The 104,783-nt window shown below is 70.8% G+C and carries 99 protein-coding genes, 1 other RNA gene and 1 riboswitch; of the genes, 50 read left to right on the top strand and 50 right to left on the bottom strand.

The features are described 5' to 3' along the window. Nucleotides 1-162 precede the first annotated feature (162 nt). Together MFF06_RS04985 and MFF06_RS04990 are read right to left on the bottom strand one after the other, a co-directional pair. Nucleotides 163-1,119, bottom strand: coding sequence for an alpha/beta fold hydrolase (locus tag MFF06_RS04985; RefSeq protein ID WP_238201913.1), 957 nt, complete (start codon nucleotides 1,117-1,119; stop codon nucleotides 163-165). Continuing rightward, entirely contained in the window at nucleotides 1,116-1,655 is a 540-nt protein-coding gene (locus MFF06_RS04990; protein ID WP_238201914.1) for a phasin family protein, read from the bottom strand. Before MFF06_RS04990 ends, MFF06_RS04985 begins: the two co-directional genes overlap by 4 nt. 239 nt (nucleotides 1,656-1,894) lie before the next feature. Between MFF06_RS04990 and MFF06_RS04995 the strand changes: the two genes are divergently transcribed. Beyond that, nucleotides 1,895-3,541 (top strand): AMP-binding protein, encoded by a 1,647-nt coding sequence (locus MFF06_RS04995; RefSeq protein ID WP_238201915.1) that lies wholly within the window; start codon nucleotides 1,895-1,897, stop codon nucleotides 3,539-3,541. 182 nt (nucleotides 3,542-3,723) lie between these two features. Here MFF06_RS04995 and MFF06_RS05000 read toward each other — a convergent pair whose 3' ends face one another. Continuing rightward, entirely contained in the window at nucleotides 3,724-3,945 is a 222-nt protein-coding gene (locus tag MFF06_RS05000) for a hypothetical protein (protein WP_238201916.1), read from the bottom strand. Between the two features lie 110 nt (nucleotides 3,946-4,055). On the opposite strand from MFF06_RS05000, the gene xseA reads away from it, so the two are divergent. The 3 genes from xseA (at nucleotide 4,056) to MFF06_RS05015 (ending at nucleotide 8,897) form a co-directional block, all read left to right on the top strand. Further along, nucleotides 4,056-5,729, top strand: a complete 1,674-nt coding sequence (gene xseA, locus MFF06_RS05005) for an exodeoxyribonuclease VII large subunit (protein WP_238201917.1) — start codon at nucleotides 4,056-4,058, stop codon at nucleotides 5,727-5,729. 199 nt (nucleotides 5,730-5,928) lie between these two features. Then, on the top strand, nucleotides 5,929-7,350 hold the full coding sequence (locus tag MFF06_RS05010; RefSeq protein WP_238201918.1) for an alpha/beta hydrolase: 1,422 nt from the start codon (nucleotides 5,929-5,931) through the stop codon (nucleotides 7,348-7,350). Continuing rightward, nucleotides 7,347-8,897 (top strand): GMC family oxidoreductase, encoded by a 1,551-nt coding sequence (locus tag MFF06_RS05015; RefSeq protein ID WP_238201919.1) that lies wholly within the window; start codon nucleotides 7,347-7,349, stop codon nucleotides 8,895-8,897. The genes MFF06_RS05010 and MFF06_RS05015 overlap by 4 nt, the downstream gene beginning before the upstream one ends. Nucleotides 8,898-9,289: 392 nt before the next feature. Here the strand turns inward: MFF06_RS05015 and MFF06_RS05020 are convergent, their stop codons facing one another. From MFF06_RS05020 to MFF06_RS05045, 6 genes are all read right to left on the bottom strand, one after another. Then, a complete protein-coding gene (locus tag MFF06_RS05020) occupies nucleotides 9,290-10,018 on the bottom strand; it encodes a GNAT family N-acetyltransferase (RefSeq protein ID WP_238201920.1) in 729 nt (242 codons plus the stop codon). Nucleotides 10,019-10,057: 39 nt separating this feature from the next. After that, the gene (locus MFF06_RS05025; RefSeq protein ID WP_238201921.1) at nucleotides 10,058-11,086 is read right to left on the bottom strand and encodes an ABC transporter ATP-binding protein; all 1,029 of its coding nucleotides are present in this window, start codon (nucleotides 11,084-11,086) and stop codon (nucleotides 10,058-10,060) included. Continuing rightward, nucleotides 11,083-12,138 carry an ABC transporter ATP-binding protein gene (locus MFF06_RS05030; protein WP_238201922.1) on the bottom strand — a complete coding sequence of 352 codons (1,056 nt, stop codon included), beginning with the start codon at nucleotides 12,136-12,138 and terminating at the stop codon, nucleotides 11,083-11,085. The genes MFF06_RS05025 and MFF06_RS05030 overlap by 4 nt, the downstream gene beginning before the upstream one ends. Continuing rightward, nucleotides 12,135-13,058 (bottom strand): ABC transporter permease, encoded by a 924-nt coding sequence (locus MFF06_RS05035; RefSeq protein ID WP_238201923.1) that lies wholly within the window; start codon nucleotides 13,056-13,058, stop codon nucleotides 12,135-12,137. Before MFF06_RS05035 ends, MFF06_RS05030 begins: the two co-directional genes overlap by 4 nt. 16 nt (nucleotides 13,059-13,074) lie before the next feature. Further along, nucleotides 13,075-14,028: an ABC transporter permease gene (locus MFF06_RS05040; protein ID WP_238201924.1), complete on the bottom strand. Its 954-nt coding sequence runs from the start codon at nucleotides 14,026-14,028 to the stop codon at nucleotides 13,075-13,077. A gap of 166 nt (nucleotides 14,029-14,194) precedes the next feature. Beyond that, nucleotides 14,195-15,817: an ABC transporter substrate-binding protein gene (locus tag MFF06_RS05045; RefSeq protein WP_238201925.1), complete on the bottom strand. Its 1,623-nt coding sequence runs from the start codon at nucleotides 15,815-15,817 to the stop codon at nucleotides 14,195-14,197. Between the two features lie 683 nt (nucleotides 15,818-16,500). On the opposite strand from MFF06_RS05045, the gene MFF06_RS05050 reads away from it, so the two are divergent. Together MFF06_RS05050 and MFF06_RS05055 are read left to right on the top strand one after the other, a co-directional pair. After that, the gene (locus MFF06_RS05050) at nucleotides 16,501-16,881 is read left to right on the top strand and encodes a DUF6481 family protein (RefSeq protein WP_238201926.1); all 381 of its coding nucleotides are present in this window, start codon (nucleotides 16,501-16,503) and stop codon (nucleotides 16,879-16,881) included. A gap of 266 nt (nucleotides 16,882-17,147) precedes the next feature. Continuing rightward, nucleotides 17,148-17,420 carry a hypothetical protein gene (locus MFF06_RS05055; RefSeq protein ID WP_238201927.1) on the top strand — a complete coding sequence of 91 codons (273 nt, stop codon included), beginning with the start codon at nucleotides 17,148-17,150 and terminating at the stop codon, nucleotides 17,418-17,420. Between the two features lie 188 nt (nucleotides 17,421-17,608). Here the strand turns inward: MFF06_RS05055 and MFF06_RS05060 are convergent, their stop codons facing one another. From MFF06_RS05060 to MFF06_RS05070, 3 genes are all read right to left on the bottom strand, one after another. Then, nucleotides 17,609-17,815 carry a hypothetical protein gene (locus MFF06_RS05060; RefSeq protein ID WP_238201928.1) on the bottom strand — a complete coding sequence of 69 codons (207 nt, stop codon included), beginning with the start codon at nucleotides 17,813-17,815 and terminating at the stop codon, nucleotides 17,609-17,611. Between the two features lie 154 nt (nucleotides 17,816-17,969). Further along, nucleotides 17,970-18,638, bottom strand: coding sequence for an HAD family hydrolase (locus MFF06_RS05065; RefSeq protein ID WP_238201929.1), 669 nt, complete (start codon nucleotides 18,636-18,638; stop codon nucleotides 17,970-17,972). A 196-nt stretch (nucleotides 18,639-18,834) separates the two neighbouring features. Next, complete coding sequence (locus MFF06_RS05070) at nucleotides 18,835-19,194, bottom strand: DUF2934 domain-containing protein (protein WP_238201930.1); 360 nt, start codon at nucleotides 19,192-19,194, stop codon at nucleotides 18,835-18,837. A gap of 291 nt (nucleotides 19,195-19,485) precedes the next feature. Between MFF06_RS05070 and MFF06_RS05075 the strand changes: the two genes are divergently transcribed. The 11 genes from MFF06_RS05075 (at nucleotide 19,486) to MFF06_RS05125 (ending at nucleotide 30,206) form a co-directional block, all read left to right on the top strand. Further along, nucleotides 19,486-20,052 (top strand): NifU family protein, encoded by a 567-nt coding sequence (locus MFF06_RS05075; protein ID WP_238201931.1) that lies wholly within the window; start codon nucleotides 19,486-19,488, stop codon nucleotides 20,050-20,052. A gap of 133 nt (nucleotides 20,053-20,185) precedes the next feature. Further along, complete coding sequence (gene tsaB / locus MFF06_RS05080) at nucleotides 20,186-20,866, top strand: tRNA (adenosine(37)-N6)-threonylcarbamoyltransferase complex dimerization subunit type 1 TsaB (protein WP_238201932.1); 681 nt, start codon at nucleotides 20,186-20,188, stop codon at nucleotides 20,864-20,866. Then, on the top strand, nucleotides 20,863-21,381 hold the full coding sequence (locus MFF06_RS05085; protein WP_238201933.1) for a GNAT family N-acetyltransferase: 519 nt from the start codon (nucleotides 20,863-20,865) through the stop codon (nucleotides 21,379-21,381). Before tsaB ends, MFF06_RS05085 begins: the two co-directional genes overlap by 4 nt. A 4-nt stretch (nucleotides 21,382-21,385) precedes the next feature. After that, a complete protein-coding gene (locus MFF06_RS05090) occupies nucleotides 21,386-22,252 on the top strand; it encodes a lysophospholipid acyltransferase family protein (protein ID WP_238201934.1) in 867 nt (288 codons plus the stop codon). A 76-nt stretch (nucleotides 22,253-22,328) separates the two neighbouring features. Beyond that, complete coding sequence (gene miaB / locus MFF06_RS05095; RefSeq protein ID WP_238201935.1) at nucleotides 22,329-23,666, top strand: tRNA (N6-isopentenyl adenosine(37)-C2)-methylthiotransferase MiaB; 1,338 nt, start codon at nucleotides 22,329-22,331, stop codon at nucleotides 23,664-23,666. Between the two features lie 25 nt (nucleotides 23,667-23,691). Then, entirely contained in the window at nucleotides 23,692-24,798 is a 1,107-nt protein-coding gene (locus MFF06_RS05100) for a PhoH family protein (RefSeq protein ID WP_238201936.1), read from the top strand. Then, on the top strand, nucleotides 24,798-25,283 hold the full coding sequence (ybeY, locus tag MFF06_RS05105) for an rRNA maturation RNase YbeY (protein ID WP_238201937.1): 486 nt from the start codon (nucleotides 24,798-24,800) through the stop codon (nucleotides 25,281-25,283). Before MFF06_RS05100 ends, ybeY begins: the two co-directional genes overlap by 1 nt. A gap of 33 nt (nucleotides 25,284-25,316) precedes the next feature. Continuing rightward, on the top strand, nucleotides 25,317-26,450 hold the full coding sequence (locus tag MFF06_RS05110) for a hemolysin family protein (RefSeq protein ID WP_238201938.1): 1,134 nt from the start codon (nucleotides 25,317-25,319) through the stop codon (nucleotides 26,448-26,450). Then, nucleotides 26,447-28,105 (top strand): apolipoprotein N-acyltransferase, encoded by a 1,659-nt coding sequence (lnt, locus tag MFF06_RS05115; RefSeq protein ID WP_370876605.1) that lies wholly within the window; start codon nucleotides 26,447-26,449, stop codon nucleotides 28,103-28,105. Before MFF06_RS05110 ends, lnt begins: the two co-directional genes overlap by 4 nt. After that, entirely contained in the window at nucleotides 28,102-29,391 is a 1,290-nt protein-coding gene (locus MFF06_RS05120) for a CynX/NimT family MFS transporter (protein ID WP_370876606.1), read from the top strand. Before lnt ends, MFF06_RS05120 begins: the two co-directional genes overlap by 4 nt. Before the next feature lie 128 nt (nucleotides 29,392-29,519). Beyond that, nucleotides 29,520-30,206: a BA14K family protein gene (locus MFF06_RS05125; RefSeq protein WP_238201939.1), complete on the top strand. Its 687-nt coding sequence runs from the start codon at nucleotides 29,520-29,522 to the stop codon at nucleotides 30,204-30,206. A 100-nt stretch (nucleotides 30,207-30,306) separates the two neighbouring features. On the opposite strand, the gene MFF06_RS05130 is transcribed toward MFF06_RS05125, so the two are convergent. Further along, nucleotides 30,307-31,887 (bottom strand): catalase, encoded by a 1,581-nt coding sequence (locus MFF06_RS05130; RefSeq protein WP_238201940.1) that lies wholly within the window; start codon nucleotides 31,885-31,887, stop codon nucleotides 30,307-30,309. Between the two features lie 136 nt (nucleotides 31,888-32,023). Here MFF06_RS05130 and MFF06_RS05135 point away from each other — a divergent pair, with 136 nt between their 5' ends. The 3 genes from MFF06_RS05135 (at nucleotide 32,024) to ilvA (ending at nucleotide 35,717) form a co-directional block, all read left to right on the top strand. Further along, a complete protein-coding gene (locus tag MFF06_RS05135; protein ID WP_238201941.1) occupies nucleotides 32,024-32,959 on the top strand; it encodes a LysR substrate-binding domain-containing protein in 936 nt (311 codons plus the stop codon). 70 nt (nucleotides 32,960-33,029) lie between these two features. Then, complete coding sequence (locus MFF06_RS05140; RefSeq protein WP_238201942.1) at nucleotides 33,030-34,088, top strand: AbrB family transcriptional regulator; 1,059 nt, start codon at nucleotides 33,030-33,032, stop codon at nucleotides 34,086-34,088. Nucleotides 34,089-34,181: 93 nt separating this feature from the next. Further along, nucleotides 34,182-35,717, top strand: coding sequence for a threonine ammonia-lyase, biosynthetic (ilvA, locus tag MFF06_RS05145; RefSeq protein ID WP_238201943.1), 1,536 nt, complete (start codon nucleotides 34,182-34,184; stop codon nucleotides 35,715-35,717). A 3-nt stretch (nucleotides 35,718-35,720) separates the two neighbouring features. Here the strand turns inward: ilvA and MFF06_RS05150 are convergent, their stop codons facing one another. Genes MFF06_RS05150 through MFF06_RS05160 form a run of 3 tightly spaced genes read right to left on the bottom strand, consistent with a single transcriptional unit; the run spans nucleotide 35,721 to nucleotide 38,801 of the window. Further along, entirely contained in the window at nucleotides 35,721-36,398 is a 678-nt protein-coding gene (locus tag MFF06_RS05150) for an MgtC/SapB family protein (protein WP_238201944.1), read from the bottom strand. A gap of 29 nt (nucleotides 36,399-36,427) precedes the next feature. Then, the gene (locus MFF06_RS05155; RefSeq protein ID WP_238201945.1) at nucleotides 36,428-37,372 is read right to left on the bottom strand and encodes an EcsC family protein; all 945 of its coding nucleotides are present in this window, start codon (nucleotides 37,370-37,372) and stop codon (nucleotides 36,428-36,430) included. Between the two features lie 40 nt (nucleotides 37,373-37,412). After that, nucleotides 37,413-38,801: an AmpG family muropeptide MFS transporter gene (locus MFF06_RS05160; protein WP_238201946.1), complete on the bottom strand. Its 1,389-nt coding sequence runs from the start codon at nucleotides 38,799-38,801 to the stop codon at nucleotides 37,413-37,415. A 227-nt stretch (nucleotides 38,802-39,028) separates the two neighbouring features. Here MFF06_RS05160 and MFF06_RS05165 point away from each other — a divergent pair, with 227 nt between their 5' ends. Then, on the top strand, nucleotides 39,029-39,715 hold the full coding sequence (locus MFF06_RS05165) for a sensor histidine kinase (RefSeq protein ID WP_238201947.1): 687 nt from the start codon (nucleotides 39,029-39,031) through the stop codon (nucleotides 39,713-39,715). 278 nt (nucleotides 39,716-39,993) lie between these two features. On the opposite strand, the gene mutS is transcribed toward MFF06_RS05165, so the two are convergent. From mutS to MFF06_RS05180, 3 genes are all read right to left on the bottom strand, one after another. Beyond that, complete coding sequence (gene mutS, locus MFF06_RS05170) at nucleotides 39,994-42,723, bottom strand: DNA mismatch repair protein MutS (protein WP_238201948.1); 2,730 nt, start codon at nucleotides 42,721-42,723, stop codon at nucleotides 39,994-39,996. A 108-nt stretch (nucleotides 42,724-42,831) separates the two neighbouring features. Then, nucleotides 42,832-43,131, bottom strand: coding sequence for a hypothetical protein (locus MFF06_RS05175; RefSeq protein ID WP_238201949.1), 300 nt, complete (start codon nucleotides 43,129-43,131; stop codon nucleotides 42,832-42,834). A 180-nt stretch (nucleotides 43,132-43,311) separates the two neighbouring features. Further along, on the bottom strand, nucleotides 43,312-44,244 hold the full coding sequence (locus MFF06_RS05180; RefSeq protein WP_370876607.1) for an alpha/beta fold hydrolase: 933 nt from the start codon (nucleotides 44,242-44,244) through the stop codon (nucleotides 43,312-43,314). A gap of 137 nt (nucleotides 44,245-44,381) precedes the next feature. On the opposite strand from MFF06_RS05180, the gene MFF06_RS05185 reads away from it, so the two are divergent. Then, nucleotides 44,382-45,134: an SDR family oxidoreductase gene (locus tag MFF06_RS05185; protein ID WP_238201950.1), complete on the top strand. Its 753-nt coding sequence runs from the start codon at nucleotides 44,382-44,384 to the stop codon at nucleotides 45,132-45,134. Between the two features lie 44 nt (nucleotides 45,135-45,178). Here MFF06_RS05185 and MFF06_RS05190 read toward each other — a convergent pair whose 3' ends face one another. Next, the gene (locus tag MFF06_RS05190; protein ID WP_238201951.1) at nucleotides 45,179-46,150 is read right to left on the bottom strand and encodes a polyprenyl synthetase family protein; all 972 of its coding nucleotides are present in this window, start codon (nucleotides 46,148-46,150) and stop codon (nucleotides 45,179-45,181) included. A 156-nt stretch (nucleotides 46,151-46,306) separates the two neighbouring features. Between MFF06_RS05190 and mtgA the strand changes: the two genes are divergently transcribed. Further along, nucleotides 46,307-46,957: a monofunctional biosynthetic peptidoglycan transglycosylase gene (gene mtgA / locus MFF06_RS05195; RefSeq protein ID WP_238202005.1), complete on the top strand. Its 651-nt coding sequence runs from the start codon at nucleotides 46,307-46,309 to the stop codon at nucleotides 46,955-46,957. Between the two features lie 34 nt (nucleotides 46,958-46,991). On the opposite strand, the gene MFF06_RS05200 is transcribed toward mtgA, so the two are convergent. After that, nucleotides 46,992-48,230 (bottom strand): argininosuccinate synthase, encoded by a 1,239-nt coding sequence (locus tag MFF06_RS05200; RefSeq protein ID WP_238201952.1) that lies wholly within the window; start codon nucleotides 48,228-48,230, stop codon nucleotides 46,992-46,994. Between the two features lie 290 nt (nucleotides 48,231-48,520). Between MFF06_RS05200 and MFF06_RS05205 the strand changes: the two genes are divergently transcribed. The 7 genes from MFF06_RS05205 to MFF06_RS05235 all read left to right on the top strand — a co-directional run bounded on the left by MFF06_RS05205 (nucleotide 48,521) and on the right by MFF06_RS05235 (nucleotide 55,527). After that, the gene (locus tag MFF06_RS05205) at nucleotides 48,521-49,147 is read left to right on the top strand and encodes a 2-hydroxychromene-2-carboxylate isomerase (RefSeq protein WP_238201953.1); all 627 of its coding nucleotides are present in this window, start codon (nucleotides 48,521-48,523) and stop codon (nucleotides 49,145-49,147) included. 114 nt (nucleotides 49,148-49,261) lie between these two features. Further along, complete coding sequence (locus tag MFF06_RS05210) at nucleotides 49,262-49,957, top strand: DsbA family protein (RefSeq protein ID WP_238201954.1); 696 nt, start codon at nucleotides 49,262-49,264, stop codon at nucleotides 49,955-49,957. Between the two features lie 310 nt (nucleotides 49,958-50,267). Then, entirely contained in the window at nucleotides 50,268-50,840 is a 573-nt protein-coding gene (locus tag MFF06_RS05215) for a F0F1 ATP synthase subunit delta (protein ID WP_238201955.1), read from the top strand. Nucleotides 50,841-50,894: 54 nt separating this feature from the next. Beyond that, the gene (atpA, locus tag MFF06_RS05220; protein ID WP_238201956.1) at nucleotides 50,895-52,427 is read left to right on the top strand and encodes a F0F1 ATP synthase subunit alpha; all 1,533 of its coding nucleotides are present in this window, start codon (nucleotides 50,895-50,897) and stop codon (nucleotides 52,425-52,427) included. Between the two features lie 147 nt (nucleotides 52,428-52,574). Continuing rightward, nucleotides 52,575-53,468, top strand: coding sequence for a F0F1 ATP synthase subunit gamma (locus MFF06_RS05225; RefSeq protein ID WP_238201957.1), 894 nt, complete (start codon nucleotides 52,575-52,577; stop codon nucleotides 53,466-53,468). A 42-nt stretch (nucleotides 53,469-53,510) separates the two neighbouring features. Beyond that, complete coding sequence (gene atpD, locus MFF06_RS05230; RefSeq protein WP_238201958.1) at nucleotides 53,511-54,968, top strand: F0F1 ATP synthase subunit beta; 1,458 nt, start codon at nucleotides 53,511-53,513, stop codon at nucleotides 54,966-54,968. Nucleotides 54,969-55,125: 157 nt separating this feature from the next. Continuing rightward, nucleotides 55,126-55,527 (top strand): F0F1 ATP synthase subunit epsilon, encoded by a 402-nt coding sequence (locus MFF06_RS05235; protein ID WP_238201959.1) that lies wholly within the window; start codon nucleotides 55,126-55,128, stop codon nucleotides 55,525-55,527. 36 nt (nucleotides 55,528-55,563) lie between these two features. Here the strand turns inward: MFF06_RS05235 and MFF06_RS05240 are convergent, their stop codons facing one another. The 8 genes from MFF06_RS05240 to MFF06_RS05275 form a co-directional block, all read right to left on the bottom strand. Beyond that, nucleotides 55,564-56,823 carry a CCA tRNA nucleotidyltransferase gene (locus MFF06_RS05240; RefSeq protein WP_238201960.1) on the bottom strand — a complete coding sequence of 420 codons (1,260 nt, stop codon included), beginning with the start codon at nucleotides 56,821-56,823 and terminating at the stop codon, nucleotides 55,564-55,566. After that, nucleotides 56,820-57,077, bottom strand: a complete 258-nt coding sequence (locus MFF06_RS05245) for a DUF6111 family protein (protein ID WP_238201961.1) — start codon at nucleotides 57,075-57,077, stop codon at nucleotides 56,820-56,822. The genes MFF06_RS05240 and MFF06_RS05245 overlap by 4 nt, the downstream gene beginning before the upstream one ends. 9 nt (nucleotides 57,078-57,086) lie before the next feature. Beyond that, on the bottom strand, nucleotides 57,087-57,764 hold the full coding sequence (locus MFF06_RS05250) for a CoA pyrophosphatase (RefSeq protein WP_238201962.1): 678 nt from the start codon (nucleotides 57,762-57,764) through the stop codon (nucleotides 57,087-57,089). Continuing rightward, nucleotides 57,761-58,339 (bottom strand): DUF1285 domain-containing protein, encoded by a 579-nt coding sequence (locus tag MFF06_RS05255; RefSeq protein ID WP_238201963.1) that lies wholly within the window; start codon nucleotides 58,337-58,339, stop codon nucleotides 57,761-57,763. Before MFF06_RS05255 ends, MFF06_RS05250 begins: the two co-directional genes overlap by 4 nt. A gap of 58 nt (nucleotides 58,340-58,397) precedes the next feature. Then, nucleotides 58,398-58,811, bottom strand: a complete 414-nt coding sequence (locus tag MFF06_RS05260) for a PaaI family thioesterase (protein WP_238201964.1) — start codon at nucleotides 58,809-58,811, stop codon at nucleotides 58,398-58,400. A gap of 213 nt (nucleotides 58,812-59,024) precedes the next feature. Continuing rightward, complete coding sequence (gene hrpB, locus MFF06_RS05265) at nucleotides 59,025-61,478, bottom strand: ATP-dependent helicase HrpB (RefSeq protein WP_238201965.1); 2,454 nt, start codon at nucleotides 61,476-61,478, stop codon at nucleotides 59,025-59,027. A 47-nt stretch (nucleotides 61,479-61,525) separates the two neighbouring features. Next, complete coding sequence (locus MFF06_RS05270; RefSeq protein WP_238201966.1) at nucleotides 61,526-62,035, bottom strand: OsmC family protein; 510 nt, start codon at nucleotides 62,033-62,035, stop codon at nucleotides 61,526-61,528. A gap of 52 nt (nucleotides 62,036-62,087) precedes the next feature. Next, nucleotides 62,088-63,209, bottom strand: a complete 1,122-nt coding sequence (locus tag MFF06_RS05275; RefSeq protein ID WP_238201967.1) for an aminotransferase class I/II-fold pyridoxal phosphate-dependent enzyme — start codon at nucleotides 63,207-63,209, stop codon at nucleotides 62,088-62,090. Nucleotides 63,210-63,314: 105 nt separating this feature from the next. Between MFF06_RS05275 and MFF06_RS05280 the strand changes: the two genes are divergently transcribed. From MFF06_RS05280 to MFF06_RS05295, 4 genes are all read left to right on the top strand, one after another. Then, nucleotides 63,315-64,568, top strand: coding sequence for an adenosylmethionine--8-amino-7-oxononanoate transaminase (locus tag MFF06_RS05280; protein WP_238202006.1), 1,254 nt, complete (start codon nucleotides 63,315-63,317; stop codon nucleotides 64,566-64,568). Between the two features lie 155 nt (nucleotides 64,569-64,723). Next, nucleotides 64,724-65,095, top strand: a complete 372-nt coding sequence (locus tag MFF06_RS05285) for a response regulator (protein WP_238201968.1) — start codon at nucleotides 64,724-64,726, stop codon at nucleotides 65,093-65,095. A gap of 99 nt (nucleotides 65,096-65,194) precedes the next feature. Further along, the gene (locus MFF06_RS05290) at nucleotides 65,195-65,827 is read left to right on the top strand and encodes a MarR family winged helix-turn-helix transcriptional regulator (protein WP_238201969.1); all 633 of its coding nucleotides are present in this window, start codon (nucleotides 65,195-65,197) and stop codon (nucleotides 65,825-65,827) included. Between the two features lie 446 nt (nucleotides 65,828-66,273). Further along, nucleotides 66,274-68,400 (top strand): TonB-dependent receptor, encoded by a 2,127-nt coding sequence (locus MFF06_RS05295; protein WP_238201970.1) that lies wholly within the window; start codon nucleotides 66,274-66,276, stop codon nucleotides 68,398-68,400. On the opposite strand, the gene MFF06_RS05300 is transcribed toward MFF06_RS05295, so the two are convergent. Continuing rightward, complete coding sequence (locus MFF06_RS05300) at nucleotides 68,384-70,021, bottom strand: PepSY domain-containing protein (RefSeq protein ID WP_370876609.1); 1,638 nt, start codon at nucleotides 70,019-70,021, stop codon at nucleotides 68,384-68,386. The genes MFF06_RS05295 and MFF06_RS05300 overlap by 17 nt on opposite strands. Continuing rightward, nucleotides 70,018-72,192: a TonB-dependent receptor gene (locus MFF06_RS05305; protein ID WP_238202008.1), complete on the bottom strand. Its 2,175-nt coding sequence runs from the start codon at nucleotides 72,190-72,192 to the stop codon at nucleotides 70,018-70,020. The genes MFF06_RS05300 and MFF06_RS05305 overlap by 4 nt, the downstream gene beginning before the upstream one ends. Before the next feature lie 299 nt (nucleotides 72,193-72,491). Beyond that, a riboswitch (cobalamin riboswitch) is annotated at nucleotides 72,492-72,691 on the bottom strand. A 367-nt stretch (nucleotides 72,692-73,058) separates the two neighbouring features. Here MFF06_RS05305 and MFF06_RS05310 point away from each other — a divergent pair. From MFF06_RS05310 to MFF06_RS05330, 5 genes are all read left to right on the top strand, one after another. Then, nucleotides 73,059-74,471, top strand: a complete 1,413-nt coding sequence (locus MFF06_RS05310) for an RluA family pseudouridine synthase (RefSeq protein WP_238201971.1) — start codon at nucleotides 73,059-73,061, stop codon at nucleotides 74,469-74,471. A 115-nt stretch (nucleotides 74,472-74,586) separates the two neighbouring features. Further along, nucleotides 74,587-74,970, top strand: coding sequence for a hypothetical protein (locus MFF06_RS05315; RefSeq protein ID WP_238201972.1), 384 nt, complete (start codon nucleotides 74,587-74,589; stop codon nucleotides 74,968-74,970). Nucleotides 74,971-75,012: 42 nt separating this feature from the next. Then, nucleotides 75,013-75,678: an HAD-IA family hydrolase gene (locus MFF06_RS05320; RefSeq protein ID WP_238201973.1), complete on the top strand. Its 666-nt coding sequence runs from the start codon at nucleotides 75,013-75,015 to the stop codon at nucleotides 75,676-75,678. A 60-nt stretch (nucleotides 75,679-75,738) separates the two neighbouring features. Further along, nucleotides 75,739-76,530: an ATP12 family chaperone protein gene (locus MFF06_RS05325; RefSeq protein WP_238201974.1), complete on the top strand. Its 792-nt coding sequence runs from the start codon at nucleotides 75,739-75,741 to the stop codon at nucleotides 76,528-76,530. 137 nt (nucleotides 76,531-76,667) lie between these two features. Further along, nucleotides 76,668-76,985 (top strand): hypothetical protein, encoded by a 318-nt coding sequence (locus MFF06_RS05330; RefSeq protein WP_238201975.1) that lies wholly within the window; start codon nucleotides 76,668-76,670, stop codon nucleotides 76,983-76,985. A 69-nt stretch (nucleotides 76,986-77,054) separates the two neighbouring features. On the opposite strand, the gene MFF06_RS05335 is transcribed toward MFF06_RS05330, so the two are convergent. Beyond that, complete coding sequence (locus tag MFF06_RS05335; RefSeq protein WP_238201976.1) at nucleotides 77,055-77,540, bottom strand: glutathione peroxidase; 486 nt, start codon at nucleotides 77,538-77,540, stop codon at nucleotides 77,055-77,057. Nucleotides 77,541-77,639: 99 nt separating this feature from the next. After that, nucleotides 77,640-78,185, bottom strand: coding sequence for a hypothetical protein (locus tag MFF06_RS05340; RefSeq protein ID WP_238201977.1), 546 nt, complete (start codon nucleotides 78,183-78,185; stop codon nucleotides 77,640-77,642). A gap of 222 nt (nucleotides 78,186-78,407) precedes the next feature. Between MFF06_RS05340 and MFF06_RS05345 the strand changes: the two genes are divergently transcribed. Further along, on the top strand, nucleotides 78,408-79,793 hold the full coding sequence (locus MFF06_RS05345; protein WP_238201978.1) for an aminotransferase: 1,386 nt from the start codon (nucleotides 78,408-78,410) through the stop codon (nucleotides 79,791-79,793). A gap of 112 nt (nucleotides 79,794-79,905) precedes the next feature. Here MFF06_RS05345 and MFF06_RS05350 read toward each other — a convergent pair whose 3' ends face one another. Then, nucleotides 79,906-84,000 carry a Pls/PosA family non-ribosomal peptide synthetase gene (locus MFF06_RS05350; protein ID WP_238201979.1) on the bottom strand — a complete coding sequence of 1,365 codons (4,095 nt, stop codon included), beginning with the start codon at nucleotides 83,998-84,000 and terminating at the stop codon, nucleotides 79,906-79,908. Nucleotides 84,001-84,177: 177 nt separating this feature from the next. Further along, entirely contained in the window at nucleotides 84,178-84,765 is a 588-nt protein-coding gene (locus MFF06_RS05355) for a histidine phosphatase family protein (protein ID WP_238201980.1), read from the bottom strand. Between the two features lie 95 nt (nucleotides 84,766-84,860). On the opposite strand from MFF06_RS05355, the gene MFF06_RS05360 reads away from it, so the two are divergent. Next, complete coding sequence (locus MFF06_RS05360; RefSeq protein ID WP_238201981.1) at nucleotides 84,861-85,853, top strand: PPK2 family polyphosphate kinase; 993 nt, start codon at nucleotides 84,861-84,863, stop codon at nucleotides 85,851-85,853. A 110-nt stretch (nucleotides 85,854-85,963) separates the two neighbouring features. On the opposite strand, the gene MFF06_RS05365 is transcribed toward MFF06_RS05360, so the two are convergent. Both MFF06_RS05365 and MFF06_RS05370 read right to left on the bottom strand, forming a co-directional pair. Then, nucleotides 85,964-87,187: a serine hydrolase domain-containing protein gene (locus MFF06_RS05365; protein ID WP_238201982.1), complete on the bottom strand. Its 1,224-nt coding sequence runs from the start codon at nucleotides 87,185-87,187 to the stop codon at nucleotides 85,964-85,966. A 139-nt stretch (nucleotides 87,188-87,326) separates the two neighbouring features. Continuing rightward, nucleotides 87,327-87,560, bottom strand: coding sequence for a hypothetical protein (locus tag MFF06_RS05370; RefSeq protein ID WP_238201983.1), 234 nt, complete (start codon nucleotides 87,558-87,560; stop codon nucleotides 87,327-87,329). 146 nt (nucleotides 87,561-87,706) lie between these two features. On the opposite strand from MFF06_RS05370, the gene MFF06_RS05375 reads away from it, so the two are divergent. After that, nucleotides 87,707-89,179 carry an MFS transporter gene (locus MFF06_RS05375; protein WP_238201984.1) on the top strand — a complete coding sequence of 491 codons (1,473 nt, stop codon included), beginning with the start codon at nucleotides 87,707-87,709 and terminating at the stop codon, nucleotides 89,177-89,179. Nucleotides 89,180-89,234: 55 nt separating this feature from the next. On the opposite strand, the gene MFF06_RS05380 is transcribed toward MFF06_RS05375, so the two are convergent. The 3 genes from MFF06_RS05380 to otsB form a co-directional block, all read right to left on the bottom strand. Continuing rightward, complete coding sequence (locus MFF06_RS05380) at nucleotides 89,235-89,474, bottom strand: hypothetical protein (protein WP_238201985.1); 240 nt, start codon at nucleotides 89,472-89,474, stop codon at nucleotides 89,235-89,237. Between the two features lie 243 nt (nucleotides 89,475-89,717). Then, the gene (locus tag MFF06_RS05385; protein WP_238201986.1) at nucleotides 89,718-90,740 is read right to left on the bottom strand and encodes a glucokinase; all 1,023 of its coding nucleotides are present in this window, start codon (nucleotides 90,738-90,740) and stop codon (nucleotides 89,718-89,720) included. Between the two features lie 62 nt (nucleotides 90,741-90,802). Beyond that, the gene (gene otsB, locus MFF06_RS05390) at nucleotides 90,803-91,546 is read right to left on the bottom strand and encodes a trehalose-phosphatase (protein ID WP_238201987.1); all 744 of its coding nucleotides are present in this window, start codon (nucleotides 91,544-91,546) and stop codon (nucleotides 90,803-90,805) included. A 315-nt stretch (nucleotides 91,547-91,861) separates the two neighbouring features. Between otsB and MFF06_RS05395 the strand changes: the two genes are divergently transcribed. Together MFF06_RS05395 and MFF06_RS05400 are read left to right on the top strand one after the other, a co-directional pair. Continuing rightward, nucleotides 91,862-92,065: a hypothetical protein gene (locus MFF06_RS05395; RefSeq protein ID WP_370876610.1), complete on the top strand. Its 204-nt coding sequence runs from the start codon at nucleotides 91,862-91,864 to the stop codon at nucleotides 92,063-92,065. 40 nt (nucleotides 92,066-92,105) lie between these two features. Further along, a complete protein-coding gene (locus tag MFF06_RS05400; protein ID WP_238201988.1) occupies nucleotides 92,106-92,477 on the top strand; it encodes a DUF6894 family protein in 372 nt (123 codons plus the stop codon). Nucleotides 92,478-92,522: 45 nt separating this feature from the next. On the opposite strand, the gene MFF06_RS05405 is transcribed toward MFF06_RS05400, so the two are convergent. Further along, nucleotides 92,523-92,966 (bottom strand): DUF488 domain-containing protein, encoded by a 444-nt coding sequence (locus MFF06_RS05405; protein ID WP_238201989.1) that lies wholly within the window; start codon nucleotides 92,964-92,966, stop codon nucleotides 92,523-92,525. Nucleotides 92,967-93,170: 204 nt separating this feature from the next. Between MFF06_RS05405 and MFF06_RS05410 the strand changes: the two genes are divergently transcribed. Further along, nucleotides 93,171-94,043 carry a glycoside hydrolase family 25 protein gene (locus tag MFF06_RS05410; RefSeq protein WP_238202010.1) on the top strand — a complete coding sequence of 291 codons (873 nt, stop codon included), beginning with the start codon at nucleotides 93,171-93,173 and terminating at the stop codon, nucleotides 94,041-94,043. Between the two features lie 129 nt (nucleotides 94,044-94,172). Beyond that, nucleotides 94,173-94,973, top strand: a complete 801-nt coding sequence (locus MFF06_RS05415; RefSeq protein WP_238201990.1) for a Crp/Fnr family transcriptional regulator — start codon at nucleotides 94,173-94,175, stop codon at nucleotides 94,971-94,973. 22 nt (nucleotides 94,974-94,995) lie between these two features. Here MFF06_RS05415 and MFF06_RS05420 read toward each other — a convergent pair whose 3' ends face one another. Further along, nucleotides 94,996-95,379: a VOC family protein gene (locus MFF06_RS05420; RefSeq protein WP_238201991.1), complete on the bottom strand. Its 384-nt coding sequence runs from the start codon at nucleotides 95,377-95,379 to the stop codon at nucleotides 94,996-94,998. 184 nt (nucleotides 95,380-95,563) lie between these two features. On the opposite strand from MFF06_RS05420, the gene MFF06_RS05425 reads away from it, so the two are divergent. After that, complete coding sequence (locus MFF06_RS05425) at nucleotides 95,564-96,490, top strand: DnaJ C-terminal domain-containing protein (RefSeq protein ID WP_238201992.1); 927 nt, start codon at nucleotides 95,564-95,566, stop codon at nucleotides 96,488-96,490. Nucleotides 96,491-96,628: 138 nt separating this feature from the next. Continuing rightward, on the top strand, nucleotides 96,629-97,453 hold the full coding sequence (fabI, locus tag MFF06_RS05430) for an enoyl-ACP reductase FabI (protein ID WP_238201993.1): 825 nt from the start codon (nucleotides 96,629-96,631) through the stop codon (nucleotides 97,451-97,453). A gap of 222 nt (nucleotides 97,454-97,675) precedes the next feature. Here fabI and MFF06_RS05435 read toward each other — a convergent pair whose 3' ends face one another. The 7 genes from MFF06_RS05435 to MFF06_RS05465 all read right to left on the bottom strand — a co-directional run bounded on the left by MFF06_RS05435 (nucleotide 97,676) and on the right by MFF06_RS05465 (nucleotide 102,183). After that, entirely contained in the window at nucleotides 97,676-98,296 is a 621-nt protein-coding gene (locus MFF06_RS05435; protein WP_238201994.1) for a DUF2147 domain-containing protein, read from the bottom strand. A 331-nt stretch (nucleotides 98,297-98,627) separates the two neighbouring features. Further along, entirely contained in the window at nucleotides 98,628-98,828 is a 201-nt protein-coding gene (locus tag MFF06_RS05440) for a hypothetical protein (protein ID WP_238201995.1), read from the bottom strand. A gap of 143 nt (nucleotides 98,829-98,971) precedes the next feature. Next, a complete protein-coding gene (locus MFF06_RS05445; protein ID WP_238201996.1) occupies nucleotides 98,972-99,253 on the bottom strand; it encodes a hypothetical protein in 282 nt (93 codons plus the stop codon). 132 nt (nucleotides 99,254-99,385) lie between these two features. Next, a complete protein-coding gene (locus MFF06_RS05450; protein WP_238201997.1) occupies nucleotides 99,386-100,204 on the bottom strand; it encodes a TIGR00282 family metallophosphoesterase in 819 nt (272 codons plus the stop codon). Then, complete coding sequence (locus tag MFF06_RS05455; RefSeq protein ID WP_238201998.1) at nucleotides 100,201-100,803, bottom strand: 5-formyltetrahydrofolate cyclo-ligase; 603 nt, start codon at nucleotides 100,801-100,803, stop codon at nucleotides 100,201-100,203. Before MFF06_RS05455 ends, MFF06_RS05450 begins: the two co-directional genes overlap by 4 nt. Then, a non-coding RNA gene (gene ssrS / locus MFF06_RS05460) (6S RNA) lies at nucleotides 100,793-100,949 on the bottom strand. The genes MFF06_RS05455 and ssrS overlap by 11 nt, the downstream gene beginning before the upstream one ends. Before the next feature lie 100 nt (nucleotides 100,950-101,049). Continuing rightward, nucleotides 101,050-102,183, bottom strand: a complete 1,134-nt coding sequence (locus tag MFF06_RS05465; protein WP_238201999.1) for an aminotransferase class V-fold PLP-dependent enzyme — start codon at nucleotides 102,181-102,183, stop codon at nucleotides 101,050-101,052. A gap of 168 nt (nucleotides 102,184-102,351) precedes the next feature. Between MFF06_RS05465 and MFF06_RS05470 the strand changes: the two genes are divergently transcribed. Beyond that, on the top strand, nucleotides 102,352-103,575 hold the full coding sequence (locus MFF06_RS05470; protein WP_238202000.1) for a molybdopterin molybdotransferase MoeA: 1,224 nt from the start codon (nucleotides 102,352-102,354) through the stop codon (nucleotides 103,573-103,575). A 132-nt stretch (nucleotides 103,576-103,707) separates the two neighbouring features. Further along, entirely contained in the window at nucleotides 103,708-104,580 is an 873-nt protein-coding gene (locus tag MFF06_RS05475; RefSeq protein ID WP_238202001.1) for a 4-(cytidine 5'-diphospho)-2-C-methyl-D-erythritol kinase, read from the top strand. Between the two features lie 40 nt (nucleotides 104,581-104,620). Here MFF06_RS05475 and MFF06_RS05480 read toward each other — a convergent pair. Next, nucleotides 104,621-104,783, bottom strand: a 163-nt coding sequence (locus MFF06_RS05480) for a transglutaminase-like cysteine peptidase (protein WP_238202011.1), incomplete at its 5' end; no start/stop codon positions are given.

Here is a 104,783-nt window from a genome sequence, read left to right on the forward strand (position 1 = left end):
TCACATCCGCCCCTCGTCACTGCGAGCGGAGCGAAGCAATCCAGTGCGGCAGGACCTTTCAAGCCGTGGCCCTGGCTCGCCATACCCACCGGCGGCGCAATTCACGGAGAGCCGTAATGGCGTCCGCCGTGACCGGGGTTGGCGGTATGGCGGGGGTTGCGATCACGGGCCGGCGGGAGGCCGCTCGACCTGCTGGGGTGAGCCCATCCAATCCGTCACGACACGGATCTGCTCCGGGTCGAGGAGGGCGGGGGCGTGGCCGCAATCCGGGATCTCGACGCGGTAGGTCCGGGGACCGCGCCGCATCATCTCGTCGGCGGTCTCCGGCAAAAGGAGGTCCGAACGGGCGCCGCGCAGGAGGAGGACGGGGCAGCGGATGGCGTCCCAGTCCCGCCACATGCTGACGCTGTAGACCCGGCCGGGGCGGAAGGCATCGCCGATCGCCGGGTCGTAGTGCGGGCGCCAGCCTCCCGTCGGCTCCTGGACAAAGCTATGCACGGCGATGTGGCGCCACTGCTCGTCGGTGAGCGGCCCAAAGTCGCCGAGCACGGTCCGCAGCCGCGATTCGCCGGAGGCGAGGTTGTGGTGCAGGCGCGGCGCATCCCGCAGCCGGTTGCCGATCTGGCGGATCGGCGCCCAGGGCAGGAACGGCCCGATGTCGTTGATGACTAAGCGCCGGATCGGCGTGCCCTGCGCGGCCGCGAGCACCATGCCGGTGAGGCCGCCGAGGGAGGTGCCGATCCAGTCGATCGTTCCCGTGACGCCGAGATGGGCGATGAGCGCTGCCATGTCGGAGGCGTATTGCGGCAGGGCGTAGAGCTCCGGGTCGCGCAGCCAGCCCGACAGGCCCCGCCCCGGCAGGTCCGGGCAGATCACCCGGTACCCTATCCGGGCCAGGGCGTAGGCCAGGGCATCGAAGTCCCGGCCCTGGCGACTGAGACCGTGGACGCAGATCGCCACATGCGGGCTCGCCGCGTCACCCCACTCCACGTAGGCGATGCGGTGGAAGTCGCGTGGGGCGTAGGCGAGGAAATGGCCCCGCCGGAACGGGACGTCCCCGTCCGTCAGCCGGTCGAGCCGCGGAGGGGACGGGACGATCCGGTCGCTGGGCCCACTCACCGGGTTTCGGCGCGGGAGACGGCCTCGCGGGCGAGGCGGGTCGTGGTTTGGTGAAGGTCGACCACTTGGTCGGTGATCCGCCGGGACTGGTCCTGCAGGAAGGCCACTTGCAGCTTCAGCATGTCGCGCGGGTCGCTGGCCTTGGCGAGCTCCTCGGCGAAATCCAGCGAGGCGCGGACATTCGTGTCGGAGGCCACGAGCATCCGGTGGGCGATCTCGCGCATCGCCGCCATCATCCGCCCGGCATCGTCCTCGAAGGCGTTGTAGAGGCGCGATCCGGCGGTCTCCCACTGTTCCCGCGCCTTGCGGGTCTGCGCCACCTGGCTCTCGGACAGTTGCGTGGCCGCCTCGCGGGTGGCGTGCATCACTTGGCGCCAGCCCTCGAAGGCCTGGGCGAAGGAGGTCTCGGCGGCGTTGAGGGCCTGTTCCCCGGCCTCGGCATAGCGCTCGTACGCCTCGCGCGCCTTCCTCACCGCTCCCTCGGCCATCTCGCGGCGGGCTCCGTCGGACACGGCGGGCAAATGGTCGTGAGTCACCGGGGAGCCTCGTGCGCGCTTCCGTGGCGGAGCGAACGGCGAAGGTTGGTCAACGGCGGAGCGGCGTCAACCGCCGCGCAGTGACGGCGCCTCCGCCACCGTCATCGGGGACGGAGCCATGGCCCGTGTCAGCCCGCGCCGATTGACAGACCGCCGCCGTGCGAAATCATGGGAGCGCAGGGCGAACGCCACGCCTGACGACACAGAACGACCCCCGCTTGACCGAGAGGGCGCGCCCCATGCCGGAGTCCACCCATCCGACCACCGTGGCGGGGACGCACCCGTTCGAGGCCGGGCTCGAACGGCGGGCGGCGAACTACGTGCCCCTCACGCCCATCAGCCTGCTCGCCCGCGCCGCCGCCTCGTTCGGCGCGCGGATCGCGGTGATCGATGGCGACCGGCGCCTGACCTATGCGCAGCTCGATGCCCGCTGCCGCCGCCTCGCCTCGGCTTTGGCCCGGCGCGGCATCGGCCGGCTCGACACGGTGGCCATCCTGGCCTCCAACATCCCGGAAATGGTCGAGGCGCATTTCGGCGTGCCCATGCTCGGCGCGGTGCTGAACCCGCTGAACACGCGCCTCGACCCCGCGACCATCGCCTTCTCCCTGCGCCACGGCGGGGCGAAGGTCTTCCTCGTGGAGGCCATCCACCGGGAGCTGGCCGCCCGCGCCCTGGCCGAGTTGCCCGAGCCTCCCCTCGTGGTGACGATCGGCGGCGAGGGAGTCGCCGACGCGGTGCCCTACGAGGCGCTCCTCGACGAAGGCGACCCGGCCGCCGCGTGGCCGGGACCGGAGGACGAGTGGCAGTCCCTCTGCTTGCTCTACACCTCAGGCACGACGGGCGATCCCAAGGGCGCGGTCTACAGCCACCGCGGCGCCTATCTCCAGGCGCTCGGCAATGCGGTGACCTTCGGGCTCTCGGGCGAAAGCGTGTATCTCTGGACGCTGCCGATGTTCCATTGCAGCGGCTGGTCCTACCCCTGGGCCTGCGTGGCGGCGGGGGCGACGCAGGTCTGCCTGCGCAGGGTCGAGCCCGCCGAGATCTTCCGCCTGATCGCGGAGCACGGCGTGACGCACCTGTGCGGGGCGCCCATCGTCCTGTCGATGATCGCCCATGCGCCGATCCATGAGCGCCGCGCCTTCGAGCAGACCGTGCGCTGCGCGGTGGGCGGGGCGGCGCCCTCCTCCACCATCATCCGCACGATGGAGGAGCTGGGCTTCCGGGTCACGCATCTCTACGGCGCCACGGAGAGCTACGGCCCTGCCACCGCCTGCCTCGCGCAGCCGGACTGGGCCGAGCTCACGCAGACCCAGCGCTACGAGCGCATGGCCCGCCAGGGCGTGCCGCTGGCGACCCTCGACGCGGTGATGGTCGCCGACCTCGAAACGGGAGCGCCTCTGGAGAAGGATGGCACCCGCATCGGCGAGATCCGGCTGCGCGGCAACACCATCATGAAGGGCTATCTCGGCAACCCCTCGGCCACCGAGCGGACGCTGGCCGACGGCTGGTACGCCACTGGCGATCTCGGCGTCTGGCACCCGGACGGGGCCGTGGAGATCAAGGACCGGGCGAAGGACATCATCATCTCGGGCGGGGAGAACATCTCCAGCCTCGAGGTCGAGGAGGTACTCCTCCGCCACCCCGCGGTGATGCTCGCCGCCGTGGTCGCCCGGCCCGACGAGACCTGGGGCGAGACGCCCTGCGCCTTCCTCGAAGCCAAGCCCGGCGCCGCCCTGCCCTCCACCCAAGAACTGACCGCCTTCTGCCGGGAGCGCATGGCGCGGTTCAAGGTGCCCAAGACGGTGGTGTTCGGACCCCTGCCGAAGACCTCCACCGGCAAGATCCAGAAGTTCGTGCTGCGCGAGCGGGCGCGGGAGTTGCGGTGAGCTGCCGCCTCTACGGCCCCCACCCCGTCATTCCGGGGCTCGCGATCGGCGAGAGCCCGGAATCCAGAGACTTGACGTTAAAAGGAAGGGTATGGACGTCCTGATGAGCGGATCAGGCATCGTCGCGGATCCGGTTTCCGGGCTCCGCGTCGCAGCCCTGGAATGACAAGCCGTTAGGCAGCCTATCGCTCCGCCTTCACCCGGCGGCACTCGGTCTTCAGGTAGGCGGTCTTGCCGATGTCCTCGCGCAGGTCGGTGCGCGCGATAATCTCCTGCCAGCCCGTGGCGCAGCCGAGTTCGTTGGCGACGCGGACCTTGCGCACTTCCAGGGCCTGCTCGTCGTGGCAGGCTTCCTGGGCGATGCCGTTGGCGCAGACCAGGACGACGGCGATGAAGGCGTTCACGGGCATTCCTCCCGGTGTGGTGTCGGTCTCAGTACGTGCGGCGGCGGCGCAGGGTTTCAACGTGGCCCCTGCCCTTGTCGCCGGCCCGCGGGCCTTCTAGCGTCGCGCCGATGCCCCTGGTTCCCCCGCCCCGCCCGAAGGCTGCGCCCGCACCGCGCCCGTCCGACACGGCCGACGTCCCGTCCTCCTCCGTCCTGTCCGGCAACCAGCCGGAATGGTCGGTGGGCGAACTGTCGGCCAAGCTGAAGCAGACGCTGGAGGACCGCTTCGGCCATGTGCGGCTGCGCGGGGAGATTTCCGGCTTTCGCGGCGTCCACGGTTCGGGGCACGCCTACTTCGCCCTGAAGGACGGGCAGGCGAAGATCGATGCGGTGGTGTGGAAGGGCGTCTACGGGCGCCTGCGACAGAAGCCTCAGGAGGGCCTCGAGGTCGTCGCCACCGGCAAGATCACCACCTTCCCCGGCAAGTCGTCGTATCAGATCGTCATCGACGGGCTGGAGCCCGCCGGGCTCGGCGCCTGGATGGCCCTGCTGGAGGAGCGCCGCAAGAAGCTCGCGGCGGAGGGCCTGTTCCTCCCCGAGCACCGCAAGCCGATCCCGTTCCTGCCCCGGGTGGTGGGCGTCGTCACCTCCCCCACGGGGGCGGTGATCCGCGACATCCTCCACCGGCTGCAGGACCGTTTCCCCCGGCCCGTGCTGGTCTGGCCGGTGCGGGTGCAGGGCGAGGGCGCCGCCGAGGAGGTCGCCGCCGCGATCCGGGGTTTCAATGCCCTCCCCGCGGCGGGGCCGATCCCCCGACCCGACCTGCTGATCGTCGCCCGGGGCGGCGGATCGATCGAGGATCTGTGGGCCTTCAACGAGGAATGCGTCGTCCGCGCGGCCTTCGAGAGCGCCATCCCGCTGATCTCGGCCGTGGGGCACGAGACGGACACGACCCTCATCGACCATGTCTCCGACCGCCGGGCGCCGACGCCGACCGGCGCCGCCGAGATGGCCGTGCCGGTGCGGGCGGAACTGGTGGCACTGGTGGCCGACCTCGCCGCCCGGGGCGGGGGCGCCGTCCGCCGCCGGATCGAGCGCGACCGGGCCGACCTGCGCGGCCTTGCCCGCGCCATGCCGGGGCCGGACATGCTGCTGGCGGGCAAGCGCCAGCGCCTCGATCTCGCCGAGGCGCGCCTCGCCCCCGCGCTCGCCGCCGGCGCCGCCCGCCACCGGGCGCGGCTCCAGGCGGTGCTGGACCGGCTCGCCCGGCACTCCCCTGAACTCGCCCTGGCCCAGGCCCGCACGCGCCTCGCCCGTGTCGACGACCGCGCCGCCCGGGCGCTGCGGGTCGATCTGCGGCGGCGCCAGGACGGCCTCGCGGATCTCGGCCGCCGCCTCGTGCTGGCCCGGGATTCGGGGCTCGAACGGGCGCGGACGCTGGAGGCCCGCCGCCGGGACAGGCTCACGGGCGTCGTCGCCCGCCTCGTGCAAGCGGGCCGCCGCGACGCCGAGCGCCGCCGGGCACGGCTCGATGCCCTGGCCGGCCTCCTCGGCACCCTCAGCTACCGCGCCGTCCTCGACCGCGGCTTCGCCCTCGTCCGCGACCCCGAGGGGCGTCCCCTGCGCCACGCGCAGGAGGCCGCCGCCGCCGCCCTCCTCAGCCTGCAATTCGCCGACGGCAGCGTGGAGGCCGTGCCCTCGGGGGCCCCGGCGCCGGACCTGTCTCCGGGGAAGCCGAAGCGTGGAGCCCCCCGCGGGCCGAAACCGACCCCGGCGAAGCAGGGGACGCTGTTCGAAATCTAGCGCCCGTCGTCCCTTCGGACGCGGCGACGCAACCCAGGACAGCACCACGTTCGGGGGCGACCCGCAGCCCTGAATCGATGCCTGACGCCCGCACGGACGAATTCGCCGGCCGGCGAGACCGCGTGGATCGCGCGCGCCGAAGGGCCTTGCCGATGTCGCACCAGCTTGACCTCTGCGGGGGTCGCGCGATTTCGCCGTGATGACCGAACCTCCCGCCGACATCCTGTTCTGCCTCCACTTCCTCGGAGGCAGCGCCCGAACCTGGGAGCCCCTGGCCCGGGAACTCGGCGGGACGGCGCGGGTCGTCGCCATCGATCTGCCCGGTTTCGGCGCGGCCGCCGACGTGGCGGGCTACTCCGTCGATGCCATGGCCGACCATGTCGCGCGGGCGATCGCCGCCGAGGCGCCGGCGCGCTTCCGCATCGCCGGGCACAGCATGGGCGCCAAGGTCGCCCTCCTGCTGGCGCGGCGGGCGCAGGACGGCGACGCGGGGCTCGCGGGTCTCTCCGGCCTCGTTCTCGTCTCCGGCTCGCCGCCGAGCCCGGAGCCGATCCCCGACGACCGCCGGGCGCACATGCTGTCGTGGATCGACGCCGATGCCAAAACCCGTGCCCGGGAGGCCCGCGCCTTCGTCCGGGCGAATGTGGGCGGCGACCTTCCCCCGGACCTCGAAGAGCGCGCGGTCGCCGATGTCCTGCGGGCCGAGCCGTCCGCCTGGAAGGCATGGCTTCAGGGCGGCGCGAACGAGGATCTGGCCCGCCGGATCGGCGTACTGCGCCTGCCGGCCTTGGTTTTCGCCGGGTCGGAGGATGCGGACCTCGGCCCGGACGCCCAGGCGGCGCTGACGCTGCCTCACCTGCCGCATGGGCGGCTCACGGTCATCGACGGCGTCGGCCACCTGCTGCCGTTGGAGCGCCCCGCCGACCTCGCGCGCCTCCTCGCCGCGCCGCCTCCGGCGGGGGATCGCTCCGCCCCGCAGCCGCCCGCCGTGCCCCCGGCCTATGCGGAGCTGATCGCCTCGAAGCGCGTCAACTCCCGCCTGCGGGAGGCCCTGGCCGAGCGCGCCACTGCGCCCGATCCGGCCTACGAGCCGGAGGTGCTCGATCCCGTCGAACTGGCGATTCTGCGCGCCGTGTTCCACCGCATCGTCCCGGTGCCCGGCCTCGACCTCGCCGCGAAGCTCGATGCCCGCTTGGCTGAGGGCGGCGGCGACGGCTGGCGCTTCGCCAAGCTGCCGGAGGACGGTGCCGCCTACCGCGCCGCCCTGCGCACCCTCGACGCCGCCGCGCGGGCGGCGCACCGGCGCCCCTTCGTCGCCCTCGACGGCAACGGACAGGACGCGTTGCTCACGCTGGCCCAGAAGGGAGACCTCAAGGTGCCCGAAGCCCTCGGCGGCCGGGTCGATGCCGACGGGATGCGGTTCTGGTTCGAGGACGCGCGAGCCGACGCCGTGCGCCTCTACATCGCCCATCCGGCGGCTCTCGCGCGGATCGGCTTCTCCGGCATCGGCGCCGGGGGCGACGCGCCGACGCCCATCGCCGGGAACCTGCCCGGTTTCCACGCCACCGGTCTCGACAGCCCCGAGCCCTGGGAACCCCGTGCCGAGGAGATTGCGCGATGAACCTCGACGCGATGAACAGCCATTCCGAGGACCAGCCGGTCGATGTCGTGGTGATCGGCACCGGGGCCGGGGGCGCTCCGGTGCTGGCCCGCCTTGCGGCGGCGGGCCTGTCGGTCGTCGCGCTGGAGGCCGGACCGAACTTCACGCCCGAGACCTTCGCCTTCGACGAGACCCTCGCCGACGAGATCTACTGGACGGACGAGCGCCTCAGCGGCGGCCCCACGCCGGAAGCCTTCGGCGGCAACAACAGCGGCACCGGGGTCGGTGGCTCGATGCTGCACTGGGGAGCCTTCGTGCCCCGTGCCGACGCCCGCGACATGCGCCTGCGGACGGAAACCGGTGAGGGGGCCGATTGGCCGCTCACCGCGGAGGAGTTGCGCCCGTACTACGAGCGCGTCGAGGGCTTTCTCGGCGTATCGGGGCCGGCCCGGTATCCCTGGGACGACGGGCGGCGCTATCCCCTCGCCCCCGTGCCGCGCAACGGGCCCGCGCAGCTCATGGCGAGCGCCTGCGAGGCGAAGGGCGTGCGCTGGGCCGACGCGCCGGCGGCGGTCGTCTCCCGCGATTTCCAGTCCGAGCACGGCCCGCTCCGTCATGCCTGCATCAATTGCGGTTTCTGCCACCAGGGCTGCCGCAACGGTGCGAAAGCCAGCATGGACGTGAGCTACCTGCCCTACGCCGTGCATCACGGCGCGGAGATCCGGGCGGAGTCCTTCGTCCACGGTTTCGAGCGCGACGGTGCCGGGCGGATCACGGCGGTGCTCTACACACGGGACGGGAGCGAGCACCGCCAGCGCTGCCGGGCGGTCTTCCTCTGCGCGGGGGCGGTGGAGACGCCGCGCCTCCTCCTCCATTGCGGGCTCGCCAACGGCAGCGGTCAGATCGGCCGCAACTACATGGGCCACGTCGCGACCCAGGTCTGGGGCACCTTCGGCCACGAGGTGAGGATGAACCGGGGCTATCCGTCCTCGCTCATCACCGAAGATTACATCCGCGCGCCCGATGCCGATTTCGCGGGCGGCTACCTGATCCAGAGCCTCGGCGTGGTGCCCCTCACCTTCGCCAACGCCGTGGCGCGGGGGCGCGGCCTGTGGGGCCAACCGCTCCTCGACTACCTTGCCCGCTACAACCACCTTGCCGGAATCGGCATCAACGGCGAGACCCTGCCCTATGAGGACAACGTGCTCACCCTCTCCGGCGAGGTGGATGCGAGGGGGATGCGCAAGCCGAAGATCGACTTCGGCTACTACGCCAACGAGAAGCGCCTGAACGCCCACGCCACCAGGGTGATGCGCGGCCTCTGGGAGGCGGCGGGCGCCGAGGACATCTGGGTGCTGGAGCGCGTCGCCCATACGCTCGGCACCTGCCGCATGGGTCATGACGGCGACACGGCGGTGGTCGATCCGTTCGGGCGCAGCTTCGAGATCGACAACCTCTGGATCAGCGACGGCTCGACCTTCCCGAGTTCGCTGGCCGCTAACCCGGCCCTGACGATCATGGCGCTGGCGCTGCGAAGCGCGGAGCGGTTCCTGGAGGTGGGGCGGTAACGCGCCGCTCTCCGTGGGAGCGGAGGGAAGCCATGAGAGATGCGCCGCGGTGTCGGAGCCTGACAGAACCGTCGGCCTCCGACACCCGTCCTTCCGCACCTCAGTGTCTGGCCGAAAGGGCCGTCGCCCCCTCCGTCCTTGCGAGCGGAGCGAAGCAATCCAGGGATGCGCCACGGTAGGAAACGGCCCGTTGCCCTGGATTGCTTCGCTCCGCTCGCAAAGACGTGGAGGGCGTGACGGGCCGCCGGGATCTTTCCGGCCAAACACTCAGGTGAGGGGGTGGATCGGAAAGAGGGGCTTCTCGGCCAGGCTCACAGGATGAGGTCGCGCGAAGGGAGAAGAGGTGATCGTCCGGCCTGACTGTTTCGCTGCGCGCGCAACGACACCCAGCCTTACCCGATACCGTCCCGGATCACCGCCAAGCCCCGCCGCTGCCGACCCTCGGCGTCGAAATTCGCCGGATCGAGCCAATCCGAGAAGGCCCGCTTCACCCTGGGCCACTCCGCGTCCGTCACCGAGAACCACGCGGTATCCCGCGAGCGGCCCTTCACCACGACGGCGTTGCGGAAGATGCCCTCGAAGGTGAAGCCGTAGCGCAGGGCCGCTGCCCGCGAGGGGGCGTTGAGACTGTCGCACTTCCACTCGTAGCGGCGGTAGCCGCATTCGTCGAAGGCGCGGGTCATCATCAGGGCCATCGCCTCCGTGGCCGCGGCGCTGCGCTTCAGCGCCGGGCCGAAATGGATGTGCCCCACTTCGATCACGCCGTTCTGCGGGTCGATCCGAAGGTACGAGGCGATTCCCAGGGGCGCGCCCGTCGCCGCGTCGAGGATGGTGTGGAACAGCGGATCCTCACCCGCCGCCTGACGCTCCAGGCGCTCGCGGTAGGCGGCTTCGGTGACGGGCAACTCGTCGCCGAGATAGGTCCAGCTCCGCGAATCCGGCGCCGCCGCGAAGAGCGCGAACAGGCCCGCCGCGTGGGCCGCCGGATCGAGGGGCACGACGTGGCAGAACCGGCCGGTCATGGCCGTGCGCGGCGGGTGGGCGCGGGGCGTCCAGCCCGGTAGGGCCGGGCCGATGGGCTGGCCGTAGTCGTTGAGGCGGGGCGCGGGGCGAGTCGTCATCCGCCCCTTATAGCCGAGCTTGTTGTGGGCTTCTTGACGTCAGGCCATCTCCACCGCCAGCGGTGTCGGCCCCGCACGGTAGGCGGCGGCCGCGTCCTCGGTGTGCCAGCAGGCGACCTTGTGGCCGGGGGAGACCTCCGCGACCGGCGGCATCTCCCGGTGGCAGCGATCCCCCGCCAGGAAGCAGCGCGGGGCGAAGGGGCAACCCGGCGGCCGGTTGGCGAGGTCGGGCGGGCTCCCCGGAATGGTCTCCAGGCGGCTGCCCTTGGCCAAGGCGCCCTCGGCACGGCTGCGCAGCAGGCCGATCGTGTAGGGATGGTGCGGGTCGCGCACGATCTCGCGGGCGGTGCCCGTCTCCACGATCTTGCCCGCGTACATCACGGCGATGCGGTCCGCGACCTCCACCGCCGCCCCGAGATCGTGGGTGACGATGACGATGGACAGGCCAAGATCCCGCTGCAATTCCCGCAGGAGGAGCAGCACCTGGATCTGCACCGTCGCGTCGAGCGCCGTGGTCGGCTCGTCGGCGAGCAGCACCTGCGGGCGGCAGGAAAGCGCCAGGGCGATCATGGCGCGCTGGCGCATCCCGCCCGACATCTCGTGCGGGTAGTTGTCGAGGCGGCGCTCGGGGCTCGGGATGCGCACCCTCTCCAGGAGCGCCAGCGCCCTCGCCCGCGCGTCGGCCTGCGAGATGGTCTCGTGGCGGCGGATGGCCTCGATGATCTGCTGGCCCACCGTGTAGACCGGATCGAAGGCCAGTAGCGGCTCCTGGAAGATCATCGAGACGTCGCCGCCCCGGAACTCGCTGAGGGCGCGCTTGTCGAGGGCGAGCACGTCCCGCCCCGCCGCCTGGATGTGCCCCTCGATCCGGCTGCGCCCGGCCGGGAACAGGCGCAGGATCGCCCGCAGGGTCACGCTCTTGCCGGAGCCCGATTCGCCGATCAGCGCCAGGGCCTGTCCGCGCTCCAGGCGCAGATCGACACCATCGACCACCTGCGTCTTGCCGAAGGCGACGCGGAGGCCGGTGAGTTCCACCGCCGGAACCATGGGAGCCGTCGGGAGGGTCATGCGGCGAGAACCTGTGCGGGGGCGGCCGAGTGTCCAGAGCCGGGCTGGCGGGCGAGGCACGCCACCCGGTGCAGGGTCATGACCGGATCGAGGGGCGGCTCGACCTGCCCGCAGACGCCCTCGGCCAGAGCGCAGCGGGGATGGAAGCGGCACCCGCCGGGCGGATCGATGGGGTTGGGTGGGTCGCCCGCCAGCAGCGCCTTCTGCGTCCGGTTGTCGGGATCGAGGGACGGCATGGAGGCGAGCAACGCCTGCGTGTAGGGATGCCCCGGCGCGGCCAGCACCGAATCCGAGGGGCCGATCTCGGCGACCCGGCCGAGATACATCACCATCACCCGGTCCGAGATGAACCGCACCACGTTCAGGTCGTGGCTAATGAAGATGTAGGTGAGCCCGAACTCGGCCTTGAGATCGAGGAGGAGGTTGAGCACCTGCGCCTCCACGGACTTGTCCAGGGCCGAGACGGCTTCGTCCAGCAGCACGAGGCGGGGTTCGAGGGCGAGCGCCCGGGCGATGTTCACCCGCTGGCGCTGCCCGCCGGAGATCTCGTGCGGGTAGCGCCCGGCGAAGCGCTTCGGCTCCAGCCCGACTCGGGCGAGGAGGGCGCGGGCGCGCTCCACCGCCTGCCGGCCGGGCACGCCGTTCACCTTCGGCCCGAAGGCGATGGACTGCTCCACCGTCATCCTCGGGTTGAGGGAGGCGTAGCTGTCTTGGAACACCATCTGCGCCTGGCGCCGGTAGCTCCGCCAGGGCATGGCGCGCCCGCCGATCGCCTGCCCGTCGTAGAGCATGTCGCCGGTATCGCGCTCGATCAGGCCCATCAGCAGCTTGGCCGTGGTGGACTTGCCGCAGCCGGATTCACCGACGATGCCGAGGGTCTCGCCCTTCAGGACGTCGAAGTCGACGCCGTCGACGGCGCGCACCACGCGCTTCGGGCCCGTGCCCTTGCGGACGGGGAAATGCTTGACGAGGCCGGAGACCGAGAGGAGCGGCTGGGCGGGACCGCCCCGGTCGGCGGCGAAGGGATCGGGGCTGCTCGGGATGACGCTCACTGGCGAATCTCCATGGCGTTGCGCAGACCGTCCGAGAACAGGTTGAACGAGATCGAGACGATGAAGATCGCCAGCCCCGGCAGGGCCGCGACGACGGGGTTCACGTAGATCGCCGTGCGCAGCGTGTTGAGCATCAGGCCCCATTCCGGCTCCGGCGGGCGCACGCCGAGGCCGAGGAACGACAGGCCCGAGGCCAGGATCATCGACACCGAGATCAGGCTCGTGGAGTAGACGAAGATCGGCCCCACCACGTTGCCGAGCACCTGCACCCGCATGATCGTCAGCGCCGAGGCACCCGAAAGCTTGGCGGCGTCGATGTAGTCGCGCTTGCGGATGCCCGTGGTGACGCTCTCGGCCACCCGGGCGATCTGGGGCACGAACACGCAGGTCAGCGACACGATCGAGTTAAAGATGCCGGCCCCGAGGGCGCCCGACAGGGCGATGGCCAGAAGGACGGAGGGGAACGCGAAGAACACGTCGATGGTGCGCATCAGGATCGTGTTGGTCCAGCCGCCGACATAGCCGGCGAGGATCCCGATGGAGGAGCCGATGACGAAGGCGATGAGCACCGGGGTCACGCCCATGAACAGCGACAGGCGGGAGCCGAGCATCAGGCGGCTGATCATGTCCCGGCCGAGCTCGTCGGAGCCGAGCCAGTAGGTGGCATCGCCCACGGGCTTCAGGCGGCGCAGCATGGAGCCCTTGTAGGGATCCATCGGCGTGATCCAGGGCGACAGGACCGCGATGGCGACGACGATCAGGATGACGGCGCCGGCGGTCATCGCCACCGGGTCCCGGACGAGCCGGTGGCCGACATGGCCCCAGAAGCCGCGGGAGGCGACGAAGGCCTCCGGCGCGTCGGGGGGCGCCGCGAGGTTGCCGTCGAGGGCGACGGAGGCGGCGGTGAGGGGAGCAGTCATGGCCGGGCCTCCTGTCTCAGGCGCGCTCGATGCGCGGATCGAGGGCGGTCTGCATCACGTCCACGACGAGGTTGAGGGCGACGAAGAACATCGCCAGCACGAGAATCGACCCCTGAAGCAGGGGCAGATCGCGCTGGAAGATCGCCGCGTTGAGGAGGAATCCGGTGCCCGGCCATGCGAAGACGGTCTCGATCAGGATCGAGCCGCCGAGCAGGTAGCCGAGCTGGAGGCCCATGATGGCCAGCGCCGTCGGGGCGGCGTTGCGCACCACGTGCTTGAACACGCCCCACTCGCTTAGCCCCTTGGCGCGCAGCGCCTCCACGAAGTCCTGGGACAGGATGTCGGCGACGAGGGCGCGGACGGTGCGGGCAATGATGCCCATCGGGATCACCGCCATCGTGATGGCGGGGAGGATGATGTAGCGCAGGTGCTCGAAGTCCGGCCGCCAGTTGCCCGATCCGTCCGGCCCGGCCCCCGTGGGCGGCAACCAGCCCAGGGTCGCCGAGAAGACGATCACCAGCACCATGCCGAGCCAGTAATGCGGCACGCTCACGCCGAAGACCGAGAGGGCCGAGGCGACCCGGTCGAGGATCGAGTTGCGCCGGTACCCGGCGACGAAGCCGAAGAACACGCCGAAGGTGAAGCCGATCAGCGTCGCCACGCTGGCGAGGATCAGCGAGTTCACCACCGCACGTCCCACCTCCTGCGCCACGGGGCGCCCGGTGGCGATGGAGACGCCGAGGTCGCCGTGCAGCACGTGCCACAGCCAGATCGCGTACTGGACCGGCAGGGGCTTATCGAACCCGTAGGCGGCGCGCATCTCGTCGATGGTCGCCTGCGTGGCGTCCGCCGGGAGCACCGCGCTCAGGGGGTCGCCCGGCGCGAGGTGGACGAGCAGGAAGCACACCACGCTCACGCCGAAGGCGACGGGCGTGACGGTGACGAGGCGTTTCAGGATGTAGAGGAACATTGGCCCTGCGGTGCGATGAGCATGTCTTCGTGATTGTCCCGTGCCCACCGTCATCGCGAGCGTGACCTGAGGCAATCCAGGGCGAGACCTTGCGGAATCGTGGCGGATCCCTGGATTGCTTCGTGTCGCTCGCGATGACGTCGGGTGTCGTCAGGGCCCGTGGGAGCTACTTTCCCGCCGTCGCCATGGTGATGTTCGAGAAGTCCTGGAACCAGTTCTGCGCCTGAACGAAGCCCTTGACCTTCGGGCTCATCGCCCGGGGGTTCACGTCGTGGGTGATCATCACGAACAGCGCGTCGTCCACGAACTTCTCGTGGACCTTCTGCAGAACCTTCGCCTGTTCCTCCTTGTCGAAGGCGTTGCGGACTTGGTCAAACAGCTTGTCCATTTCCGGGTCGCAATAATAGCCCCAGTTCGTACCGTTCGGCGGCGCGAGGTTACACTGCAGATGGCGAATGAAGCCGGTGAAGGGGTCCTGGATGAAGTACGAGTAGTTGATGGCCGAGACGCCGCGCGAAATGTCGGCCTTGGCGCCGGCGCGCCAGATGTTGATCAGCGTGTTCCACTCCACGACTTGGTATTCGACTTGAACGCCGACATCGGCAAGGTTCTGCTGCACGAACTCGTTCATCGGCAGCGGCTGCATCTGGCCGGAGCCGGAGGCCGAGATGGCGACCTTGAGCTTCAGCGGCTTGGCCGCGCTGTAGCCGGCCTCGGCCAGCAGCTTCTTGGCCGCCTCGGGATCGTACTTCAGGTCGAAGGTCGGCTTGCCGAACCACTGATGGCCGGGCGGCATGAAGCCCTTGGCCGGGATGGCGAGGCCGCCGAGGAGCTCCTTCAGCCCCTCGCGGTCGATGGCGAGGTTCACCGCCTTGCGCACCCGGATATCGTTCCAGGGCGATCCCTCGATCCGGGACAGGTGCCATGTCCAGTTGTGCGGGTAGGAGTTCGTGACGATGGTGAAACCCGCGCCCTTCAGGGAGGCCACCGCATCCGGCGCGGGCGCCTCGATCCAGTCGACCTGACCCGAGCGGAGCGCCGCCACGCGGGCATTCGCCTCCGGCAGGGGCACGAGGACGAGCTTGTCGAGCTTGGGTACCCGCGCCTTGTCCCAATAAGCCGCGTTCGGCACCATCTCGGCGCGCTCGCGGGGGGCGAACAGGGTGAGCTTCCATGGGCCGGTGCCGGAGGGGTGCTTGGCGAACTCGTCCCAGGACTTGCCGAGCTTCTCCCACTGGGCGGGGGAGGACATCATGATCCAGGCGATCTGGTAGGGCAGCGTCGCATCCGGCGCCTTGGTCACGATCTCCACGGTGAGCGGGTCGATCACCCGGTAGCTGGCGACGGCCGGGATGCGCGTCTTGCCCTGGGCCGATTGGCGCGGATCGTATTGCGGCGCATCGGTCTTCAAGAGCTTGTCGAGGTTCCAGACGACCGCGTCGGCGGTGAAGGTCGAGCCGTCGTGGAAGGTCACGCCCGGACGGAGCTTGAAGGTCCACTTCGTCTTGTCGGCGGGATCGACGGACCAACTCTCGGCCAAGCCCGGCACGAGGTCCGACGCCTTGTCCGCCTTGCTGAGATCCCAATTGATGAGGCCATCGTAGATCGTATAGCCGGTGAACCGCATACCCTCGCCGCCGTTGTCGGCTTGGCCCGTGGTGAGGGGGATGTCCGAAGCGGTCATGCCGATCCGCAGGGTGCCCTGGGCGAGGGCGGCGGACTGGGCCGCCAGCAGGGCGAGTCCGGCGAGCGCCGCACGGGCGTGGAAAGTCTTGAGGTCCAAAGCCATGGGTGTGGGGTTCGCTCCTGTCCCCGGGCCTCCCGAGCCCGGTCGGGACGACCCTGATGCAAGCCCACGGCCAACCGGTGGATCGCGGGGGCAGCGAACCCGCGGCCCTCTCCCCTGCCGCCATTCGATCCCCCACCGAGGCTTCGTCGGCTCCATCGTCACCTTTGCCTAATTTTTAGGCGAAGCGCGCTCCTCACGCGGCCGGTGACGGATCACACGGTGGGGCGACCGAATCGGCGGCCTTCGCGGATTTCGATCCATGCCGAACGGGGTGAGTCACCTTGTCATCCACGGCGGATCTGCCCATTTAAGCGTCATCGCAGAGGCCTGTTCGGCAGTCCGAAACTGCGCCTTTTCCGCCTGTGCATGGCACCGTTGCGGCTTTTCCGCATCGTCGCCGGAAACTTTCCAAGATTTCACGGCTTTTGTCGCTTTGTCGCTTCCCATTCGGCATCGGCGTGGTTGCACAATCCGGCGCGGTCATGCGAAGGGCTGACGCGATCCCATCCTTGGTTCGACCCGAATGCTTCGCGGGCACGCAAGCCTTCCGGTCGACCCATCGGCATGAGCGATGGTTCGACGCGGTTCCGCTCCCCGGGGACGGGGCGAGAACTTGCCTCCGCCGTCCGGCTGAGAAGCCGGTCGTCCCCGCGAGACGCGTGACGCACCCAGAGAAAGGCCATATGAGCGCATTCGACTTTAGGAACTTCAACGACCGTCGCGAGCATTCCGCCAACGCCAAGGCTGCGTTGTTGGCCAAGTTCAAGGCCCGCCCTGCGGCGGACGACCCGGAAGTACAGGCCCGCGCCCAGGCTCGCGCCGAAGTGGCCCGCGCCCGTGACGAGCGCGCCCGCGAGCGCGAGGCGGCCCGGCTCGAGGCGGAGCGCAAGGCCGCCGAAGAGAAGCGGCTTCGCGAGGAGACGGAACTCGCCGCCCAGATCGCCCGCGAGGCGGCCGAACTGGCTGCCGCCCAGGAGCGGAAGTCGGCCGAGCTGGAGGCCAAGAAGGCCCTCCGCGACGCCCGCTACGCCGCCCGGAAGGCGAAGGCGAAGACCAAGCGCTAAGACGCCACGAGGAACCTCGCGCCGCGCGCCCCGCCGGGCCAGACCCGGCATGGGACGCGCGAAGAGGCTCCCCGCCAGCCGCCCGTTCTTGCGGGCGGCTTTCTTTTTGCCCGACGTCCAGGATGTTGATCGGCGTCCGCCGTCGACGATCTGGCGACCGATGACGTCTGCTGTCGAACTCCCTAACCGAATCCTTGCGCAGGAAAGCTTCACCGTGCGCGTCGCCGTTCTATCTCTGTGACGACCAGGGGTCGGAAGCGGGCGCGATGAGGCGGAATCGGACGGAGCGTGGCGGACCGGCCAGGGCCATGGCCTGCGCGGGCTTGCTCATCGTAATGGGCTGTTCCCCCGCCCTCGCCGAGCCGCCGATCCAGGGCCCGGAGGACGCGGCCTGCCGCGCCGAGGCGAAGGCGAAAGTCTTTTCGGCGCCCAATCCGAAGGGGCTCGAACTCGAGCAGGTCGGGCGCGGCCTCTACCATGCCTGCATGAAGCGGAGCGCCCCCGGCAAGCGCGGGACGCGGGGGCGGCGGGCGCGTTAAAGCGTCTTCGGTTTGATGCGGGTCGCCTGCTCGACTGTCTTTGCGAGTATCAGCGAAGCAACCCAGCCTTCGAAACGTTCGTCTAGGTCCCGCTGACCTGGATTGCTTCGCTGACGCTCGCAATAAGACGGGGCAGCGTATGGTCCAAGTTTCCCGTGATTGCTTCACACCGCCGTGAAGCGCCTCGTTCAGGCGTCGAGGGGAGCGCCGATCCGCATCCGCAGCAGGCGGCGCAGCCGGTCGTCGCCTCCCTGGGCGTCGAGGTCCGCCATCAGGCGAAGGAGCTGGCTGATGGGGGTCGAGCGGCTACCGACCGCCGCGGCGATCCGCTCGGAGAGCGGCACCGGACGTTGGGCCGAACGAGGATCAATCGCGACGTCACTGCGGTGAGACATGCGCGGCGCTTCCTTCGAGGAATTCCAGGGGCGGCGGCTCGATATGCCTTTCGCCGGCCCGGCGCCAGCCCCTCCGCCGACTTTTCCATAGCCGGCATCGGAGCGCGTGACCGCAGTGCAACATGCGATGGCGTGACGCATCGCGGCCGGACGTTCAGGCCGGCGAGAGGATCGGCGAGCGGTCGAAGCCCTCCAGAAGGTCCTGCGGATCCTTGTAAATCTCGACGCAGCCGGCCTCCGTGAGGCTGGCCTCGGGAAAGCCGCCGCAGAGGACGCCGATGGTCCGCAGCCCGGCTTTCCGGGCCGCCTCGGCGTCGTAGGGCGTGTCGCCGATCACGATCATGTCATCCTTGCCGATGCCGTCGAGCTTGTCGATGGCCGCCAGGAAGATGTCCGGATGCGGTTTCGAGTGGTCGGCATCGTCCGAACTCGTCGCCGCGTCCACGAGATCTGTCACGCCGAGGAGTTTCTGGTAATGCTCCACTTCGTCCTTCTTGCCGGACGAGGCCAGGGCGATGACGAGACCCTTGGCCTTGGCGCGCTCGAACAGGTCGCGCACGCCGGGGAACGGCCGGACGTGTTCGAGATACTTCCGTTTGAACAGGTCCGAGCGATACGCCTCGATCTCCTGGCCCTCGGCCTCGACCCGCTCCCTCGGCAGGAAGACCGGCATGAGCTGGTCCCCGCCCTTGCCGATCTGGCGCCGGGCATCTTCCTCCTTCACCTCGACGCCGAAGTGCCGGAACGCCTCGGCCCAGGCGCGGGCGTGGAGATCGACACTGTCGAGAAGGGTGCCGTCGATATCGAAGATCAGTGCGCGCATCGAACGACCTGTCGTCCCTTCTGGCTCGGGGACCGGACGATCCGCCCACACCCGCGCCGACAACCGGCGGTCACGGGGTGCGTTCCGTGCTCCGGAACGGACGAGGCCCGCGCCGGTGCCGGAGCGGGCCTCGCTGGTCTTGGATCGGATCGCGTCAGGGCGCGATCCGGGAGGGCTCATGGCCGTGGCTGGCGCCTCAGTGCAGCGCCGCGCGGGCGCGGGCCGGCTTGGCCTTCTCGGCGGAGGCCGCCGCGACGGTCGCGGTCGAAGCCTTCGGCTTCGCGGCCTTGCGTGCGGTGGTGGCCGGAGTCGCGGCCTTGGCGGGGGCCGCCGACTTGACCGGCGCCGGCGACTTGGCGGCCGGGGCGGCCTTCGCGGCGAGCTTGGCGACCTTCTCGGCGCCCTCGGCCTTGCGGGCCGCCTTCTTGGCAGGCGCCGCCGCGGTCAGCTCGGCCTCGGCCCGCAGCCAATGGATGTCGGCCTGGCCGTGGACCCGGCCTTCGCCTTCCCAGATGAAGTAGGCGCGCTCGCGCACCGCCTGTTCGTTGATCTGCATCTCGCTCCTCCGTCCGAATTCGCGACGGGAGCGTCCGCAGCCCCGCGAATTCTTCCCCGCGCCCTCTCCGACGTCCCGAAAACCGGTCCCGTCCGAGGGCGCCCCTGAATTGGACGATCGATCCGGCCGGTTAAGCACCGGTTAACGATGCGCTGGCGCAGCCCCGCCATGGTCGGCACGCATCCCGGCGGTTGAGAAATGCCGCCGGCCGGTCCACATGGACGGTGGTGCGCCCGCAGGCGTGCCATGTCCTTCCCCACCGGCCTTGAACCGGTGAAGCGGAGCCTCACGATGTTCATTCAGACAGAAGCCACGCCGAACCCCGCGACCCTGAAGTTCCTGCCCGGCCGGGTCGTGCTGCAGGATCAGACCTTCGAGGCGCGGGACGCCGGGGCCGCCGCCCGGTCGCCGCTGGCCTCCGCGCTCTTCGCGGTCCCGGGCGTGTCGGGCGTCTATTTCGGCCACGACTTCATCTCCGTGACGAAGGCCGAGGACGGGTCCGAGTGGCCCCAGGTGAAGCCCGCCGTGCTCGGCGCCATCATGGAGCATTTCCAGTCCGGCGCCCCGGTGCTGAGCGAGGCCGCCGCCGCCCACGACGAGGCGGGCGAGGAATTCTACGACGAGGGCGACCACGACACGGTGGTGACGATCAAGGACCTGCTCGAGACGCGCGTCCGTCCCGCCGTGGCGGGCGATGGCGGCGACATCACCTTCCGGGGCTACAAGGACGGCATCGTCTACCTCGAGATGAAGGGAGCCTGCTCGGGCTGCCCGTCCTCGACGGCGACCCTGCGCCACGGCGTGCAGAACTTGTTCCGCCACTTCCTGCCGGAGGTCCGCGAGGTCCAGGCGGTCTGAGCCGTCGGCTGGCCGGCGCAAGGCGGCCACACCCGCGACGAGACAGGGGACAGGACGTCCCGACGGCGCTGACGATGGAGCGGAACTGCTCTATGCCTCATCGTCCGCGCCCGTCGGCGCAAAGGGAGACGGCGTGCGAATCCTGGCCATCGACACAGCCCTCGAAACCTGTGCGGCCTGCGTGAGCGGCGACGGGGCCGTGGAGCCCCTCGCCGGGGAATCGCTCCCGATGGCGCGCGGCCATGCCGAGGCGCTGTTGCCGCTGATCGAGCGTGTGCTGGCCCGGGTGGAGGGCGGCTTCGCGGGCCTCGACAGGATCGCGGTGACGGTCGGGCCCGGCAGCTATACCGGGCTGCGCGTCGGCCTCTCGGCGGCCCGCGCCATCGGCCTCGCCACGGGGCGCCCCGTCGTCGGGGTCGGCACCCTCTCGGCCCTCCTCGCCCCCCTGCTGGCGGATGTCGCCGATGGCACGCTGGCCGCCGCCATCGATGCGCGCCACGGGGCGGTCTACGTCCAGGCCCTCACCACCGGCTCCGGCGACGGCTTGGCGCCCGCCCACCTTCCCGTCGCCGAGGCGGCCGAACGGATCGGGCCCGGACCCGTCACCCTCGTCGGGTCAGGCGCACCGCTCCTGGCGGAGGCCCTGGCCGCGCGGGGCATCACCGCCACCGTGGTCAGCACCGATGCCCCGGACATCGCCGCCGTGGCACAACTCGGCATGGTCGCGGATCCCACCCAGGCCCTGCCCCGCCCCCTCTACCTCCGCGGTCCGGATGCCCGGCCGCAGGACCACGCCCGCGTCGCACGCCGATGAACCGACCCGCCTTCCCGTTCTGGCCGATGGAGTGGTGGATGGCGTGGTGGGACGCGCTGACGCCGCCGCCCAGCTACGCGCCTCTCACCGACGCCGCCCAGTCCCCTGCCCTCGCCCGCCTGCACGCCACGGCCTTCGCCCGGCCCTGGGACACGCACGAGTTCGAGCGCATCCTGTGCGAGCGCTCGGCCTTCGCCCACGGTCTGTGGCGCGGGGGAACGCTTCAGGGCTTCGTGCTGTCGCGCCGGGCGGCGGACGAGGCGGAGATCCTCACGGTGGTGATCGCCCCCGCCATGCGCGGCGGCGGCCACTCCCGGGGGCTGCTGCGGCGGCACCTCGACGGGCTGGCCCAATCCGGCGTGCGGCGCGTCCACCTCGAGGTCGACGAGGGAAACGCGCCGGCCCTCAAACTCTACAACCGCCTCGGCTTCACGCAGGTCGGCACGCGCACCGGATATTACGGCAAGGCCGATGGCAGCCGGGCGACCGCGCTGACCATGGCGACCGACCTCTGACCACGTGGGCCGCGTCTCCCTCGCCCTGCGCGTTGCCGCCCTGGCGCTCGCCTTCGGCATCCTGGCGCCGGCGCATCTCTTCATCCTGAGGGTGCTGAAGCGGCCCTCCGGCGCGGTGCCGGTCCTGTTCCACCGGGCATTCCTGCGCCTGTTCTCTGTGCGGATCACCCAGAGCGGCACGCCCCCCGCGCCGGGCGAGGCGGCCCTCGTGCTCGCGAATCACGTCTCCTGGCTCGATATCTCCGCGATCGGATCCCTTTGTCCGCTTTCCTTCGTGGCGAAGTCCGAGATTGCCGGGTGGCCGGTGATCGGCTCCCTCGCCGCGATGCAGCGGACACTGTTCATCGACCGTGCCCGCCGGGGCGCCACCGCCACGGTCAGCCAAGCCATGGGGCATCGCCTCGCCAACGGCGAACTGGTGGTCCTCTTCGCCGAGGGCACGACGGGGGACGGGACGCGGCTGCTGCCGTTCCGCTCCTCCCTGGTGGGAGCCGCACGGGCGGCCCTGCAGGGCGAGGGCGATGCCGGGCGGGTGCGACTGCAACCGCTCGCCATCACCTATCCCCGCCGCAACGGATTGCCCGTCGTGCGCTCCGAGCGGGCCGAGATCGCATGGTACGGCGACATGGAGCTGGCGCCCCACCTCGCCGCCTTCGTCAGGGGCGGGCCGATCGACGTGCATGTCGTGTGGGGAACCCCGATCGTGTTCGAGCCCGGCAGCGACCGCAAGCGCGCCACCGCCGCCGCCGAGGCGGAGGTGCGCCGGGCGATCCAGGGCGTGGTGACGGGGCGCCCCGCGCGCGGGACCGCTTCGAGCCCGTCTCCTGTAACGGCGGAAGTCGATCCCGTGGCCGGGCTCTCCGCGGCCTGACCGCCGCGCGATTCTGTGCTAGAGGCCCCGTACCGAGCTGTTCGCTCCCCGCCCGCCCCGAACCGGACCCGGCCCGTTGAAGAAAGCCTACGTCAAGTCCTACGGCTGCCAGATGAATGCCTACGATGCGGCCCGCATGGCCGACGTCCTGGGAGCCGAAGGTTACGCCGCCGCCGACAGCGCGGAGGATGCCGATGTCATCATCCTCAACACCTGCCACATCCGTGAGAAGGCGGCGGAGAAGGTGTATTCGGAACTCGGCCGCCTGCGCGTCCTGAAGGCGGAGCGCCGGGCCGAGGGGCGCGATACGCGAATCGTCGTGGCCGGCTGCGTCGCCCAGGCCGAGGGCGCTGAGATCCAGGCCCGCCAGCCCGCCGTGGACGTGGTCGTCGGCCCGCAGAGCTATCACCGCCTGCCGGACCTCCTCGCCCGCTCCCGCAGTGGGCGGGTCGTCGACACGGAATTCCCCATCGAGGACAAGTTCGACCACCTGCCCGCGCGCCGGGGCCTCGGCCCGTCGGCGTTCCTGACGGTGCAGGAGGGCTGCGACAAGTTCTGTGCCTTCTGCGTGGTGCCCTACACCCGCGGCGCGGAGGTCTCGCGCCCGGCCGCCGCCGTGCTGGAGGAGGCCGCCCGCCTCGCCGCCGGCGGGGTCCGCGAGGTCACCCTCATCGGCCAGAACGTCAATGCCTATCACGGGGCCGGGGCGGACGGCGCGCCGGTGAGCCTCGCCGCCCTGATCCGGGAGGTCGCGCGGATCCCGGGCCTGTCCCGCATCCGCTACACGACCAGTCACCCGAACGACTTCGGCGACGACCTCGTGCGCGCCCACGCCGAGATCCCGGCGCTGATGCCCTACCTGCACCTGCCCGTGCAGTCGGGCTCCGACCGGGTGCTCGCCGCCATGAACCGGAAGCACACGGCCGACGCCTACCGCCGCCTTGTGGACCGGGTGCGGGCGGCCCGCCCCGACATCGCCCTGTCGTCAGACTTCATCGTCGGGTTCCCCGGCGAGACGGATGCCGACTTCGCGGACACGCTGACCCTCGTGCGCGACATTGGCTTCGAGAGCGCCTTCTCGTTCAAGTACAGTCCCCGGCCCGGCACGCCCGCCGCCGAGTGGGGCGATCAGGTGCCCGAGGCCGTCATGGCCGAGCGCCTCGCCGAGCTGCAACGCGTGCTGGACGCCCGGCGCCACGCCTACCAGAAATCGGCGGAGGGGCAGGTCTTCGACGTTCTGGTGGAGAAGGCCGGGCGCCATCCGGGGCAGGTGGCAGGCAAGACGCCGCACCTCCTGGCAGTGCAGTTCGACGCCCCGCAGGACCATATCGGACGGATCGTGCCGGTTCGGATCACCGAGGCCGGCGCCAACAGCCTGTTCGGCGCGCTTCTTCCGGAGGCCGCCGCCGCGTGAGGACGTCGATCGTGAGAAGCTGCGCTTGAGTGCGACGGATGGAGGACGCGGGGCCGGCTCTCCGCGCGGACGGGCCCCCGGTTTCGGCCGCCCCGGCGCGGACGAGGCGGTGGAGGTGCCGCTGACCTTCGACGACAACCGCCTCGCGAGTCTCGTCTTCGGCCAGTACGATCAGAACGTCGCGCATATCGAGCGGCGCCTCGGGATCACGGCGACGGCGCTCGGCAATCACCTCGTCATCAAGGGGCCAGCCGACTCCGCCGAGATGGCCCGACGGGCCTTCCAAAAACTCTATGCCCGGGTCCGCTCCGGCGGCAGCGCGCTGAGCCTCGGCGACGTCGACGGGGCCATCCGTGAGGCGACCGCGCAGGCCACCCTGTTCCCGGCGGCAGAGATCGCGGCGCAAGCCGACAAGCCGCATTTCGATCAGATCGCCACACGGCGCAAGGGCGCCGTCCGCGCCCGCAACCAGGCGCAGGACGCCTACATCAAGGCGCTCCGCAGCAACGAGCTGGTCTTCGCCGAAGGGCCCGCCGGGACGGGCAAGACCTGGCTCGCGGTGGGGCACGCGGTGTCCCTCTTGGAGCAGGGGCACGCCGAGCGGCTGATCCTCTCGCGCCCCGCCGTGGAGGCGGGCGAGCGCCTCGGCTTCCTGCCCGGCGACATGCGCGAGAAGGTCGATCCCTACCTGCGCCCGATCTACGACGCTCTCTACGACTTCATGGAGGCCCGGCACGTGGACCGGGGGCTGGAGACCGGCACGATCGAGATCGCGCCCCTCGCCTTCATGCGCGGGCGGACCCTGACCAACGCCGTGGTGCTCCTCGACGAGGCGCAGAACACCACCTCCATGCAGATGAAGATGTTCCTCACCCGCCTCGGCGAGGGATCGCGGATGATCGTCACCGGCGATCCGAGCCAGATCGACCTGCCGCCGGGGCAGAAGTCGGGCCTCGTGGAGGCCGTGCAGGTCCTCGACGGGGTCGAGGGGATCGGACGCGTGACCTTCAAGGACGTGGACGTGGTGCGCCACGACCTCGTCCGCCGCATCGTCACCGCCTACGAGCGCGCCTCCCACGGCGAGGGCGAGGCCGACCGCAATCCCAACCCCCGGCGGCGGCCGCTGGCGTGATGGCCGTGCACGACATCGACATCGCGGTGGAGGACGACCGCTGGTCCGGGTCCGTCCCGGACCTCGAATCATGCGTGGCCCGCGCGGTGGAGGCCGGGCTCGCCGCCATCCCCGACGGGCCGGACGGCCCCGTGGAGGTGAGCATCCTGCTGGCCGACGACGCGACTGTCCAGGATCTGAACAAGAACTGGCGCGGCAAGGACAAACCCACGAACGTGCTGTCCTTTCCGGCCGCCCCGCAGCCGGTCCCGCCGGGCTGTCCCACGCCGCTGGGCGACGTTGTCCTTGCCTACGAGACGATGGTGCGCGAAAGTGCCGAGCAGGGAAAGCCGCTCCAGAATCACCTCGCCCACCTCCTCGTCCATGGAATCTTGCACCTTGCCGGCCAGGACCATGAACGGGGCGACACCGAGGCCGAGGCCATGGAAGCCCTCGAAGTCGCCGCGCTGGCGACCCTGGGCATCCCCGATCCCTATTCCGAGTGAGCGGGCGACCACCCCTTCCCAGATCAGAGAGACATGAGCAACGATCGAAGTCGCGGCGCGGCCCAGGCCGCGCCGAATGCCTCCGAGGCCGACGCCCCCCAGCGGGAGCCCTGGTACGACCGCCTGCTTCAGGCCTTGCACCTGAAGCCGAGGGAAACGCTCCGTGAGGGCCTGGAAGAGGCCCTTTCGGAGCCCGACGAGAGCGAGACGGGCCTCTCCCCCCTCGAGCGGGCGATGCTCAAGAACGTGCTGGGCCTGCACAAGGTGCGGGTGGACGACGTGATGATCCCGCGTGCGGACATCGTGGCCGTCTCCAACGAGACCAGCCTCGGCGATCTGCTCAAGCAGTTCCGGACGGCCGGGCATTCCCGCCTCCCGGTCTACGGCGACACCTTGGATGACCCGCGCGGCATGGTGCACATCCGCGACCTCGTGGATTTCCTGGCCGCCAAGGCCGAGCCGAGCCGCCGTGCCGCGCCCCCACGGGCGGCGCCGGCCGCGACCGAGGGTGAGGCCGTCGCCGTGGAGGCCGCCGCGGCGCGCCCGCGCCGGGTGACCCCGCGCCTGCCCCGCGCCCTCGACCTCGGCAAGGTCGATCTCTCCATCACGCTGGCTGCCGCCCGGATCCAGCGCCCGGTCCTGTTCGTCCCGCCCTCCATGCCGGCCATCGACCTGCTGGTGCGGATGCAGGCGACGCGAACCCACATGGCCCTCGTCATCGACGAGTATGGCGGCACCGATGGGTTGATTTCTATCGAGGACCTGATCGAGGTCGTGGTCGGCGACATCGAGGACGAGCACGATGTGGCGGAGGCGAGCCAGGTCCAACGGGTCGAGGGCGAGGGCGACGTGTTCGTGGCCGACGCCCGCGTCCCCCTCTCCGAGGTCTCGGAGGCGACGGGGATCGACCTCGCCGCCGCCGTGGGCGAGATGGCGGAGGAGATCGACACCCTCGGCGGGATGATCGTCACGCTCGCCGGGCGCGTCCCCTCGCGGGGCGAGTTGATCACCGGCCCGGCCGACCTCGAATTCGAGGTGCTCGACGCCGATCCCCGGCGCCTCAAGCGCCTCCGCTTCCAGAGGGGCCCGGCCCGCATCACGGCGGTCGTCCCCCTCGCGCTGCCGCCGCCCTCCAACCCGTCGGTCGCCGAGACCCCGCGCCCGTGAGGGTCGGGGCCGGGGGCGCCGTGGGCCGCACCGGGGCGCGGGGCGTTTCCGCAGGCGTCGCGGGGCGGATCGCCGGGATTTCCGGCTGGCGGCGGCTTGGACTGGCGTGGCTCTCCGGCGCCCTGGGCGCCGCCGCGATGCCGCCCTACGGCCTCCTCTCGGCCCTGGCGGTCTCCCTGACCCTCGCGGTCTGGCTGGCGGATGGGGCCGTGGCGGATCGCACCGGGATCCGGCGCCTCGGCCCTGCCTTCCTCGTGGGCTGGGCCTGGGGTTTCGGCTACCTCACGGCGGGCCTGTGGTGGCTCGGCTCGGCCTTCCTCGTGGAGGCCGACGAATTCCTCTGGGCGCTCCCCCTCGGGGTGATCGGCCTGCCCTTCGGGCTCGGCCTCTTCTACGGCGCCGGCTTCTCCGTGGCCGGGCTCCTGTGGAGCCGTGGGCCGGGGCGGGTCGCTGCCCTCGGCTTCGGACTGGCGGGGGCGGAATGGCTACGCGGCCACGTCCTCACCGGCTTCCCGTGGAATACGCTGGGCATGGCGCTGGGCCAGAACCTGTGGCTGATGCAGGGCGCGTCGGTGCTGGGTCTCTACGGACTCACGGTCCTGGCGGTGCTGATCTGTGCCGCGCCGGCGACGATCCTCGACCGGGGCTCCGTCCTGCGCCGGTTCGCGCCGCCCGCCCTCGCGGCGGCGGCGCTCGCATGCCTCGCCCTGGCGGGCGCCGGGCGGATCGGCGGGGCCGACGCACCGGTGACGGGCGTCCGCCTGCGCCTCGTCCAGCCCAACATCCCGCAGGATGCGAAGTTTCGGCCGGAGAACCGTGACGGCATCGTCGAGCGCTACGTGGCCCTGACCCGGCAGCCCCCGGCGGCGGGCGAGCCGGAGCCGACGCATATCGTCTGGCCCGAATCCGCCTTTCCCTTCCTGGTGCAGCGCGACCCCGACGCGCTGGCGACGATCGCGGCCGGCCTGCAGCCGAAGAAGCTCCTCCTGACCGGCGCGGCCCGCGCCTCCGAGGCGCTGCCGGGCGAGCGCCCGCGCATCTACAACGCCATCCTGGTGATCGAGCCCGACGGGACGATCACCGACAGCTACGACAAGGTGCATCTGGTCCCCTTCGGCGAGTACCTGCCCGGCTTCCTCGACGGGGCGTTGCGGGCCATCGGCCTGCGTCAGTTCGTATCCCTGCCGGGCGGCTTCTCCGCCGGCTCGCCCCACGACCAGCGGATCCTGACGGTGCCGGGCCTGCCGCCCGTGGTGGCGACGATCTGCTACGAGGCGATCTTCCCAAGAGCGATCCGCCCGCACACGCCACCTGCCGGGGCGCGGGCCACGCCCGGCCTGATCCTGAACGTGACGAACGACGGCTGGTTCGGCGACACGCCGGGGCCGCGCCAGCACCTCGCCCAGGCGCGCCTGCGGGCCGTGGAGGAAGGTTTACCCCTTGTCCGTGACGCGAATACGGGCATTTCCGCGGTGATCGATCCCCATGGGCGGATCCTCGCCCGGACGGCCATCGACACGGAGACGGTATTGGACGCGGATCTCCCCTCGCCGCTCGACGGCGGGACCCTGTACGCGCGGTTCGGCGACCTTCCCTTCGCGGCGATGCTGGCGCTCTGCCTCGGCTGCGCGCTGGTCGGGCGGCGCGAATCGTGACGCTGCGCGAGCCGCGGGGCGGCCACGGGGCGGCCCGCGACGACACCGACGGGCACGATCCGAAACCCGAGGACGGTGGAAGCCGCAGCGTGCCCGGCCGGAACCGGTCCTGGCAGGGGCCGATCCTCGGCCTCGCCATGATGCTCGTCGCCTTCAACCTGCGGCCCGCCCTGAGCACCGTGGGTCCGCTCCTTGCCCATATCCGCGAGGCGACGGGGCTTTCGACCACGGCGGCGGCCATCCTGACGACGCTCCCGGTACTCTGCCTCGGCGTGGCCTGCGCCCTCGCCTCGCCCCTGATCCGGCGGCTGGGGCCAGATCGCGGCGTCCTCGCGGGCATGGTCCTCGTGGCCGTCGGCCTCGCCACCCGGGGCATCGAGACCGTGCCCGCCCTCTTCGTGGGCACCGCCATCGCCGCGTTCGGCATCGGCTTCGGCAACGTCCTCCTGCCCGCCCTGGTGAAGCGCGACTTCCCGGAGAGCGGCGGCGTCATGACCGGGCTCTACACCATGACGCTCTGCCTCGGCGCCGCAGCCGGGGCCGGGGCGGCGGTTCCGGTGGAGGCGGCGGTGGGCGGCTGGCCGGGGGCGCTCGCCGTGTGGGCGATTCCCGCCTGCCTCGCCGCGGTGCTCTGGCTTCCCTTCGCTGGCCGCAGCGGACCGGGGCGTCCGCCCGAGGCGGGGCGCCTCCTGCGCGATCCCCTGGCATGGCAGGTGACCGGCTTCATGGGGTTGCAGTCCTCCCTGGCCTACATCCTGTTCGGCTGGCTGCCGCTGCTGCTTCAGGGGCGAGGACTCGACCCCTTCCACGCGGGGCTGACGGCCTCCTTCGTCACCCTGTGCCAAGCCCCCGGCGCCCTCGTGACGGCGATGCTCGCGGCCAAGGCGAAGGACCAGCGGCTCTGGGTGGTCGGAGTCCCCGCCCTGGCGGCGGCGAGCTTCCTGCTCCTGGCCTTCGGACCTCCGGTGCTCCAGTTGCCCGCCTCCGTCGGCCTCGGCTTCGCCGTCGGCGGCTGCTTCGGCCTCGCCCTCACCCTCATCGTCCTCCGGGCCGCCGATGCGGCGAGCGCCGCGGGCCTCTCCGCGATGGCGCAGGGAATCGGCTACGCCTTCGCGGCCCTCGGGCCCCTGGCCTTCGGCCTCGCCCACGAGGCGACGGGCGGATGGGGGCTCGCGGGCGCGCTGTTCACCGCGATCACGGTGGCGGCCACCCTGTTCGGGTTGCCGGCCGGGCGCCCCCGCACCGTCGCCGCCGTGGGATCGGGCTCGGGCGCGCAAAGCCGCTGAAAAGGGCTGATTGCCTCCGTTCTGCGCAGTCGGCGAGGCCCGGATCGACGCAGGCCGACGCTTTTGGTCGATCCAAAGGCGATCTCGCGCGTTCACCCGCCAAGAAGCATCCTTTCATGGTGGATTGAATGACCCGTCAATTTCTCGGCCTCGCCGCTGCGGCGGCTCTGATCATCGGCCTCGCGCCGGTGGCGGCCTCGGCCGGCCAGGGCAATGCCCTCTCCGGCGGCTTCGCCGGTTCCGGTCCCGGCGGCAGCGTCGGCGGCTTCAGCCGCGGCGGCTTCGCGGGCGGTGGTTTCAACCGCGGTGCCATCGGCGGCGGCGGTTTCAACCGCGGCGGCCTCGCGGCCGGCGGCTTTAATCGCGGTGTCGGCATCGGCGGCGCAGGCTACGGCTTCAATCGCGGCTACGGCTTCAATCGCGGCTACGGCTTCAACCGGGGCTACGGATACAACCGTGGTTATGGGTACCGCCGCGGCTACGGCAGCGGCATCGGCCTGGGGCTCGCCGGCTTCGGTGTCGGCCTCGCGGCGGGCAGCCTCTATGGCGGCTACGGCGGCTATGGCGGCTACGGTTACGGCTACCCGGCGGCCTATGGCTATGATGACGGCTACTACGGCAGCGAGTACGGCCCGGCTGGCTACTACGCCCCCGCCGGATACGCGCCCGCAGGCTACGCCACGGAGACGGTGACCGTGTCCAGCGGCGGCAGCGACCGCGATGCCATCGCGGCCTGCGCCGCCCGCTTCAAGACTTACGACCCGCAGACGCAGACCTATATCGGCAAGGGCTACGTTCGCCGTTCTTGCCCGTAGTAACTTCAGCATCCGACAATGAAAGAAGCCCCGCGCGGTCCTGCCGCGCGGGGCTTCTCCATTCCGGTGACCCGGCCAGGGGCCGGGCCTCGGTCTTGCGTTACTCGGCGGCGACCTTGTGGGCCGACTCCGTGTAGGTCTCGGGCGGCAGGCGCTTGCCGGGGGCGGCACGACCCGGCAGCGGCGGCAGGGCCTTCGCCTTCTCCAGATCGATCCCGGCGCCCTCGGCGACGCGACGGCCGTAATCCTCGTCGGCGTGCCAGAAGTGCCAGACCATCCGAAGCTGGATCGGCTCCGGGCACTGCTTCATGTCGGCCACGAGGTTAGCGATCAGGTCGTCACGCTCCCAAGTCTCGAAGGACCGGTAACGCACGCCCGCCTGGGCGTAGTCGTCCTCGGTGCGCGAGGCTTGGTAACGGCCGAGCTTACCCTCCACCGGCTGGTGGTAATCCTTGCGCTTCGGCGCCTCGGCGAGGCCCTCGCCGAGGGTCGAGGGCTCGTAGTTGATGTGCCGGTTACGGCCCGTGCCATCGACCCCGTAAGTCATCTGGCCGTCGCGCTGGTTGGAATAGACCTTGACGCCCGGCTGCGGCGCGTTGATCGGCAGTTGCAGATAGTTGGCGCCGACCCGGTAACGCTGCGTGTCCGAGTAGGACAGCGTCCGGCCCTGGAGCATCTTGTCGTCCGAGAAGTCGATGCCGTCGACCAGGACGCCGGTACCGAAGGCCGACTGCTCGACCTCCGCGAAGAAGTTGTCCGGCACCCGGTCCAGGACCATCCGGCCGCAGGGAAGCAGCGGGAAATCCTCGACGGGCCAGAGCTTGGTATCGTCCAGCGGATCGAAGGAGAGGTGGTCGTTCGGGCCGTCAGGCATGATCTGCACGGCGAACTCCCACTCGGGGAAGTTGCCGGCCTGGATGTTATCGTACAGGTCGCGGGTCGCGTGGCCGACATCCTTGGCCTGGATCTCGGACGCCTGCTGCGAGGTGAGGTTGCGGACGCCCTGCTTCGGTATCCAGTGGAACTTGCAGAGCACCGCCTCGCCCTGGTCGTTGACCAGCTTGTAGGTGTTGACGCCCGAGCCTTCCATCTCGCGATAGTTCGCCGGGATGCCCCAGGGCGACTTCAGGTGCGTGACCATGTGGATCGCTTCGGGGTGCTGAGCCACGAAGTCGAAGAAGCGCCACGCCTCCTGCCGGTTCGTCACCGGATCAGGCTTGAAGGCGTGGATCATGTCGGGAAACTTGATCGCGTCGCGGATGAAGAACACCTTGAGGTTGTTCCCCACGAGGTCCCAGTTGCCGTCGACGGTCTTGAACTTCACGGCGAAGCCGCGCGGGTCACGCTCGGTCTCCGGCGACTCCTTGGCGCCCGCCACCGTCGAGAAACGCACGAACATCGGGGTCTTCACGCCGGTCTCGTTGAGGACGCGGGCGCGGGTGTACTTCGAGGCCGGCTCGTCGCCGATCTTGCCGTAGGCCTCGAACCAGCCGTGGGCGCCGGCGCCGCGGGCGTGCACGACACGCTCCGGGATCCGCTCGCGGTCGAAATGGGTGATCTTTTCGATGAACTGGTAGTTCTCGAGGGTCGCCGGGCCGCGCTCGCCGACGGTGCGCGTGCTCTGGTTGTCGCGGACGGGGTGGCCCTGCCGGGTCGTCAGAATCGGGCGCTGATCGCTCATTCGTCTCTCTCCTCGCGGCCGTCACGGCCGAAGCGGCGGCGACGTCCCTACACTGGAACCGTTGCGGGTGGGGTTATGGACCCAGGCCTACCATCTGACAAATGCATCGTCGCAAAGGTTATGATAGGCTGAGCCTATGAATCTATCCGGCCTGTCCCTGCGAGACCTCGAATACGTCGTCGCCGTCGCCGACGAGGGGCATTTCGGCCGGGCGGCGGAGCGCTGCAACGTCAGCCAGCCGACCTTGAGCGTGCAGGTCCGCAAGTTGGAGGGAGCGCTCGGCCTCACCCTGTTCGAGCGGTCGAACCGGCGGGTGCTGCTGACGGAGGCCGGACAGGCCATCGTCCGGCAGGCGCGGACCGTGCTGGCGGAGGCCCAGCGCCTCCTCGCCCTGGCGACGGAGGGCCGCGGCTCGCCGCTCACGGGGCGCCTCATGCTGGCGGCGATCCAGACGCTGGGGCCGTACTTCTTCCCGCTGATCCTGCGGCCGCTGCGATCCGCCTTCCCCCTGCTGTCCCTGTCGCTGATCGAGTCGCGCACCGCCGACATTCTCGATGGGCTGCGCGAGGGGCGGATCGATGCGGCCCTCGTCTCCCTGCCGGTGAACCAGGGCGGCCTCTCCCTCTCGCCGCTGTTCGTCGAGCCGTTCCACCTCGCCTGCCCGGCGGAGCACGCCCTGGCCAAGGGCGGCGCCCTCGCGGCGGGCTCGATCGCCGGGCCGGACCTTCTCCTGCTGGACGAGGGCAATTGCCTGCGGGATCAGGCCATCGCCGCCTGCGGGGCCGGCTCGTCGGCGGGCCGGCACGCCACCAGCCTGGAGACGCTGCGGTCGATGGTGGCGGCGGGGGCGGGCTACACGCTCCTCCCGGCGCTCGCGGCCCCGGTGAAAACCGATCCGAGCGGCCTCACCGTGATCCGCGCCTTCGACGTGGACGGGCCGGGCCGCACCGTCGCACTGGCGTGGCGGGCGAGCGACCCACGGGCCGCCGGCCTTGCCCATCTCGCCGCGTTCTTCCGCGCCCACGCGCCGGAGGGGACGTTGGCCTGCCGCGACGAGGCGTTTGCCGCGTGACAGCCCGGCGCCGGGAGTGTAGCGCCGGGATCGCCCGCCACCTCCGGCGGGACTCTCCCGAACGCCCGCCGTGCCATCTCTCCGCACCATCGGTCTCTGGGGCGCGCTCGTCGCGGTCTCGGGTGCCCTCGCCGTCGGGCTGACCCTCGCCCGGTTTCCGGCGGCCCTCCTCCTCGGACCGATGCTCGCGGCCATCGCCTTCGGCGTCTCCGGGGCCCGCATCGCCGTGCCCCGCTGGGGCTTCCTCGCCGCACAATCGCTCATCGGCTGCCTCGTCGCCCACGCGGTGACCGGCCAGATCGCGCAGACGCTGTTCGAGGACGGGCCGCTCATCGTCGCCGTGGTCCTCGTCACCGTCGCCGTCTCCGGCCTCGTCGGCTGGGTGCTCACCCGCCTGAGGATCCTGCCCGGCACCACGGCGGCCTGGGGCTCCTCGCCCGGCGGCGCCTCGGCAATGGTGGCCATGGCGGAGGATTTCGGGGCGGACCCCCGGCTCGTCGCCTTCATGCAGTACGTCCGTGTGGCGGCGGTGGTGTTCTCGGCCTCCCTGGCGGCCCGGTTCCTGATGCAGGGCGCTCCCGCCGGCGCGGCGGCGGGGGCTGGCGAAGCTTCGGAGGCGAGCTCCATCCTGGCGACCCTCGCCGTCGCCGTCGTCGGCGCCCTGGTGGCGATCAGGCTTCGGATCCCGGCGGGCGCCCAGATCGGCCCGATGGTGCTCGGCTCCGTGCTGCACGCCACCGGCCTGCTGCGCATGGCCCTGCCGGTAACCCTCCTCGAACTCGCCTATGCCTGCATCGGCTGGTACGTCGGCCTGCGCTTCACCCGCGAGACGCTGCGCCTCACCATGACGGCCCTGCCCGGCATCCTCGCGGCGACCTTCGCGGTGATCGCGCTCTGCGCGGGCTGGGGTTTCCTCCTGACGCTGCTCCTGCCCATCGACCTGCTCACGGCCATCCTCGCCACCAGCCCCGGCGGCCTCGATTCGGTGGCGATCATCGCCGTCGGTTCCCAGGCGGACGTCTCCTTCGTCCTCGCGGTGCAGACCCTGCGGCTGTTCGTGGTGCTGATCACCGGGCCGCTCCTGGCGAAGTGGATCAGCCGCTCGGTGCCCGGCAGCCCGGCGTCATAGGGACGCGACGGCGGGGAGCCGCGTCCTCCGAACGGCAGCCCCGACGCCACCGGCCTCGCCTCGCGGGGCGGAAGGGGCTATGGCGCGGGGATCATGTCCGATCCCGCGCCGACCACCGACTACATCAAGAAGATCCTGACCGCCCGCGTCTACGACGTGGCGATCGAGAGCCCCCTCGATCCGATGCCGCGCCTCTCGGGCCGGCTCGGTCGGTCGATTCTCCTGAAGCGGGAGGATCTCCAGCCGGTCTTTTCGTTCAAGCTGCGCGGCGCCTACAACAAGATGTCGGGGCTCGACCCGGCGCAGATCGCCCGCGGCGTGGTCTGCGCCTCGGCGGGTAACCATGCGCAGGGCGTGGCGCTGGCCGCGGCCAAGCTCGGTGCGCGGGCGGTGATCGTGATGCCGCGCACCACGCCGTCGATCAAGGTGGATGCCTGCCGGGCGCGCGGCGCCGAGGTCGTGCTTCACGGCGACGCCTTCGACGAGGCCCTGGCCGAGGCCCGCCGCCGGGAACACGAGGAGGGACTGACCTTCCTCCACCCCTTCGACGATGCCGAGGTGATCGCCGGCCAGGGCACCATCGGCAAGGAGATCCTGCAGCAGCACACCGCCCCCATCGAGGCGATCTTCGTGCCGGTGGGCGGCGGCGGCCTCGCCGCCGGGATCGCCACCTTCGTGAAGTATCTGCGGCCGGAGACGAAGGTCATCGGCGTCGAGCCGGAGGACGCGGCCTGCATGAAGGCCGCGCTGGCGACGGGCGCCCTGGTGGACCTGCCCTCCGTCGGCCTGTTCGCCGACGGCGTGGCCGTGCGCCGGGCCGGCGAGGAAACCTTCCGCCTCTGCCGCCAAAACCTCGACGAGGTGATCACCGTCGATACCGACGCGATGTGCGCGGCGGTGAAGGACATCTTCGACGACACCCGCGCCGTCTCCGAGCCGTCCGGGGCGCTCAGCCTCGCCGGGGCCAAGCTCTACGCCGAACGCGAGGGCGGGACGGGCACCCTCGTCGCCGTCTCCTCCGGCGCCAACCTGAACTTCGATCGCCTGCGCCACATCGCCGAGCGGGCCGAGATCGGCGAGCAGCGCGAGGTTCTGCTCGGCGTCACCATCCCCGAGCGGAAGGGCGCCTACCGCGCCTTCATTAACGCGCTGGGATCGCGGGCCATCACCGAGTTCAACTATCGGCAGGCGCCCGGGATGGAGGCGCAGATCTTCGTCGGCATCAATCTGAGCGGCGGGAAGCGGGAGAAGCAGGAGCTGATCGGATCGCTCCGCGAGGGCGGCTACCGCGTCCTCGACATGAGCGACAACGAGATGGCCAAGGTCCACGTCCGCTACATGGTCGGCGGGCGCAGCACCGGCCTCGCCCACGAGCGCCTGTTCCGCTTCCAGTTCCCGGAGCGGCCCGGCGCGCTGGTGAAGTTCCTCGATGCCCTGGCGCCGGACTTCGACATCACCCTGTTCCACTACCGGAACCACGGCGCCGACTACGGCCGCGTGCTCGCGGGCATCGCCGTGCCGCCCGTCGATCAGGCGCGGTTCGAGGCGGCCATCGAGGCGCTGGGCTATCCCGCCACCGACGAGACTGACAACCCGGCCTACCGCCTGTTCCTCGACGGGGCCGCCTGAGGATCAGCCCTCCGCCGTCTCCACCCGGACGACGTCCGGCGACGCGCGCAGCTTGGCCTCCAGCGTGCGGATCGTCGCGGGCGGCAGGCGGGAGAAATGCACCGTGGCGATCTCCAGATCCGGATCCTCGGCCGGCGCCAGGATGAACTGCCGGATCCGCGAGGCGTGCTCGCCCGTCAGCCCGTGCAGGCTCTCCACCGACAGCGTGCCCCGTTTCACGGTGAGGCGCAGTCCGTGGCCCCGCTGGCGGTCCCGCCACCGCTCCTCGAAGGGTTTGATGCCCGCCAGGATGCCGATCACCAGACCTGTGGTCGCGAGGGCGGGGACGTAGAGCCCGCTGCCCACCGCGAGGCCGACGGCGGCCACGGCCCAGAGGCTCGCAGCGGTGGTGAGCCCCTTCACGACCTCGCCGCGCAGCAGGATCGTCCCGGCTCCCAGGAAGCCGATGCCGGACACCACCTGCGCCGCGATCCGCGACGGATCGAGAACGACGCCCGGCGTGCCCTGGACGTCCTTGAAGCCGTAGGCCGAGACCAGCATGATCAGGCAGGCGCCGACGCAGACCAGCATGTGCGTGCGCAGGCCGGCCGCCCAGAGCAGGCGCTCGCGCTCCAACCCGACGATGCTGCCGAACAGGGCGGCCAGGGCGAGCCGCAGGATCATTTCGCCGTTGCCGATCACGGCGGCTCCTCCTTCCGTCCGCTCGCGCCTCAGGCCGGGCCGAGGGCGACCTTCTCGATCTCGTAGGCGGCCCGCACGGCCGGCGCCCCGTAGGTCCGCTCCAGGCGGCGGATGATGAAATGCGCCCGCGCCGTCGATTGGAAGTGGTTCATGAAGGCGGTGTTGACCGCCGCGCCCCCGACCGCGCCGAGGATCGGCACTGCCTGGGCGGCCACCTTTTCCGACACGACGATGCCGAAGCGGGCCGCGACCTGACTGGCGAATCGCACCAGCGCCGAGCTCGACTGGTCGAGGAGCGCGATGCTGCCGGCGTAGCGTGTCGCCTCGGCCATGGTCTTGGCGAGCGCCGCGCGGACGGCGAAGTACCCGCTCTCCGTCAGGGCGGCGCCGGTCTCGCCCGACACCGCAAGCTTGCCGCCGCCCAGGGCGAAGACCTGGATGCAGGACAGGGCGCCCTCCGGCGTGTTCAGGTTCTCCCCTTCCTCCCGGGCGATCTCGGCGATGGAGCGGAGCATCAGCGTCGTGGAGACGGGCAGCTCGACCGCGAGGGTCGCGAGGCCGAAGGCGCCGCCCACGGCGCCCGACACGGCGGCCAGGGCCCGGTGCTTCGCCTCGTTCGAGCCGAACAGCCAGTGCAGCCGTCCCTCGGCCTTGGGTGGGAGGACGGGCACGGTTCCGCCCGCGGCGGTCTCCGCTGCCTCCTTGGGCAGGGTCGCAAGGGCGACGCGAATCGCTCCGCGCAGGGCGACCTCGGTGGTCCGCCCCACCGCATCCATCACCGGCGTCGGCAAGCTGCGCCCGAGCATCTCGATCGGCGCGCCCGCCGCCGCGGTCAGGCGCGCGGCGAGGCCGGGCCGTTCGAGGGCGAGCACCGCACGGCGCAACGCCGCCAGATCCTCGTCCCGCAGGGTGGGCGCCCCCTGATCGGCGGCGGGCAGGATCTCCCCGCTCAGGATCACATCGCCGCTACTCATGGCTCGCTCTACTCCAGTGAGCTGCACGTCCGGCCGACCCTCAGGCCGTCTTCGGCTCCGGGGCCGCTGTCCTTGCGGGGGAAGGAAGCGGGGGAACGCCCGGCGGGTTCCCCGCCGCGGACTCTTCGGGACGCGGGGCGGCCTCGCCCGTCCGGTGTCCCACGGCCCAGCACAGGGCGAGCACCGGCAGGCCGATGAGCGAGGTGAGGATGAAGAAGCCGGGGTAGCCGATCGCCGCAACGATGAAGCCGGCCGACCCGGCGATGAGCTTGCCCGGCAAGGCGTACAGCGAGGAGAACAGCGCGTACTGGGTCGCCGCGAAGGCGGGGCTCGTAAGGCTCGACATGTAGGCGATCAGCACGATGCCCGCGAAGGACCCGCAGAAGTTCTCGATGGAGATCGCGACGGTGAGCCGCCAGATCTCCGGCGCCCCCGCCGAAAGCCATGCGAAGGACAGGTGCGAGGCCGCCGCGAGGAAAGCGCCCAGCACCAGGGTCCGGTACAGGCCGAGCCGGGCCAGGGCCCAGCCGCCGACGAACCCGCCCGCGATGCCGACCCAAACGCCGTAGAGCTTCGAGACGGTGGCGATCTCCTTCAGGTCGAAGCCGAGGGTCCGGTAGAGCGGGCTCGCCATCACGCCGGAGAGGAAGTCCGGGAGCCGGTAGAGCGCCACAAGAAGCAGGATCGCGTAGAGGACCGGCCCGAAGCGACCGCGCAACTCGGTCAGCGGCTCCAGCAGGGCCCGGCGGACGGACCAGAGCCGCGAAGCGGGCTCCGCCTCCGTCCGAACCCGGGGGCGGTCGTAGGGCGGGGCCAGCAGGGCCGCCGCGAGGCCGATCATCATCAGGCCGGCCATGCTGAGATAGGCGACCTGCCAACCCCCCGAGGCGGCGATGAAGAGCGCCCCCGCCCCCGCCGAGATGAGGCCGAGGCGGTAGCCGAGGTTCGAGGTCGCGGCGAGGATGCCCTGGAAATCGCTGCCGGCGGCGTCGATGCGCCAGCCGTCGATCACCACGTCCTGGCTGGCGGCACAGAAGGCCACGAGGAACGCCCCGAGGCCGAGCAGGGCGAGGCTGGTCTTCGGATCGGCGAAGGCCATGAGGACGAGGCAGAGGGCCGTGGCGACCTGTGTCGTCACCATCCAGGCCCGGCGACGGCCGAGGAGCCGGGTCAGGACGGGCACGTCCATCCGGTCGATCATCGGCGCCCACAGGAATTTCAGCGAGTACGGCAGCGCCACGTAGCTGAACAGCCCGATGGCCTTCACGTCGATATCGGAGAAGGCCAGGCGCAGGGTGAAGGTGCCGAGCACGAGGAGCAGCGGCAGCCCGGAGGAAAATCCCAGCGCGAGCATCAGCACGATGCGCCGGTCCTCGACGATATCGCGCCAGCGGAAGCGTCGGGAGGTTGGGGTGGATGCGGGCGGCATCGATTCGATCTCCTCGGCCTCGGCGGCCTTCCCTCGCGCGAAGGCCCATCGCGAGCTATCCCTGGCGGGGATGCGGCAATGCACCGCACCACCGCCGCGCTTGCGGGTTCACGGGAAGATGATGGTCAATATATCCTTAACGAGCCTTTTACTCCCGAGCGGCGGCAACCGGAGGGCGGGACATTCCGGATGAGGCTGTGAGTATCGGGCCGGAGCATGGCGCTCCTGTGGCTCCATCCCCCGGAACGGCCGAGGACGAGTTCGAGCGCTGCCTCACCGAGCGCACGGCGCAGCTTCGTGAGGCGCTCGACCGCCAGACGATGCTTTTGCGGGAGGCTGGGCACCGCGTCGCCACCAACCTGCAGGTGATCGCCTCGCTGATGGTCCTCAAGGCGCGGCGGACGCAGGAGGGTGAGGCCCGCCTCGCCCTGGAGGGCATGGCCGACCGGATCGGCGCCCTCGCCGTCGCCCACCGCCTCGTCGGGACCGAGGACAGTCTTGCCCGCTTCGCCCTCGCGGAGCTGGCCGAGGGCCTGATCGGAGAGATCGGCGCCGGCCTCGCCGATGACCGGGTCCGGCTGGCGACGGAGATCGGCATGGTCGCGCTTCCCGCGGCGATGGCCTCTCCCCTCGCCCTGACGATCCAGGAGCTGCTCTCCAACGCCGTCCGGCATGCCTATCCCGGCGACCGGCAGGGCGAGGTCCGGGTTCTCGGCCGTCTCGTGGACGACGCGCTCCACCTGGAGATCCGCGACGATGGGATCGGCATCGACGCCACGGCGGTGAACCGGCAGGGCTTCGGCCGCAGCCTCGTGGAAATGATCGCGCGTCAGGTGGGCGGAACGGTCGCCTGGAGCGACGCCGAGCCGGGGACGCGGGTGGTCCTCACCATCCCGGTGGCGCCGGGGGCATGAGCAAGCCGCTGGCCAATCTCGAGTTTTGACGGCGAAGCCATGCGCTTCCTGCCGTCGATCGCATCCTGAGCGTCTGGCCGAAAAGGGCGTTTCCCCTCCGTCTTCGCGAGGGGCGAGCCGGAGATCTGAGACAACGCGCTAGTGCATCGATCCAGTCGGAGGTGTCGGCCGAGACTGGAAAAATTGATGCAAAAACAATGAACTAGTGCAGGATCGCATGAACGGAGTGAGTGCGTCACTGCACCGGCGCGGCCGAACCTTCCGCCCTCTCGACCCTCCTACCCCGCCAACGCCTCCGCGCGCTCGCGCTTCAGCCGGTAGAGCGCCTCCAAAGCCTCCCGCGGCGTCAGGGCATCCGGGTCGATGGCGTCGAGGAGCGGGCCGAGGGGATCCTCCGCCGCGGGAGCCGGCGGCTCCTCCGGAGGGGGCGGGGCGAGGTTGGCGAACAGCGGCAGGTCGTCGATCCTGGCGCGCGCCGAGCGTCCGCCCTGCGACTTCTCCAGGCTCTTCAGGATCGCCCCCGCCCGGGTCACGACCGTGGCGGGGAGCCCCGCGAGGCGGGCCACCTGCAACCCGTAGCTGCGCTCGGCGATCCCGGGGACGACCTCGTGCAGGAAGACGACACCGCCGCGGTGCTCGGCCACCTTGAGCGTGGCGTTGTCGATCCGCGCCAAGCGGTCACCCAGGGCGGTCAACTCGTGAAAGTGGGTGGCGAACAGCGCCCGGCAGGCATTGGCCTCGTGCAGGTGCTCCAGGCAGGCCCAGGCAATGGACAGCCCGTCGAAGGTCGCCGTGCCGCGGCCGATCTCGTCCAGAATGACGAGCGAATGCCGGGTCGCTTGGTTCAGGATGGCGGCGGTCTCCACCATCTCGACCATGAAGGTCGATTGACCGCGGGCGAGGTCGTCGGCGGCGCCCACCCGTGAGAACAGCCGGTCCACCCGGCCAATGCGGGCCTCGCGGGCGGGCACGAAGGCGCCCATCTGCGCCAGGACGACGATGAGGGCGTTCTGGCGAAGGAAGGTCGACTTGCCGCCCATGTTCGGGCCGGTGATGAGGCGGATGCGCCCCCGCCCCTCGCCGGAGAGGTCGCAATCGTTGGCGATGAAGGGCTCGCCCGCCCGCCGCAGCGCCGCCTCGACCACGGGATGGCGTCCGCCGCCGACCGCGAAGGCGAGGCTGTCGTCCACCACGGGGCGGCGCCAGTCGTTCTCGATGGCGAGGTCCGCGTGGCTCGCGGCCACGTCGAGGGACGCCAGCGCCTCCGCGGCGGCCGTGATCCCCGCCGCCTCCGCGACGATCCGGGCGGCGAGGTCGTCGAAGACCTGGGCCTCCAGCGCGAGCGCCCGGTCCGCCGCGCCGGAGATCTTACGCTCCAGCTCACCGAGCTCGACGCTGGTGAAGCGCATGGCATCGACCATCGTCTGCCGGTGCACGAACTCCTTCTGCAGGCCCTTGAGGCAAGCCTCGCCCACCGATTGTGGGACCTCGATGAAATAGCCGAGCAGATTGTTGTGCTTGATGCGCAGGGTCCGGCAGCCGGTCTCCTCCGCGTAGCGCGCCTGGAGCGCCGCCACCACCTTGCGCGAATCCTGGCCGAGGAGCCGTGCCTCGTCGATCTCCGGGTGGAAGCCCGCGCGGACGAAGCCGCCGTCGCGCCGGGACAGGGGCAGATCCTCCGCGAGGCTCGCGCGCAGGATCTCCACCAGGCCCGCATCGACGGCGGAGAGGGTCTGTCCGATTGCCGCGAGGGCGGCAGGCAGGTCGGGGACCCGCGCCAGGGTGTCCCCGAGGCGCGCCGCCGAGGCGAGGCCGTCGCGGATCGCGGCGAGGTCGCGGGGGCCGGCGCGGCCGAGCCCCACGCGGGACAGGGCACGGGGCAGGTCCGGCGCGCCGGCGAGCGTGTCCCGGCAGATCTGGCGGAGGGCGGAATCGTCCACGAGCCGCGCCACCGCGTCCTGCCGCTGCCCGATCCGCGCGAGGTCGGTCAGTGGCCCGGCCAGATGCTCCGCGAGGAGGCGTGCGCCGTTGGCCGTCACCGTCCGGTCGATGGTGGCGAGCAGGCTTCCCGTCCGCTCGCCGGAGAGCGTGCGGGTAAGTTCGAGGTTGGCGCGGGTCGCGGCGTCGATGGCGAGCGTCGCGCCGGCCTCCTCCCGGCTCGGGATCGCCAGGGGCGGGCGGGCGGCGAGTTGCGTGCGCGCGATGTAGAGCAGGGCGGTTCCGGCGGCGGCGATCTCCGCCCGGGAAAAGCTGCCGAAGCCGTCGAGGGTCGAGACGCCGTACTGTTCCTTGATGCGGCGGTCGGCGGCGGCCGGCTCGAGTTCCGCCTGCGCCAGGGGCACGACCGCCGCGCGCGTCTCCTGCCACAGGCGCGCGAGGCCCGGATCGGCATGGATCGCCTCGGAGAGGACGATCTCGCGGGGATCGTGCCGGGCGATGGCGCCGGGCAACTCGCCGGCGGACACCTCGCTCAGGGAGAAGCGGCCGGTGGAGATGTCGATGGCCGCGAGCCCGTAGGCGAAAGCGGTCTCGGCGGTCTTCCGGCGGCCGACGGCCAGCAGCAGGTTGGCGCTCGCCGGATCGAGAAGCCGATCCTCGGTGATGGTACCCGGCGTGACGAGGCGCACCACCTCCCGCCGCACCACCGATTTCGGGCCGCGCTTCTTGGCTTCAGCCGGATCCTCGGTCTGCTCGCAGACGGCGACCCTGTGTCCGAGGCCGATGAGGCGATTGAGGTAGTCGTCCGCCCGGTCTACCGGCACCCCGCACATGGGGATCTCGGTGCCGGCGTGCCGCCCGCGCTTGGTGAGGACGATGCCCAGCGAGCGTGAGGCGATCTCCGCATCGCCGAAGAACAGCTCGTAGAAGTCGCCCATCCGGTAGAACAGGAGACAATCCGGGTTGGCGGATTTGATCTCGATGTACTGCGCCATCATCGGCGTGGCGCCGGCCGGATCGAGCCCCCCGGAATCCTGCGGCGGCGAAGAGGAGCGGAGTGTGCGGCCCATGGCGCACCTTACCAGACCCATCTTCCCGAATCAGTCCCGCGGCCGCGCTTGCCTGGGGACGTCGGACCCGGCGCGCGCTGCGCCGGGTCCGCGTTCTTAGGGTTTCGCTCAGTAGCGCGGGCCGCCGGTGGTGTTGCCGAGCTGCTGCGCGCGGCCGGGCATCGCCGGGTTGCGCGAGTTCGGGTCGCCGTGGCGCATGGTGTTCATGCGGCGCATCCGGCGCTCGTGCCGGGTGGAGTGGTGACGGCCCCAATGATGATGCCGGTGATGACGGTGCATCGCGACGGTCTCGATCAGATCCGATTGGCCGAGGCCGGGCTGAACGGGGGCAGGAGCGGCCTGGGCCGAGCCGGCGAAGAGGCCGCCGAGGATCAGGCCGGTGGCCAGCGTGGTACGAAGAAAGCTCAAGGGTCGCCTCCAGAGGCAGGGATTATGCGGCCACCAAATTGTGCAAAACCTTCAAGGGTTCCGTGGGACGGCTCGAAAAGATTCCTGCGTCTGAGCGGATTTTCACGGATTAAGGGCGCCTCGTGAACTTCCCCATGCGCCGGGGAGGCCCGGTGGAGAACTCTGAGGGAAAGGCGGGTGTCACGGGGAGGTCTCTGCGGCGGGCGAGCCCGGTCCGGTCCCGGCAGGGGCGAAGAACCCGGCCAGCGCGTTCGACACCGCCGCCGCCTCTTCGTGCTGGATCCAATGGGTCGCGACGGGAAACCACCGCACGCGGCCCTGGTCGCACAGGCGCAGGCTTTCCTCCGCAAGGCCCGCCTGGAGAGCATGGTCCCTCCGTCCCCAGAGGATGAGGGTCGGCATTCGCACGCGCGGCGCGTCCCGCCGGGGCAGGCGAGCGAGGGCGCGATACCACCCGAGCATGGCGGTGAGCGCCCCGGGCCGACGCCATTCCCGCACGTAGGCGTCGATCTCCGGCCCGGAGAAGGTCCCGGGACGGGACGTGGAGACCATGGCCCGGCGCAGGACCTTGGCATCCCGCGCGAGCATCCACCGCTCCGGCAGGGCCGGGATCTGGAACACGCCGACATAGGCGCTGCGCAGCCATTGGCCGGGATGATGGCGCAGGTAGTCCCGCACCACGCCGGGGTGGGGCGCGTTGAGGATCGCGAGCCGTGCGACGCGGTCCGGGTGGAAACTCGCCGCCCACCACGCGACGAGGCCGCCCCAATCGTGGCCTGCGAGGTCGAACCGGCGGAAGCCGCAGGCATCGGCCAGGGAGATCACGTCCCCCGCGAGGCGATCCAGATGATAGGCGGCGATGCCCTCCGGCCGCTCGCTCGCCCCGTATCCCCGCTGGTCCGGCATGACGACGCGGAACCCCGCCCGCGTCAACGGCCCGACCTGGCGGCGCCAGCCGCGGGCGCTCTCGGGAAAGCCGTGGAGCAAGATGAGGGGGCGGCCGTCCACCGGCCCGGCCTCGGCGACATGCAGGCGGATGCCCCCGGCCTGGACCATGCGGAAGGTGACGCCGTCGGGCCAGAGGCCGTCAAGGGAAGGATCGGTCTGGGACATGCTCACCCCGGATCGACGCGTTCCGACGACAAGCGTTCCGGTTTCACGCGCGGTTTCGCGGATCGGCCCGGCATCGGCCTTCGCGCGGAGCGCGGACTTGGCTACAGCCTCCCGGCCATACCAGCGCGGAGGACACCATGAGCGGCGAGGCCAGGATCGCGATCGTCACGGGGGCGGGAACGGGCATCGGGCGCGCCGCCGCCGTGTCTCTCGCGGGTGCGGGATGGCGCGTGGTCCTCTCGGGCCGTCGCCGCGAGCCCCTCGAAGAGGTGGCCGCCGAACTCGGCTCAGATGTCGCCCACGTGATCCCCACCGACGTGACGGACCCCGACTCGATCAAGGCCTTGTTCGACGGAACCGTCGCCCGCTTCGGCCGCCTCGATCTCCTGTTCAACAATGCCGGCGTCGGCGCCCCCGCCGTCCCCCTCGAGGATCTGCCCCTGGAGACGTGGCGGCAGGTGGTCGACACCAATCTCACCGCGATCTTCCTGTGCACGCAGCACGCCTTCCGCATCATGCGCGACCAGAACCCGCGCGGCGGGCGCATCATCAACAACGGGTCGATCTCGGCCCACGCGCCGCGTCCGTTCTCCATCGCCTACACCGCGACGAAGCACGCCGTGACCGGCATCACCAAGTCCACCTCCCTCGACGGACGCGCCTACGACATCGCCTGCGGCCAGATCGACATCGGCAACGCCGACACCTCCATGGGCGGCCGGATGAAGGCGGGCGTGCCCCAGGCGGACGGCAGCGTCCGCCCCGAGGCGGTGATGGACGTGGCCCATGTGGGCCAAGCCATCCTCGCCATGGCCAGCCTGCCGCTCGACGCCAACGTCCAGTTCATGACCGTGATGGCGACCAAGATGCCCTTCGTCGGGCGGGGCTGACGCCCCTCCCGTGCGGTGATGGAGGGGGCGGCCGGTTCCCCCGCTCAGGTCTTCCGCGCCACGGTGAACCGGGCGGCGTCGCGCAGGACGCGGGCGCCCTCGCCCCAGGAAGACACGGCGTCCTCGCAGACCGTCACGAGGCGGTCGCACTCGGCGCGGGCGCCATCGAGGCCCAGGCGGTCGACCAGGGTCGCCTTACCGGCATCCTTGTCCTTGCCCGTGGCCTTGCCCATGGCCTCGGGAGATGCCTCGCGGTCGAGGATGTCGTCGGCGATCTGGAAGGCTTGACCCAGGGCGTGGCCGTAGCGGAGGAGGGCTGCGCGTTCGGCCTCGTCGGCCCCGCCCACCAGGGCGCCGGCCTCCACCGAGAAGGCGAGGATCGCCCCGGTCTTCATGGCCTGCATCCGCAGGGTATCGTCCACATCGAGGTTCACCGCGCCAAAGCGGCCCTCGGCGGTCAGGTCGAGGAGCTGGCCGCCCACCATGCCCCCGAGGCCGGAGGCGCGGGCGAGGCCGAGGACGAGGTCGGCACGGATCGCCGGATCGGGCTGCCAAGTCGGGTCGGCCACCACCTCGAAGGCGAGGGTCTGGAGGGCGTCGCCCACGAGGATGGCGGTCGCCTCGTCATACGCCTTGTGCACCGTCGGCTTGCCCCGGCGCATGTCGTCGTCGTCCATCGCCGGCAGGTCGTCGTGGACCAGGGAATAGCAGTGGACCAGCTCGACGCCCGCGCCGGCGGCGAGCGCCGCGGCCTCGGTGCCGCCGAGCATCCGGGCGGTCTCGATCGCCAGGAACGGGCGCAGGCGCTTGCCGCCGCCGAGAACGGCGTGGCGCATGGCCTCCATCAGGCGCGGGGGCCGGGTGATCTCGCCGGGGCCGGTCGTGGCGCCGAGCCGCTCCACCAGAAAAGTCTCGACCTGCTGGGCGACCTGCGACAGCCTGTGGGAAAAGTCGGGCGCGGAGGAGTCCGCCTTGACCGGACGGGCATGGCCCTGCGTTGAGGAGTTCGAGGTCATCGGGCGCTGCGTCCGGTTGGGGCCGTGCGGGGTGGATCGGGCTGTGGCGTGAGAGACGAGGATGGCAGGGACCGCCCGGTCGACCGACCGTCCGCCGGGCGGGAGGCGATGCCGCCCTCCGCGCGGTCAGGGCGAACGGCGCCGTTCCGCCGGCTGGTGGGGTTTGTGCTGCTGCTTCCGGCCGTCCTCGCCGTTCTCACGCTTGTGCTGGCGCTCGTCTATAGCGCGGTGACGCCGCCGTCGACTCTGATGCTCGGCCGGTGGTTGACCCTGCAACCTGTGGAGCGGGTGGCCGTGCCCCTCTCGCAGATCGCGCCCGCCCTGCCCCTCGCCGTCATCTCCTCGGAGGATCAGCGCTTCTGCCTCGATCACGGCGTGGACTTCGGGGCGCTCCGCGACGTCGTGGAGGACGACGACGCCCGGGCCAGGGGGGCCTCCACCATCGCGATGCAGACGGTGAAGAACGTCTTCCTGTGGCCGGGGCGCTCCTACATCCGCAAGGCCATGGAGATTCCCCTCGCCCTGGCCCTCGACGCCCTCTGGGGCAAGCGCCGGATGATGGAGATCTACCTCAACGTCGCGGAATGGGGCGACGGCATCTACGGGGCGCAGGCGGCGAGCCGCCACTGGTTCCGCAAGGACGCCAGGGACCTGACCCGCAGCGAGGCGGCGCTCCTCGCCGCGGTGCTGCCCAACCCGATCCTGCGCAGCGCGGGACGCCCCTCGCCCGGCGTCCGCCGCCGGGCGGCGCGGATCCAGGCGATGATGGCGCATACGGAGGGGCTGGCGGGCTGCCTGCGGCCGTAGCGCCGCCGTCGCCCCGCCGCCCGCCGCGCTCCCCTCAGCCCTCGCGCTTCTTGCGCTGTGCCAGCGTCCGCAGCCGCAGGGCGTTGAGCTTGATGAAGCCCGCCGCGTCGCGATGGTCGTAGGCGACGGCCCCCTCCTCGAAGGTGACGAGATCCTGATCGTACAGGGAGTTCGGGCTCTCCCGGCCGATGACGTGGATGCCGCCCTTGTACAGCTTCAGACGCACCGTGCCGGTGACCTTCTCCTGGCTCCGGTCGATCAGCGCCTGGAGCATCTCGCGCTCCGGCGAGAACCAGAAGCCGTTGTAGATCAACTCCGCGTATTGCGGCATCAGCTGATCCTTCAAGTGGGCGGCGCCCCGGTCGAGGGTGATCGATTCGATCGCCCGGTGCGCCGGAAGCAGGATCGTGCCGCCGGGCGTCTCGTACATGCCCCGGCTCTTCATGCCGACGAAGCGGTTCTCCACGAGGTCGAGGCGGCCGATGCCGTTGTCGTGGCCGAGTTGGTTGAGCTTGGCGAGGAGGGTCGCCGGGCTCATCCGCTCGCCGTCGATCGACACCGCGTCGCCGCGCTCGAAGCCGATGGTGACGATGGTGGGCGTGTCGGGCGCCTCCTCCGGGGAGCGCGTCCGCGAATAGACGTAGTCCGGCACTTCCACGGCCGGGTCCTCCAGCACCTTGCCCTCCGAGGAGGCGTGCAGGAGGTTCGCATCGACCGAGAACGGGCTCTCGCCGCGCTTATCCTTGGCGATCGGGATCTGGTGCTGCTCGGCGAAGGCGATGAGCTGCTCGCGGGAGCGCAGGTCCCACTCGCGCCAGGGGGCGATGACCGTCACGTCGGGCTTCAGGGCGTAGTAGCCGAGCTCGAACCGGACTTGGTCGTTCCCCTTGCCGGTGGCCCCGTGGCACACCGCGTCGGCCCCCACCGCCTCCGCGATCTCGATCTGCTTCTTGGCGATCAGCGGCCGGGCGATCGAGGTGCCGAGGAGGTAGACCCCCTCGTAGACGGCGTTGGCCCGGAACATCGGGAACACGTAATCGCGAACGAACTCCTCGCGCAGGTCCTCGATGTAGATGTTCTCGGGCTTGATCCCGAGCAGCTCCGCCTTCCGACGGGCGGGCTCCAGCTCCTCCCCCTGGCCCAGATCGGCGGTGAAGGTTACAACCTCGCAGCCGTACGTTGTCTGCAGCCACTTCAGGATGATGGATGTGTCGAGGCCGCCGGAATAGGCGAGCACGACCTTCTTCACGGCGGGCTTGGCTGGGTCGGTCATGCGGCGTCCGAAGCGGGAGGGCTGGTGATCGCGGCGGCTTATCGCGGGCGACCCGTGGCTGCAACAGAGGTGCGCGGTTCGCGACCGGCGCGGTCGGCCCGATCCGTGCAACCGCCATGCCGGCTGAAGCGTAAGCCTCGACCGGCGGTTTGAGAGAAACGACCCCCCGCGCCTTGCTGCGGCGCTTGCCTAACCCAAGTTTGCCTGACCCGAGTTTGCTTGGCCGAGGTTCGCCTGAACCGAGGTTGGCGGATCGTTTCCTCCAGGCGAGGACGGAGAAACCGAGCACAATGGCGCGCCAGCCCACGTTGGAGTTCTGGTACGAGTTCGCCTCGACCTACTCGCACCTCGCCGCCCACCGGATCGAGGCGGCGGCGGAGGCGGCGGGGGTGGCCGTCCGTTGGCGGCCGTTCCTGCTCGGCCCCCTCTTCGCCTCTCAGGGTTGGACCACCTCGCCGTTCAACCTCTACCCGGCCAAGGGCCGGGCCATGTGGCGGGACGTGGAGCGCGAGGCCGCCGCCGCCGGCCTGCCGCCGCTGACCAAGCCCGATCCCTTTCCGCAGAACAGCCTCAACGCCGTGCGTGTGGCCGTCTACGGGCAGGACCAGGACTGGCTCGTCCCCTTCTCCAAGGCCGTGTTCGCCGCGAGCTTCGCCCAGGGAAAGTCCATCGCCGAGCCGGGTTCCGTCATCGCGATCCTCGATTCGCTCGGCCTCGACGGCACCCAGGTGCTGAAGGCCTCGGCGGCCGAGGCCAACAAGACCAAGCTGCGGGTGAACGTGGAGGAGGCGCGCTCGCGCGGCATCTTCGGCGCGCCGACCTTCCTGACGGATGACGGCGAACTGTTCTGGGGCAACGACCGGATGGATCAGGCGCTGGCCTGGGCGAGCGGCGACCGGCCTCCGGGCCTGCGGTGACGGGCGCAGGCGCGGCGACGGCCGGGCCGGCGATCGCGTCGCGCCAATCGGCCATCGTTTCGCCTGCCGTGGATGGATAAGCCACGGCCGTCCGCCGCCGACACGATGATCCCCATGCCCCTCACCCGTCGACACCTCCTGGCCGCCGCCGGCCTCGCTTCCGTCGGAGCCGCTGCCGCGAGGCCCGCCCGCGCACAGTCCTACGGCCAGCGGGTCGCGATCACGGGGGACGATGGAAAGGCCGTGGCGAACTCGGTCCTGCCCGGTGAGATCACGGGGCAGATCCCGGCCCTGCGCGGCGTGACCTATGCCGGGCCGAAGGACGCCGAGACGACGCTCTACGAGTTCTACGACTTCAACTGCCCCTGGTGCCGGAAGGCCGCCGCCGACGTCGTCTCCCTGCACGATTCGGACACGGCGCTGCGCATCGGCTTCGTGCAGAACCCGATCCTGTCGCCGGAATCGGCGCAGGCCGCCAAGGTGATGCTCGCCGTGCAGCGCAAGCTCGGGTCGGCGGCCGCGTTCCAGTTTTACCGGACGCTCCTGTCCCGCCCGGGCCGGATCGACGGCCTCGGCGCGCTGGCCGTGGCCACGACGCTCGGCATCCCGCAGGCCGAGGCCGAGGAGATCGCCGACAGCGACGAGGTGCGGCTGGCGCTGCGCAGCCACATGCGGATGGCCGCCGATCTCGGCCTCTACGCGACCCCGTCCTACGTTCTCGGCAACGCCGGCATCCTCGGCCACCCCGGCGCGAAATCCATGGCGAAGATGATCGCCGCAACCCGCCGGTGCGACCGGCTGGCCTGCTGAGCGCTTTCCCGCCGATCGCGCCGGATGCTGAACACTGCGTATCCGGCGCCCCGACATGCCCGCGTCCGCAGGGAAAAAGCGTCGCCGTGAGGGCGTCACACTTCCGCCGCCCTCACGCGCAGCCCGTGACGTCGCCTTGCGCCGGTCCGTGTAGCCATGCTAGGCGGTCGCCGCGCCGGACGGGGCGAGCGATGCCTTCCCGCTCCCGGTGAGTTCCAAAAACCTTGCCCAAGCCCGTAAGGTCTTGCGCAGCGCCCGGACCGGTCGCTCTGACCGAGACCAGGCGGGCAACGAGAGAAGAGAGCGACGGGTGGCGCAGAACGGTTCCGAAGCTGGTCCCCTCGTCGCTGGCGTGGCGGGACGTTACGCCTCCGCCCTCTTCGAGCTCGCACGGGACGAGCGGCAGCTCGATGCCGTCGCCCAGGGCCTCAATGATTTCGACACGCTCCTGAAGGACAGCGCCGACCTGCGCCGCCTCGTGCGGAGCCCGGTCTTCAGCGCCGAGGAGCAGGAAGCCGCCATCGGCGCCATCCTGGACAAGGCGGGCATCACCGGGCTCGCCGCCAACTTTATCCGGCTCGCCGCCGCGAACCGCCGCCTCTTCGCCCTCCCCGGCATGATCGGCGCCTTCCGCGCCCTCCTGCAGGATTCGAAGGGCATCGTGCGCGCCGAGGTCCGCGTGGCCGAGAAGCCGTCCGACGCCCTGGTCCAGGAGATCAAGGCGGCGCTCAAGGACGTCGCCAAGGCGGATGTGGACATCGACCTCGTGGTCGACCCGAGCCTGATCGGCGGCCTCATCGTGAAGATGGGCTCCCGCATGGTCGACGCCTCGCTGAAGACGAAGCTCAACGGTATCCGCCTCGCGATGAGGGCGGCGCGCTGACGCGCAGCCCCGCGACCCAGACACTCTCAGACGACTTAAGCCACAGGGGCCCCCATGGACATCCGCGCCGCCGAGATCTCCGCGATCCTCAAGGACCAGATCAAGAACTTCGGCGAGGAGGCCGAGGTCTCCGAGGTCGGTCAGGTTCTCTCCGTCGGTGACGGCATCGCCCGCGCCTACGGCCTCGACAACGTCCAGGCCGGCGAGATGGTCGAGTTCGAGTCGGGCGTGCGCGGCATGGCCCTGAACCTCGAGCAGGACAACGTCGGCATCGTGATCTTCGGCTCCGACCGTGAGATCAAGGAAGGCCAGACCGTCAAGCGCACGGGCGCCATCGTGGACGTGCCGGTGGGCAAGGGTCTGCTCGGCCGCGTCGTGGACGCGCTGGGCAACCCCATCGACGGCAAGGGCCCGATCCAGTCCTCCGAGCGTCGCCGCGTCGACGTGAAGGCGCCGGGCATCATTCCGCGCAAGTCGGTGCACGAGCCGATGGCCACGGGCCTCAAGGCCATCGACGCCCTCATCCCGGTGGGCCGCGGCCAGCGCGAGCTGATCATCGGCGACCGCCAGACCGGCAAGACCGCCATCGCGCTCGACACGATCCTCAACCAGAAGCCCGGCCACGCCGCCGGCGGCGACGAGAAGGCCAAGCTCTTCTGCATCTACGTCGCCATCGGTCAGAAGCGCTCGACCGTCGCCCAGTTCGTGAAGGTCCTCGAGGACCAGGGCGCCCTGGAATACTCCATCGTCATCGCCGCCACCGCGTCGGACGCGGCGCCGATGCAGTTCATCGCGCCCTTCGCCGGCTGCGCCATGGGCGAGTACTTCCGCGACAACGGCATGCACGCCGTGATCGTGTATGACGATCTGTCCAAGCAGGCCGTCGCCTACCGTCAGATGTCCCTGCTGCTGCGCCGCCCGCCGGGCCGCGAGGCTTACCCGGGCGACGTGTTCTACCTCCACAGCCGCCTGCTGGAGCGCGCCGCCAAGATGGGCGATGCCGCCGGCGCCGGCTCGCTGACCGCCCTGCCGGTCATCGAGACCCAGGCCAACGACGTGTCGGCCTACATCCCGACCAACGTGATCTCGATCACCGACGGCCAGATCTTCCTTGAGACCGACCTGTTCTACCAGGGCATCCGCCCGGCGGTGAACGTGGGCCTCTCGGTGTCGCGGGTGGGCTCCTCGGCTCAGACGAAGGCGATGAAGAAGGTCGCCGGCAAGATCAAGGGCGAGCTGGCGCAGTACCGCGAGATGGCGGCCTTCGCGCAGTTCGGCTCCGATCTCGACGCCTCGACCCAGCAGCTCCTGAATCGCGGCTCGCGCCTCACCGAGCTCCTGAAGCAGCCGCAGTTCTCGCCGCTGAAGATGGAAGAGCAGGTCGCGGTGATCTACGCCGGCGTGAACGGCTACCTCGACAAGCTGCCGCTGGCGAAGGTCCGCCCCTTCGAGGACCAACTCCTGAGCACCCTGCGCACCAAGCACAAGGACCTGCTCGACTCGATCGCCGCCTCGAAGGACCTGTCGGACGAGAACGCCGGCAAGCTCAAGAGCGTCGTCGAGAGCGTGGCCAAGTCGGTCGCGTAGGACTCCTCCCCTCCCCTCGTGGGGAGGGCTAGGGATGGAGGTGGTGCCGGAGAGATCGCCACGGTGCCTCCTGAACCACCCCCACCACCGGCTCCTCCCCGCACGGGGGAGGAGAGGCCCTAACTGAACGGACCTGGACCGCACCCGATGGCGAGTTTGAAGGACCTGCGCAACCGCATCACCTCGGTGAAGGCGACGCAGAAGATCACCAAGGCCATGCAGATGGTCGCGGCCGCCAAGCTGCGCCGCGCGCAGATGGCCGCCGAGGCCGGGCGGCCCTTCGCCGAGAAGATGGCGGCCGTGCTCGGGAACCTCGCGGGCAACCTCGTGGGTGGCGCCGGCGCCCCGCGCCTGCTCACGGGTACCGGCTCGGATCAAACCCACCTGCTGGTGGTCTGCACGGGCGATCGCGGCCTGTGCGGCGCCTTCAACTCCTCCATCGTGCGGATGGCGCTGCGCGAGCATGCCCAGAAGCTCATGGCCGAGGGCAAGACGGTCAAGTTCATGACCGTGGGCAAGAAGGGCTTCGACCTCCTGCGCCGGCAGTACCGGGACCAGATCGTCGAGAGCATGGACATCCGTGGCAACAGGCCGGTGGACTATGCCTTCGCCTCGGAGATCGCCGAGAAGATCGTCGCCCGCTATGACGCCGGCGAGTTCGACGTGGCAACGCTGTTCTACTCGGAGTTCCGCTCGGTGATCTCGCAGATCCCGACGGCCCAGCGCCTCATCCCCGCCGAGCTTCCGGCCAACTCCGGCCAGGAGACGGCGAAGGGCGGCGGGACCGCCGCCCTCGAATTCGAACCCTCTGAGGAGGCGATCCTCCAGACCCTGCTGCCGCAGAACCTCGCGGTGCAGGTCTACCGGGCGCTCCTCGAGAACGCGGCCTCCGAGCAGGGCGCGCGCATGAGCGCGATGGATTCGGCCACCCGCAACGCGGGCGAGATGATCAAGAAGCAGACGCTGGTCTACAACCGGACGCGTCAGGCCATGATCACCAAGGAGCTGATCGAAATCATTTCCGGCGCCGAGGCCCTCTAAGGCTCCTGGCACCGTCCGAACAGATTGAAGGGTAGGCAGATTATGGCGAACACCGCGCTCCCCGGCACCGGCTCCAACAAGGTCGGCAAGATCACCCAGGTCATCGGCCCCGTGGTCGACGTGCAGTTCGAGGGCCACCTGCCCGAGATCCTGAACGCCCTGGAGACCAAGAACAACGGCGCCCGCCTCGTCCTCGAGGTTGCGCAGCAGCTCGGTGAGAACACCGTCCGCTGCATCGCCATGGACACCTCCGAGGGTCTGACCCGCGGCCAGGAGTGCACGGATACCGGCGAGCCGATCAAGGTGCCGGTGGGCATGAACACCCTCGGCCGCATCATGAACGTCATCGGCGAGCCGATCGACGAGGCCGGCCCGGTACAGACCGACACCTACCGCGCCATCCACCAGCCCGCCCCCTCCTACGCGGACCAGTCCACCGAGGCGCAGATCCTCGTCACGGGCATCAAGGTGGTGGACCTCCTGGCCCCCTACGCCAAGGGCGGTAAGATCGGCCTGTTCGGCGGCGCCGGCGTCGGCAAGACCGTGCTGATCATGGAGCTGATCAACAACATCGCGAAGGTGCACTCCGGCTACTCGGTCTTCGCCGGCGTGGGCGAGCGCACCCGCGAGGGCAACGATCTCTATCACGAGATGATCGAGTCCAATGTGAACAAGAACCCGAAGGAGAACGGCGGTTCGGCCGAGGGTTCGAAGTGCGCGCTGGTCTACGGCCAGATGAACGAGTCCCCCGGCGCCCGCTCCCGCGTGGCCCTCACCGGCCTGACCATCGCGGAGCAGTTCCGTGACGAGGGCCAGGACGTGCTGTTCTTCGTGGACAACATCTTCCGCTTCACGCAGGCGGGCTCCGAGGTGTCGGCGCTTCTCGGCCGTATCCCCTCGGCGGTGGGCTACCAGCCGACGCTGGCCACCGACATGGGCGCTCTGCAGGAGCGCATCACCACCACCAACAAGGGTTCGATCACCTCGGTGCAGGCCATCTACGTGCCGGCCGACGATCTGACCGACCCGGCGCCCGCCGCCTCCTTCGCCCACCTCGACGCCACGACCGTGCTCTCGCGCTCGATCGCCGAGAAGGGCATCTACCCGGCGGTGGATCCGCTGGACTCCACCTCGCGCATGCTGTCGCCGACCATCCTCGGCGAGGAGCACTACGACGTGGCCCGCCGCGTCCAGCAGACCCTTCAGCGCTACAAGGCCCTGCAGGACATCATCGCGATCCTGGGCATGGACGAGCTGTCCGAAGAGGATAAGCTCACGGTGGCCCGCGCCCGCAAGATCGAGCGCTTCTTCTCGCAGCCCTTCTCGGTGGCCGAGGTGTTCACCGGCTCGCCGGGCAAGCAGGTCGCCCTCGAAGACACGATCAAGGGCTTCAAGGGCCTCGTGAACGGCGACTACGACGACCTCCCGGAGGCCGCCTTCTACATGGTCGGCACCATCGAGGAGGCCCAGGAGAAGGCTAAGAAGCTCAAGGCGGCGTAAGGCTGCCGTCTCCCCTCCCCGCCGGTCGCGACGGGGAGGGCATGGGTTGCAGGGGAACCGGGTCGCGCGATCCGGTTTTTCCTTGCCGACCCCCACCTTCACCTCCTCCCTGCGAGGGTGAGGAGCACGCGTCGCAGATGCGGGACACCTTCCACCGATGGCCACCTTCCATTTCGATTTCGTCGGCCCCGAGCGGACGCTGTATTCCGGCGAAGTGAACGCCGTTCAGTTGCCCGGCATCGAGGGCGAGATGACCGTGATGGCGGGCCACGCCCCGGTGATCACCTCCCTGCGCGTCGGCGTCATCGTCGTCACGGAGAGCGCCGGCACCGGCAAGCGGATCTACGTCCGCGGCGGGTTCGCCGATATCGGCCCCACGGGTGTGACGGTTCTCGCAGAGCGCGCCGCGCCGATCGAGGAGCTGAACGCCGCCTCGCTCGACCGGGATATCGACGCGATCCAGCTCCAGCGGGATGCGACCGAGGATCTGCAGCGCCGCGAGGAACTGAACGCGCAGATCGTCCAGCTGCAAGAGACCAAGAATCTGCTGAAGCTCTGAGGCCGGTGCGGGGCCGCGCCCCGCCCGTCCCACCGCTCAGGTGTGTCCCCCGGCCGTCGCCCGCGCGACGGCCGTTGCCGTTTCAAGCAGGGCGGCACGGCTGGCCTCGTCCTCCGGGCAACCCGCCGCCAGCCATTCGGCTCGCGCCCGCGCGAGACCCTGGCCGATGGCACGGCCCGGCGGAATGCCCTCTCGCACGAGGTCAGCTCCGACGAGGGGGAAGAGCGGATCGCTCCCACGGGCGCAGAGACGCACGATCTCGCCGGACGCCTCCGGCGTCAGCGCCGGGCGGGGCTCGCCGGCGAGCACCGCGAGGGTGTGCTCCAGGGTGGTGGCCCCGTGCTGCGCCGCCAGAGCCCGCGCCTGTGCCCTCTCGATCCCGTCGCGCCCGTGCAGGGCCGCGAGCGCCCGGGCATAGGCGCCGAGCGTGGCCGCCTCCGCCTTCGAGAGCCGAAGCCGCTCCTGCAGGCGCTCCGCGTCGGGTTCGGCATGGACGGCGAGGGAGGCGAGGCGCCACGCCGCGTCCTGTCCGGCCCTGGCGCTGCGTGCGAGTCGCCCGACCTCGCCGACCCCCCCGGTGATCCGTTGCAGGAGGCCGGTGGCGGACAGCAGACCCACCACGGAGACGCCGTGCTCCGCCAGCAGGAGCTTCATGAATTCGGACCGGACCCGCTCCTTTGAAAGCCCGTCCAGGGTATTCCGCGCGGCGATGCAGGCGGCGAGGGCGTCCGGGTCGGGGGCGCCGTCGAGGCCGAAGCGGGCGTGAAAGCGGAAGAACCGGAGGATGCGCAGGGCATCCTCGCGGATGCGGGTCGCCGCGTCGCCGATGAACCGCACCCGCCTCGCCTCCAGGTCGGCCACGCCGCCCACGGTGTCGTGCAGGGTACCGTCCGGCCCGAGGGAGAGGGCATTGATGGTGAAGTCGCGGCGCTCGGCATCGCGGGAAAAATCCCGTCCGAAGCGGACGACGGCATGCCGCCCGTCCGTCTCCACGTCCTCGCGCAGGGTCGTCACCTCGATGGGCTCGCCCCCGGAGACGAGGGTGATCGTGCCGTGCTCGATCCCCGTCGGCACCGCCTTCAGGCCCGCCGCGAGGCCGGCCCGCAGCACGGCCTCCGGGAGATGCGTCGTGGCGAGGTCGATGTCGGCGGCGGCGACGCCGAGGAGGGCATCCCGCACGCAGCCTCCCACGAGGCGGCTCTCCTCGCCCGGCATGTCCAGGGCCGCCAGGGCGGCGCGCACGGAGGGTCGGGCGAGCAGCGCCGCCGGACCCGCCCGGTCGAGGCGGCGCGTCATTGGAACCGGCCCGGTACAAGGCGCCCGTTCTCCATGTGCGCGGGGACGTAGCCGCCGTCCCGCCGCTCCGAGAAGAGCCCGTCGAAGACGAGGGTGCCGATGACGATGACGAGCCCGGCCAGCGTCAGCCGCAGGAGTTGCGGGCTCCAGTGCACGCCCCGCAGCGGGTTTCGCCCCGCGAGCAGCAGGTACACGAGGAACAGGGCGAAGGGGATCAGGAAGAGGCCGAACTCTTCGATGGCGCGGCGGAGCATGGCGACACGCTAACCCGCGGCGGGGCGGATGTCTCCGCGCACGGGCGGATCCTCGGGGTAGAGCCGTTCGCGCAGGTTGTTCAGGATGCCGGCGGTCACACCCCAGATCAGCCTGTCCCCGAAATGCAGGGCATAGAAATGTCGCTGGCGCCCCTGCCACTCGCGGGACCGCAGGACATAGCGCTCACGGTCCATCAGGAAGGCCAGCGGCACCTCGAAGACCTCCGCCACCTCGGCCGGATTGGGCCGGAAGGGTTCGGCGGGCCGCGCCAGCCCGATGACCGGCGTGACGAGGAACCCCGTCCCCGACAGGTACGGGTCGAGATAGCCGAGCACGCGCACGTCGGACGGCGCCAGGGCGATCTCCTCCTCGGCCTCCCGCAGGGCGGCGGCGGCAGGGCCGGGATCGGTGGGGTCGATCTTGCCGCCCGGCAGGGCGACCTGACCGGAATGGTTGCGCAGGCCCGTGGCCCGCTGGGTGAGGACGAGGACCGGCTCCTCGCCACGCAGCACGATCGGCACGAGCACCGCCGCGCGGCGATGGGGCGGCGGCGGGATCACCGCGGTCCCGGCGGGATCGATGCTGTGATCCCCGATCGGGTTGGAGGTCGGATCCTCCGGGCCTGGCGGGGAGGCCGAGAGACCCGCGAGCGCGCGGGCGAGGATGTCGGCGAGGGCGTCGCTCACGCCCCGTCCGCCGGCGCGATCCGGTGGAAGGTGCCACCCGCCGCGATGCCGAGCCAGGGCTGTCCGTCGAGGACACGCTCCTCGGCCAGATCCACGAGGTCGAAGGTCAGCGCGCGGGTCACGAGGGCCCAGAGGTCGCGCCGGACGTGGAGATAGGGCTTCAGGCCCCCGTCCGTGTCCTGCTCGAAGCGCAACCTGTGATCGGCATCGACCTGTACGAGGTCGTCAACGCTGGTGCGGAAGGCGAGGCTGCGCCCGTCGCCCTTTCCCTCCACGGCCATCTCGACCGCCAGGAACGGCGCATCCTCCACGGTGATGCCGACGCACTCGACGGGGGTGACGAGGGTGGTTCGCCCGTCCGGCTCCCGTCGCAGGATGGTCGAGAACAGCCGGACGAGCTTCTCCCGCCGGATCGGCGAGCCGTTGTGGAACCACGTCCCGTCGGCGGCGATGCGGATGTCGATCTCGCCGCAATAGGGCGGCGTCCACCGGTCCACCGGCGGCAGGCCGCGCTTCGGCAACGCGCCCAGCGCCGCGCTCAGGCGGCTCAGGGCCGGATCGGTGTCCTCGCTCATGCTCGGAACATAGCGCCCCCCGGCGACGGGTTCCACGCCGCCGACGCGACGGAGGGCCTCAAGCGTCGCGGGCGCGGAGGATCTTCCACACGCCGTCGCCGGTGGCGATCAGGCGGTCGCCGTCCCGCACCTCGGCGCGCATGAACACCATCGAGCCCGTGCGGCGGACGACGGTGGAATGCGCGGTCAGCCACCGTCCGAGCGTCCCGGCCGCGAGGAACTTCATGTCGAGCTGGATGGTGACGCAGGACGCCCCGTCCGCCGCCGCGATGGCCGCGATGCCCATGGCGCGGTCGGCGAAGCTCATCAGCATCCCGCCATGCACGACGCCGACGAGGTTGGCGTGCTTCTGCTCGGCGCGGAAGGCGTAGATGCCGTCGCGGGCGTAGATCGGGCCGACGGTGGCCATGAAGCCCTCGTCCTCGACCAACTGCCAGCCCGAGGCCAAGGGGTCGTCGTGGGTGGCCGACATCGTGAACCAAACTCCTGCCTGTCACTGGCGATGGTATCATTCGCGGGCATGGAACTCACCGCCTCAGCGTGACGGTGACGGGTCGGTCTCCCGGTCGATGGCGGATCGTTTGCCGGGCCTGCGGTGAAAGCTGCCCAAAGCCTCGTCTTCATGGCGGGGGACTTGTCGGCAGGCTTTTCACCGGCGCCGACACAGGCCCGAAGCCACGCCCCCTCACGTTCCCCGGGGCTTGGCCCGGCGGGTCGGCGCCTCGGCCAGGGGATCCTCCGGCCAGGGATGGCGGGGATAGCGCCCGCGCATCTCGGCGCGAACGGCGGCCCAGGAGCCCCGCCAGAAGCCCGGCAGGTCGCGGGTGATCTGGATCGGCCGCTGCGCGGGCGACAGGAGATGCAGGACCAGGGGGCGACCGCCGGCGCAGGGATGCCGGTCGAGGCCGAAGAGTTCCTGCACGCGCACCGCCAGGGCCGGCTCCTCGGCGTCGTAATCCACGGCGATCCGCGAACCGGTCGGCACCTCCACATGGGTCGGGGCGGCTTGGTCGAGGCGGCTGCGCAAGTCCCAGGGCAGGAGGCCGTACAGGGCCTGCGCGAGGTCGTCGGCGGTGATCGCGGAAAGGCTGGTGCGGCCGACGAGGGAGGGGGCGAGCCATTCCTCGACGGTGGCGGCGAGCCGTTCGTCGGAGAGGTCGGGCCAGGGCTCCCCCTCGGCCTCCCGGAGGAAACGGATGCGGGCGCGCCACTGCGAGAGGCCGGCGGTCCAGGGAAGGCGGTCGAGCCCGAGCCCGGCGACGCCCCGCGCGAGGATCGCGGAGGAGGCGTCGTCCGCCGGGACGGGCAGGGTCCGCTCGCCGAGCGTGACCGCGCCGAGGCGGCGCACCGCCCGGGCCTTGAGGGTCGCCGTCTGGGAATCGAAGGTGACGAGGGTCTTCGCCTCGATCCGGTCGGCGAACAGCGCTTCGATGGCCTCGGGCGAGATCGCGGCGGCGGCCAGGATGCGGGCGTTGCCCGCCGCCCCCGCGAGGTCGGCGACGACGATGTAGCCCTCGCGGGCCAGGGCGCCCGCGGCGTCGAGCCGCCCGGCGCGGCCGCTTGCCATCACGAACTCGCCGTCTCGGCCACGGGCCTTGGCGACCCGGTCGGGGAAGGCGAGCGCCAGGAGCGGCCCGGCGGGAGAGGGCTCGCTCCCGCCCGCGCCGCCCGCGAGGCGCGCCCAATTCTCCGCAAGGCGGCGCATGTCGGCGGCCCTCCCGCCCCGGTCGCGGGCGAAGCGCTCGACCCGCTCGTCGAGATCCACCGCATCGCCGCCCAGGCCGCGCTCCACCAGGACGGCAGCGAGCTGGGAGGCCGCCCGCCCGCGGCCGTCGGCGGCGGCGCTCGCCACCATCCGCGCGAGGCGCGGCGGCAGCGGCAGGGCGCGCAGGGCCTGGCCGGTGGCGGTGAGCCGCCCATCGGGATCGAGGGCGCCGAGCCCTTCGAGCATCGCCCGCGCCTCGGCCAGGGCCGGAACCGGCGGCGGATCGAGGAAACGCAGGCTGCGCGGGTCGGCGACGCCCCAGGCGGCACAATCGAGGAGGAGCCCGGCGAGGTCGCTCGACAGGATCTCCGGCCGGGCGAAGGCGTCGAGCCCACCCGTGGCGGCCTCGGACCAGAGGCGCCAGCAGATGCCCGGCTCCGTGCGGCCGGCGCGGCCCCGGCGCTGGTCCACCGCCGCCCGGGAGGCCCTGGCGGTGGTAAGGCGGGTGAGGCCGAGGTCCGGCTCGTAGACGGGCACGCGGGCGAGACCCGAATCGACGACGATCCGCACGCCCTCGATGGTGAGGGAGGTCTCCGCGATGGCGGTGGCGAGCACCACCTTCCGGCGGCCGGGCGGCGGGGGCGAGACGGCCCGGTCCTGCTCGGCGGGCGTCAGGGCGCCGTAGAGGGGCGCCAGATCGACCTCCGGCCCGACGCGCCCGGCGAGCAGGTCGGCGGTGCGCCGGATCTCCGCCTGCCCCGGCAGGAAGACGAGGACGGAGCCGGGATCGGCCCGGAGCGCCCGGATCACGGCCTCCGCCACGCTGTCGTCGAGGCGCCGGTTCGGATCCCTGTCGAGGTATCGGGTCTCCACCGGGTAGGCGCGGCCCTCGGAGGTGACGAGGGGGGCGCCGTCGAGGAGGTCGGCCACCCTCGCCCCGTCCAGGGTCGCGGACATCACGAGGAGGCGCAGGTCCTCGCGCAGGGCCCCCTGCGCGTCGAGGGCGAGGGCGAGGCCCAGGTCGGCATCGAGAGAGCGCTCGTGGAACTCGTCGAACAGCACGGCGCCGACGCCCGACAGTTCGGGATCGTCCAGGATCATGCGGGTGAAGACGCCCTCCGTCACCACCTCGATGCGGGTCCTCGCGGAGATCTTCGATCCGAGCCGGACCCGAAGGCCCACCGTGCCGCCGACCTCCTCGCCCAGCGTCTTCGCCATCCGGGCGGCGGCGGCGCGGGCGGCGAGGCGGCGCGGTTCGAGGAGGACGACCTTGCGGCCCGCGAGCCAGGGCGCGTCGAGCAGGTCGAGGGGCACGCGGGTCGTCTTACCCGCGCCGGGGGGCGCCACCAGCACGGCGGCGTTGCGGGCGGCGAGCGCCCGGCGCAGGTCGGGGAGCGCCGCCTCGATGGGCAGCGCGGTTGTCAGGTCGGCCATCGCCGCCGCTGATGGCGCGGCGTGGCCTTTCGCGCAACCGCCTCCGGTCAGCCGGTGGTGAGTGCCACGGACAGGGCGGGCTTGTGGTTCAGCGTCTGGAACACGACGCAGTAGCGCTCGGTGAGCTTCAGGAGCTGCCCGAGCTTCTCCTCCGAGGCGTCCGTATCAAGGACGAAGGAGAGTCGGATGTCGCGGAAGCCCACGGGGGCCTCCTTGTCGACGCCGAGGGTGCCCCGGAAGTCGAGGTCGCCCTCGGCGGAGACGGTGCCGGAGCGGAGCGGGATCTCCAGGGCCGTCGCCACGGCCTTCACCGTGACGCCCGCGCAGGCGACGAGGGCTTCGAGGAGCATGTCGCCGGAGCAGAGTTCCGCCCCGGAGCCGCCGGTGGCCGGGTGGAGGCCCGCGACGGCGAGCGCCCGGCCGGTCTCGACCTTGCAGGCGATGCTCGAATCGTCGAGCGTGCCCTTGGCCTTGAGGGTGATGACCGCCGCCTCCGGATTGTTGCGGTAGTTGTCCTTCAGCGGAGCCTGAAGCCCGCGTAGCGTGGTGGCGTCCATTCCGTGTCCTCCCTGTTGTTGCGGACCGGCCTAACCCGTCGGTGAGCGGTCCTCAACCGTCGCGATGCCGGGCGATGGCCTCGGCCAGGGCATCGACCTGCGCTTCGCTGTGGGCGGCGGAGAAGGCGACACGCAGCCGGGCCGTGCCCGGCGGCACCGTCGGCGGGCGGATCGCCACCACGAGGAACCCCTCCGCTTCGAGGCTGGCCGAGAGGTCGAGGGCCCGCCGCGCGTCGCCGACGATCACCGGCACCACGGCGCTCTCGGCCCGGGGCAATCCGAGGCGCTGCGTGAACCGGCGGGCCAGGAGGATGGGCCGGGCGCGGCGATCCGGTTCCTCCTCCAGGATCGTCAGCGCCTCCAGGGCGGCGGCGGCGGAGGCGGGGGGCAGGCCCGTGGTGTAGACGAAGCTCCGCGCCCGGCAGATCAGCAGGTCGATCACCGCCCGCGAGGCGCAGAGATAGCCGCCGTAGGAGCCCAGCGACTTTGACAGCGTGCCCATCTCGAGGGGGGCGTGGGGGCCGTCCTCCGCGAGCCCGAGGCCGTGGGCGTCGTCCACGAGGGTCCAGGCATCGTGATCGGCCGCCACCGAGAGGATGTCCGCCATCGGCGCGAGGTCGCCGTCCATGGAGAAGACCCGCTCGGTCATCACCAGGGCGCGGGGATGGCGGCCCCTTGCTGCGGCGAGCTTGGCGCGCAGGTCGTCGCACTCGTTGTGGCGGAAGGTGAGGATCGTCGCGCCCGAGAGCTTCGCCCCCGCCCACATGCAGCTGTGCGACAGCTCGTCGAGGAGGATCAGGTCGCGCGAGCCGACGAGGGCCGGCGCCACGCCGAGATTGGCGAGGTAGCCGGAGCCAAACACGAGCGCGGCCTCCTTGCCCTTGTGGGCGGCAAGCCGCTCCTCCAGCCGGCCGATCACGGGATAGTTGCCGGTGACGAGGCGCGAGCCGCCCGATCCCGCCCCGTGGATCTCCAGCGCCACCCGGGCCGCCGCCACCACCCGGGGGTGATGGGAGAGGCCGAGATAGTCGTTGCAGGAGAAGGAGACCATCGCCCGGCCGTCGCGCGCGGCGGCGGCCTTTGGGCCGCGCTCCGTCTCCTTCAGGCGTCGGCGGAGGGCTTGCGCATCGAGGGCCGCCAGCTTGTCGCTGGCGAAGGAATCCAGGCTGTCCATGGCCGGGAGAGGTCCGCCCGGCCGGACGAATGTCAAGCTCGCAGGCGGGCGCGCGGGAGCGGAAGGCCGTTGACCGCGCCACCCGCGCCGGGTCATGCCCCGGCCATGACCGACGGCGCGGCGACCCATCTCTGGCGGCCCTACACGCAGATGAAGACCGCCGCCCCTCCCCTGGAGGCGGTGGCGACGCAGGGCTCCCGCATCCGCCTCCGGGACGGGCGGGACCTCATCGACGGCATCGCCTCGTGGTGGACCGCCGTGCACGGCTACAACCACCCGCACATTGCGCAGGCCGTCTCGCGGCAACTCGCCGCCATGCCCCACGTGATGTTCGGCGGCCTGACCCACGCCCCCGCCGAGCGCTTGGCCGCCCGCCTCGCGTCGCTGCTGCCGGGGGATCTCGACCACGTCTTCCTGACCGATTCGGGCTCGGTGGCCGTCGAGGTCGCCCTGAAGATGGCCGCGCAGCTCTGGCTGAACCGGGGCGTCGCCGGCCGGACCCGGATCCTGGCGTTCCGGGGCGGCTACCACGGTGACACGATGGGCGCGATGTCGGTCTGCGATCCCGAGGAGGGGATGCATCGCCGCTTCGGCGCCTACCTGCCGGGCCAGGTCTTCGCCGACCTGCCCGTCGATGCGGCGGCCACGGCCGCCCTCGACGCCCTCCTCGCGCGGCACCGGGACAGCCTCGCGGCGGTGATCGTGGAGCCCCTGGTCCAGGGGGCGGGCGGGATGCGGATGCACGCGCCGGAGGTGCTGGCGACGGTGGCCCGCCTCGCGGCCCGGCACGGCCTGCCCCTGATCGCGGACGAGATCTTCACCGGGTTCGGTCGCACCGGCACCCTCTTCGCCTGCGAGCAGGCGGGGATCGTGCCGGACATCCTCTGCCTGTCGAAGGCGCTCACCGGCGGCACGATGGCGCTCGCCGCGACGGTGGCGCGATCCGAGGTCTTCGACGCCTTCTGGTCGGACGACCCGGCGGCCGCCCTAATGCACGGGCCGACCTTCATGGCCAACCCCCTCGCCTGCGCCGCTGCCAACGCCAGCCTCGACCTGTTCGAGACCGAGCCCCGCCTCGCCCAGGCCCGATCCATCGGCGAATGCCTCGCCTCGGGCCTGTCCCCCCTGCGTGACGTTCCGGGCGTGGCCGACGTGCGCGTTCTCGGGGCGATCGGCGTTGTCCAGTTAGACCACGCCCCGGATCTCGCGACGCTGAAGGCGCGGCTCGTGGGGCGCGGCGTCTGGGTGCGGCCCTTCGGCGACATCGTCTACCTGACGCCGGCTCTCACCATCTCGCCGGACGACCTCGCGGTCCTGATCGAGGCCCTTGTCGCGACGGTGCGGGAGAAGGCGGCCTGAGGGGTGGCTTCACCGGGCCAACGCTGAAAGGTTGAGGGTCGGCGAGCCTGCAACTTGCAGGCGTTTCTCCCGTTGGGATCACGAATGGGCTTCTGCCGAGCCCTCGTCGCCAGCGGGTTCGGTGCCGGAAGGAGCATGACGTGACGAGTGAGCAGATGACTGCGAACGATCGGCCGGTGATCCTCCTGGTCGAGGACGAGGCCTTGACGATCATGGACCTCGGTGATGTGCTGGAAGAAGGCGGCTACGACACGGTGCAATGCGCCTCGGCGGAGCGCGCGTTGAGCATCCTCCAGGCCCGGCCCGACATCTGCGGCCTCGTGACCGACGTGCAGCTTTCCGGCAAGACGGACGGCTTCGATCTGGCCTCGTCCGTCGCGGAGGCCCGGCCGCAACTGCCGATCCTCATCGTCTCGGGCCGCGCCGCCCCGGACCCCGACCGGATGCCGGACGGCGCCGAGTTCATCGCGCGGCCGTGCAGCGGCGAGGACATCCTCCACCGCCTCCAGCAACTGATGCAGTGCTGAACCCGCTCCGGCGGGAGACCTGTCATCCCACCGTCACCGGCTTCGGGCCATGAGCCTCGGCCATGAACCTCCGGCCGGAGGCGGGACGGGAATCGACGGGTGCAGGTCTTCGATCATCCGGCCGCCGAGGCCGGCAGCAGCGCGGGCTCTCCGGTGGGCGACAAGAGCAAGCTTGATCGCACGGAACAGGGGGGCGATGCCTCCCTCGGGGCCGTGGGCAAGAAGGTCCGCCCGCCGGGGTCGCGCAGCGTCGGATGGGCCCTCGTCCAGGCCGCGCGCCTGCACCGGGCCCGCACCGGCGACCGTCTCGCCAAGATCGGCCTGTTCGCCGGCCAGGAGCAGGTCGTCCAGGCGCTCGCCGCCGCCGGCACCATGACGATGGGCGACCTCGCCGCCCTGCTCCGGGTCCGCCCGCCCACCGCCTCAAAGACCGTGACGCGCTTGGCCGCCCTCGGCATCGTCGAGCGCCGGGCCGAGGCCGGGGACGGACGCATCGTCCGGGTGCGCCTCACCGAGACCGGCCTCGCGAAGGCCAAGGCCATCGAGCACATCCAGGAGGAGGTCGAGGAGGAACTCCTAGACCATCTCGACAAGGGTGACCGCCGCCGCCTGCGCAAGCTTCTTCGGCGCGCCACCAAGGGCATGGCGGAGGCGGCCGGGACATCGGGCCAAGCCACGGACCTCGACGCCGAACTCGATGGCGAGGACGAGGCTGACGCCTTGGCGCCGTAGGGCCGCCGGCGTTTCCCTTTCGTCATCCGCCCCGTTTTCGGGCGCGCAGGGAAGCCGTTCGCGGCAGCGGGCCTTTCTCACCTGTCGCGCGTCTAGGGACTGCTTCCGCTCGCATTCGCTCTGACGGTGGGTCCTGTGACGCTCGCGCGAACGCTCCGTGGAGGCCCGTTGCACCCAAGCCGAAGCCCACCGCAATCCCTCGCACGGCTCCGTTTTTGCAAGGACAGAGGAGACATCCAAGGCAGCGGGACGCCTCCCGACGGTAGGCATCCCTTGATGCCTTCGTTGCGCTCGACACGTCGATGCGATGGCGGCGCTCCCCTCCCAGCCCCTGCTTTTGTTGCAACGATGTAACGTTATTGGAATCTCGCACGGGACGATCCATTCGGCGCTTGCGGAGCCGACATGCGGATGGGCTATGAAACGCTATAACATGAGTTCATCGCATGCCCTCGACACTGCGTCTTCTGTCCTTCACCGCCCTTGCCGCTTTGGGCGGGACAGGGAGCGCTCACGCTCAGGCCGCGTCCACGACGCTCGAAGAGATTAGCGTCACGAGTCCCAGCCCCATCCTGGCGCCGCGCCTCGCGCCGCCGCCCGCGACCCAGGTACCCGCGGGCGTGCTGGCGGTTCCGACGGATACGTTCTCCCCCGTCGCGGTGGTGACGCGTGAGCAGATCGACCGGGATCAGCCGAAAACCCTTGGCGACGCCCTGTTCGACCGGCCCGGTATCTCGGGCACGACGTATGCCCCCGGCGCGGCCTCGCGGCCGGTGATCCGCGGGCTCGACAACGCCCGGGTGCGCATCCAGGAAAACGGCATCGCCAACGGCGGCGTGTCCGATCTCGGCGAGGATCATACCGTGCCGGTGAATCCGCTGGTCGCCGACCGGATCGAGGTCATCCGCGGTCCGGCGACCCTTCGCTACGGGTCGGGCGCCATCGGCGGCGTCGTCTCCACGGAAGACAACCGGGTGCCGACCTTCATTCCGGCCGGTGGGATCCGGGGCCAGGTCACGAGCGGCTTTTCCAGCGTGGACAACGGCCGCCTCGGCGCCGCCACGGTGGATGCGGGCGGCGACGGGATCGCGGTCCATGCCGACGGGTTCAAGACCGCTGCCGACAGCTACGCCATTCCCGGCGGTATCCAGCGCAACTCGTACAACGAGTCCCAGGGCGGGGCGGTGGGCATTTCGGCCATCGGCGACCGGGGCTTCGCCGGCATCTCCTTCAGCCATTACGACGCGATCTACGCGATCCCCGGCGGCGTGGCCGAGCAGGACCGCACCCGCCTGACGCCGAACCAGGACCGCGTCCTCTCCAAGGGCGAGTACCGGCCCCTCGACGGTCCCATCGAGGTGATCCGGTATTGGGCGGGTTACTCGGTCTACAAGCACAACGAGGTCGGGATCGGCGGCGACGGGATCGAGGGGATCCAGGCCACCTTCAAGAATCGCGAGGCCGAGGCGCGCCTGGAATTCCAGCACGTCCCGGTCTTCACCGAGTTCGGCAAGCTGACAGGCGCCCTGGGCTTCCAGTCCGACCGGCGGGTGATCAACACGGCGCTGGAATCCTTCCTGCCCAAGACCGAGTCCCGCGCGAACGCGGTGTACCTCTTCGAGGAGTTGGAGATCCGGCCCGGCACGCGGCTTCAGGCCGCCGGCCGTTACGAGGTGGACCGCGTCTCCGGCACGGCGGCGCAGTTCCCGGCGAACTTCACGCCGGTGGATGGGCAGGAGCCGTTCCAGTATGCCCGCACCCGGCGCTTTGCCCCGAAGAGCGCCAGCTTCGGCGTGTTGCAAGACCTGCCCTACGACTTCGTGGCGAGCCTGACCGGCTCCTATGTCGAGCGGGGGCCGAGCGGCTACGAACTGTTCTCACAGGGGCCGCACGACGCCACCGCCACCTTCGAGATCGGCAATCCGAACCTCAAGCGCGAGCGGGCGCGCACCGTCGAGATGAGCATCCGCCGGGCCGTCGGCCCCCTCCGGCTCGAGGCGACGGGCTACTACACGCGCTACACGGGCTTCATCTACCGCAATTACACGGGTCTGCTCTGCGACGACGACTTCGCCTCCTGCGGCGTCGGGACCGATAACCGGCAGATCGTCTACCAGCAGCAGAACGCGACCTTCTACGGGGCCGAGATCATCGGCCAGTACGATGTCGTGCCGGTGGGCGACGGCTTCATCGGCGTCGAGAGCCAATTCGATGCGGTGCGCGCGCAATTCGACGATGGAACCAACGTGCCGCGCATTCCGCCCTACCGCGTCGGCGGCGGGCTCTACCTGCGGGCGGATGGCTGGTTCGCGCGGGTGAACCTTCTGCACGCCTTCGCGCACACCCAGATCGCGCCCTTCGAGACCGTGACCCCCGGCTACGACGACCTGCGGGCCGAGGTCAGCTACACCAAGTCCCTCGATCCGAAGGTCTACGGCGCGTCCTCCGTCACCCTCGGACTGCAGGGCCGCAACCTGCTGAACGACGACATCCGCAACTCGGTGTCGTTCAAGAAGGACGAGATCCTGCTCCCCGGCCGCAACGTGCGGTTGTTCCTCACCGCCCGGTTCTGACCCTCACCCGCCGCCAGCCGAGGACGAGGCCCGTCACCGCCACGCCGGCGGCGAGCAGGTTGAGGATCCATTGGGCCGCCTCCCGCCCCAGCGGGCGGAGGGTGAGGCCCGGCAGATCGAGGCGGTGCGCCGCGTCGAACAGCCAACGATTGATGCGGCCCGAGCGGTCGAGGCGGTTCAGGATCGTTCCGTCGCGCGGGTCGATGTGCAGCCATGTGGCGGCGGGATCGTCGAAGATGAGGCGCAGCACCGGCAGGGGGCGCTCGGTGCCGTTCGGGTACCAGTAGGCGTCGTAGGCGGTGAGGCGGCGGACCTCCGTGAGGCGCGCGCCCGCGACCGCTTGCGAGGCGGCGGCGATGAAGGCCGCGTCGTTCGACGGTGGATGGATGTCGGGCACCGGTGGCGCCGCGGGATCGCTCCGTTGCGCCTCCGATGACGAGACGGTCCCGTCGAGGCTGGCCGTGACATCGCCCGCGTCGTCATCGCGCGCGCAGCGAAGCGCTCCATGGCTGAGGGACGTGTCCGATCCAGTCGCGATCGAGCTGCAAAACCCGGCGACGATCCGTGGCCGCTCCCCATCCTCGCGAACGATCCACCACCGCCCGCCGATGGGCACGAACCGCAGGGCCCGCGCCCCCGACCCACCGAGATCGGCCAGACTCGCGACGTCGACCCCCACGGCGCCGGGACGCCCGGCATAGGCGGCCCATACCGCATCCGGCGGGGTAAGGGACGAGAACCAGCGATTCGGGTTCATCGACAGCCAGCCGCTCACGATGAAGCTCACGAGCCCGATGCCCCCGAGGAGGCCGAACCCGTGGTGCCAGAGGGCGAGGCCGCGATAGGGGCTCATCGCGCCGCCGCGATACCGGTGGCGCAAGCGCAGGCGCCAGAGGCCGATCGTGACTCCCGTCAGAGCCGTCGCCGAGGCCACGCCCGAGAGCCACAGCACCGCCTGCCGCCACGCCTCCGGCCGCGCCCGGAGGGGCGTGAGGTAGACCCAGTGGGTCACCGCGCCGACCCAGTTCCAGCCCCGCTCCCACCGGGTGGTGTCGAGGGCGATCTCGCCGGTCACGGCGGACACGTAGAGGTCCGTTCCGGCCGCGTCGCCGAGGGCGACCTTGTGGAAAGGCCGCAGGGGATCGTAGCGGGCCGTCACCGTCCACTGGTCGCGCCCGACGACCTCGCTCCGGGAGCCGCCGGCGATGCGCAGGGCCTGCGCCTCGGTCACGGGTCCGAGGACGGCGCCGGAGACGGCCGAGACGGTGCGCCGGGCGCCCTCCGTCCCCGCGATCCGATAGACGGGCTCGCCGTCCCGCATCTCCAGGGTGAACAGGAAGGGCACGGTCGGGAGGCCGGCGGCGGAGAGCGCCGCATCGGGGCCGATCCGCACCCCGTCCCAGGCGATCGGCTCCAACCGGTCGAGCCGCTCCGCCCGGCTAAGACTGGGGAAGGGCACGGAGAGCATCACGAGCCCGGACCCGATCCACAGGGCGAAGAACAGCCCCGTCACGATCCCAAGCCAGCGGTGCCCGAGGAGGAGCCAGCGGCGTGCGGCCTTGCCCGCACCCTTGCCCGCACCGTTGCCTGCCCCCCTGCCCGCCCGGCGCACCTTCCTCACCACGCCACCGTATAGGCCACCTCAAAGGAGCGCGGCCGCCCCAGGAGCCAGTTGGTGCCGACGCCGTTCACGGCGTTGCCGCTGATCGCGTAGACCTTGTCGAACAGGTTGTAGACCCTCAGCGACAGCCGCGAGGTCTCGGTCACCTGACGGTCGAGGACGAGGTTCACGAGGTTGTAGGCCGGGCGCCGGGCGGTGTTGCCGAAATCGCTGAAGGTGGTGCCGACGTTCTGCCAGCCGATTCGGGCCGTCCAGTTTCGCGTGGGCTCCCAGGTCAGCCAGAGGTTGGCGACCCGCTCCGGCACGTCGATGGGCTGGCGGCCGGCATAATCCACCGCCGCCCCGTTCACGACCTGGGTGAAGCTGTCGTATTGCGCGTGGAGTAGGGCGAGGTTGCCGTCGAGGCGCCAGCCCGGCGCGATGGGCCAGCCCAGCGCCAGCTCGAACCCTTGCGAGGACTGGCTCCCCACCTGCACGCCCACCGCCGAGGAGCCCGGCAGCCGCGAGATCAGGTTGTCCTTCACGATCCGGTAGCCCGCGATCGTCCATTCCAGCGCCCCGCCGAAGGCAAGGCCCTTGGCGCCGACCTCGATCTGGTCGCCGGTGGCGAGCTTGAAGCCCGCGAGCGATTGCGAGAGCGTGATCAGGCTGTTCACCGGATCGGTGGCGAAGCTGTACTGCGCGTAGAGGGCGCTGTCCGGCGTCGGGTTGTAGACGAGACCGAAGCGGTAGCCGAGGGCGCGATAGGTCCGCTCGAATTGCGCGCCGGTCTGGAGATCCTGCCGCTGGAGCGTCGGCACGTCGAGGCGCACGCCGGTGAGGAAGGACAGCTTGTCCGTCAGCACGAGCCTGTCCTCCGCGAAGACCGAGGCTTGGCTGGTCTGTGTCGCGTAGGCCGGGCGGGCGCGGCCGTTCTGGGGGAAAAACCCCGGATCGTAGCCGGTGAGCGGGACGCTCGTGCTCTGATCGAAGTAAAAGTTGTTCGTGTGCCGGAAGTCGATGTGGTTCACGTCGAATCCGGCGACGAATTGGTTCGGCAGGCCGAGTATATCGCCCCGCAACGTCGCGTCGAAGCGGTTCCCGACCTGTTCCTGGCTGTGATAGATTTCGAGGTAGTCCGACCGGTCCACGAGCCCGGTGCCGCGGTTGTACGCGTACTGCTCCACGTCGAGCCAATGGCGGCGGCTCGTGAGGCGGTAGGCCGTGTTGCGGAGGGTGATGTCGGCGCTCGGCGACCATTCCGCCTTCAACTGGGTCCAGTTGTCGGCCCAGGTGATCTTCGCGTCGCGGACGTTGTAGTTGTTGAACCGGATCAGGTCCGGGATGCGGCCCTCCACCAGCGGCGTGCCCCAGTATCGCGCGGGCTCCTGGTAGCCGAGATCGTGCGAGAGGGTGACGGCGAGATCGGGGCTCGGCTGGAACAGCAGGGCCGCCGACACCGCGAGGTTGCGGAAATCGCCCTCCGGCCGGAGCCAGCCGTCGGCGCGGTTGCCGCTCACGTTCAGCCGGTAGGCGAAGGTGTCACCGAACTCCTGCTGCGCGATCCCGCCGCCGGAATCGAGGGCGAGGCGGGCGATACCGTCCGAGCCGACGACCGCGCGAGCGACGTTGATCGGCACGAAGACCGGCTTCTTCGGCACGACGTTGATCACCCCGCCGATGGCGCCGTCACCGTAGAGGACGGAAGACGGCCCGCGCAGGACCTCGATGCGTTCGACGTTCCATGTGTCGAAGGGAAAGGTGACGGTGTTGGCGCCGACGTAGAAACGGGTGCCGTCATAGAGTTGCTGCACCGAGTTCGGCCCGGCGAAGCCGCGGCTGGTGAAGGCGCCGTTGCCGTTGCCCGGCGCGGCGATGGTGGTGATGCCCGTGGCATCCTGCGTGACCGCGTCGGCGATGCTGTCCTGCCCCCTGAGCCGGGCCGTCTCCCCGGAGACGATATCGACGCTGGCGGGCGTCTGGAGGGGCGTGAGGCCGAGGCGGCTCACCGTGCGATCCGGCGTGCGCAGGTTCAGGCCGGTGGGCGAGGCCCGGGTCAGGCCGACGCCCTCCCCTTCGACGGCGAGCTGATCGAGGGTCACCGCTTCCTGCGCCCCGGCGGGCGGCAGGATGAGGGTGAGCGGTGCCTGCGCGGCGAGGGCGAGGACGCGTCGGCGGTGGAGGCGGGACATGGTTGTCACGATGGGGCTCGGATCTTCGAAACGCAGCCGTGCCCGGCCTCGACCCGTATTGCAACGTAATAATGTTGCGTATCCATGCTTGCGGGTGCGGGCACCACGTGAAGGCCGCAATGCGCCGCCTGTCGTTCACGGTGCGCCGTGACGGAAGCGATCATGGACGTGAGACGAGAATGGGCTGGCGGGCGCGCTCGCTGTGGCACGTCACCGCGAACGAGGCCGGGTGACGGGCTCGCCGGACGGCGAGACGATCCTCCGACACCCGCCAGGACACCCCGCCCGGCGCGTTTCGCGTGTGACCACGACTGACGGCAGGTCTCCTGGCTCACGGGTCGCCGCTGGTCCACCGTCTTCCCGGGCCGGTCGCCCAGTGACGTCGGTGGTGGACAAGCTCACCGTTTACAGTTGCGGGGGCAGCCGCGGCATCGGGGGTCAAGTCCCTCACCGCGTTCCCTTTTGATCCCCGAAGGGAACCGTCACGGCCAAGCTAGACGACGGCCGGGGCCGCCGTCAACGGACGATGCGAGTTCGTGGTCACGCCATCCTCAGCGTCTGACCGTCGAGACCCTGGCGGCCCAGGGAGCCATCCTCGTCTTTGTGAGCGCAAGAGAAGTAATCCGGGGATGGACCATCGTCGAAAGCGGCCCGCTGCCCTGGATTGCTTCGGCTCGCGCTCGCACAGACGGAGGGGGCGACGACCCTTCCGGCCGGACACTCAGGTCCCGCGCCCTCCTGCGGACTTTGCCGGACCCGTCCTGCGGTGCTATGCGGCTTCGATCCCGCAGCACGGCCGGGCAGCGGCCCCAGGCCGGGACGCCGGGGCAGATGGCACCCGGCGCGCGAGACAAGCTTTTCGAATCATGAGCACACGACCTCCCCGCCGCGGCGGCGGATCCGACACACCGAAGCGTCCCGGCGGGCGGCCGGGGGGGCGCCCCGGCGGCCGAGCCGGTTTCGGCGCGGACCGGCCCAAGACCGGGCCGCGCACGAGCGCGAAGGACGCTGCCGAGCGGGCCGCCCGCAACCGGGGTGACGATGCCGGCGAGCGGTCGCCCTGGGCATCCTCCGAGGACCTCGCTCCGGCCCGCCCCCGTCCGGCCCGCCCGGCGCCCGGCGCGTCGCGGGCGGACCGAAACGGCGAGACCAAGTTCAAGACGCGGGCCAAGCCCGGCCAGGACGTCGGCGCCTCCCGTCCCCGCGCGGTGGCGACGCCCGAGGCCCCGCCCGCGGGGCCGACCCGGCGCGAGCAGCGCGCTGCCGCCTCGGCCACCCTCGCCTCCGGCGTGCAGACGCTGACGGTGGAGGGCGACGAGGCTGGGATGCGGATCGACCGCTTCCTCACGGCGCGGTTCCCGCAACTGCCCTTCGCGCGCGTGCAGAGCATCGTCCGCAAGGGCGAGCTGCGGGTGGACGGCAAGCGCGCCAAGCCCAACGACCGGCTGGAGCCGGGCATGAGCGTCCGGGTGCCGCCTCTCAAGCTCGACCAGCCGAGCGAGCGCCCGCGCAACGCGGCCCGCGACGCCGACGATGCCGACTTCCTCCGCAGCCTCATCCTCTACGAGGACGCGGACATGATGGTGCTGAACAAGCCCTTCGGCCTCGCCGTCCAGGGTGGATCGGGCACCGTGCGCCACGTCGATGGCCTGCTGGAGGCCCTGACGGGACCGGACGGGCAGAAGCCGCGCCTCGTGCACCGTCTCGACAAGGACACGGCCGGCTGCCTCATCATCGCCAAGACGCGCCTGTCGGCCTCGACGCTGGCCAAGAGCTTCCGCTCGCGGGCGGCTCGCAAGATCTACTGGGCCCTCACGGCGGGCGTGCCCAAGGTGCGCCAGGGCCGGATCTCGACCTACCTCGCCAAGGAAGAGCCGACGGATGCCGACGCGCGGATGCGCGTGGCCCGCCACGGCGAGGAGGGCGCGAGCCACGCCCTCACCTACTACGCCATGGTCGATCAGGCGGCGCAGAAGCTGTCGTGGCTGTCCTTCAAGCCGGTCACCGGCCGCACCCACCAGCTGCGCGCCCACGCGGCCCATATCGGCCACCCGATCGTCGGCGATCCGAAGTACTTCTCGGTGGAGAACTGGGAGCTGCCCGGCGGCATTCAGAACCGGCTGCATCTGCTCGCCCGGCGAATCGTCATCCCCCATCCGCGCACCGGGCGACCGGTGGATGTGAGCGCGCCGCTGCCGCCGCACATGGCGCAGAGCTGGAACCTCCTGGGCTTCGACGCGGGCCGCTACGATCCCGTGATCGACGCCCCGGAGGATTAGCCGCGCCCATTCCTGACCCGCCTTCGCCTTGGCAAGGGCGGTGGGCGCCTCATATGCTCCGTCATCCCCGCCGGTTCGTTCCGCGCGGGGCCGACGACTGCCGAGACCCTGCCGCATGAAGCTTGCGACCCTGGCGTGCCTCTCCGCCCTGTGCCTGTGCACGGCATCCGCCCATGCCGCACCGGGCGATCCGGCGCCCAAGCCCGAGACGGCGGTTCCCGCCCCGAACGCGCCCGCCGCGAATCCCGCCACGGGTCCGTCCGCGGCGGCCCGTGCCGAACCGGCCGGCGCGAAGGCCGAGCCGCCGCGCGGCGAGAAGGCGGCCGGGCGCCCCCGCCGCCCGACCTACGCCGCCTGCAATCGCGCCTCGCATCAGCGTGGGTACCATGGCGGCCGCCGCCGCCGGTTCCTCATCCGCTGCCGCCTGGGCTACGAGCGCCCGCGGACCAACCAGCACCAGGCTCCGGCCGGGCCGCCGGCCCCGGTTCGCAAGCCGTGAGCCGCCGGCGGCGCTCCCCGACACGACGGGACCGGTAGGGCGATGAGGCTCGTCGTCTTCGACGTCGATGGAACGCTGGTGGACAGCCAGCACCTCATCGTCGCCGCGCAGGCCGTGGCCTTCGGCGAGGTCGGCCTGCCCGCCCCCGAGCGGCACATCGCGCTCTCCGTGGTCGGGCTGTCGCTACCCCAGGCGTTCCGGCGTCTGGTGGGGCAGGACGGACCGATCGACGAACTGTCCGAGCGTTACAAGCAGGCCTACAACCGCCTGCGCCAGGACCCGGAGAACGAGGAACCCCTGTTTCCCGGCATGGCGGACTTGGTCGAACGGCTTCATGCCAGCGAAGGCGTCGTCCTGGGCATCGCGACCGGCAAGTCCCGGCGCGGGGTGGACCGCCTGCTCGACCATTTCGGCTGGACCGACTGGTTCGTTACCACCCAGACCGCCGACGACGCGCCCTCTAAGCCCGATCCGGCCATGCTCCGGCGCGCCATGGCGGAGGCCGGAACCGCACCCGACAGCACCACGATGATCGGCGACACCACCTTCGACATCGCGATGGCGGTGGCCGCCGGCGTGGCGCCAATCGGCGTCTCCTGGGGCTACCACAGGCCCGGCGCCCTCTACGGCGCCGGCGCCGTCACCGTGGTGGACGACGTGACCGCCCTGGCGGCCCTCCTGCCGGTCGCGCCGGAGCGGGGCGTCTGAGGGAGACCCGCGCGAAAAAAGCCCCTCGCGGGGTGGGGCCGAAACGCCTATGTCCCGCCCATGAGCGACACGACGCGAGACTGGCTCGGTGAACCGGGCGACGGGACCAGGCCCGATCCGATGAGGGCGGCGCGCACGGGGGCGAAGCCCGCCCTGCCGCAGCGGTTCTACAAGCAGGCCGGATATGCCCCCGCCGAGGGCGGGTTCCGTCTCACCCTCGACGGGCGCCCGGCGAACACGCCCGCCCGCAGCCCCCTCGTGCTGCCGAGCCGGGAGCTCGCGGAGGCCGTCGCGGCGGAATGGGAGGCCCAGGCCACCGCCATCGATCCGGCGACCATGCCGCTCACCCGCCTCGCCAACACCGCCATCGACGGTGTCGCCGCCCGCCGGGAGGCGGTGGCCGACGACCTCTGCGCCTATGCCGGCACCGACCTCCTCGCCTACCGCGCGGCGGAGCCGGATCGCCTCGTCCGGGCGCAGGCGGAGGCGTGGGACCCGATCCTCGCCTGGGCGCACGAGGCGCTCGGGGCCCGGCTGATCCTGAGCGAGGGCGTCATGCACGTCTCGCAGCCGCCCCAGGCGGTCGAGGCGCTGTCCCGCGCCGTCCGGGCGGTGGACGATCCCTTCCGACTCACGGCCCTGCACACGCTGACCACGCTCACCGGCTCGCTGATCATCGCCCTCGCGGTCCTGCACGGGCACCTGCCGGTGGCCGCCGCATGGGAGGCCGCCCATGTCGATGAGACCTACCAGTTCGCGGTCTGGGGCGGCGACGAGGAGGCCGAGGCCCGTCTCGCCACCCGCCGCGCCGAGTTCGAGGCGGCGGCGCGGGTGCTGGCCGCGATTCCTTAACCGGCCCTGCCCTGGTTCAGATGCATTTGAGCCACATTGTTGCCCGGCTTTGACCAATTCGGAACGGTTCGAAAATCGGCCCTGGCGTTGGTGGCATCCACTGAATTAACATTGGATTCGCCAGATCAAGTACGCCGATGAACACCAATCCGCCGCACGAACATTGCCTGAGCCGGGAATTCGATGCTCTCCTCGCGCGCGTGCGTGAGCAGCGCGATGCCCAGGCGCGGCATGATCTGTTCACCGCCCTCCTGGCGCTCGAGCGCCGGGCCGGCGTCGCGGAGGTCAGCGACCGGTTCCTGCGGCAGATCTCCGAGGCGCGGTTCCTGGCCGGCATCCTCCGCGAATCCGTCGCACCCATCGCCTATGCCAGCCCGCTCGCGGCGCGACGCGCCCTGGGTCCGATGGCGCGCACATCCGGCGCCCAGGATCTCGACGCCGTCAACGCCGCCTGAGACGCACCGCGCGGCCCATGTCTCTCGGCGCGGCCCCTGTCGCACGACCGCTCCTGCCGGTCGAAGGGCTCATGCCGCCAAAGCCCCGTCGATAGCCTCCGACAGGGAGGCGGGCGACTTGGCGGGGGCGAAGCGCTGGAGCACCCGGCCGTCGCGGCCGACCAGGAACTTCGTGAAATTCCATTTGATCTTGCGGGAGCCGAGGAAGCCGGGCTTCGCCCGGGTGAGGTAATCGAAGAGCGGCTCCGCCCTCGGCCCGTTCACATCGACTTTCGCCATCACCGGGAAGGTCACCGCGTAGGTGAGCGAGCAGAAGCGGGCGATCTCGGCCGCGTCGCCCGGTTCCTGCTTGCCGAACTGGTTGCAGGGGAACGCGATCACGCTCAGGCCGGCGGCGGAGCGGGACAGGAACAGGCTCTCCAACCCCTCGTATTGCGGGGTGAAACCGCAGCGCGAGGCCGTATTCACGACAAGCAGGACCCGGCCGCGGTACTGGGCGAGGGGATGGGGCGAGCCGTCCGCCGCGCGCACCGTTAAGTCGAAGACGCTTGGCATGTCCGGGCGCTCACCTTCGATCAAGGGGGCCGGGGGCCCCTCTGGACAGGAATGAGCGATAACGCGGCTGGGCCGATTCGGATCGCCCCGGCGATGGCCTCACGCGATGGCCGCGGCGCGCACCTTCTCCACGTCGAAGGTCGGACCCTGCGGCGAGGCCCGCTCGCGGGTGACGATGCGCTCGTCTGGCGCGATGGTGCCGAGGGGCACGTCCCGGTCCGGCAGCACCATCGTCGTGGTCTTGTTGACGTGGACGAAGACGTGGCGCTTCAGCGGGACGGAGGCCGCCGCCCAGCGCTTCAATTGCCCGTAATAGGGCTCGCGCTTCCAGGCGCCGGCCTGTCCCGGATCGACCTGCACGTTCATGTTGCGGGTCACGGCATCGAGGCTCAGCACCATCTTGGCGCGCTCCGGTTTCCATTCCGGGCCGAGCCAGCCCTCCGTCATCCAGAGGCAGTGGAAGGCGCGGCAATGGTCCGGTCGCGTGGCGTGGATGGCGCAGCCCCGGCCCGAGAGGGTGTGGCGGCACCATTGCCCCGCGATGCTCTCGACGGCCGGCACGTCGTAGACCTTGCAGCACAGGGTGCAGGTTCCGCAGGCCCGTCCGGGGGCGGGCTTCGCGACGATCTGTTCGGGGCTCAGCATCGGTGTCTTGCGCGGTCCGGCCTGCGTCCCGGGCGACGAAGGGCCGGGTTCGCGCCCCTTCCTGCGCATCCATCGTGCCGGTAGTGTGGCGCCTCATCCGCTAGTGCAGTGACGCAGTCACTTCGTTCATGCGTGTCTGCACTCGCTAGTTGTTCTTGCATCAATTTTTCCAGTCTCGGCTGACGCCTCCGACTGGATCGATGCACTAGGAGCTGCGCCCGAATGCTCTCGAACCTCGCGACCCGCGACGTCGAAACGCTGCTGCATCCCTACACGAACCTGTCGGCCCACCGCCGGACGGGTCCGCTCGTGCTGGAGCGCGGCGAGGGCGTGCATGTCTTCGACACCGAGGGCAAACCCTACATCGAGGGCATGGCCGGGCTGTGGTGCACGGCGCTCGGCTACTCGAACGCGGAACTCGTGGAGGCCGCCCGCGACCAGATGGGCCGCCTGCCCTTCACCCACCTGTTCTCCGGCCGCAGCCACGATCCGGCGATCGAACTCGCCGAGACCCTGAAGGAACTGATGCCGGTTCCGACCTCGAAGATCTTCTTCTGTTCCTCAGGGTCGGAGGCGAACGACACGCAGGTCAAGCTGACGTGGTACTACAACAACGCCCGGGGCAAGCCCGGTAAGAAGAAGATCATCGCACGCCGGAAGGGCTACCACGGCGTCACCATCGCCAGCGCGTCGATGACCGGGTTGCCCGCCAATCACATGGAGTGGGACCTTCCCCTCCCCGGCTTCCTCCACGTCTCCACCCCGCACCACTACCGGGGCGCGGAGCCCGACGAGACCGAGGAGGCGTTCTCCGCCCGCCTCGCCGCCGAACTGGAGGAGGTCATCCTGCGCGAGGGGCCGGAGACGGTCGCCGCGTTCATCGCCGAGCCGGTCATGGGCGCGGGCGGTGCGATCGTGCCGCCGAAGGGCTATTTCCCGGCGATCCAGGCGGTGCTGGCCAAGTACGACGTGCGCCTCATCGCGGACGAGGTGATCTGCGGCTTCGGGCGGCTGGGCACATGGTTCGGCGGGCAGGCCCTTGAGATGCGAGCGGACAGCTTGTCCTTCGCCAAGGCCCTGACCTCGGGCTACATTCCCCTGGGTGGCCTCTCCATCGACCCCGCGATGGATGAGGCCCTGATCGGACAGAGCGAGAAGCTCGGCGGCTTCGGCCACGGCACCACCTATTCCGGGCACCCGGTGGCCTGCGCCGTCGCGATCAAGACCATCGCAATCTACAAGCGCGATCGGGTGATCGAGGGCGTGGCCGCGAAGGCCCCGCACTTCCAGCGCCGCCTCTCGGCGCTCGCCGAGCACGCCATCGTCGGCGAGGCGAAGGGCATCGGCCTGATCGGCGGCCTGGAGATCGTCGCCGACAAGGCGAACCGCCGCCAGTACGATCCCAAGGCCGGCGTCGCCGCCCGGTGCGTGGCCTTCGCCCAAGAGGAAGGGCTGATCGTCCGCTTCCTCGCCGGCGACCGGGTGGCGGTGTGCCCGCCGCTGGTCATCACGCCCGACGAGATCGACGCGCTGTTCGACCGGCTGACACGGGCGCTGGACCGGACGCGGGATTGGCTGCGGGCGGAGGGGTTGGAGGCGGTGGGGTAGGCCCAGGCCTCACCGTCACCGCGGGTGATCGTCCGTCATTGCGCAGAACGCGAAGCAATGACGGGAGCGGCGAGCCCATATTTCGCTCGCCATGGGGAGGGACGCTCGCCCCTCACCCCGCCTTGTGCAACACCGGAACGGCGGGCGCGCCCTCCCACTCGGTATTCGCGGGAATCGATTCCGCCTTCATCACGATGGTGAGCGGGCGCAGGCGGGCGTAATCGCCGACCTTGGTGTCGTAGAGGACCGTCGAGAAGGCCCCCACCGACACGCCCCGGCCGAGCACCACCCGGCCGACCTTCATGATCCGGTCCTCGTAGAGGTGGGTCTGGAGGGCGGAGACGCGGTTGATGGTGCAGAAGTCGCCGATCGTCACGCAGTCGAACTCGGTGATGTCGGTGGTGAGCATGCACACCCCCTGCCCCACCTTCACGCCGAACAGGCGCAGCGCCCAGGGCAGGAACGGCGTGCCCTGGAGATGCTCCAGCAGCACCTTGCCCGCGAGGCCCCAGTAGGCGACGGCGATGGCCTCGGTGCGCATGGCCCACCACGACCACATCGGCCGCATCCCCGGTTTGTAGACGCCCATCAGCGCCCACTTCATCAGGATGACCGCCGAGGACTGGATCAGCGCGATCACGACGCTGACCACGATGAAGCTGATCGCCAGCCCCGACCAGTCGCGCATCAGGATCGCAGGGTAGAAGTACCAGTCGATCGCGGTGATCGCGAGGGTGATGTACAGCATCGGCGAGAACGAGGTCGAGAACGCCTCGAAGATGCCGCGCCGGGCCTTCGGCCACAGGCCGGGCTCGTAGGTCTGCGCAGTGGAGCCGAGATCGACCTTCTGCCGGGCCGGCAGGCGGATCGGCGGCGAGCCGAACCACGTCTCGCCAGGCGCCATCGCCTCGTTGGCCGGCGGCTTCGACTTGATGCCGATGAGCACGTCGTCGGGGATGACCGCGCCCGGCGCCACCACGGCGTCGTTGCCGACGAAGACCCGCGCACCGGTCCGCACGGGGTGGAGATGCATCCAACCCCGGCGCACCTCCTCCTCGCCGAACACCACCTCGTCGGCGATGAAGTTGCGGGCGCCGACCTCCGCGAGGTCGTAGCGCCCGGCGAGGTTGGTGGAGATCTCCGCCCCCTCGCCCATCCGCGCGCCCATCAGGCGGTACCACGCCCGCATGTAGACGGTGGCGAAGAGCGAGGCCAAGGTCTCGAGCGTCACCTCGACGGCCAGCGCCAGGGACCACTTCCGGAGGTAGAACAGCGAGTGGACCGAGAAGGTGCCGTGCCGGGTCCGGGGCAGGATCAGCCAGCGGATGCCGGTGATGAGCAGCACCGTGCCGGCGGTCATCAGCATGGCGGTGGGCCATGTGAGGATCGGCAGGTACCAGTGATAGTCGACGTCCGTGACGTCAGAGAGCGAATCCGAGATCTGGTCGAAGATGAAGAAGGCCGGGAAGATCGGCAGCAGCCCCACCGCCGGGATGGCCCCGAGCAGCAGGATGTAGGCAGCCATGAAGGCGGCCCGGCGGCCGGAGGTGGCCTCGGAGGGCGCGGGCAGATCCGCCGTATCCGCCATGCCGACCTTGCGGCCGGGCGAGCCGTCCCACCGCTCCCCCGCGCCGACGCGGGTGCCGGTGGGGATCGTGGTGAGGTCCGCGATCTCCGCCTGCGCGCCGATCACCGTATCGTGCGAGACGACGCAGGACGTGCCGATGGCGGCATCCGCGCCGATCTCGACGGAGCCGATGACGAGTTCGTTGCCGACGATCTCGGCGTTGGCGATCACCAGCCGCCCGCCCAGAGAGGCGCCCTCGCCCACGGTGAGGAGATCGGGCGCGCCGATTTCGATGTCGGAAATGAGCGCGTCCTTGCCGATCCGCGCGCCCATCAGGCGCAGGTACACGGCGATGGCGGGTGAGCCCTGGAGCCACTTCACGTGAACCAGGGGCGCGAGTCGCTGCGCCAGCCACCAGCGGTAATAGTAGACGCCCCAGAGCGGGTAGCGGCCGGGCTTGGTCCGGCCGAGGACGAGCCATTTGCCCGCCACCGCCACCGCCGCCGTCACCGCGTTGATGGCGATGTAGACGAGGAGCAGCACGCCGAGTTCCGCGAAGAAGCTCAGGCCCCCGCCGGTCAGGAGCAGGTAGGTGACGAAGATGCCGAGCCACTGCACCGTGGCCAGCGCGATGACGAACGGCAGCGCCACCGCCTGGGCGAGGCCGCAGAGGGCCCGGCGCAGGAGGGGCGGCGGCGCGAAGCTCAGGTCGCGGACGGCGGCCTCGGCGCCGACGCCCCCCGTGCGCTCGATCAGCGTGTCCGCCATCGCCCGCAAGGTGCGCTTGGCGTAGACGTCGGGCAGGGTGATGCCGGCGAGCGCGGGCGTCTCGCGCACCGCCGAGACGAAGCGGGCGGCGAGCAGCGAGTGTCCGCCGAGGTCGGCGAAGAAGTCGCCCTCCAGGGGGATCGGCTGGGCGCCGAAGATCTGCTTGGCGGCGGCCAGCAGCGCGGCCTCGGTCTCGTTGGCGGGCGGCTCCTGCTCGCCGTCGGCGGCAACGACGGTGAGCGGCGCGACCTTCAACGCCTTGCGGTCGACCTTACCCGAGGTGAGGCGCGGCAGGGTCTGCGTCACCTCGAAATGGCCCGGGACCATGTAGGGCGGCATCTCGGCGGCGAGCCGCTTGCGCAGCGTGGGCGTATCGAGCGTCTGCCCCCGTTCGGGGATGAGGAAGGCCACGAGCCGGTCCACGCCGTCGTCGGAGCGGAGCACCACGGCCGCCTGATTCACCTCGGGCACGGCGCGGATGCGCGACTCGATCTCGCCGAGCTCCACCCGGAACCCGCGGATCTTCACCTGATCGTCGATGCGCCCGTGGAAGACGATCCGCCCGGCGGCGTCGAGGGAGACCGCATCGCCCGAGCGGTAGAGCACCGGGTCGGTCCCGTCGGAGCCGAAGGGGTTGGCGATAAACTTCTCGGCCGTCAGCTCGGGACGCTGCAGGTAGCCCTTCGCGACGCCCGGCCCGCCGATCAGCAACTCGCCCTGCTCGCCGCGCCCGAGGAGCTTCAGGTCCTCGCTCGCCACGTAGACGGAATAGTTCGGGATCGGCCCGCCGATGGTCACCGGCTCGCCGGGCTTCATCTCGGCGGCGGTGGCGACCACCGTCGCTTCGGTGGGACCGTAGGTGTTGAAGAGCTGGCGTGTCGCGGTCGCCCATTTAGCGATCAGCGGCTCCGGCAGCGCCTCGCCGCCGAGCAGCACGAGGCGGACCTTCGGCAGGTCGCCGGTGATCATGGCGAGCAAGGTCGGCACCGTGTCGAGCACCGTGATGCCGTTCCCGGCGATGATGCCGGGCAGGGCCTCCACGTCGCCCATCATCGACGGGCTCGCGACGAACAGGGTCGCGCCGACGAGGTAGGGAACCCAGATCTCCTCCATCGAGAGGTCGAAGGCCACCGAGGCGCCCTGGAACACCACGTCGTCGGCGCGCATCCCGTAGAGGGCGTTCCCCGAGCGCAGGAAGTGGCAGATGTTGGCGTGGGTGATGACGATGCCCTTCGGCACCCCCGTCGAGCCCGAGGTGTAGATCAGGTAGGCGGGGTGGCCCGGCGTGAGTCCCTTGGCGCGGGCGTCGGGCACGAGGGCGTCCGCCGGGGTCGCGGCGTCGAGGGCGGCGGGCGTGAGGGCCTGTACGCCACCGGGGGCCTGGGCTTCGAGGGCGGGCGAGACGAGGAGCGCCTTGGCTGCCGCGTCACCGAGGCAGATGCCGACGCGGTCCGCCGGGGCTTCCGCATCGAAGGGCAGCCACGCGGCTCCCGAGAGGGTGATACCGATCTGTGTGACGAGGAGGTCCGGCCCCCGCGCCATCCAGAGGCCGACGACGTCGCCCGGCCCGATGCCCCGGTGGGCCAGCCCGGCGGCGATGCGGCGAGCGCGGGCGGCGACCTCGGCATAGCTCAGGCCCGGATGAAGGCCGCCCGCCGCGAGACTCGCGCCGTCGATGAGGCAGGGATGATCGCCCCGCGCGGTCGCGGAGGCCAAAAAGATCTCGCCCAGCACCTCGTTGCGGACGAGATCGGGCCGCGAGTCGCCGCGCAGGATCGCTGCGCCGTCCGTCGGGCGCGCCGAAGGCGCCCCGGCGCCGGGCCGGGATGCCTCGGCGAGGTCGCTGGCCGAGTGGCTGGCAAGGTCGCTCATGCGCTGCTCCGCTGCCGGCCGCTTCCGCCGGCGCCCCGCATCGGGCGCCTATAGCCCGCCGATCGTGCCGATAGCGAGGCGGCTTTGAATCGTTCTTGAACGATGGCGGCGACAATTTCCCGACCGTCGCCATTGCGGCACAGGGCCGAAACCCCCGGCGCGCCCTCCCCGAGGGTGTCAGGCCCAGCGCCACCCCTTCCCATCGACGACGAGAACCTCGCCCTGATGGATGCCGAGTCGCGGCGCGGCATAGATGTCGAGCTGGCCGAGGGCCACCAGCATGGCCCGGGCGACGCCGCCATGGGCCACCACCACGGCGCGCGGTCCCAGTTCGGCGAAGACCGGCCCCACCCGCTCGACGAGCATGGCGTAGCTCTCGCCGCCCTGCCCCGGCGGACGATGGGACCATCGCATCCGGTCCCGCTGCGAGGCCGCCGACGGGTCGCGGCGGCGGATCTCGGCCCAGGTCGATCCCTCCCAGGCGCCGAAACCGATCTCGCGCAGGCGCGGATCCGTGCGATAATCCTGCGCGGGCAAGCCGAGGGCCGTGCGCATGATCTCCATCGTCCGGCGTGTGCGCAGGAGCGGGCTCGCGACGAAGTCGAGGCCGGCGAGGTCGTCCCCCGCCAGGGCGGCCAGACGCGGCGCGACGGCGGCGGCCTGCGCCTCGCCCGCGGCATTCAGATCGATGTCGCGGCTTCCCTGGAGACGGCCCTCGGCGTTCCAGCCCGTCTGCCCATGCCGGATGAAATAGATCGTCTGCACCACCCCAGACCCACCACCGTCCTGCCGGCCCCGGAACGAGGAGAAAGCCCAGCCGTTCCGCACCTGCACAGCAACGCCCCCACAGGCTTCACCGGATGTCCAAGAAGCACGGCAAGCGCAAGATCGGCCAGATCGATCCGGTGACGCAGGTATCAGACCATGGGCCGCTCGCCCACGGCCAGACCCGCCCGCCCTCCACAGCCTTGTGGGCCCACGCCGGTGACGCCATCGCGACATTGATGCCCGGGGCCGTGCGCGCGGCGACCTCGTCCCCCGTGAAACCCGCGGCGGGCATCGTCGTCCCCGGCGGCGGCGACCGGTTCGCCCTGGAGGCGGTGGAGACCAAGCCCACCCCAGCCTTCGACAAGGACTGGGCCGAGGAGGCGCTGAAGCATGAGCGCGAGCGCATTTCCACCCTTCAGGAGCGCCTCTACGCCGAGCAATCGCGCAGCCTGCTGCTGATTTTCCAGGCCATCGACACCGGCGGCAAGGACGGGACGATCCGCAGCGTCCTGAAGGGCGTGAACCCGCAGGGCTGCGCGGTCACCTCATTCAAGGTGCCATCGGCCGACGAACTCGCCCACGATTTCCTCTGGCGCTACCACGCCCGCACGCCGGCGCGGGGCATGATCGGCGTGTTCAACCGCAGCCACTACGAGGACGTGCTGGTGGTGCGGGTGAAGAAGCTCGTCTCCGAGGACGTCTGGGCGGCGCGCTACGGCCAGATCAACGACTTCGAGCGGATGCTCGCCGCCTCGGGCACGGTCATCCTGAAGTTCTTCCTGCATATTTCGAAGGACGAGCAGAAGGAGCGCCTGACCGCGCGTCTCGCCGAACCGGCCAAGCACTGGAAGTTCGACCCCGCTGACTTGGTGGAGCGCCAATCCTGGGACGCCTATCAAGATGCCTTCGCCGACGCCCTCGGGCGCTGCTCCACGCCCTACGCGCCGTGGCTCGTCGTGCCCGCCGACCGCAAATGGCTGCGCAACTACCTCATCGCCAAGACCGTGGCGGACACGCTGGAAGCGATGGATCCGCAATTCCCGGCATCGAAGCAGGACCTCTCCGGCATCGTCGTGCCGGATTGACGGCTGTGACCGTCATCGCGCGCCCGGAGGAGCGATTCGAGGGACACGCCACGCTCTGAGACGGCCCGCTGCCCGCGGTTGCCTCGCCTCGCCGGCCAGCCTGGAGGCACTCAATCCACCAGCGCGGCGTAGGTCAGCACCCGCAACTCCTTGCGGATCGGCAAGGCCGAGGACGGGATGAGCTGGGTCATCAGCACCACGGCCAGATCCTCCGACGGGTCGATCCAGAAGGCGGTGGAGGCGAGCCCGCCCCAGGCGACCTCGCCGGGGCTGCCGACGATCTGCGCCGCCGCCGGGTCGAGCATCACCGAGAACCCGAGGCCGAAGCCGATGCCGGTGTAGGAGGTCTCCGCGAAGCGCGGCGTGCCCATGGAGGCGAGGTCGCCGCCGAGATGGTTCGCGAGCATGAGAGAGACGGTCTTGCGGCCGAGGAGCCGCCGGCCGTCGATCTCGCCGCCGTTCAGGATCATCCGGCAGAAGCGGTGGTAGTCGCCCGCCGTCGAGACGAGGCCGCCGCCGCCGGAGGCGATGGCGGGGGGCTGCGCGTAGGCCGTCTCGACCGAATCGTCGTAGCGCCGGAGTTTGCGCTCCCGGTCGTAGATGTAGCAGGCGCAGAATCGCGGCATCAGGTCCGGCCGGACATGGAAATCCGTGTCGGCCATGCCGAGCGGCGCGATCACCTCCTCCCGCAGGTAGTCGGCGAAGGGACGTCCCGACAGGACCGCCACGAGATGACCCAGCACGTCGGTGGCCACGCTGTAGTTCCAGGCGCTGCCCGGCTGGGCGAGAAGCGGCATCGCGGCGGTGCGCGCCGTCATCTCGGCCAGCGTGCCCTCCCGGGCGAGGAAGTCGATCCCCTTCTCCCGGTAGGCGGCATCGACCAGCGTCGCCTCCATGAAGCCGTAGGTCAGCCCGGCCGTGTGGGTGAGGAGGTCGCGGACGGTGATGGCCCGGCGGGCCGGTTCGGTCTCGATCTTCGCACGGTTGCCGCCGACGGCCACGCGCATCTCGGCGAATTCGGGGAGGAACCGCGCGACCGGATCGTCGAGCTGGAACAGGCCCTGCTCGTAGAGTTGCATCACCGCCACCGAGGTCAGCGGCTTGGTCATGGAATAGATGCGCGTCACCGTGTCGAGGGTGAACGGCGTGCCGCGATCGCGATCCGCCTGTCCGCAGGCGCGGGCGAAGACGGTCTGCCCGCGCCGCTGCATGGTGACGGAGAGGCCCGCGAGACGGCCCTCCGCCACGAGGCGGTCCATCCACGGCGCGATGCGCGCGAGGCGCTCCGGGCAGACGCCCGCCGCCCGGGGATCGGTCTCGGTCATCGCGCCCATCGCTTCGCCTCGTCTCGCGCCGGAAGTCTCGGTTCGGGCCGGGACGCGCCGGAGGCGGAGCGCCCTTTCGCCCGTTCCGGGACGGTCTACGCGTTCGCAGGGCGTCGCGCGAGCGCGAGGCCGGACTGCGCCGGACCACTCAGCGGATGCGGGCGGGGCTCGGGTCGCTCCAGTGGGCGGCGCGCTGCGGATCGGTGCCCTTGCGGCCTGCGGCCTGATCCTCCTGCGGCGCGTCGGCCGGAAGCGCGGGGCGCAGGGTCCAGCCGTCGAAGGCGGCGGCGGCCACCGCCGGAGCCGCCACCGGATCGGTGGCGCCCGCCGGGGCGGCGAGGCCCGTCGCCGCGAGGAGAACGACACAAAAAACAGTTTTCATGGACGGTCACCCGGCGAGATCGACCTAGGTTTGAGCCAGGGTGATGAACGCGAGATCGAACCAGATGGTGCAACCCTCCGTTGCTCACATCAATTCTTAGTCGCGGTAAACGCTTCATAACAACCTAAAGGCGGGGGTTCGACGGAATGGCAACCAAGGTCGAGGGGGTGTCCGGCACACCGGAGCGGGCCGAGATCGGCAGTGTCGTCGACACGGACATCGCGGGACGCCTCGACCGACTGCCCTGGGGACGCTTCCATGTCCTGGTCATCGTGGCGCTCGGCATTACCTGGGTGCTCGACGGCCTCGAAGTGACCCTGGCGGGCTCCCTCGTCGGTGCCTTGCGCCAGCCGCCCATGGCGTTCTCGGAGTTCGATATCGGGCTCGCGGCGTCTTCCTACCTCGTCGGCGCCGTCACTGGGGCGGTCGGCTTCGGATGGCTGACGGACCGGATCGGGCGGAAGAAGCTGTTCTTCATCACCCTCGCCCTATACCTCGTCGCCACGGCGGCGACCGGCCTGTCGTGGAACGTCGCGAGCTTCTGCTTCTTCCGCTTCCTCACCGGGGCGGGGATCGGCGGCGAGTACACCGCGATCAATTCGACCATCCAGGAACTCGTGCCGGCCAGCGCTCGCGGCTGGACGAACCTCGTCATCAACGGGTCGTTCTGGATCGGGGCAGCCCTCGGCTCCTTCATGTCGATCGTGCTGCTGAAGCCCGACGTGATCGACCCGGCCTGGGGCTGGCGCATCGCCTTCCTGACCGGCGGCGCGATCGGTCTGGTGATCCTGTTCCTGCGGCGCTGGATCCCCGAGAGTCCGCGCTGGCTCGCGACCCACGGCTACGTCGCGGAGGCCGACCGGGTGGTGTCGGAGATCGAGAAGCGCTTCACCGACGCGGGCGTGACGCTGCCGCCGCCGGACCCGAAGAAGCACACCAAGGTGCGGGTCCGCCACCACACGCCGCTCTTGGAGGTCGCCAAGGCGATGTTCGTGACGAGCCGGAAGCAGACCATGGTGGGCCTGTGCCTAATGGTGGGGCAGGCGTTCTTCTACAACGCCCTGTTCTTCACCTACGCCTTGGTCCTCGAACGTTTCTACCAAGTGCCCGGCGAGCAGGTGGGTTGGTATCTCCTGCCCTTCGCGCTGGGCTCCTTCATGGGTCCGGTGGTGCTGGGCCGACTGTTCGACACGGTGGGTCGGCGACCGATGATCGCCTTCACCTACGGCATCTCGGCGGCGGCGCTGGTCGGTGCAGGCTACCTGTTCCTCATCGACGCCTTCGGCGCTTGGGGGCAGACGATCGTGTGGATGGGGGTGTTTTTCTTTGCCAGCGCGGCGGCCTCCTCGGCCTATCTCACGGTGGCGGAAACCTTCCCCCTGGAGATCCGGGCGCTGGCCATCGCGGCCTTCTACGCCATCGGTACGGGTGTTGGGGGCGTCTCGGGCCCGCTGCTGTTCGGCACCCTCGTGGAGGGCGGATCGCGGGACTACGTCTTCTATGGCTACCTGATCGGCGCGGCGCTGATGGCGGTGGCGGCCGTGGTCGGCGGAATCTGGGGGACGGCCGCCGAGGGGCGCTCCCTGGAGGATGTGTCGAAGCCGCTCGCGGCGGCCTGATCCCCGCCTGCACGGGGAGGATGGCGAGGGATCGCCATCCTCCCCGATGCGGCCTTTACCGGTCCGCGAGTTCGATCTTGGCCGTGGCGGCAGTGACCCGGCGCGTGGCCGGGGTGGCGGCGACGGGCTGGGGGACCACGGTGAGTTCACCCGCCGGACGGACGACCTGCGTGGGACGCGCCTGATCGCGGACGATCGGCGGCGTGACGTGGAAGTGGTCGTCGGCCGAGGCAACGCCCGCCGCGAGGGTCGCTGCGGCGAACGCCGACGATGCGAGGATGAGAATCGTGCGCATGTGAGCTCCGATGCGTCACCGGGACGATCCGGCAACGCTGTTAGAGCACGGGTTCGCTGCGACGCGGTGTGCTAATATCGCAATGCAACAAAGCGCCAACGAGTTACATTCGAGGGCATATTGTTCCATTCCCTCACCGGCCAGGTGAGAAGCTTTGCCGGTCTATCCATGCATCAGGCGCATGATGGCAGGTGCGGCCGGCCGTCCGAGCCGTGAAACACTATGGAACGAAGCCGACGGTTCTCAGCTCCCTTCCCCGTTCCGCCAGACCTGACCGTGGTAGACGAACGCATCGCCCTCGCTGGCGAGCGCCGCGAGGCCGTTGAAGGCCGGGTCCTGCACCGTGATCACGCTGGTGGGGATGGCGCGCATCATTCCCGCGAAAGGCGCCTTGCGTTCGAAGGCGTCGCGGAAGGCGCCTTCCTGCAGAACCTTGAGGATCCGGGGCGCGATGCCGCCGCCGATGTAGACGCCGCTCGTCGCCAGGAAGGTGAGCGCGAGGTCGCCGCAGACCCGTCCCAACAGCCGGGAGAACAGGGCGAGGGCCTCCGCCGCGTGCGGGTCCGAGGCGTCCAGCCCCGCGGCGGTGATCGCGGCCGGATCGAGCTTGTCACGGGGTCGCCCCGTCCGCACGTGGGTCACCGCTGCGTGGAGCCGGGCGAGGCCGGGGCCCGAGAGCACCGTCTCGACGGTGATGCGGTCCTCGACCCGTTCCAGCACGTGCCAGACCTGTTCTTCGAAGGCGTCCGCCGGGCCGAGCTCCGTGTGCCCGGCCTCCGTCGAGACGATGGCGAGGTGCGCGGAATAGGGGACGAGGGCCGCCGCGCCGAACCCGGTGCCCGGCCCAAGCACCACGCGCGCCCCGCCCGGGACGGCAGGGCAAGGACCGACGGGGGTGAGATCGTGCGGCTCGATCCCCGCCGCGCCCGCCGCGACGGGCACGTAGTCGTTCACCACCACCATGGAGGACAGGCCGAAATCCCGGCCGATCCGTTCGCCCGCGACCTTCCAGTGCGCGTTCGTGAGTTGCACCTCCGGCCCATCGATCCGCCCGGCGATCGCGAGGATCGCGGAGCGCGGTGGCGGTGAGCGGCTTCCGTCCTTGGCGAGGGCGGTGCGGATGGCGGAGGAGGGGTCGGCGTGTTCGGCCGTCGCCTCGTGCGAGAGCAGGCGCGGCTTGGCCCCGCGCGTCTCCACGAGGGCGAAGCGCGCATTGGTGCCGCCGACATCGCCGATCAGGACCGGAAACTCGAAGGTCGTCGCCATGCGGGTCGTTCCCTTGTGTGCGGTTCGGCGGGTCCGGCGCGGGCGGACGGCTCGGGTGCGCCTCAGGCGGCGGGCAGCGTGTCGAGGTCGATGGCCTCGCCCCGCGCCCAGGCGCGCAGCAGGGCGCGCACGGTGGCGGGATCCGGCAGGCGGCGCGTGGCCACCGTGTCCCCGTCCCCGACGCGGATCGCGACGCCTCCATCCTCGGTGACGCTCGCGAAGGCGATCTCGTCGGTCTTGTCGTCACCGAGGAAGACCGCCCGGCGGCCGGCATAGGGGGGCTGTTCGAGGAAGGACCGGATGGCGACGGCTTTCGTCGCCCCCACGGGCACGATCTCTCCCACGGCCTTGCCGAGCTGGAGGCGGTACGCGCCGCCGAGCGCCTCCGCCGCCTGCCGCACGAGGGCTTCGGCGCGCACGGCATCGGCGGGATCGGCGAGGCGCCAGTGGACGGCGACCGAGGCGCCCTTGTCCTCGATCAGCACCTGCGGCAGGGCCCGCGCCTCCGCCTGGAGGCGCGCGACCTCGGTCCGCAGGGCCGGATGGTCCTCCGGCCGTCCGCCGGTCAGGGCGCCGTCGACCCGCCGCTCGACGCCATGCAGGCCGGCCGCATCGATCCGGGCGGGCGCCAGGAACCCGTCGAGCTGCGCCACCGGCCGCCCGCTCACGAGGGCGAGGGCCCCGCCAAGCCGGTCCCGCAGGGCCAGGAGATCGTCCACGAGGCCCGGCTCCACCGTCACGGCTTCGGGCCGTGGGGCGATATCCACCAGCGTGCCGTCGAAATCGAGAAAGAGGGCGATGTCCATCGCGTCGGTCCTGTCAGGACTGGCCGCGGGCGCGGCGTCCGTCTCGTCGGGCGGGGCGGGTGTCGGGTGGAAGCGGGAAAACGCCGGAGATTCAAGGCACTGGCGCGTCCTCCCCTCGCCCGGCGATGCCGGGGGACGATCTACCACGGGCGGCGAGCCGGGCAAACGCCGTGCCGCGCATCCGTTCCGGGCCTTCGCGAGGATGGCGGCGGCGGCGGGTCCGTCCTCGCAATCCACAGGAAATGCGAGGTGCCCGATACGCTCTGGTAACGCTAACCCGGCGAGTCTGGCCCCCTTCCGTCGCGGATCGTGGACATGATGACAAGCCAGAAGCTCGCCGAGGAACTCAAGCGCATCGCGACGGCTCAGGTCAGCGACATCACGCGGGCTGTGAAGGAAGGTCAGAAGTCCATCGCCCTCAACGAGGTCCGGGACATGGCGCGCCGCCTGTCCCTGCTGGCCGATGCCTTCGATCCGAAATCCGCCGCCGAGCCCGCCGCCGACGCGGAAGCGGCCTGATCCGGGCCAGACGCCCTCCGGGACACGAGAGCCCCGCCCCATGCGCGCCTATTTCAACATCGTCCTCGACGGACAGGTGCTCCCCGATCCGGTCGGTCAGGAGGTCGTCGACGAGGCCGAACTCCGGGCGGCGGCCTTCGTCGTCGTCCGTGCCCTGGTGCAGCGCTACGGCGGCGCGGCCCAGCTCCTCGACGCCTCCCTGCGCGTCACCGACGCGGACGGCGCGGTCCTCCTCGCCCTCTCGTTCTTCGAGGCCCTGTACCTGCCGATCGAGGTGAAGGCCGATCCCAACCGGCGCCGGACGACCCCGCGCGACCGTGAGGGGCCGACCCTGCCGGGCGCCGCCCTCTCCTTCTTCAGGCGGGTCGGCGATGCGGTGAGCGCCAGGGTCCAGAGCCGCTCCGGCACCTGAGACGCGTGACGGACGGAGCGGCGGACCCACGCCGCTCCGTCCGGCTCAGCCGAACAGGTCGACGACGGCGAAGCCCCGCTGAGCCAAGCGCTCCGTCAGGATCCGGCGATGGCACCGCGCGGGGTCGCGCTCGAAGCACAGCAGGCAGACCGGCGCGCCCTCGGCCAGGGCGGCGAGCCCGTCGAGTGCCGCGATCCCCTCCGCCGTCTCCAGAACCTCCTCGCAATAGATCCTATGCAGCAGGGCGGCATCGTCCGCCCGCGCGGCCTCGCGGCCGGCCTTCGGCGTGCCGAGTTGCCGCCAGTGGCTGTAGCCGAGCCCGGCCTCCTCCAGCCCGGTCCTCAGGGCGTTCTTGGAAAAGCCGCGCTTGCGGGAATTGGCGACCGCCCGGACGTCGGCGAGGACGGCGACGCCAGCGCCGCGCAGGGCGCCCGTCAGTCGCTCGGGATCGAGCCCTTCGTAGCCGATGGTAAAGAGAGTCTTGCCCACGATCGACCGATCCGAACTGTCTTGCGGTATCGGCACTTAGATGCGCCGGGCGTCGCCGCCAACCCATCCGCCCCTTGCCGATGTCACTGGCATGCAACGGCTTGCGGAATTCCGCCGCAATGTTCGCAAAGGTCCGTTAACCGCGCAGGGGCCATCGATTACGCCTGACTTTGGCGCTTGTCTTGGAAGCGGGCTGTAGCACTGATGACGCGGGATCGAGTGTTTGCCCTGTCCCCATCCGGCGCGCGGCGTCCCGGCCTCCGCGCAGTCTTGTGGGCGTCGCGCCGGGCGGTCGCCGTGGCCGTCCTGGCCGGGCTCGCCGCCTGCTCCTCCAATCCCGACCTGTATCCCACCAAGGGCGATGCGAAGCCGCATCCCGGCGTCGCGAAGGCGAAGCAGCACCCGATCCAGGGAATCGACATCTCCAAGTGGCAGGGGCCCGTGGATTGGGCCTCCGTCCGCAGCGCCGGCACGCAGTTCGTCTTCATCAAGGCGACCGAAGGCGGAGACCACGTAGACGAGCGCTTCCGCGCCAACTGGGACGGCGCCGGGGCCGCGGGCATCCCGCGGGGCGCCTACCACTTCGTTTTCTGGTGCCGCTCCGCCCGGGAGCAGATGGACTGGTTCAAGAGAAACGTCCCGAACGATCCGAGCGCCCTCCCCCCGGTGCTCGACGTGGAGTGGAACGGCCATTCCCAGACCTGCCCGCGCAAGCTCCCGAAGGAGCAGGCGCTGGCCATGATCACGGAAATGCTCCACGAGATGGAGCGGTATACCGGCAAGCGGCCAATCATCTACACCGACATCACCTTCCACAAGGACGTTCTGGAGGGTGAGCTGCCGGATTACCCGCATTGGCTGCGATCCACGGCCGCCGAGCCTGAACAACGTTTCTCGAACCGCAAATGGATGCTGTGGCAATTCACGTCCACCGGGCGCGTTCCGGGGGTTCGGGGCGATGTCGACCGAAACGCATTTTATGGCACGCCGTCCGATTGGGCCTCGTTCCTGTCGACGGACTGCGATCCGAGGGACCACAAGCGGTTGTCAACGTTAGGTGTTTGCACCGATAAGTAACATCTCTGCAACGGACGTCATCATAACGACGACTGCACACCCATTAGACATATTCCAGTTCACAATCTGACAGACGACCTGTCTGCCGGCCGCTACAGAGAGGGGCGAAGGCAGACTGTTAAGACAACGATGCAAGCCGATATCGCCTCCAAGCCCGACGACAATCTTTTATTAAAGTCGTTGAGTGTGACGGATCGCGAGTTGATCGTCCCGCATTTGCAGCCGGTGACCTTCGCGAAGGCGGAGAGCATTTTCACGGTCGGTTCGCCGGTGACGCAAGTCACGTTCCCCTGCCGCCATACGGTCGTGACCCTGATGGTCGCGACCCGCGACGGCCGGAGCGCGGAGACCGCGACGGTCGGGCACGAAGGCGCGGTCGGCGGCGTGGTGAACCAGGGCTACCTTCCGGCCTCGACCTCCGCAATCGTGCAGATTGGCGGTCCGGCCCTGCGGATCGAGGCGGCGCTTCTCCGGGAAGCCAGACGTCGCTCGCCGCAGATCTGCGACCTGATGATTCGCTACTCGGATTGCCTCCTCGCGCAGGTGCTGCAATCCTCGGCCTGCAACTCCCTCCACCCGATCGACCAGCGGTGCCTGCGCTGGCTGCTGACGCTACGCGACCGGATCGGCTCGCCGTCGCTGCCGGTCACGCACGAGCTGCTGGCCGGGATGCTCGGCGTCCAGCGGACCTATCTCACTCGGATCCTGCGGAACCTGCAGAACCAGGGGCTGATCACCGTCGGACGGGGCCGCATCACCGTGAGCGACGTCGGCCGGATGGAACGCGCGGCCTGCGAGTGTCACGGCCGGGTGCGCGATCACTTCGAGACCGTCCTCGGCGCCGTCTATTCCGACGACGGCCTGGAGCGGATCGAACGGCGCGAGACGGATGCCGTTCCCGCCCCTTCGGAGTCCCTGGGGCGGCGCTGAGGCACCGCCCGGATCGGGGGCTTCACGTCGGCGATCGTTGAAGTACCTCGATCAGCGCGCCGTCCGGTCCCTCGAAGAAGGCGATGCGCAGGTTGGGGCCCCGCGACGAGATGCCGGCGCGGACCGGAACCCCGCGGCGGGTGAGGTCTGCGAAGGCCGCATCCAGATCATCCACGGCCAGGCCGATATGCTCGATGCCGAGGCTCGGCGTCGGCCCGGTGGGGTGAGCCTCGTCCCCCGCCTGCTCGATGAACACCGTCAGGCCGCCGAGATCGAGGACGACCCGTTGCACGAGCTCGCCGCCGATCCGCTCCCGTTCGACGGCGCCGAACGTCGCGGCATAGAAGCCGGCCGCCGCGACGGCATTGCGGCTGCGCAGGTGGACGTGATCGCACCGATACTGCATGCGTGGGCTTCCCGTTCTTCGTGACGTTGACGGGCGCTCCGGGCGCCCTTCTCCAGGGTGTCCACCGCCGCCGCTTGACGGCGGGGACGATCGCGCAGAGTTTTGCCGGCACGACCGTTGCAGAAGTACAACACGCCGTCCATATGGATAGCGATCCCGCTTCCCCGAAAGCACCAGACGACCGATGCGTAACCCCTACGACGTCCTGGGTGTGACCAAGGCCGCCAGCGAAGCCGACATCAAGAAGGCGTATCGCAAGCTGGCCAAGGAATACCATCCCGACCGCAACAAGAACGACCCCAAGGCGAAGGACCGCTTCGCCGAGATCAACGCGGCGTATGAGATCCTCGGCGAGGCCGACAAGCGCAAGCAGTACGACCGCGGCGAGATCGATGCGGACGGCAAGCCTCGCGCCACCGGCTTCGAGGGGTTCGGCGGCTTCGGCGGAGGCGGCGGTGGCGGGCGCGGCTTCGACTTCGAATCGATGGCGCGCAGCGGGCGTGGGGGCATGGGCGGAGGAATGGGCGAGGACATCTTCTCGCACATCTTCGGCGAGTCCTTCAGGGCCGGAGGGGCCGGGCCGGGCGGTCGCCAGCCCTCCAAGGGCGAGGACGTCTCGGCCGAACTCGTCGTGACGCTGGAGCAGATCGGCGGCGAGGAGAAGCTGCGCCTTAACCTGCCCACCGGGCGCGAGGTCGACGTCATGATCCCCCGCGGCGCAGTGGACGGTCAGACGATCCGCCTGCGCGGCCTCGGCCACCCGGGCGGCCCGCGCTCGGAACCGGGCGACGTGCTGCTCACCATCCGCGTCCAGCCTCATGCCCGGTTCAAGGTCGAGGGTGCGGACCTGCGCGTCAGCGTCGAGGTGCCGCTGGAGGATGCCATCCTGGGCGGGACCATCCGCGTGCCGACACTCACCGGCGCGGTTGAAATGAAGATGCCGCCGATGACGAGTTCGGGAAAGACCTTCCGCTTGCGCGGAAAGGGCCTGCCGAAGAAAGACGGCACCCGCGGCGATCTTCTCGCGACCACCGCAATCGTCCTGCCCGAGGGCGAGGATACGGCCCTCGCGGATTATGCCCGCGGTCGCCGCGCCGCCAAGGCTGCCTGACGGGCCGGCGGGGCCCGGGGGACGCGCGAGGCTGACGATCCGGCTCGTCCGATGGACGGCCGGACTTCCGTCCCCGTGCCGCCTCCGCTAAGGGGGAACCCTCGGCGCTCGTGGCGCCGCGGTTTACCGGGATGCGTCATGGCGGAACACGGGCACGGGCTTCTGGCCGGTAAGCGGGGGGTGATCCTTGGGGTCGCCAACAACCGCTCGATCGCTTGGGGCATCGCCCGCAGCGCCCGCAACCATGGCGCCGAACTGGCCTTCACCTATCAGGGTGACGCCCTGCGCAAGCGCGTCGAGCCCCTGGCGAAGGAACTCGACGCCCACGTCATCGGGCATTGCGACGTGACCGACGCCGCGACGATCGACGCCGTGTTCGAGGAGGCGTCCCGCGTCTTCCCCGAGGGGATCGACTTCGTGGTCCACTGCATCGCCTTCTCCGACAAGGACGAACTGACCGGCCGCTACATCGAGACCTCCGAGGACAACTTCACCAAGTCGCTCCTCATCTCCTGCTACTCGTTCACGGCGGTGGCCCAGCGGGCGGAGAAGATCCTCAAGCCGGGCGGCTCGCTGCTGACGCTGACCTATTACGGCGCCGAGAAGTGGATGCCCCATTACAACGTGATGGGCGTGGCCAAGGCGGCGCTCGAAGCCTCGGTGCGCTACCTCGCCGCCGACCTCGGGCCGAAGAACATCCGCGTGAACGCGATCTCCGCCGGGCCGATCAAGACCCTGGCCGCCTCGGGGATCGGCGACTTCCGCTACATTTTGAAGTGGAACGAGTACAACGCGCCCCTGCGCCGGACGGTGACGATCGGCGAGGTGGGCGAGACCGCCTCCTACCTCGTCTCCGACATGGCCGCCGGCATGACCGGGGAAATCCTCCACGTCGATGCGGGCTATCACGTCGTCGGCATGAAGAATCCCGAGGCGCCCGACCTCAGCCTCGACAAGGACTGAACGCCTTCCGCTCCTCCGTCCTGGCGGGGATGCGACGCGATCCGGGCGTGCGGCTCGACTTCGGGCTCGGAGCGCCCCGTCATCGGTTGGCGACCGCCTGCGTGCGGCGAGCGCATCGACCGTCGATCCCGTGCGGCCGTCGCCGCATCGGTCCTCCCGTCCTGGCAACGGCGGACGGGCGCCTTCCGCGGGAGGCGCCCGCCGATCTCGCGGCGAAGCCGGTTACTCGCCCGCCGGCGTGGCGCCGGTCGTCGCCGGCTTGCCGACGGGTTTCGCCGTGGGCTTGGCAGCGGTCGCCGCCGGCTTCGGGGGCATGTATTCCGGGTCCGTGCGCGGCCCGTTGGCGCCGTTGGTCGGACCCGCGAGCTGGCCGGGCACGAGATCGGTGACCTTCATCCAGGTCTGCGACTTGCACAGGAAGGCAATCAGGCAGCCCTTGACCGTCAGCTCGTTCGGCGCCTCCGTCCAGATCGTGACCTTGTAGAACTTGCCGTCCTCGGAATTGTAGATCTGGCCCTCGTACCGGGCGTCGTCGTTGGGCTTCAGGCCCATGATGAGCTGATGGCCCAACGACGGGCGGGCCTGCTTCTTCGGATCGGGGTTCTTGAAGTCGACGCGGGGCTCGCCCTTGTCGGACAGGGGAACCTTCAACCACACGACGTAACCGCACAAACGATCGTTCTGGGCGCCGCACTTCTCCAGGCGGACCCGGGCGCGGCCGTCCTCCGTCAGGTAGGTGCCGCTGGGGTCGGTCGGCGTGGCGGCGCGGGCCGGACCGGCGAGGCCCGCGAGGGCGAGGGCCGCCAGCGGCGCGACGCGGCGGCCGAGCGTGCGAAACATCATCCGTGTACACTCCTCCATCGCGGGCTGGGGCTTGGTGAGCCCGAACCTCTCCGTCGGGCTCCGGCCCGGCGGCGGCGCGCGGCGCCGATCGATTACCCCCGCCGTCTCCCGCGTGAAGTTGGCCGCATCATGACAGGGAGGGCGTTCCCGGTGGAAGGAGCGCCCGCGCAGGCCGACGGATCGCCCTATCGTGATGGGATGGATGCCGGCTCAAAAGAAGACGCCGGACTGGAGCCAGTCCGGCGCAAGACCATCAAGCGGGAAAGGGCTCGAACGCGGCCGGTGACACTGCGATAGCAGAGAACGTCTGACCCGATCCCGGCCGCTCGGGTCAGTTCTGCTTGGCTTTCTTATTCGCGTTGTGGTGGCCGACCGCGCAGCCGGCGGCGGCACCGAGCTTGCCGTGTCCGGCCATGTGTCCCGCGACGCCTCCGACCACCGCGCCCTTGAGGCAGCCCTTCGCCTCCGCGGGGGCGGCGCCGACGAGACCGGCGAGGGCGATCGCGGCGAGGCCGCATGCAAGATGCTTCATGATCCGTCTCCTGTTCGACCCGCAAACCGCCGGTCCGCCGCCGCCGTTCCTCCGGGACGATCACATCCCGGAGACGAGGGCCAAGGAGACGAGAACCAAGGAGACGACGGCCCACGTCGCAGCCGTCCGGGGCCGGTCCTGCCTCAGGCGGCGGTGCGCTCGGCCTCCCGCGAAGGATCGCGGAAGAGGGCCGTGCAGCCGGAGCCGCGATGCATGCTCAGGATTGACGCCCGGTCGATATCGGGGTGGCGGTCCAGCACGTTGCGGACGCAGGACAGGACCTTGTCGTACTGGCCCTGGTCGTAGTTCGGCTCGAGCGGGCTGACCGCGATGTAAGTCTCGACCACGAGGACGCGTTCGGCGCGCTCGCGCCCCACGTCCACGGCAATCCAGGATGCCTTGATCAGGCTGGTGCTGTTGAGCATGGACAACCTCCCTGGCGGCCGAGCTTGTCTGTGCGGCACGACACACGGCAACCACGGCACTCGGCAACATAGTACGCCTCTGCGCGTGCCTGCCAAGGGTTCGGGGCTGGCGCCTACGTTCGAAAGCGCGATTCAATCCCAGAAAACGGGACGGCTTTCCTCGAGATTCGGGCCGAGCCGCAGGGCCGCCACCTTGGTGGCCAGGCCGTCCGGCCCGGTTTCGATCGCGATGCCCGAGAGGGTGCCGGGTCCGCCGGCCACCTCCCAGCGGGAGCCCGGCGTCTTCTGAATGAGGCGGCGGATCGGCTCGTGCTTCTGCATCCCGATGACCGAATCGTAGTCCCCGCACATCCCGGCATCGGACATGTAGGCGGTGCCGCCCGGCAGGATGCGGTGGTCGGCCGTCGGCGTGTGCGTGTGGGTGCCGACCACGAGGCTCACTCGCCCGTCGAGGTAGTGCCCGAGGGCCTGCTTCTCGCTGGTCGCCTCGGCATGGACATCGACGACGATCGCGTCGGCGGCGCTGCCCAGGGGGCAGGCCGAGACCTCGCGCTCCACGGCCGCGAAGGGATCGTCCATCGGATCGAGGAAGACCCGGCCCATCACGTTGACGACGAGGACATGGGCGCCGCCGCGCGTCTCCACCACCGTCGCCCCGCGCCCCGGCGTGCCGGGCGGATAGTTCGCCGGGCGGATCAAACGCGGCTGGCGGGCGATGAAGACCAACGCCTCGCGCTGGTCGAAGCTGTGGTTGCCGAGCGTCACCGCATCGGCGCCGGCGGCGATCAACTCGTCGCAGATCGCCTCGGAGATCCCGAACCCGCCCGCGGCGTTCTCGCCGTTCACCACGACGCAATCGAGGTTCCAGCGCTCCCGCAGGGCGGGAAGCTGATCGAGGACCACCGCCCGTCCAGGCCGCCCGACGACATCGCCGAGGAACAGCAGTCTCATTCCGCCGGTCTCTCCAATTGGACGACTCCCGTCTCGGTGACGATGGCCGCAAGCGTCCGGTCATGCGGCTCCACCGGCACCCGCGGCACCTCCTGCACGGCGAAGGCCACGCCGACCGTCACCACCGGCCGCTCCCGCGACAGTCGCTCGATGGCGCCGTCATAGTAGCCGCGCCCGTAGCCCAGGCGGCGACCCGCCCGGTCGAAGGCGGCGAGGGGAACGATGAGGGCGTCGGGGAAGACCTCCGGCAGGGACGGATCCGGCTCGCTCAGGCCGAACTTCGCCCGCACCAAGTCCTGGCCCGGCGTCCAGGCGCGGAAGACGAGGCCCTCCGGCGTCACGCAGGGCAGCGCGATGGCGCGGCCCGACGCGGCGAGCGCCGTCATCGCGGCGCGAGGATCGACCTCGCTGCGGATCGGCCAGAAGCCGCCCACAAGACGCGCCCCCGCGAGGGCGGGGAGACCGGCCAGTATCCGTGAGATGGAGGCCGAGCCGTCCCGGCGGGCCTCCGCATCGAGCCCGTCGCGGGCGGCGAGCACCTCCTTGCGGAGGACGGCCTTGCCGGACGGGGCGGTAGAAGGATCAGGGTGCGGAGCCACGTGAGCCGTTGGAGGATCGATCCCGGGAAACCTACAGAGTAGGTGGGCGCCGTGTTGGCCAGGTCCAGGGACGAGGCCAGGGACAGCTCCCGAGGGAGTCGATAAGGCCCCGGGGATAGTGCTCCTGACGAACTCTGCAGCCCCGCCTCGTTTATGTAGCCCCCCGCACCATCGGGCGCCAGAGCCGGGGGACAAGAAACCCGGCGGGACGCCGCGACCTCATGCCGTCGCCGGGCCTTAAGGCGATCACCCGCTTCGGTCCGAGAGGCAGTCTCTCAGCGCCTGGGCGCAGTGCTCGATGTCGTCTTCATCGGCCCAGACGTGCGGGCTGATGCGCAGGGCGCCGGACCGCTCGCTGACGAACACCCGGCGCGCCGACAAGCGCTCCACCAGATCGGGCGGCAGGCCGCCGGCAGCGCGAAGCCCGAGCACGTGCCCGACGCGCCGCGGCGGCTCGGACACGGCGATGCCCAGGGCGGCGCAGCGCTCCGAGAGCTGTTCCGTCAAAGCCCTCAGCCTCGCCTGGATCGCGGCCGAGCCCCATCCGCCGACGAGCTCCAGACCCGTCGCGGCCATGGCGAGGGACACGGGATCGTGCAATTCGCCCCGGTCGAACCGGCGCGCTCCCGACGCCGACGGCCGGTTGCCGCCGTGCTCCTCCAGGGGTCTGCCGTCCCGACGCCAGGGCGCGACGTAGAGGAACGCCACGCCGTAGGGGCCGAGCGTCCACTTGTAGGTCGGGAAAGCCAGATAGTCCGGCTGCCAGCGCGCGATCTCGACGGGCATGGCGCCCACGGCCTGGGTCGCGTCGATGACCAGGGCGGCGCCTGCCGTCCTCAAGGCGGGAACGAGGCGGTCGAGGTCGATGGCCGCCCCGTCGGTCCAATGGGAGGGCGTCAGGGTGGCGACGGATACCGGCGCCGCGCCGGGCCGGTGGATCGCCGCGAGCAGCGCTGCTGTCCAGTCGCCGTCCCCGGGCCGGGGCACGACGTCGACCGTCAGGCCCCGGTCTCCGGCGAGGCGGTCGAAGGGCAGGCAGAGGGAGGGAAATTCGTCGGCGACGCGGAGGATGCGGCTGCCCGGCTCGGGCGCCAGATGCGCGGCCGCCGTCGCCATGGCGTGGCTGACGGATCCGACGATGGCGATGTCGTCCGCGCTCGCCCCGATGAGGTGCGCCGCCCCAGCCCGGGCCCGCTCGGTCCAGGCCGGAAAATCCGCCCGGCAATGCTCCCATGGGCGGGCCTTGGCGAGGATGCCGGCCTCCCCGGCGCGGCGGACGGCGATGGGCAGCGGCGTCCAGGCCGCCGCATCGAGGTAACTCACGCCCTGCGGGACCTCGAAGAGCGGGCGCTGGCAGGGCAGGAGACCGGCGGTCGTCATGGGCCGTTTCTAGCAGGCTGCCCGACCCCCTCGCCAAGGTCATGCGGGACGGCGAAGTCGGAGCGGCGGGGTTGATCCGGCGCGTCCCTTGCCGCAATCCGTGGGTTGCCCCGGAGGGGCGCGGTCGCCGTCACGGCTCCGCCCCTGCGATACGCCGCTCGATTCACGATGGGTCCGGTGATTCCCGACAGCAGCCCCCCCTTGTCCGTAGCCGACGCCCTCGCGACGATCCGCGCGAGCCTGTCGGTCGCGGTGGGCCGGGAGACGGTGGCGCTGTGGGAGGCGGATGGACGGATCGTCGCCGAACCGGTCCTCGCGCCGATGGCGTTGCCACCCTTCGACAACGCCGCCGTCGACGGCTACGCCCTGCGCTTCGACGACCTCGCCCCCTCCGGCCCGACGGCCCTGCCGGTCGCGGCCCGCATCCCCGCCGGCAGCGCCTCCGCGCCCCTGCCGCCCGGCACCGCCGCGCGGATCTTCACCGGCGCGCCCCTTCCTCCCGGCGCCGACACGGTGGCGATGCAGGAGGAGACGCGGATCGAGGGCGGCACCGTCGTCCTTCCGGCGGGGCTGGCGCGACACGCCAATCGCCGCCGGGCGGGCGAGGACGTGGCCCCCGGTGCCCTCGCCCTTTCTGAGGGCCACAGGCTCGGCCCGCGCAGCCTCGCCCTGGCGGCCGCCCTCGGCCTCCAGTCCCTGACGGTGCGGCCCCGGCTGCGGATCGCCCTGTTTTCCACCGGCGACGAGGTCTGCGCCGAGGGCGGTCGCCTCGGGCCGGCGCGCATCCACGATGCCAACCGGCCGATGCTCGCCGCGCTGCTCGCCCGGACCGGCGCGCGGGTCAGCGACGGCGGCATCCTGCCGGATTCCCGCGGGGCCCTCCGGGACCGCCTCCTCGGCGCGGCGGCCGACCACGACCTGATCGTCACCTCCGGCGGCGTGTCGGTGGGCGAGGAGGATCACGTCCGCGCCGTCATCGGGGACATCGGCGCGCTGACCCTCTGGCGCCTCGCCATCAAGCCGGGGCGTCCCCTCGCCTTCGGCCGGATCGGCCGGGTGCCCTTCGTCGGCCTGCCGGGCAACCCGGCGGCCGCCTACGCGACGGCGCTGGCGATCCTCGGCCCGGTCGTGCTCCACCTGACGGGCGCCGAGCCGGCGCCGCCCCTCCCCCTGGTCCGCAGCGGCTTTGCCTTCGCGAAGAAGGGCGGGCGCCGGGAATTCCTCAAGGTCAGCCTCCGCGTCGCTGCGGACGGCGTTACCGAGGCGGTGATGGCGCCGGGCGGAGCGCTTTCGGCGCTGGCGGCGAGCGACGGGCTGGTGGAACTGCCGGAGGACGCCGAGGCGATCCGGCCCGGCGATCTCCTCGCCTATCGGCCCCACGCCCCGGTCTGATCCGCGATCCGGGGGCCGCCGGAAACCGCATCGCGAGGCGTCTCTCCGCGTCCCGGCGATCCGCGCGACCTTGCCGCCGCCCGGTCGGCCCTGTACGGCCGACCCGCCCGTTCACGATCCGGCGGAACCACCGTGCCCCTCCTGTCCGACCGCGCCCCCGCCAAGGTGAACCTCACCCTGCATGTCCTCGGACGGCGGGCGGAGGATGGCTACCATGTCCTCGAAAGCCTCGTCGCCTTCGCGGGCACCGCCGACAGGCTGACCCTGCGGACCGGGGAAGCGCTCTCGCTGACGGTCTCCGGCCCGACCGCCGGACCGGCCGGGCCGGACGCCGACAACCTCGTTCTGCGGGCCGCACGGAACCTCGCGGATCGGGTTCCCGGCCTCAGGCTCGGGGCCTTCCACCTCGTGAAGCGCCTGCCCGTGGCGGCGGGCATCGGCGGCGGATCGTCGGACGCGGCGGCCGGCCTCCGTCTGCTCGCCTGCCTCAACGACCTTCCGCTGACCCATCCGGCGGTCGTCGCCGCCGCCCGCGCCACGGGGGCCGATGTCCCGGTCTGCCTCGATCCGCGGGCGAGGATGATGCGCGGCGCGGGCGAGGATGTCGGCCCGCCCCTCGGTCTCACTGCCCTGCCGGCGATGCTGATCAACCCCGGCGTCCCGGTTCCTACAGCGCCGGTGTTCAAGGCGCTCGGCCTAAGCGTGGGGGAAACGCTCCCCGGTGCGGCCCATCCCGCCATCGCCGCCGACGGCGACGCGGTCTCGCTGCTCGCCGCCCTGAAACCCGCGCGCAACGATCTGGAGGGCCCTGCCCTCACGGTGGCGCCGCCGATCGGTGAGGCCCTCGCCGCCCTGCGCGGCCAGAACTGCCGGTTGGCGCGGATGTCGGGCTCAGGTGCGACGGTCTTCGGCCTGTTCGCGGATCGGCACGCGGCGGTCGCGGCGGCCAAGCGCCTGCGGGCCGCCCACCCCACATGGTGGATCGCCCCGACCTTCCTGCGCTGAGCGGTGCGACCGAGGCGCGGGCGGTTGCGCCCCCTCCGCCTCAGCGGTTGGCGGTGGTGACGGGCGAGGTGGCGCCGCCGAGCGACACCCAGGCCTGGGTGTCCTGGCTCTCGCGCTTGATGAAGACGTAGCCGGTGCGGTGCCAGGGCAGGATCGTGTCGGTCTTGTTGTCGAGGATCAGATCGCCCCGGTCGGTGATCAGG

The organism is Methylobacterium aerolatum, from assembly GCF_022179085.1.
Classification (GTDB): Bacteria; Pseudomonadota; Alphaproteobacteria; order Rhizobiales; family Beijerinckiaceae; genus Methylobacterium; species Methylobacterium aerolatum.

What these genes read in the sequence shown, in the direction of transcription:
- MFF06_RS04995 (WP_238201915.1), top strand. Translation starts at nt 1,895, where the DNA reads ATGCCGGAGTCCACCCATCCGACCACCGTGGCGGGGACGCACCCGTTC.
- xseA (WP_238201917.1), top strand. Translation starts at nt 4,056, where the DNA reads ATGCCCCTGGTTCCCCCGCCCCGCCCGAAGGCTGCGCCCGCACCGCGC.
- MFF06_RS05010 (WP_238201918.1), top strand. Translation starts at nt 5,929, where the DNA reads ATGACCGAACCTCCCGCCGACATCCTGTTCTGCCTCCACTTCCTCGGA.
- MFF06_RS05015 (WP_238201919.1), top strand. Translation starts at nt 7,347, where the DNA reads ATGAACCTCGACGCGATGAACAGCCATTCCGAGGACCAGCCGGTCGAT.
- MFF06_RS05020 (WP_238201920.1), bottom strand. Translation starts at nt 10,018, where the DNA reads ATGACGACTCGCCCCGCGCCCCGCCTCAACGACTACGGCCAGCCCATC.
- MFF06_RS05025 (WP_238201921.1), bottom strand. Translation starts at nt 11,086, where the DNA reads ATGACCCTCCCGACGGCTCCCATGGTTCCGGCGGTGGAACTCACCGGC.
- MFF06_RS05035 (WP_238201923.1), bottom strand. Translation starts at nt 13,058, where the DNA reads ATGACTGCTCCCCTCACCGCCGCCTCCGTCGCCCTCGACGGCAACCTC.
- MFF06_RS05040 (WP_238201924.1), bottom strand. Translation starts at nt 14,028, where the DNA reads ATGTTCCTCTACATCCTGAAACGCCTCGTCACCGTCACGCCCGTCGCC.
- MFF06_RS05045 (WP_238201925.1), bottom strand. Translation starts at nt 15,817, where the DNA reads ATGGCTTTGGACCTCAAGACTTTCCACGCCCGTGCGGCGCTCGCCGGA.
- MFF06_RS05050 (WP_238201926.1), top strand. Translation starts at nt 16,501, where the DNA reads ATGAGCGCATTCGACTTTAGGAACTTCAACGACCGTCGCGAGCATTCC.
- MFF06_RS05055 (WP_238201927.1), top strand. Translation starts at nt 17,148, where the DNA reads ATGAGGCGGAATCGGACGGAGCGTGGCGGACCGGCCAGGGCCATGGCC.
- MFF06_RS05060 (WP_238201928.1), bottom strand. Translation starts at nt 17,815, where the DNA reads ATGTCTCACCGCAGTGACGTCGCGATTGATCCTCGTTCGGCCCAACGT.
- MFF06_RS05065 (WP_238201929.1), bottom strand. Translation starts at nt 18,638, where the DNA reads ATGCGCGCACTGATCTTCGATATCGACGGCACCCTTCTCGACAGTGTC.
- MFF06_RS05070 (WP_238201930.1), bottom strand. Translation starts at nt 19,194, where the DNA reads ATGCAGATCAACGAACAGGCGGTGCGCGAGCGCGCCTACTTCATCTGG.
- MFF06_RS05075 (WP_238201931.1), top strand. Translation starts at nt 19,486, where the DNA reads ATGTTCATTCAGACAGAAGCCACGCCGAACCCCGCGACCCTGAAGTTC.
- MFF06_RS05085 (WP_238201933.1), top strand. Translation starts at nt 20,863, where the DNA reads ATGAACCGACCCGCCTTCCCGTTCTGGCCGATGGAGTGGTGGATGGCG.
- ybeY (WP_238201937.1), top strand. Translation starts at nt 24,798, where the DNA reads ATGGCCGTGCACGACATCGACATCGCGGTGGAGGACGACCGCTGGTCC.
- MFF06_RS05110 (WP_238201938.1), top strand. Translation starts at nt 25,317, where the DNA reads ATGAGCAACGATCGAAGTCGCGGCGCGGCCCAGGCCGCGCCGAATGCC.
- MFF06_RS05125 (WP_238201939.1), top strand. Translation starts at nt 29,520, where the DNA reads ATGACCCGTCAATTTCTCGGCCTCGCCGCTGCGGCGGCTCTGATCATC.
- MFF06_RS05130 (WP_238201940.1), bottom strand. Translation starts at nt 31,887, where the DNA reads ATGAGCGATCAGCGCCCGATTCTGACGACCCGGCAGGGCCACCCCGTC.
- MFF06_RS05135 (WP_238201941.1), top strand. Translation starts at nt 32,024, where the DNA reads ATGAATCTATCCGGCCTGTCCCTGCGAGACCTCGAATACGTCGTCGCC.
- ilvA (WP_238201943.1), top strand. Translation starts at nt 34,182, where the DNA reads ATGTCCGATCCCGCGCCGACCACCGACTACATCAAGAAGATCCTGACC.
- MFF06_RS05155 (WP_238201945.1), bottom strand. Translation starts at nt 37,372, where the DNA reads ATGAGTAGCGGCGATGTGATCCTGAGCGGGGAGATCCTGCCCGCCGCC.
- MFF06_RS05160 (WP_238201946.1), bottom strand. Translation starts at nt 38,801, where the DNA reads ATGCCGCCCGCATCCACCCCAACCTCCCGACGCTTCCGCTGGCGCGAT.
- mutS (WP_238201948.1), bottom strand. Translation starts at nt 42,723, where the DNA reads ATGGGCCGCACACTCCGCTCCTCTTCGCCGCCGCAGGATTCCGGGGGG.
- MFF06_RS05180 (WP_370876607.1), bottom strand. Translation starts at nt 44,244, where the DNA reads ATGTCCCAGACCGATCCTTCCCTTGACGGCCTCTGGCCCGACGGCGTC.
- MFF06_RS05185 (WP_238201950.1), top strand. Translation starts at nt 44,382, where the DNA reads ATGAGCGGCGAGGCCAGGATCGCGATCGTCACGGGGGCGGGAACGGGC.
- MFF06_RS05190 (WP_238201951.1), bottom strand. Translation starts at nt 46,150, where the DNA reads ATGACCTCGAACTCCTCAACGCAGGGCCATGCCCGTCCGGTCAAGGCG.
- MFF06_RS05200 (WP_238201952.1), bottom strand. Translation starts at nt 48,230, where the DNA reads ATGACCGACCCAGCCAAGCCCGCCGTGAAGAAGGTCGTGCTCGCCTAT.
- MFF06_RS05205 (WP_238201953.1), top strand. Translation starts at nt 48,521, where the DNA reads ATGGCGCGCCAGCCCACGTTGGAGTTCTGGTACGAGTTCGCCTCGACC.
- MFF06_RS05210 (WP_238201954.1), top strand. Translation starts at nt 49,262, where the DNA reads ATGCCCCTCACCCGTCGACACCTCCTGGCCGCCGCCGGCCTCGCTTCC.
- atpA (WP_238201956.1), top strand. Translation starts at nt 50,895, where the DNA reads ATGGACATCCGCGCCGCCGAGATCTCCGCGATCCTCAAGGACCAGATC.
- MFF06_RS05225 (WP_238201957.1), top strand. Translation starts at nt 52,575, where the DNA reads ATGGCGAGTTTGAAGGACCTGCGCAACCGCATCACCTCGGTGAAGGCG.
- atpD (WP_238201958.1), top strand. Translation starts at nt 53,511, where the DNA reads ATGGCGAACACCGCGCTCCCCGGCACCGGCTCCAACAAGGTCGGCAAG.
- MFF06_RS05235 (WP_238201959.1), top strand. Translation starts at nt 55,126, where the DNA reads ATGGCCACCTTCCATTTCGATTTCGTCGGCCCCGAGCGGACGCTGTAT.
- MFF06_RS05240 (WP_238201960.1), bottom strand. Translation starts at nt 56,823, where the DNA reads ATGACGCGCCGCCTCGACCGGGCGGGTCCGGCGGCGCTGCTCGCCCGA.
- MFF06_RS05245 (WP_238201961.1), bottom strand. Translation starts at nt 57,077, where the DNA reads ATGCTCCGCCGCGCCATCGAAGAGTTCGGCCTCTTCCTGATCCCCTTC.
- MFF06_RS05255 (WP_238201963.1), bottom strand. Translation starts at nt 58,339, where the DNA reads ATGAGCGAGGACACCGATCCGGCCCTGAGCCGCCTGAGCGCGGCGCTG.
- MFF06_RS05260 (WP_238201964.1), bottom strand. Translation starts at nt 58,811, where the DNA reads ATGTCGGCCACCCACGACGACCCCTTGGCCTCGGGCTGGCAGTTGGTC.
- hrpB (WP_238201965.1), bottom strand. Translation starts at nt 61,478, where the DNA reads ATGGCCGACCTGACAACCGCGCTGCCCATCGAGGCGGCGCTCCCCGAC.
- MFF06_RS05270 (WP_238201966.1), bottom strand. Translation starts at nt 62,035, where the DNA reads ATGGACGCCACCACGCTACGCGGGCTTCAGGCTCCGCTGAAGGACAAC.
- MFF06_RS05275 (WP_238201967.1), bottom strand. Translation starts at nt 63,209, where the DNA reads ATGGACAGCCTGGATTCCTTCGCCAGCGACAAGCTGGCGGCCCTCGAT.
- MFF06_RS05280 (WP_238202006.1), top strand. Translation starts at nt 63,315, where the DNA reads ATGACCGACGGCGCGGCGACCCATCTCTGGCGGCCCTACACGCAGATG.
- MFF06_RS05285 (WP_238201968.1), top strand. Translation starts at nt 64,724, where the DNA reads ATGACTGCGAACGATCGGCCGGTGATCCTCCTGGTCGAGGACGAGGCC.
- MFF06_RS05295 (WP_238201970.1), top strand. Translation starts at nt 66,274, where the DNA reads ATGCCCTCGACACTGCGTCTTCTGTCCTTCACCGCCCTTGCCGCTTTG.
- MFF06_RS05305 (WP_238202008.1), bottom strand. Translation starts at nt 72,192, where the DNA reads ATGTCCCGCCTCCACCGCCGACGCGTCCTCGCCCTCGCCGCGCAGGCA.
- MFF06_RS05310 (WP_238201971.1), top strand. Translation starts at nt 73,059, where the DNA reads ATGAGCACACGACCTCCCCGCCGCGGCGGCGGATCCGACACACCGAAG.
- MFF06_RS05315 (WP_238201972.1), top strand. Translation starts at nt 74,587, where the DNA reads ATGAAGCTTGCGACCCTGGCGTGCCTCTCCGCCCTGTGCCTGTGCACG.
- MFF06_RS05320 (WP_238201973.1), top strand. Translation starts at nt 75,013, where the DNA reads ATGAGGCTCGTCGTCTTCGACGTCGATGGAACGCTGGTGGACAGCCAG.
- MFF06_RS05325 (WP_238201974.1), top strand. Translation starts at nt 75,739, where the DNA reads ATGAGCGACACGACGCGAGACTGGCTCGGTGAACCGGGCGACGGGACC.
- MFF06_RS05330 (WP_238201975.1), top strand. Translation starts at nt 76,668, where the DNA reads ATGAACACCAATCCGCCGCACGAACATTGCCTGAGCCGGGAATTCGAT.
- MFF06_RS05335 (WP_238201976.1), bottom strand. Translation starts at nt 77,540, where the DNA reads ATGCCAAGCGTCTTCGACTTAACGGTGCGCGCGGCGGACGGCTCGCCC.
- MFF06_RS05340 (WP_238201977.1), bottom strand. Translation starts at nt 78,185, where the DNA reads ATGCTGAGCCCCGAACAGATCGTCGCGAAGCCCGCCCCCGGACGGGCC.
- MFF06_RS05345 (WP_238201978.1), top strand. Translation starts at nt 78,408, where the DNA reads ATGCTCTCGAACCTCGCGACCCGCGACGTCGAAACGCTGCTGCATCCC.
- MFF06_RS05350 (WP_238201979.1), bottom strand. Translation starts at nt 84,000, where the DNA reads ATGAGCGACCTTGCCAGCCACTCGGCCAGCGACCTCGCCGAGGCATCC.
- MFF06_RS05360 (WP_238201981.1), top strand. Translation starts at nt 84,861, where the DNA reads ATGTCCAAGAAGCACGGCAAGCGCAAGATCGGCCAGATCGATCCGGTG.
- MFF06_RS05365 (WP_238201982.1), bottom strand. Translation starts at nt 87,187, where the DNA reads ATGGGCGCGATGACCGAGACCGATCCCCGGGCGGCGGGCGTCTGCCCG.
- MFF06_RS05370 (WP_238201983.1), bottom strand. Translation starts at nt 87,560, where the DNA reads ATGAAAACTGTTTTTTGTGTCGTTCTCCTCGCGGCGACGGGCCTCGCC.
- MFF06_RS05375 (WP_238201984.1), top strand. Translation starts at nt 87,707, where the DNA reads ATGGCAACCAAGGTCGAGGGGGTGTCCGGCACACCGGAGCGGGCCGAG.
- MFF06_RS05380 (WP_238201985.1), bottom strand. Translation starts at nt 89,474, where the DNA reads ATGCGCACGATTCTCATCCTCGCATCGTCGGCGTTCGCCGCAGCGACC.
- MFF06_RS05385 (WP_238201986.1), bottom strand. Translation starts at nt 90,740, where the DNA reads ATGGCGACGACCTTCGAGTTTCCGGTCCTGATCGGCGATGTCGGCGGC.
- otsB (WP_238201987.1), bottom strand. Translation starts at nt 91,546, where the DNA reads ATGGACATCGCCCTCTTTCTCGATTTCGACGGCACGCTGGTGGATATC.
- MFF06_RS05395 (WP_370876610.1), top strand. Translation starts at nt 91,862, where the DNA reads ATGATGACAAGCCAGAAGCTCGCCGAGGAACTCAAGCGCATCGCGACG.
- MFF06_RS05400 (WP_238201988.1), top strand. Translation starts at nt 92,106, where the DNA reads ATGCGCGCCTATTTCAACATCGTCCTCGACGGACAGGTGCTCCCCGAT.
- MFF06_RS05410 (WP_238202010.1), top strand. Translation starts at nt 93,171, where the DNA reads ATGACGCGGGATCGAGTGTTTGCCCTGTCCCCATCCGGCGCGCGGCGT.
- MFF06_RS05415 (WP_238201990.1), top strand. Translation starts at nt 94,173, where the DNA reads ATGCAAGCCGATATCGCCTCCAAGCCCGACGACAATCTTTTATTAAAG.
- MFF06_RS05420 (WP_238201991.1), bottom strand. Translation starts at nt 95,379, where the DNA reads ATGCAGTATCGGTGCGATCACGTCCACCTGCGCAGCCGCAATGCCGTC.
- MFF06_RS05425 (WP_238201992.1), top strand. Translation starts at nt 95,564, where the DNA reads ATGCGTAACCCCTACGACGTCCTGGGTGTGACCAAGGCCGCCAGCGAA.
- fabI (WP_238201993.1), top strand. Translation starts at nt 96,629, where the DNA reads ATGGCGGAACACGGGCACGGGCTTCTGGCCGGTAAGCGGGGGGTGATC.
- MFF06_RS05435 (WP_238201994.1), bottom strand. Translation starts at nt 98,296, where the DNA reads ATGATGTTTCGCACGCTCGGCCGCCGCGTCGCGCCGCTGGCGGCCCTC.
- MFF06_RS05440 (WP_238201995.1), bottom strand. Translation starts at nt 98,828, where the DNA reads ATGAAGCATCTTGCATGCGGCCTCGCCGCGATCGCCCTCGCCGGTCTC.
- MFF06_RS05445 (WP_238201996.1), bottom strand. Translation starts at nt 99,253, where the DNA reads ATGCTCAACAGCACCAGCCTGATCAAGGCATCCTGGATTGCCGTGGAC.
- MFF06_RS05450 (WP_238201997.1), bottom strand. Translation starts at nt 100,204, where the DNA reads ATGAGACTGCTGTTCCTCGGCGATGTCGTCGGGCGGCCTGGACGGGCG.
- MFF06_RS05465 (WP_238201999.1), bottom strand. Translation starts at nt 102,183, where the DNA reads ATGACGACCGCCGGTCTCCTGCCCTGCCAGCGCCCGCTCTTCGAGGTC.
- MFF06_RS05470 (WP_238202000.1), top strand. Translation starts at nt 102,352, where the DNA reads ATGGGTCCGGTGATTCCCGACAGCAGCCCCCCCTTGTCCGTAGCCGAC.